This is a genomic window from Massilia hydrophila (assembly GCF_020208145.1).
Taxonomy (GTDB): domain Bacteria; phylum Pseudomonadota; class Gammaproteobacteria; order Burkholderiales; family Burkholderiaceae_D; genus Telluria; species Telluria hydrophila.
On sequence record NZ_JAHYBX010000001.1, the window covers coordinates 1,132,501 to 1,245,108 of the forward strand.

The window sequence follows — 112,608 nt, forward strand, 5'->3', positions numbered from 1 at the left end:
AGCCGCTGGCCCTGGCCTACCTCGACATCGACCACTTCAAGAAGATCAACGACACTTACGGGCATGGCGTGGGCGACGAGGTGCTGAAGGAATTCGCGCACCGTCTCTGCGCAGGCGTGCGCGCCACCGACACCCCGGCCCGGCTCTCGGGCGACGAGTTCGTCGTGATCCTGGAGGAGATCGGCAGCCGCGCCGAGGCCGAGCGCATTGCCGCCAAGATCGTGGACGGCATGCGCGTGCCCTTCATCACCAGCGCCGGCCCGGTGCGGGTCTCGACCAGCGTCGGGGTCGCATTGTCGCAGCCGCGCCAGGCCCAGGAGGCGCTGCTGGTCGCGGCCGACAGCGCGCTGTATGCGGCCAAGGGCCAGGGCCGCAACGGCTACGTCTTTTTCGAAGGCTGAGCGGGCTACAGGCCCTGCGGATAGGTTTCGGGCGGCTCGCCCGAATGCCAGCCGCTGGTGGCGTCGAGCGGCGTCACCGCGCTGGTGCGGTCGATGTGGATCACGGCGTCGAACTGCTGCGGCAGCCGGGCCATGAAGTAGTGGCTCTGGCGCTCGCTGCGCGGCAGGTACAGCACGCCGATGGCGCGCTCCAGCCGCTCTTCCATCAGCAGGTCGCGCGCCGCTCCGGGCGTGCGCAGGGGCAGGAAGAAACGCGCGATGCCGACCTCGTGCAGCAGGTGCTCATAGCTGCCGGGCATGCCCGGGCGCACATGCTTGTGCAGGGCCGGACCGTCCCACTCCGAGGCGGCGGTGACCCGGCCGTCGTAGGTGGTAAAGCCGATCAGGCAGGCGTCCTGGCCGTAGGCCTTGCGCGCCAGTTCGCCCACGTTCCATTCGCCCTGGCGTCCGATCTCGGTGGCGCGCGCGTCGCCGATGTGCGAGTTGTGCTCCCACACGACGATCCGGGCCGGCTTGCCGTCGCGCGACAGGTGGCGCGCGAGCGCATCGAGGGTCTCGGCCATGTGGCTGTCGCGCAGGTTCCACGACGAGACGCGGCCGCGGAACATGGTGCGGTAATACTCTTCGGCGTTGCGGACCAGGCGCGCGTTCTGCTGGGCGTGGAAGTAGGCGTCCTCGGCGCAGGCGCCATCGGCCTGGATGTAGTCGAAGGCGCGCTGCTGCAGTTCCTGGAGCGCGGCCTGCACGCCCTGCTGGCAGGATTCGGACAGGCCGACGCCGGTGGCATAGCCATAGTGCTGGCTGTCCTCGCCGTAGTGGTCGAAGCAGGCGTAGCGGCGCCGGGTTTCCTGGGCCGCCGCCGGATCGACCGCTTCCAGGTAGCGCAGCACTTCCTGGATCGAGGTAAACAGGCTGTACAGGTCGAGGCCGTAGAAGCCGGCGCTGGCCGCGGGCGCCGCGTCGTTGCGGGCGCGCAGCCATTCCACGAAGCGCAGCACCGAGGTGTTGCGCCACATCCAGGCTGGGAAGCGCTCGAAGCCGGCCAGGGCGGTGCGGGCGTCCGGGTCCGTGCCTTCGCCGCGCACGTAGCGGTTGACGCGCCAGGCATCGGGCCAGTCGGCCTCGACGGCCACCGCCGTGAAACCCTTTTCCTCGATCAGGCGCTGGGTGATGCGGGCGCGCTCGTCGTAGAACTCGGCGCTGCCGTGGGTGGCCTCGCCGAGCAGCACGAAGCGGGCATCGCCCACCAGGTCGAGAAGCGGGTCGTAGTCGGACGCGGCGCCCGTCAGCGGATGGGCCGCCGCCCGCAGTATGGCGCTGTCGCGGTCGGTGCGGATGGCCATGGCGCTCTTCCTGCTTGCGTCGACTCAGTGCAGGTAGCGCCCGCCGGCGGCATCGTCCGGCGCGGCCGGCGGCGCGGCGCCGTGCCGCTGCGCTTCCGGCTGCGTCTGCGGGGTCGACGGCGTGCCGGTCGTGACGGGCATGGCGGGCATGCCCTCCGTGGCGCGCGTGCTGCCCGTGGGTTTCATGCGGCCGATGTTGTCGGTGACGCGGTAGGTCCGGTTGCGCGTGGCCTGCATCAGCAGGGCCAGTGCCGCGAGGCCGACCAGCAGGCCGGCGGGCGAGCGGCGCATCAGGCCAAGCAGGCCCAGCATCCCGCCGCCGACCAGGGCCGGGTGCGGGGCATCGCCGTGCCAGTCTGCGGCGCCATCGCGCGCATGCGCGTGGCCGTAGGTCTGGCTGGGGCTGCGCTGCCCGCCCAGGCCGCGCAGCCAGGCGCCCAGTCCGCCGCCTGCCCGGCTGCCCCTGTCGTAGTCGGGACTGGCCGCATAGCTGTTGTGGCTTGCCGCCGCGTGACTGGCGCCGCTTTCCTGGCGCAGGCGCCGGGTGGCATCCGCACCCCGTTCGGCGGCCTCGTGCGCGTCGTGGCGGGCCCGGTCGGCGCTGCGTGACAGCGCGTCCGTGGCGCTGTCCTTCAGGTCGGCCAGGCGGTCGCCGGCCTGGTGCAGGACATGGTCGACCGAGGCGCCGGTACGGGCCCCGGCGCTGCGCAGCGCCGACAGGGCCCGCGCCCGGCGCGCGGCGCCGCGCTCGGGGTCGAGCAGGTACATCATCAGCGCGCCGCCCGCGACTGCGCCTATCCACTTGCCCACATAACCCACGTCGGTGCCGGTCTCGGTTGGTATCGGTTTCATGTCTGCTCCTTTCTGTTGTCCTGGTATGGCTGGCGGACCGCGGGCGCTGCCCATGCCTGCGCCAGCAGGTCCTGCACTTCTTCGTCCTCGGTCTGCCCGAAGGCGCGGTAATACTGGCCGACCGCCTGGAAGCGGGGCGGGGCGAGCGGACAGACCAGCTCGTCGACTCGCTGCGCGAGCCGCGCGAGCGTGTCGGGCGCGCCCACCGGCGCCGCCACCACCAGCCGCGCCACCTGCTGGCGCCGCACCACCTGGACCGCCGCCAGCATGCTGGCCCCGGTCGCGATGCCGTCGTCGACCAGGATCACGCAACGCCCCGCCAGCACCGGCGGCGGGCGCCCTCCGCGGTAGAGGCGCTCGCGCCGGCCGAGTTCGGCCAGCTCGCGCGCGCTCACGCGCTCGACCTGTTCCTGGGTGACGCCCATCAGGCCCGGCACGCCCGGCTGCAGCACGCGCACGCCGCCGCTGCCGATCGCGCCCATGGCGAATTCCTCATGCCCGGGCAAGCCCAGCTTGCGCACCAGCAGGATGTCGAGTTCCGCACCGAGCGCCCGGGCCACCGGGAACGCCACCGGGACGCCGCCGCGCGGCAGGGCCAGCACGATCAGTGCGGGCTGGCCGGCATAGTGGCGCAGGTGGCGCGCCAGCTGGCGGCCGGCATGGGCGCGGTCCTTGTAGCCTTCGGTATCCAGCATGGTGTGGCGACTACTCTGCAAACGGTGATGCAACGACAAAACGTCCGCGCCGCGCGGCGGCGGGCGCCGCAACGCGGTAGGCGGACCATGGAAGCGACGAGCGCTTGCTACTGGATGGTCAGGCGGCGTGCTTCAGTGCCCTGCTTTTTGGGCAGGCTCAGCTGCAGTACGCCGTTCTCGAGCCGCGCCTGCGCCGCACCGTCGTCGACTTCGGTGGGCAGGGCGAAGCTGCGCATGAACCTGCGTGCGGTGCGTTCAGCATACACCACGGTCTCGCCCTCGCGGCGTTCGTTTGCCCCGTGGCATTCCGCCTCGATGGTGATGCGCTGGCCGTCCACCGAGACCTTGACGTCTTCCTTGTCGACGCCGGGCAGCTCGGCCTGGATTTCATAGGTCTTGTCGGTCTCGCGCACGTCGAGGCGCGGCGTGGCGGCGCCATCCCCGGGCCAGGCTCCGCCTTCGGCGACGGGCGCGAAGAAATCCTGGAACATGCTCTCGACCATGCGTCCGAACTGGTCCTCGACCGAGCCCGGACGGTAGGCCGGAAGCGCGCTATGGCTTCGTCTGACGAGATTCATGATGGCCTCCATGGATGAACATCGGGATCGCCGGCGGGTGCCGGCAGTTCATTTATAGGCAAGGAAGGGGCGGTTTTCAAGCGCCCCGGAGCGCAGGTGCGGGACTCAGCGCACGTCGAGCAGTTCGACGTCGAAGATCAGGTTGGCGTTCGGCGGAATCGGGCCGGCGCCGCCGGCCCCGTAGCCCATCGCGGGCGGCAGGATCAGGGTGCGCTTGCCGCCCACCTTCATGCCCTGCACGCCTTCGTCCCAGCCGGGAATGACCTGGCCGCCGCCGACCTGGAAGCTGAACGGCGAACGGCCGCGCGAGGAATCGAACTCGGCCCCGTGCTGGGCGGGCGCGGCCGGGTCGTAGAGCCAGCCCGTGTAGTGCACCACGGCGGTGGAGCCGGCCACGGCTTCCTTGCCCGTACCGACCTGGGCATCGATCTTCTGGAAGGCCACCGCCGGTCCTTCGGCCTGGGCCGTGGCGGGGGCGGCCGTGGAGGTGGAGGCCGCCGGAGGCGCGTCGTTGCGCTTGCAGGCGGTGGCGGAAAGGGTCAGCGCGAGGCCGAGCAGGCAGTTGCGGAGCAGTTGGCTCATGTGGTCATTCATGTGGTTCATCCAAGGAGACGGCGGTGGAAACGCAGGTGGTCTTCGACAAAGGTCGAAATGAAGTAATAGCCGTGGTCGTAGCCGGCATGGCGGCGCAGGCTCAGGGGTTGGCCGGCGCGCGCGCAGGCCTGTTCGAAGGCTTCCGGATACAGCTGTTCGGCAAGGAACTTGTCGTCCTGTCCCTGGTCGATCAGGATGCCGCCGGGGAAGGGCGCGCCCGCCATGTCGTTCATCAGCTCGGTGGCGTCATACTGGCGCCAGGCCGCCTGGTCGGGGCCGAGATAGCCGCCGAAGGCCTTCTGGCCCCAGGGGGCGCGGATCGGCGCCGCAATCGGCGCGAAGGCCGAAACCGAGCGGAACAGCTCAGGGTTGCGCAGGGCGATCATCAGCGCGCCGTGGCCGCCCATCGAGTGGCCGAAGATGCCGACCCTGGCCGGATCGGCCGGCAGCATGGCCAGCACCAGTTCGCGCAATTCCAGGATGTGGCTGTACATGCGGTAATGGCGGGCCCAGGGTTCCTGCACGGCGTCGACATAGAAGCCGGCGCCGGCGCCGAAATCCCAGCTGTCGGTTTCGCCCGCCACACCGGCGCCGCGCGGGCTGGTGTCGGGGGCGACCAGGATCAGGCCTTCCTGCGCCGCCACCCGCTGCGCGCCGGCCTTGGTCATGAAGGTCTCTTCGGTGCAGGTCAGGCCGGCCAGGTAGAACAGCACCGGCAGGCGCTTGCCTTCGGCACCGGGTGGCAGGTAGACCGAAAAACGCATCGGCAGGCCGATCGCCTGCGAGTCGGCGCGGTAGAAGCGCTGCACGCCGCCGAAACAGGCGTGTTCGTTGAGGAGTTCGGGCATGGGCTCGTCAAGAAGTGGAGAATGCCGCAAGTATGCCTTGCCGCGCGCCGCCTTGCCAGTCTGCTCACACGAAGCCGAGCGCGCCCAGCAGGGCCCCGGCGCCAAGCAGCCACAGCAGATGAACGCGGGTGCGCCAGAGCACCAGGCAGCTCAGGGCCGCCAGCAGCCAGAACGGCCAGGCGCGCTCGAGTCCGGTGCCGGCCAGCATCCAGCTGGTGGCCAGCAGCATGCCGATCACGACCGGCGCCATGCCGAGCCGGAAGGCGCGCACCGCGCGCAGTTCCCGGTTGCGGTGGCCCCACTGCGCCACCAGGTAGGTCAACACGGAAGAGGGCAGCAGGATGCCGAGCATGGTGAGCGCCACGCCGGCCAGGGCGGCGCCGATGCTGCCCGTGTTCATGCCCAGCTGCCAGCCCAGCAGGGCCACGAACAGCACGTTCGGTCCCGGCGCCGCCTGTCCTAGCGCGATCGCATCGCTGAACCGTGCCTGGCTCAGCCAGGCCCGGTCCGCGACCAGGTAGCGCTGCATGTCGGCGCTGGTGGAAATCGCGCCACCAAACGAAAGCATCGACAGCATCAGGAAATGCAAAACAGGGCCAGCCAGTCGTGCCAGCCGAGCACCAGGCTGGAACGAAGAGCGGACGCCGCGGCTGTCATGGCCGCAGGCGGCGCCAGGCCAGCACGCAGCCGAGTCCGCCCAAGGCGGACAGTACCCAGGCCAGCGGCAGCCGCAGCCAGGCCAGCAGCACGAACACGGTGGCGGCGATGGCGGCCGACCACGGCAAGGGGAGCGGATTCCTGGCCAGTGCCGCGCACAGCCTGAAGCCGGCGGCGGCGATCAGTCCGCTCGATACCGCCGCCATGCCGCGCAGGGCGCTGGCCAGCGCCGGATCGGACGCGTGGCGCGCATGCAGGGTAGCCAGGGCCAGCACCAGCACCAGCGGCAGCGCCAGCAGGCCGGCCATGGCGCTCAGGGCGCCGCCCAGCCCGAACCAGCGGGCGCCGAGCATCATGGCCAGGTTGACGACGTTCGGACCGGCAGGATCTGGGCCACTGCCCAGTCTTCGATGAATTCGTCGGGCGTCAGCCAGCGCTTGCGCTCGACCAGCTCGCGCTGCACGACGGCCAGCACGCCGCCGAAGCCCTGCAGGGCCAGCAGGGTGAAGGACAGGAACAGGTCGGTGCGCGAGGCCGGACCCGGCCGGCCGGCTTCCTGCCCACGCATGGACCTGCCTCAGCCGCCGCCGATGCCGCGCATGACCTTGCCGCTGCCGCCGCAGTTTGGGCAGGGTTTGCCGTCGACCTTGCCGCTGCCGGCACAGTCTTCGCAAACGTCTTCGCCAGCACCCGGGGTGCCGGGTTGCGCTTCGTCGCCGGGGTTCAGTTCGGGGTCGGGATGGATGCTCATGGAGTCCTCGCAATGGTGGGTGCGCAGCCATTGTAGGCGGCGCCGGCGCGGCGCGGCGCAGCGCTGGATGGCCTGCGAGCCGCCGCGGTTTATGCACAAAAATTTCCAAAAAATAATTTTGTGCCCGCGTGCCGACAATTCACCGGCGACGCACGTAAGCCCTTGATTTATGAGGCTATCGAGGCTGCCTTCCCAATAGGCAAATTGTTGAAAGCCGCACGGATGGCCGCATGCGCCATGTCAAGCCCCCGCTTTTCCACATACTTATTCACAGACTTTGTGGATATCCGGAAAACTTTTTACGGATGAAGTACTTAGCCGGACATGTGCATGTACTTCATGACATGATTGCCAGCAAGTCAGCATGGAGACGGACTTCGCAATCGTGCGCGGGCTTGCAAAACGCAGGATTTGGTCTTGCGCAAGCCTACTGGATAAATGTACAGTATGGCATTTCCAGTTCACCGCTCCCTGGTCCCGTTCTCCCATGCCCGCCGTACCCGATGCCATTGCCGTCCCGCCCAGCGACGACCCGTTCGCCAGCCTGAATGCGGGGCAGCGCGCCGCTGTCGAACACGATATCGGCGCGGCCAGCGTGCGGCCCCTGCTGGTCGTGGCGGGTGCCGGTTCAGGCAAGACCAATACCCTGGCGCACCGCGTCGCGCGCCTGATCCAGTCCGGTGCCGACCCGCAGCGCATCCTGCTGCTCACCTTTTCGCGGCGCGCGGCGGGAGAGCTGTCGCAGCGCGCCAGCGGCGTGCTGCAGCGCCTGTTCGGCGGGGGCGGCGCCCACGGCCAGCTGACACTGCCCTGGGCCGGCACCTTCCACGCGATCGGTGCCCGCCTGCTGCGCGAATACGCGGGCAGCATCGGCCTCGACCCGTCCTTCACCATCCACGACCGCGGTGATGCCGAAGACCTGATGGGCCTGGTGCGCCACGAGACCGGCCTGTCGGGCCTGGAAAAGCGCTTTCCGCTGAAGGGGACCTGCCTGTCGATCTACTCGCGGGTGGTCAACACCCGCGACAGCCTGGCGGCTGTGCTGCAGGCGAGCTTTCCCTGGTGCCGCGAGTGGGAAGCCCAGCTCAAGACCCTGTTCGGCGCCTACGTCGACGCCAAGCAGGAGCAGAACGTGCTGGACTACGACGACCTGCTGCTGTTCTGGGCCGAGATGGCGGCCGATCCGGCGCTGGGACCGGTGCTCGGCTCCCTGTTCGACCATGTACTGGTGGACGAATACCAGGATACCAACCGGCTGCAGGCGGACATCATCGCCGGCATGAAACCGGACGGGGCGGGAGTGATGGCGGTGGGCGACGATGCCCAGTCGATCTACGCGTTCCGTGGCGCGACGGTGCGCAACATCCTCGATTTCCCGAAGCGTTTCACCCAGCCGGCCGAGCTTGTCACGCTGGAGCGCAACTACCGCTCGACGCAGCCGATCCTGGACGCCTCGAACGCGGTGATCGCCGGTGCCCGCGAGCGCTTCGCCAAGAACCTGTGGACCGACAGGGAGTCCGGCATCAAGCCCTGCCTGGTGCTGATTCCGGACGAAGCCGAGCAGGCGCGCTGGGTGTGCCGGCGCATCCTCGCGCAGCGCGAGGCTGGCATCGCGCTGCGCGCGCAGGCGGTGCTGTTCCGCGCGGCCAGCCACAGCGCTGCCCTGGAACTCGAGCTCATGCGCCGCAACATCCCCTTCGTGAAGTTTGGCGGACTCAAGTTCCTGGAGGCAGCCCACATCAAGGACGTGCTGGCGGTGCTGCGCTTCGCCCAGAACCCGAGCGGACGCATGGCGGGATTCCGCGCCGTCCAGCTAATTCCCGGCATCGGGCCGGCCAGTGCCACGCGCCTGCTGGACGCCGTGGGCGAGGCCACCGATGCGGCGGCGGCGGTCGAGGCCTTCGGGGCGCCGGCCAGGAGCGCGGCCGACTGGGCCGCCTTCGGCGCGCTGTATCGCCGCCTGCGCACGCCCGGACTGCGCTGGCCGGCCGACATCGAGCTGGTGAAGCAGTGGTACCAGCCGCACCTGGAGCGCATGCACGACGATGCCGCCGTGCGCGCCGCCGACCTCGAGCAGCTGGTCCAGCTGGCGGCGGGGCACGGCACGCGCGAAAGCTTCCTGGCCGAGATCACACTCGACCCGCCGGAAGCGACCAGCGACCGCGCCGGTCCGCCCCTGCTGGACGAGGACTATGTGATCCTGTCCACCATCCATTCGAGCAAGGGGCAGGAGTGGAGCGCGGTCTACCTGTTGAACGTGGTGGATGGCTGCATCCCCTCCGACATGGGTACCGGCAGCCAGGACGAGATCGAGGAAGAGCGGCGCCTGCTCTACGTGGCGATGACGCGTGCCAAGGACCACCTGGAACTGGTAGTGCCGCACCGCTTCTTCGTCAAGCAGCAGGCCCAACTTGGAGACCGCCACATGTACGCGGCCCGCACGCGCTTCATCACGCCGGCCATGCTGAAGCATTTCGAGGAAAGCGCCTGGCTCGATGCCGCGCAGCAGCAGCTGCGCAAGCCGGTGCCGGAGAACGTGCGCGTGCTGGTTCGGGAGCGTGCCCGGAATGCCTGGAAATGAGGGCAGATGGGCGCGTGTTGGCGGCTTATCCCCGTGACCGCTGCTGGAGTCGCGGATGTATGAAATTGGCAACATGCACAGGGATCGTGCATCGCTAAGTCATTGATTTTTGGTCCATATGTCATTGCCTTCAGAACAGGCAATTTATTGAAACCCGCATCCGTACTGGACTTGCGGCTTGTCAAGTAGTGCTTTTCCACATCTTTATCCACAGTTCTTGTGGATAGTAAAAAATTCTGAATAAAATCAAGGGCTTGTGGTATGGGAGAGTTTCTTGGCGGCCATGCTACGACTCCACGGCCTGTTTCAAACGTTCCAGTTCGGCCAGGAAGCGATCCGCCGCCACCCCGGGCGGCCATGGTTCCCATGGCGTGCAGCCGAACTGCGCCGCGAGCGGATCCTGGTCCAGCACCGTGGCCCGGATCTTGAGCGTGCGCTGCACTTCTTCGCGTGTCCAGCCGGTCACGTGCACGGCTTCGCTGGCGGCGGCCAGGCGGTCGGCCTGCTTGTGCAGGCGGTGTTCCTTCTCGGTCCAGGCCGGCAAACCATAACGCAGGAAAACCATCTGCTCCAGGCGTTGGGTGAGCGCGCGGAAGCCATCGCCCAGGAAAGGCTTGATCACCGAAATGGCGTCGAAGCCAAGCAGGCCTTCCTCGGCATCGTGCAGCAGTTCGCGCAGGTCCTGCAAGGGGCCGGGTGCGGGCACCAGCGCGCGGCGCAGCAGCATGACGCTGAGCGAGTGCTGGGCCACCGACAGCGGCAGCGGCCAGGCCGAGTGCCCGCCCCAGCGGTAGGTGCGGGCCAGGCCGAGTGCCAGGTCGGCGTCGTCCCAGTCGAAGGGAGTCGGATTCAGCAGGTCAAGGCGCTTGCCGGAAGGCATGCGGACCCAGGCGCGCACGTCGGCGCAGGATGAGTTGTGCATGTGGCGATTCTACACACGGCCCCCGCCATTCTCCGCATAATTGATACAGCCGAAGCGGATGCGCCGTGCGCTCCCTACACTAGGCCGGCTTGGCGTCAAAGGCGGCAAAGGGCGGCCAAGGGAAGCCCAACGGCGAGACCCGGACCATGGACAGGAGGCAGCATGAACGAGGCAGCTGACGCGCCACTCGACTGCGACGTGCTGGTGGTAGGTGGAGGCATCAATGGCGCGGGGATCGCGCGCGACGCCGCGGGGCGTGGCCTGCGCGTCGTGCTGTGCGAACAGGACGACCTGGGTGCGCATACCTCGTCCGCATCGAGCAAGCTGGTGCACGGCGGCCTGCGCTACCTCGAGCACGGCGAGTTCGGCCTGGTGCGCAAGGCCCTGGCCGAGCGTGAAGTGCTGCTGTGCAGCGCGCCCCACATCATGCGCCCGCTGCGCTTCGTGATGCCGCACGACCCGGCGCGGCGCCCGGCCTGGCTGGTCCGCGCCGGCCTGTTCCTGTACGACCGCCTGGCCCGGCGCGCCTTCCTGCCCGCCTCGCGCGCGATCGTCCTGGCCGGGCACCCCGCCGGCGCACCGCTCAAGCCCGCCTATGCGCGCGCCTTCGTGTATGCGGACGGCTGGGTGGACGATGCCCGGCTGGTGCTGCTGAACGCGCTCGATGCGCACGAGCGCGGCGCCACGGTCCTGACCCACACCCGCTGCGTGGCCCTGTCCCGTGGCGCCAGCCACTGGAGCGCCCGCGTCGAAGGCCCGGAGGGCGGCCGCACGCTGCGCGCGCGCTGCCTGGTCAACGCCGCCGGACCGTGGGCGGCCAGGCTGGCGCAGCTCGCCACCGGCGCCGCTTCCGCACAGCGGCTGCGCCTGGTGAAGGGCAGCCACATCGTGCTGCCCCGCCTGTTCGACCACGATCACGCCTACCTGTTCCAGCATCCGGACGGACGGGTCGTGTTCGCCATGCCCTTCGAGGGCGCCTACACGCTGGTCGGCACCACCGACGTCGAGTACGGGGGCGACCCCGGCCGGGCCGCCATCACGGCCACCGAGACGGCCTACCTGTGCGAGCTCGCCAACCGCTATTTCCGGCGCCAGGTCGGCCCCGCGGACGTGATATGGAGCTATGCCGGGGTGCGCCCGCTGCTCGAGGACGAGGCGGCCAGCGCCAGCGCCGCCACCCGCGACTACCTGCTCGCGCGCGATACCCGCGGCGCACCGCTGCTGTCCGTCTTCGGCGGCAAGATCACCACCTACCGCCTGCTGTCCGAACAGGCCGCGGACTGGATCGGTAGCAGGCTCGGCGCGGCGCGCGGGGCCTGGACCGCGCACGCCGTACTGCCCGGCGGCGACCTGTTCGGCCCGGCGCCCGACAGCCGCGCCGTGCGCGAGTTCGGACGCTGGGTGGCCGCGCTGCAAGGCCGCCACCCCTGGCTGCCGGCGCCGCTGGCGCTGCGCTGGGCGCGCGCCTATGGCAGCCGGGTCGCGACCCTGCTGTCGGGCGCCGCCTGCCTGGCCGATCTGGGGCCGGAAGTCGCGCCCGGCCTGCATGCCGCCGAGCTGCGCTACCTGCTGCGGCACGAGTGGGCCCGCTGCGCCGAGGACGTACTGTGGCGGCGCAGCAAGCTCGGCCTGCACATGGGGGCGGAGGGCGCGGCAGCCGTGCGCGACTGGATCGCCACCGAGCTGGCCAGGGTGGAAGGAGCGGTGCCGGCCTGATCGCGCTATGATGGGTGCCCAAGCCAAGCATGGAAGCCCTGATGCGCCTATATACGAGTTCCCGCGCGCCGAATCCGCGCCGTGTCGCCATGTTCCTGTCCGCCAAAGGCATCGACGGTATCGAGCAGGTCGAGGTCGACCTGAACGCCGGCGGCCACCGCAGCGCCGAGTTCCTGGCCCTGAACCCGCTGGCGCGGGTGCCGGTGCTGGTGCTCGACGATGGCCGCGCGCTCAGCGAGACGCGCGCGATCTGCACCTACTTCGAGGGCCTGTACCCTGAACCGAACCTGATGGGCGTGGACGCGACCGAGCGCGCCTTCATCGAAATGGCCGACCGCCGCATGGAGCTGCACCTGATGCTGGAGATCGCGCTGTGCGTGCGCCATACCCATCCCGGCCTGGCGGTGCTGGAGCAGCCGCAGTTCCCCGACTTTGGCGCGGTCCAGGGCAGCAGGATGCGCGCCACGGCGCGCTGGCTCGACGGCGAACTGGCCAGGCAGCCATGGGTGGCGGGAGCGCGCTTCACGATCGCCGACATCACGGCCTTCTGCGCGCTGGAATTCGCGCGCGGCCTGCTGAAATTCCGGCCCGGGGAGGAGGGGATGGCGCACCTGCAGGCCTGGCGCAACCGCGTCGCGGCGCACAACCCCTAAGCTGGGCGCCCAGCCTGGCAGCTTGCGGCAATGCGTCCGGCCCCCCTGGACCTCAGCGCACGCGCTTGTACCAGCCGCCATCCGCGAACAGGGGCTGGTAATCCTCCGCCCCCGCATCCGTCGCCGCCAGCGCATGGTCGACCCCCAGCACCCCGAACGGCGCCAGGCTGTCACGGAACAGGCGCAGCACGCGCTGGCGCAGCAGCGGTCCGAAGTCGGGCAGGGCATGGCGGCAGACGATGCCGTGGAACTCGTTGAAGGACGCATCGGTCACCAGGCTGTACTGGGCCCAGGTGATGCGCTCGCGCAGGCGCGGCAGCAAGCGCGCCCTGCCATCCGACACCTCGAAGTAATCGGCCAGTCGTCCGTCGCCGCCGCTGGCCGCGTACAGGGGCTGGGCCGCCGCCAACTGCGCCACCGGCAACGCCGCGTCGCGCGCTTCGGCCAGTTGCTCCTCGCAGGCGACGGTGGCAAAGACCTCGGTGCGACCATACAGCTTTTCCTCGGCCAGCACGATCGCCAGGGTCCACGCATCGGCCACGCCGGCCGGCTCGGCCAGCCAGACCTTGGGCAATGCAGTCGGGCGCAGGCTGGCGCCCAGCGCCGTGCGCAGGCGGCGCGACTCCTCGGGCAGTGCGAACAGCCCGGCTGGCGGCGGCGCCAGCGCGCGCAGCAAGGCCTGGGCGGCGCCCGGCTGGTGCAGCACGCGTTCCTGCAGGCCGGACAGGGTCGCCAGCCCGCTTGCCCGCAACAGGCCCTGCAGCCGTACGCGCAGGCGCCGGCGCGCATAGCCGCGGTAATCGGTGCCGAAGCGCTGGTACAAGGCCTCCAGCAGCAGCTCGGTTTCGAGCTCCTCGGTGGCCGTCCTGGCGGACCAGTCGTCCGGCAGGCTGTCCTTCACGGCGCCCACCGCGTTCGCCATCAGCGCAGCCATCAGTGCAGCCAGACCCGCATCATCGACAGCAGCTGCGCCACATCGACCGGCTTGGTGATGTAGTCCGAGGCGCCGGCCGCGATGCACTTGTCGCGGTCGCCCTTCATCGCCTTGGCGGTCAGGGTGATGATCGGCAGCGAGCGGAACTTCGGAATGCGGCGGATCGCCCGCATGGTGTCGTAACCGTCCATCTCCGGCATCATGATGTCCATCAGGACGATCTCGATGCTCGGGTCCTTCTCCAGCACTTCGATGCCGTCGCGGCCGTTTTCGGCGAACAGCACCTGCATCTGCTGGCGCTCCAGCAGCGTGGACAGGGCGAAGATGTTGCGCAGGTCGTCGTCGACGATCAGGACCTTGCGCCCGGCCAGGCCGCCGTCCAGGGCGTGGATCTCCTCCAGCATGCGGCGCTGCTGTTCCGGCAGGCTGGCCTGGGAGCGGTGCAGGAACAGCGCGGTCTCGTCCAGCAGGCGCTCCGGCGAACGGGCATCCTTCATGACGATGGTCTTGGCGTAGCGCTTGAGCTTGGTGACTTCCTTGCGCGACAGCTCCTTGGCGGTGTAGATCACCACCGGCAGGTCGCGCAGGCGCTCGTTGGCGCCGATGCGGTCCAGCAGGTCGAAGCCGGAGACGTCGGGCAGGGTAAGGTCCAGCACCATGCAGTCGAAGTGGGCGCTTTCCAGCGCCTCCATGGCAGCGGCGCCGGTGTCGACCGTTACCATGTGGATGTCGGCATTGCCGATCAGGGCCACGATCGACTCGCGCTGGGCCATGTCGTCCTCGACCACCAGCAGCGAGCGCTTGCCGCCCATCAGGAATTTCTGGATGCGCTTGAATTCCTCCTGCAGCGCCTCGCGTCCGACCGGCTTGTTGATGTAGGAGATCGCTCCCTGGCGCAGGGCGCGCTCGCGCTCCGCTTGCTGCGACATCACGTGCACCGGGATGTGGCGCGTGTTCGGGTCGCGCTTGAGGCGGTCGAGCACCGTGAAGCCGTCGATGTCGGGCAGGTCGATGTCGAGCAGGATCGCCGAGGGCAGGTAGTCGCGCGCCAGCGACAGCGCCGAGTCGCCGCGCTGGGTGACGATGCCCTTGAAATTCCTTTCGCGGGCGAAGTCGAGCAGCGCCTTGGCGAAGCGTTCGTCGTCCTCCACGATCAGCACCGAGGGGTCGCCCGGGGTCACCAGTCCGCGGTCGTCCAGCACCGACGAGTATTCGGCCAGGGCCACGTTGTCGCCCCCCTCGCGCAGCGCGTCGGCGCCCGCCGTCTCGCTGCGCGACTCGGCCACCGGCTGGTAGGACACCGTGGTGGCCGGCGCCGGCGGCGGCGCCAGGCGGGCAGGCTGCGGCTGGCGGGTCTGCTCGTAGTTGATGAAGCCGGCGCGGTTGTACGGCAGGTACAGGGTGAAGGTCGAGCCGACGTTGACCGTGGACTCGACGCGGATCTCGCCGCCCAGCAGGCGCGCCAGTTCGCGCGAGATCGACAGGCCCAGGCCGGTGCCGCCGTACTTGCGCGCGGTGGAGCCGTCGGCCTGCTGGAAGGCTTCGAAGATCAGCTGCAGCTTGTCGGACGGGATGCCCACCCCGGTGTCGCGCACCGAGAAGGCCAGCACCGCGTCGGCATGCACCAGGTTCGGGTGGTCGGCGGTCCAGCCGCTGTCGACCAGCGAGATGGTGAGCGCGACCTGGCCGTGGCTGGTGAACTTGAAGGCGTTCGACAGCAGGTTCTTCAGCACCTGCTGCAGGCGCGTCGTGTCCGTCATCACCGCGGTCGGCAGGTTGTCGGCCAGGTCCACCTGGAAGCCGAGGTGCTTGGCCTCGGCCATGTGGCGGAAGGTGCGGTCCACGTAGTTGCGCAGGTTCGAGAAGCGGTATTCCGATACGTCCAGGGTGACGGTGCCGGACTCGATCTTCGAGAGGTCGAGGATGTCGTTAATCAGGGTCAGGAGGTCGGAACCGGAGCCGTGGATGGTCTTGGCGAATTCCACCTGGCGCGCCGACAGGTTGCCCTCGGGGTTGTCGGACAGTTGCTGCGCCAGGATCAGCAGCGAGTTCAGTGGCGTCCTCAGTTCGTGCGACATATTCGCCAGGAACTCGGACTTGTACTTCGAGGACAGCGCCAGCTGGGTCGCCTTTTCCTCCAGCGCCAGCTTGGCCTGTTCCACCTCGCGGTTCTTGCGTTCCACCTCGATGTTCTGCTCGGACAGCAGGCGCGCCTTTTCCGCCAGTTCCTGGTTGGTCTGCTGCAGTTCCTGGGCCAGCGACTGCGACTGGGTCAGCAGCGACTCGGTACGGCTGTTCGCCTCGATCGTGTTCAGGACTACGCCGATCGATTCCATCAGCTGGTCGAGGAAGGACAGGTGGGTTTCCGTGAAGCGATCGAGCGAAGCAATTTCGATCACCGCCTTGACCTGCTGTTCGAACAGGATCGGCAGCACCACGATGTTGTTCGGCGGCGCCGAGCCCAGGCCCGAGGACACCACGATGTAGTCGCGCGGCACGTCGGTCAGCCAGATGCGGGTCTTCTCCAGCGCGCACTGGCCCACCAGGCCTTCGCCCGGCAGGAAGGAAGTCGGCAGCTTGCGGCTGGAACGGTAGCCGTAGGAGGCGATCATGCGCAGGCGCGCGTCGCTTTCCTGCGAATCCATCATGTAGAACACGCCGTGGTGGGCCGAGACCAGCGGGGCCAGCTCCGACAGGATCAGCTTGGTCACCGCCTGCAGGTCGCGCTGGCCCTGCAGCAGGCGGGTGAAGCGCGCCAGGTTGGTCTTGAGCCAGTCCTGCTGCGCGTTCTTCTGCGTCGTCTCCTTCAGGTTGCGGATCATCTCGTTGATGTTGTCCTTCAGGTAGGACACTTCGCCGCGCGCTTCCACCTGGATCGAACGCGACAGGTCGCCGCGGGTCACCGCGGTCGCCACTTCGCCGATCGCGCGCATCTGGTTGGTCAGGTTCGCGGCCAGCTGGTTGACGTTCTCGGTCAAGTCCTTCCAGGTACCCGCCACGCCGGACACGTTCGCCTGGCCGCCCAGCTTGCCCTCGGTACCCACTTCACGTGCGACGCGGGTCACCTCGGAGGCGAACGAGGACAGCTGGTCCACCATCACGTTGATGGTGTCTTTCAGTTCGAGAATCTCGCCCTTCACGTCCACGGTAATCTTCTTGGACAGGTCACCACGCGCCACCGCGGTCGTCACCGCCGCGATGTTACGCACCTGGCCGGTCAGGTTCGAGGCCATGAAGTTCACGTTGTCGGTCAAGTCCTTCCAGGTGCCGCCCACGCCCGGCACGTAGGCCTGGCCGCCGAGCTTGCCTTCGGTACCCACTTCACGCGCCACGCGGGTCACCTCGGATGCGAACGAGGACAGCTGGTCCACCATGACGTTGATCGTGTTCTTCAGTTCGAGGATCTCGCCTTTCACGTCCACCGTGATCTTCTTGGACAGGTCGCCGTTCGCCACCGCGGTGGTCACCTCCGCGATGTTACGCACCTGGCCGGTCAGGTTACCCGCCATGAAGTTCACGTTGTCGGTCAAGTCTTTCCAGGTACCGGCCACACCCGGCACGTTGGCCTGGCCGCCCAGGCGGCCTTCGGTACCCACCTCGCGCGCCACGCGCGTCACCTCGGATGCGAAGGAGTTCAGCTGGTCGACCATCACGTTGATGGTGTTCTTCAGCTCGAGAATCTCGCCCTTCACGTCCACCGTGATCTTCTTGGACAGGTCGCCGTTCGCCACCGCGGTCGTCACGTCCGCGATGTTACGCACCTGGCCGGTCAGGTTACCCGCCATCGAGTTCACCGAGTCGGTCAAGTCCTTCCAGGTGCCGCCGACGCCCTTCACCTGCGCCTGGCCGCCCAGCTTGCCCTCGGTACCCACCTCACGCGCCACGCGGGTCACCTCGGATGCGAAGGAGGACAGCTGGTCCACCATGACGTTAATGGTGTTCTTCAGTTCGAGAATCTCGCCCTTCACGTCCACGGTAATCTTTTTCGACAAGTCGCCGTTCGCCACCGCGGTCGTCACCGCCGCGATGTTACGCACCTGGCCCGTCAGGTTCGAGGCCATGAAGTTCACGTTGTCGGTCAGGTCCTTCCAGGTGCCGCCGACGCCCGGCACGTAGGCCTGGCCGCCGAGCTTACCTTCGGTACCCACCTCGCGCGCCACCCGCGTCACTTCGGAGGCGAAGGAGCGCAGCTGGTCGACCATGACGTTGATGGTGTCCTTCAGCTGCAGGATCTCGCCGCGCACGTCCACCGTGATCTTCTTGGACAGGTCGCCGTTCGCCACCGCGGTGGTCACCTCCGCGATGTTACGCACCTGCGACGTCAGGTTGCCCGCCATCGAGTTCACCGAGTCGGTCAGGTCCTTCCAGGTGCCCGCCACGCCTTTCACCTGCGCCTGGCCGCCGAGTTTACCCTCGGTACCCACCTCGCGCGCCACGCGCGTCACCTCGGAAGAGAACGAGGACAGCTGTTCCACCATGGTGTTCGCGGTCATGGCCGCGCGCAGGTACTGGCCCTTGAGCGGGTGCCCGTCCACTTCCAGCGCCATCGTCTGCGACAGGTCGCCCTTCGCCACGGCGCCGATGACGCGTGCCATCTCGGTGGTCGGGCGCACCAGGTCGTCGATCAGGGTATTGACCGAACTGATGATGGTGGCCCAGCCGCCCACCACGCCCGGCAGGTCGGCGCGCTGGGTCAGGTGGCCTTCGCGGCCGACCACGCGCGAGACGTCCGTGACCGTCTCCACCACCTTCTGCTTGGTCTCGATGATGTCGTTCAGGGTATCGGCGATCTTGCCGGACACGCCGGTCCAGTCGGACGGCATGCGCACCGAGAAGTCGCCCTTCTTCAGCGCCATCAAGGTTGTCAGCAACAGCTTCACGTCCAGCTGTTCGCCCATGTCGGTCATGTGGTTCATCGACTTCGTCCTTCTCGGTCCAGGTGTTGGTGAGTGGGTGGTCCGGCCCAGCCGGTTTGCACGCAAGATATTACTTTGTGCGCTGGCCTCAGGCATGCGACGCGCAAAAATATTGCAAATCAGCAAATTCCGACTGGCAATCCGGCGGAGCGTAGCGTATTGGTGGACAGCGAGGCGCACGCTTGCAAGATGTTGTTGTATAGATACGACAAATGTTCGCATGGCAAGCTTGTTGCAAGAAAAATGTGCAGCCGGACGCGTCGTTCCCGCGAGATCTCCCTTAGCATGGGCACAGATACTTCGGGTCGCCGTCCATGATAGACAACGCTTTACTGATGGGCCTGCTAGAAGCGGGCGACGAACAGACCTGGACCGCGCAGCTGGTCGCGCTGGCGAATGACCAGGGTTTTCCCTACGTCCTGTTCGGCCTGCTGCCATCGCGCCAGACGCGTTTCAGCACGGCCTTCGTGCGTACCAACTACCCCGCCGCCTGGCGCGCGCGCTACAGTGACGCCGGCTTCGTCCACATCGACCCGACCGTGGCGCACTGCCTGAAGAGCACCTTGCCGCTAGTGTGGTCGCGCGCGACCTTCGAGGAGGCGCTGGCCGGGGCCATGTACGAGGAAGCCTGCGCGCATGGCCTGCGCAGCGGCGTGACCCTGCCGGTCCACGGCCCGCAGGGCGAACTGGGCCTGGTCAGCTTTGCCAGCGAACACGCGCCGGACGCTGCCTGCGCGCACCGGATGGCGGCAGCCCTGCCAGTGCTGGCGCTGATCCGCGACTATGCCTTCGCGTCGGCCGCGCGCTTCCATGAAGGCGCGCTGGAGCCGGGCCTGCCGCGCCTGACCCGGCGCGAGCTGGAGGTGCTGCGCTGGGTCATGCTCGGCAAGTCGTCCTGGGAAATCGCGCGCATCACGGCCTGTTCCGAAGCCACCATCAACTTCCACCTGGCGAACGTGCGCCAGAAATTCGGTGTCAACACGCGCCAGCAGGCCGTCGTCATGGCGCTCGGCCTGGGCCTGCTCAGCACCGAGGAGCAGCGCCGCTGATCCGTGCCCGCCCGGTGGTGAGGATCGGTGATTAAGTTGGTCCTGCGAATGCCTATACTAGGCGCTTCGAGCAGGCCCTATCCCACTTTTGGAGTTCCATGGATTCTTCGACGATCGCGCGCCCGTCCAGGGATGCCGCCGCCAGCCGCCAGCAGGGCGGCGCCGCGCCCTGGGTAGCGGGGATCGCGCTCGCGCTGGCGGTCGGGGGACTGTGCCACCGCGTCGCCACCGGCCTGGTCGAGGAAGACGCGCGGCGCCGCTTCGAGACGGTGGCGCGGCTGGCGCAGGAGCGGGTATCGAACGCGATCGTCTCCTATACCCGCGTGGTGCGCGGCATGGTGGCGCTGCACGTGGCCGGCGAGGGACCGCTGACGCGCCTGCGCCTGCACCGCTATGTACAGGCGCTCGACCTGCCGGCGCAGTTCCCGGCGATCGAGGCTGTGTCGTATATCGCCTATGTCCCGGACGCCGAGCGCGACGCCTTCATCGCCAGCGTGCGCCAGGACCGCAGCGTGGACCCGGCAGGCTATCCGCAGTTCGACATCCGCCCGGCCGGACGCCGCCCGTGGTACGCCGTGATCACCTGGGTCGAACCGGGCCAGCAGCCCAACGACCGCGTGGGCTTCGACATCGCGGCCCAGCCCCAGATCGCGGCGGTGCTGGAGCGCGCGCGCGACGAGGCGAGCCTGGGCGCGTCCGGCAATCCGGTGCGGCTCGCCCATCCCACCCCGCATACGGCGCTCGGGATGCGCGAGCCCCTGTACCGCGGCGGCGCGGCGCCGGCCACGCTGGAAGAGCGGCGTGCGCGCTACATGGGCAGCATCGGCATCGCCTTCTCGGTCGACGCACTGGTGCGCCAGGCTCTCGGTCCGCAGGAACGCCAGCCGGTCGCGCTCAGCCTGTACAGCGAAACCGCGCCAGGGCGACCCGGCGCGCAGGAGCCCCTGCAGCTCGATGCGCGCGACCGCCTGCTAGTCGGCCCCGACGTACGCGGCCAGTCCAGTCCGGGCGGGCGTTTCAGCACCCTGCTGCCGATCGACTACGCCGGCACCCGCTGGAAAGCGCATTTCTCGGCCGAGCGCGCCGCGATGGCGGTCGGCGCCGACCGCTACCTGCCGCTGCTCGCCTTCGGCTCCGGATTCGGGGTCTCGCTGCTCGGCTTCGCGCTGTTCTTCAACCTGGTGCGTTCGCGCCGCATGGCACTCGACCAGCGCATGCTGCTGGTCACGGTGCTGGACAACCTTGACGCCCATGTCTACCTGAAGGACAGCACGCGCCGCTTCCGCTACCTGAACGCGAAGAGCGCGGCCATGATCGGCCTGCCGGCGGCGCAGATCGTCGGCCGCCGCGACATCGACGTGTCGCCCGACATGGCCGAGGCCACCTGGGCGCGCGACAGCGCCGCGCTGGAGAGCAGGGAACGCCACGTGTGCCAGGTCGAGCTGCCCCTGCCCGACGGCAGCGTGCGCCAGATGTGGAGCGTGCGCGTACCCCTGTTCCCGGAAGGCGAGCTGCCGGCCGTGCTGTGCATCTCGACCGACGTCACCGCGCTGCACGAACTGCGCGCCCGCGCCGATGCCGCCAGCCAGGCCAAGAGCGGCTTCCTGTCCAACATGAGCCACGAGATCCGCACGCCGATGAACAGCATCATCGGCATGACCCACCTGGCGCTGCAGGCCGGACCCGAGCCGCGCCTGCGTGCCTACCTGGAGAAGATCTACCATTCGGGCCAGCACCTGCTGGGCATCATCAACGACATCCTCGACTTCTCCAAGATCGAAGCCGGCAAGCTGGAACTGGCCACCCGCGTCTTCCTGCTGGAAGCGGTCATGCGCAACGTCGAGCTGCAGCTGGGCCAGGCCGCCGCGGCCAAGGGGCTGGGCTTCGACATCGACATCGCGCCGGCGCTGGCGCGTCCCCTGCGCGGCGATCCGCTGCGGCTGGAACAGGTGCTGCTCAACTTCGCCGGCAACGCCGTCAAGTTTTCCGAGCAGGGCAGGATCTGCCTGCGCGCCCGTCTGGAACACGCCTTCGGTCCCGAGCTGCTGGTGCGCTTCGAGGTGCAGGACCATGGCATCGGCATCGCACCGGGGCAACTGGCCGGGCTGTTCACCCCCTTCCACCAGGCCGATCCTTCCGCCACGCGGCGCCACGGCGGCACCGGCCTGGGCCTGGTCATCAGCAAGCAGCTGGCGGAACTGATGCACGGCGAGGTCGGGGTCGACAGCATCCCGGGCCAGGGCAGTACCTTCTGGTTCACGGCGCGCCTGGCGCTCGAGGATGGCGTCGGCGCCGGGCTGGGCGCGGCCCCGGCCCCGTCCGGGCAGCCGGCGCGCCTGGATGGCTGCAGCATCCTGCTGGCCGAGGACAATCCCTTCAACCAGCAGGTCGCGCGCGAGCTGCTGGCCCAGGCCGGCGCCACGGTGGAGGTGGCCGGCAACGGGGCGGAGGCGCTGGCGCTGCTCGATGCGATGGTGCGGCGCCCCGACTGTGTCCTGATGGACGTGCAGATGCCGGTCATGGATGGACTGGAAGCGACCCGCCGCATCCGCCAGGACCCGCGCCTGCGCGGCCTGCTCGTGATCGCGATGACCGCCAACGCCGGCCTGGAAGACCGCGCGCGCTGCCTGGAGGCCGGCATGGACGAATTCCTGACCAAGCCGGTGGTGCCGGAACTGCTGGCGGCCACCATCGCGCGCTGCCTCGGCCGCAGCGAAGCGCCGGCGCCGGACCTGGCGTCCTGCGCGCAGCATCCCGGCGCCGGGGGCGCCGCCGCGGTCGACCTGGCGGCGCTGGCCGCCAGCTTCGGCGGCGACCGCGCGCGCATGCGCAAGTACGCCTTCCTGTTCGTGGCCAGCGCACGCGCGGCGCTGGACGAGATCGATACCGCGCTGGCGGCGGGCGAACTGGACGCCGCCGGGGCGGTGGCGCACCGCGTGCGGTCGGCGGCGCGTACCGTGGGCGCCGCCGGCTTCGCCGACCTGTGCGGCGAACTGGAGGCCCAGGCCGGGGCCGGCCGGGCGGCCCAGGCGCGCGCACTGGGGGCGCGCCTGCGCGCCCAGCTAGCGCGGGTCGAGCGCGCCTTCAGCGGCGAATTCGGCATGCGCGCCCACGATCGCCAGCTGGAGTCGAGGCCGTCCTGATGGGCGCGGGAGGAGGGTGCCATCCGTGCCTTGTCAAAGGGCTACGGCCGAGCGTCAAGCCTTCCGCGCGGCCTCCAAACCGGGTATCCTTTGCCCCTTGAGCAACCCACCCATTCCGATGTCTTCCCCGATCACCCCAGGCTTGTTAATCTTGCACGGCAACCAGATGGAATTGCTGCGCAGCGCCATGTTCGACTGGCTGCGCGGCCATCCGCTCGGCCCGCTCGAGCAGGAGACCATCCTGGTGCAGTCGAACGGGGTGGCCGAGTGGCTCAAGATCGCGCTGGCCGAGGAGATGGGCGTGTGCGCGGCGACCCGGGTGGCGCTGCCTGCGCGCTTCCTGTGGGAGGCCTACCGCGGCATGCTGGGGCGCGAGCGCGTGCCCAGCCGCGCACCCTTCGACAAGGACCCGCTCACCTGGCGCCTGATGCGCCTGCTGCCGGCGCTGCTCGACGAGCCCAGTTACGCGCCGCTCAGGCAGTTCCTCGGCGATGGCTGTCCGGAGCGTCGCCTGCAGCTGGCCGAGCGCCTGGCCGACCTGTACGACCAGTACCAGGTCTACCGGGCCGACTGGCTGGCCGACTGGGAGGCGGGCCGCGACCAGCTGCGCCGCGCGGCGGGCGAGCCGCAGCCGCTCGCCCCCGACCAGCAATGGCAGGCCTGCCTGTGGCGCGAAATCCACGCCAGCGTGCCGCCGGAACAGCGCGCCAGTGGCCGCGCCAGCATCCACGCCCAGTTCCTGGCCGCCGTCGAGGAAGGGCGCGCGCCGGTGTCGCGTCTGCCGCGCCGGGTGATCCTGTTCGGCATGTCGACCCTGCCGTACCAGACGCTGCAGGCGATCGCCGCGCTGTCGCGTTACACCCAGGTATTGTTCGCGGTGCCCAATCCATGCCGTTTCTACTGGGGCGACATCATCGAGGGGCGCGAGCTGCTGAAGGCGGCGCGCCGCCGCCAGCAGCCGCGCGGCGGCCTGGAACTGGCCAGCGTGCCGGTCGAGGAATTGCACATGCACGCCCACCCGCTGCTGGCCAGCTGGGGCCGCCAGGGGCGCGACTTCGTCCGCATGCTCGACGAGTTCGACGGGGGCGAGGGCGCGCGCTACGCGCAGTTCGGGGCCGAAAGCCTGCGGGTCGACCTGTTCGACGAATCCGAAGGCGTCACCCTGCTGCAGCAGGTGCAGGCCGCAGTGCGCGACCTGCTGCCGCCCGGCGAGCATCCGCGCACGCCGCCGCCCCGCGAAGACCGTTCGATCGAGTTCCACATCGCCCACAGCGTCCAGCGCGAGGTCGAGGTGCTGCACGATCAGCTGCTGTCCTGGTTCGCCCGCGACCCGGGCCTGCGTCCGCGCGACGTGGTGGTGATGGTGCCCGACATCGACCTGTTCTCGGCCGCCATCCACGCGGTGTTCGACCAGCATCGCCGCAGCGACCCGCGCCACATTCCCTTCGAGATCGGCGACATGCGCGACCGCAGCGTGAATCCGCTGCTGGTCGCGCTCGAATGGCTGCTGCGCCTGCCGCAGCAGCGCTGCCGCCAGAGCGAGGTGCGCGACCTGCTCGACGTGCCGGCGGTGGCCGGGCGCTTCGGCCTGCAGGCCGAGGACCTGCCGATCCTGGGCCGCTGGATCGAGGGCTCGGGCGTGCGCTGGGGCCTGGACCGCGCGCACCGCGCCGGCCTGGGCCTGGCCTCGGTGGGCGAACAGAATGCCTGGATCTTCGGCGTGCGCCGCATGCTGCTCGGCTACGCCAGCGGCGCGGGACGCAGCTTCGGCGACATCGAGCCCTACGCCGAAGTGGGCGGACTGGACGCCGCGCTGGCCGGTTCGCTGGCCCAGTTCATCGACAGCCTGCTGCACTACCGCGCCGCGCTGGCCGAAGCGCGCACCCCGGCCGCCTGGGGCGAGACCGCGCGCGCGCTGCTGGCCGCGTTTTTCCAGCCCGCCGTGGAAGCCGACCGCCTGACCCTGGCCCAGCTGAACGATGCCCTGCAGTGCTGGCTGGAGACGGCCGACAGCGCCGGCTTCGAGGAGCCGGTGCCGCTGGCAGTGATGCGCGAATCCTGGCTCAAGCAGCTCGACCAGCCGACCCTGAACCACCAGTTCGTCTCCGGCGGCGTGACCTTCTGCACCCTGATGCCGATGCGCGCCGTGCCATTTCGCGTGGTGTGCCTGCTCGGCATGAACGACGGCGACTTCCCGCGCCGTTCCCATCAGGCCGACTTCGACCTGCTCGGCTTGAGCGGCATGGCGCGTCCGGGCGACCGCTCGCGCCGCGACGACGACCGCTACCTGATGCTGGAAGCGCTGCTGTCGGCGCGCGACAAGCTGTACGTGAGCTGGGTCGGGCGCAACGTGCGCGACAACAGCGAGCAGCCGGCCTCGGTGCTGGTGGCCCAGCTGCGCGACTACCTGCAGGACGGGTGGGACCTGCGCCTCGACGAGCGCACCACGGAGCATGCGCTGCAGCCCTTCAGCCGCCGCTATTTCGAGCGCGGCGGCCTGCTCACCTATGCCGGCGAATGGCGTTCGGCGCACGCCGAGGCGGCGGCGGATGTGGTGGAGACGCTCCCGCCCTACGAGCTGGAACCGGGATTCGTGCTCAAGCTGGGCGAGCTGGCGGCCTTCCTGCGCCAGCCGGCGCGCTACTTCTTCCGGCGCCGCCTCGGGGTCGTGTTCGCCGATGCCGCCGTGGTGGGCGAGGACGAGGAACCGTTCGCGCTCGACGCGCTGGAACGCTACTTCGTGGAAGACCACCTGCTCGACGACAGCGGCCCGCCAGAAGCGCCGCACGAGGTGCGCGCGACCCTGATGGCGCGCACCGAGCGGCTGGCGCGCGAGGGCGTGCTGCCGATCGGCCTGCTGGGCCGCCACTGGCAGCAGGAGCTGGTCGATGGCCTGGTGCCGGTGCGCACTGCCTGGCTGGCGCTCGGCCTGCGCTTCCCGCACCCGGCGCCCAAGCGCGCCGTCAGCCTGGGCCTGGACGACGGCCATGGCCAGCAGCTGCTGCTGGACGACTGGATCGACCGCCTGCGCAGCGACGGCGTGCAGAACGCCTGGCTGATGCAGGTGTCGTCGAAGGTGCTGGACCGCGACGGGCGCCCGCGCGGCGACAAGCTGATCGGTCCCTGGCTGCGCCAGCTGGCCGCGGCCGCGGCTGGCGCTCCCGTGGCCGGCCACCTGGTGGCGCGCGACGCGCTGCTGGCGATGGCGCCGCTGGACCCGGTCGACGCGGCCGCCACCCTGCACGACTTGGTGCGGCTGTGGCGCGCCAATCTCGACCGCCCGCTGGGCGTGGCCTGCAAGGCCGCGCTCGCGCTGCTGCAGGAAGGCGCCGGCGAAGCCGAGGCGCGCCTGGTGTACGACGGCGGCTACGAGCTCAAGGGCGAAGTCGAGGAACTGTGCCTGGCGCGCCTGTGGCCGGATTTCGCCGCCCTGGTGGCGGCCGGCGACTGGCCGCACGTGGCGCGCGACCTGTACGGCCCGCTGGCCGACTGGATCGCGAGCGCGCTGCAGGTGATGCCGCTGGCGGCGCTCCAGGAAGGGGCGGCGCGATGAGCCAGCTGCTCGATCCCCTCGACTTTCCGCTGCACGGCTCGCGCCTGATCGAAGCCTCGGCCGGCACCGGCAAGACCTGGACCATCGCCGCGCTCTACCTGCGCCTGGTGCTGGGCCATGCCGGCGCCGGCGGCGACAGCGGATTCGCGCGCCCGCTGCTGCCGAGCGAGATCCTGGTAATGACGTTTACCCGTGCCGCGACCCGCGAACTGGCCAAGCGCGTGCGCGAGCGCCTGGTGGAGGCGGCCGCCTTCTTCCGCGGCCAGCTGGACAGCGCCGACCCTTACCTGGAGCAGCTGATCGAGGCATACCCCGGCGAGGCCGAACGCAGCCTCGCCGCGCACCGCCTGGTGCTGGCCGCCGAGACCATGGACGAGGCCGCGATCTTCACCATCGACGCCTGGTGCCAGCGCATGCTGCGCGAGCACGCCTTCGATTCGGGCAGCCTGTTCGACGAAGAACTGCTGAGCGACGAGCGCGCCCTGTTCGAGGATGCGGCCCACGACTACTGGCGCCAGCACGTGTATCCGCTGGGCGAGGGGGCACTGGCCTCGGTGCGCGCCTGCTGGAAGGACGTGGCCGCGCTCAAGGCCGGCGTACGCGAGCTGGTGACACGCACCCACCTGCTGGGCCCGTGCGCAGCGGAGCCGCTCGGCGTGCTGGTGGCGCGGGTGGAAGGCGCGCTGCGCGGCGAGCTGGCCGGGCTGAAGGAGGGCTGGGCCGCGCGCGCCGACGCCATGGAGGGCTGGATCGCCGCCCAGCGCGAGCGCCAGCCGAAGTGCTTCAACGGCACCAAGATGCGCGCCGACTCGCTGGTGAAATGGTTCGAGGCCCTGCGCGCCTGGGCCGCCGACCCGGTGCAGGTAGCGCCCGACCTGAACGACACCGCCTGGCGCCGCCTGTGCCCGGACGGCATCGTGGACGCCTTCAGCAAGGACTTCGTGGCCGAGGTGCCGGACTGCTTCGGCTTCACCGCGCCGCTGCGCGAGGCGCTCGGGCGCCTGCAGCCGCTGTCGCACGCGCTGCTGCGCCACGCGGCCAGCCACATCGCCGCCCGCATGCGCGAGCTGAAGGCCAGCAGGCGCCAGTTCGGCTTCGCCGACATGCTGCAGCGCCTGAAGGACGCCCTCGAAGGCGGGCCGCAAGCCGGAGAGGCGCTGAGGCGGCGCATCATCGCCCAGTATCCGGTGGCGATGGTCGACGAATTCCAGGACACCTCGCCCGACCAGTACCGCATCTTCAACCTGCTGTACCGGGTGGCGGACAACGACCCGGAGCGCGGCCTGTTCCTGATCGGCGATCCGAAGCAGTCGATCTACGGCTTTCGCGGCGCCGACATCCACAGCTACCTCGACGCGCGCCGCGCCACCGCGGGCCGCCACTACCAGCTGGGCGTGAACTACCGCTCCACGGCGGCGCTGGTGGACGCCGTCAACCAGCTGTTCCGCCATGCCGAAGGCGATGGCGACCATCCCGGCTACCCGGGCGGGGCCTTCCGCTTCCGGCGCGGTGCGGACAATCCGCTGCCCTTCGAGCCGGTCCGGGCCAAGGGCCACCGCGAGCGCCTGGTGGGCGCCGGCGGCGAGCAGCCCGCGATGGCGCTGTGCTGCGCCGGCCCGATGAGCCAGGAAGCCTACCGCGAGGTCTTTGCCCACCACTGCGCCGAGCACATCGTCGGCCTGCTGGGTGACGAACGGGTCGGGTTCTCGGACGGCGAGCGCTTCCGGCGCCTGATGCCGGCCGACGTCGCGATCCTGGTGCGCGACCGCGGCGAAGCGGCCGCCGTGCGACGTGCGCTGGTGCAACGCAAGGTCGCCAGCGTCTACCTGTCCGACAAGGATTCGGTGCTCGAGAGCGAGGAGGCGGCCGACGTGCTGCGCTGGCTGTACGCGGTGGCCAATCCGCTCGACGGCACCCTCGCGCGCGCCGCCTTCGCCACCCGTACCGCCGGCCTGCCGCTGGGCGAACTGGCGCAGCTGTCATCGAACGAGGTGGCGTGGGAAGCGCGCGTCGAGCAGCTCAAGAACCTGCACCTGGCCTGGCAGCGCCAGGGCGTGCTGGCCATGCTGCGCCGCTTCGTGCACGAACTCGGGCTGCCGGCGCGCCTGCTCGGGCAGCCGGGCGGCGAGCGGCGCCTGACCAACCTGCTGCACCTGGCCGAGCTGCTGCAGGAGGCCAGCACCCAGCTCGAAGGCGAGCAGGCCCTGATCCGCTGGCTGGCGGAGCAGGTCGATGGCCTGGGCGAAGGGGGCGACGAGCGCGTGCTGCGCCTGGAAAGCGACGCCGAACTGGTCAAGGTGGTCACGGTGCACAAGTCCAAGGGCCTGGAATACCCGCTGGTCTACCTGCCGTTCGCGGTGAGCGCGCGCCGGACCGACCGCCGCCGGCGCGCCTTCTTCGAGTTCGTCGGCCCGGATGGCGCGCGCCACCTCGACCTGCAGCTGAGCGACGAAGCACTCGAGGCGGTCGACCGCGCGCGCCTGGAAGAAGACCTGCGCCTGCTGTACGTCGCGCTCACCCGTGCGCGCCATGCGCTGTGGCTGGGCGCGGCGCCGGTCAGCGGCCGCAGCAAGGGCGAGAACCGGTTGCATGAGTCGGCGCTCGGCTACCTGGCGGGAGGCGGCGAGAAGATCGCAGCCGAACTGCTGCGCGAGCGCCTCGAGCGCCTGTGCGGCGCCGTCCCCGGCATCGTGCTGCACGACCTGGCGGCGGCCGAGGGCTGCACCCTGCTGGTACGCGAGGATGCGCGGCCCGAGCTGCTGGGCGCGCCGCGCTACGAGGCCAGCTTCGAGCGCGACTGGTCGATCGGCTCGTTCACCTCGCTGGTGCGGCATGCCGTGCCGCCGGCGCCGATGCGCGCCCAGGAACAGACCCTGCTCGAGGAGGCGCCGCAGGCGGTGACGCCGCCGCGCATCGAGGACGCGCCCTGGCACCGCTTTCCGCGCGGCTCGGTGCCGGGCAACTTCATGCACGAGCAGCTCGAATGGATGGCGCAGGAAGGCTTCGAACGCGTCGGCGAGCCGGACTTCATGGCGCGGCTTGGCCAGCGCATCGAGCGCGCCGGCTGGGGCCACCGGCTGGACGATGCCCTGGCCTGGCTGCAGGCGGTGGCCGGCACGCCGCTGCCGCCGCTCGGCGTGGCCCTGTGCCAGCTGGCCGGCGACACGGTGCCGGAGCTGGAATTCTGGTTCCCCAGCGAGCGCCTCGACGTGGGCCGGCTCGACCGCCTGTGCCGCAGCCGCATCATGAAGGGCCTGGAGCGTCCGACCCTGCCCGAGCGCGTGCTGCACGGGATGCTCAAGGGCTTCGCCGACCTGGTGTTCGAGCACGAAGGCCGGTTCTGGGTGCTCGACTACAAGTCCAATGCATTGGGGCCGGGCGACGCTTCCTACAGCCAGGCCGCGATGGCGCTGGGCATGGCCGGACACCGCTACGACATCCAGGCCACCCTGTACATGCTGGCGCTGCACCGGCTCCTGCGCAGTCGCCTTGGCGCGGCCTACGATCCGCCGCGCCAGCTGGGCGGCGCCGTGTTCCTGTTCCTGCGCGGGATCGCGAACGCCGACACGCGCGGCTGCTGCGTGCTGGCACCCGACCTGGAGCTGCTCGATGCGCTCGACGACCTGCTCGACAAGGAGGATGGCGATGGCGCGCGCTGAAGCGAACCCGGAAGCGCTGTGGAACGAACTGGCGCGGCTGAGCGAGACCGGCGCGCTGCGCCGCCTGTCCTGCGCGTTCGCGCGCTTCGTCGCCTCGCTCGCCAATGGCATGCCGGCGCCGCCGGCGCTGGTACTGGCGTCCAGCGTGCTCTCGGAGCTCGAAGGGCAGGGCCACAGCTGCCTGCTGCTGTCCGACCTGGCCGCCGGCCCGGCCGCGCTGCTCGGCTGGGAAGACGAGCAATGGAAGGAACTGGCGCGCTGCGCCGGACCGCTGCCGCGCACCGCCCAGGGCTGGGCCCAGCAACTGGGCGGCTGCGCCCAGGTATGGGCAGTGGGCGCCTTCGACTACGACCAGCCGCTGGTGCTCGATGGCGACCGCCTCTACCTGCGCCGCTACTGGCGCGACGAGATGCTGGTGGCCCAGGCCGTGCGTGAGCGCGCCGGCCGCCGCATCGATGTCGATGCGGAGGCGGTGCGCGGCTGGCTCGACGGCCTGTTCGCGGCCCGGCCGGAACAGGAGGGACCGGACTGGCAGAAGCTGGCCTGCGCAATCGCCCTGCGCGGCTCGGTCGCGATCATCACGGGCGGTCCCGGCACTGGCAAGACCTATACCGTGGCGCGCCTGCTGGCGCTGCTGTTCGCCACCGCGCCGCAGGCCGGCAGCCAGCGCATCGCCCTGGCCGCGCCGACCGGCAAGGCGGCCGCGCGCCTGAAGCAGTCGATCGACAAGGCGCTCGGCGAACTGGCCGACAGGGCCGGCGCCGCGCTGCCGCTGCGCGAGCTGACCCAGCGCATGGGCGCCGCGCGCACCCTGCACAGCCTGCTGGGCGCGCGCCCCGACACCCGCGCCTTCGCCCACCACCGCGGCAACCCGCTCGATGTCGATGTCCTGATCGTGGACGAAGCCTCGATGGTGCACCTGGAAATGATGGCCTCGCTGCTGGACGCGCTGCCCGCGTCCGCGACCCTGATCCTGCTGGGCGACAAGGACCAGCTGGCCTCGGTGGAGGCGGGCGCCGTGCTGGGCGACCTGTGCCACAACGCCGGCGCCGGCGGCTACACGGCGGCCACCTGCGACTACGTGCTGGCCGCCAGCGGCGAAGCCGTTCCGGAGGAGTTCCAGGGCGACGCCGGCGCCCTGGCCCAGCAGACCGTGATGCTGCGTCACAGCCGCCGCTTCGGCGGGCCGATCGGACAGCTGGCGCTGGCGGTGAACGCGGGCGACGCGCTGCGTGCCGAAGCCTTGCTGCGCGCCGGCGAGCAGGGCGTGCGCTGGATCGAGAACGCCCAGCAGCAGCAGCTTCTGCAGCTGGCCCAGTCGGGCTACGGCCCCTACCTGGATGTGTTGAATACCGGCTACCGGCCCGGATTGAACACGAATCATGAAGAATGGGTGCGCCAGATCCTGCAGCGCTTCGAATCCTTCCGCATCCTGTGCGCGGTGCGCGACGGCGAGTGGGGCGTGGCCGGCCTGAACGAGGCGGTGGCGGCGCGCCTGGCGGCGGCTGGCCTGCTGCGCCCGCAGGGCGACTGGTATGTCGGGCGTCCGGTGATGGTGACCCGCAACGACTACGGCACCGGCGTCTACAACGGCGATATCGGGCTCACCCTGCCGGACCCATCCCGCCCGAACGCGCTGCGCGTCTATTTCCTGGAGGGCGATACGGTGCGCAGCGTGCTGGCGACCCGCCTGCGCAATGTCGAGACGGCGTTCGCGATGACGGTGCACAAGTCGCAGGGCTCGGAATTCCGGCATACGGTGCTGGCCCTGCCGCGCGAACGCGGCGCCGTGCTGACGCGCGAGCTGGTGTACACCGGGATCACGCGCGCCAGCGAATTGTTCACCCTGGTGTCGCCGCCGGGCGCGGTGCTGGCCGAAGCCATCGCCGCGCGTACCCACCGGACCAGCGGCCTGCGCGGCATGATCGCGCCGACCTCGCGCTAAGGCGCTGAGGCGCCAAGCCATCAAGGGGCCATGTCCATGTCGCGCGCCGCCTTCCTGCTCGTCCCTGTCCTGACTCTGGCGCTGGCCCTGGCTGGGGGCGCGAACGCCGGGGAGCAGGAGCGCCCGCGCGAAAGCGCGGTCCAGCTCGAGCGTGGCGGGGTCCTGGCGGGCACCCTGGCGCTACCGGAGGGCGGGATGCCGGTGCCGGTGGTGCTGCTGATTGCCGGTTCCGGCCCCACGGACCGCAACGGCAACAGCCCCGGGATGCGCAACGACAGCCTGCAGGGCCTGGCCCATGCGCTTGCCGAGGCCGGCATCGCCAGCCTGCGCTACGACAAGCGCGGCGTGGCCGGCAGCCGCGCCGCCGCCGTGCGCGAGGCCGAACTCAGCCTCGATGGCTACGCCGACGATGCGGCCGCCTGGCTGCGCCTGCTGAAGGGCGATGCGCGCTTCGGCAAGGTAATCGTGGTCGGACACAGCGAAGGCGCGCTGGTCGGCATGCTGGCCGCCGGCCGCGCCGGCGCCGATGGCTTGGTGGCGCTGGCCGGGCCGGGCCAGCGCCTGTCGGACGTGCTGCGGCGCCAGCTGGCCGGCAGGCTCCCGCCCGCGCTCATCCCGGACAGCGAACGCATCCTTGCCAGCCTGGAACGCGGCCAGCTCACGGAAGAGGTGCCGGCCCAGCTGGCGCCGCTGTTTCGCCCCAGCGTGCAGCCCTACCTGGTGTCGGCGATCAAGTACGACCCGGCCGAGGAACTGCGCAGGCTGGCGATGCCGGTGGCCGTGATCCAGGGCAGTACCGACCTGCAGGTGGGCGTCGAGGACGCACGCCGCCTGCAGGCCGCGCGGCCGGGCACGACGCTGGTGGTGGTCGACGGCATGAACCATGTCCTGAAGATGGCGCACGGGGACCTGGCGGCGCAGCTGCCGGCGTACACCCAGCCTGGTGGGCCGGTGGCGCGCGAACTGGTGCAAGCCCTGCTGCGCTTCGTGCGTGGCTTGCCCTGATACGCTTGAGCGAAACCAAACCTGCGGCGGGCCGGCCGGCGCTCGCCGAACTCGGCCATTGGGAGGTGGTCCTACCGTTCTGGAAGCACCCCCCTTTCATCCCGGCGCAAGCGCTCATCCATGCAGCGATTCGATCAGCAGAAGCCCGTCCTGTTTCGCGGTACCGGATTCGGGACCGCCCTGGAGCCGGCGTGGCCGGGCGGGTCGCCGCCCGAGCTGGCGCTCGACTGGAAGGCCGGGGCCTGGGCGCGCTGGTGTGCGCGCAGCTTCGACGTGTGGTGGGAGACCGCCCTGGTGGCGACGCTGCTCGGCCTGCTCCTGTGCCGCCATTCTTCGGCTTTCCTGCAATGGCTGGAAACGCCCTTCGGCTGGAAACTGTTCGGCCTGGCCTGTATCCCGGCCGGGCTGCTGCTCGATGCGCTGCTGCACACCGTGGCCGGCAATACGCCCGGCAAGGCGCTGCTCGGGCTGCGCCTGGAGCGCGCCGACGGGTGCCATCCCGGCTTGTCCGAGCTGGCGCAGCGCAATGCGCGGCTCTGGTGCAGCGGGCTTGGCCTTGGCTTGCCCCTGCTCAGCCTGTTCACGATGGCGCGCCAGGCGCTGCGCCTGCGCAAGGACCTGCCGGCCAGCTATGACGGAGCGCTGTACCTGGTGCGTGCCCGCCCGGTCGGACGCCTGCGCAAGGCGGTGTTCGGTGCCGCGTTCTGCAGCCTGTTCCTGCTGATCGTCGCGCTGGACGCCGCCGACCGCCAGGATGCGCGCGAAATCGCCGAACTGAAGGCCGCGCCCCCCTACGGCTGGACCAATCCACTGACCGGGAACCGGGTGCTGGTCGCGCCGCAATGGCTGGCGGAGGACGCCGGGCCGGAAGACGAAGGAGAAGAGGGGGACGGCCATGGCGGCGCGGCACCTGGCAGGGCGCGTTACCGCTTCACCCTGCATGGTGGCCACGCCGTGGTCCTGTTCAGCGTGGAAGCGCAGGACGGACGCGGCCTGCGCGAACATGTCCGTGCCCACGCCCGGCAGGACCACGGCGAGGCGCTGGCGGACGAAGCCGCGCCTGCCGGCGGGCGGTACGGCATGTTCCGCGGCCATCCGTCCTGGACCGGCATGGCGGAGGGAAGGTACAGCGCGCTGCGGGTGCAGTCCCGCATCGTCGAGGCGGATGGCAGGTTCTGGCGGGTGGAGTTGCTGCAGTCGCCACCGGTCGCCTACACCGACGACCTGGTGCAGGCCCTCGGCCAGGCCTTGTGGGATTCCGTCCTGGGTACGCCGGACGCGGCGGCGGGAAAATGACAAAGGGGCCACCTGGCCCCTTGTTATCCGAAAACCGGCCCCGCTTGGCGGCTTATTTCTTGCGGCGCTTCGGCGTCACCTTCACCTTGCCGCGTTTCTTGACCGTCTTCAGCTTGGCATTGCCGGCGCTGGCCTTGATGCCGGCACGGTTGGCGCTTGCCTTGATGCTGCCGCGCTTGGACGCGGCCTTGAAGCGCGGCGCGCGGTTCGAGGCCTTGGCCACGCGTACCGGCGCTTGTTCGCCGGCGATGAAGCGGCGTACATTGAGGGCGTCGAGGATGCGCGCCGAGGACGCGCCCGCATTGAGCAGCACCATGGTCGCGTTCTTGCCGGCGGCCGTGATGTTCATGATCAGGCAGCGCCCGGCTTCCGAGGTGTAGCCGGTCTTCGACAGGCCGATGTCCCAGCCCTTGGCACCGACCAGGCGGTTGGTGTTGCGGTACTCGACCTCGCGCCCATTGATGTTGATCAGGTTCTTCGAGTCCGTCGTCATGTTGGTAATGACGGCATACTTGCTCGATGCGGCCGCCATCTTGACCAGGTCGCCGGCGGTGGAGCGGTTGCGCGGCGACAGGCCGGTCGGCTCCTCGATCACGGTCTGGGTCATGCCAAGCGCGCTGATCTTGCGCTTGACCGCCGCCTTGAAGCCGTCGGTGCCGCCCGGGAAGGTACGCGCCAGCGCCGCCGCGGCGCGGTTGTCCGAGGACATCAGCGCCAGCTGCAGCACGTCGCGGCGCGAGATCAGGGCGCCCACCGGCACCCGCGAGCTGCTGTGCTTGAAGGTGTCGACGTCGCTGCGGTCGATCTCGATCAGCTCGTCCATGTCCTGCTTGGCATCGAGCACGACCATGGCCGTCATCAGCTTGGTCAGCGAGGCGATCGGGACGACGCGGTCGGCATTCTTTTCCAAAAGAATCTTGCCAGTGTCATCTTCTACCACAAGCACCGACTGGGAGCCGAACGGCACCGCGAATGCGGCGGCCGAAAACGACATCAATACGGTGGCAAACAATTTTTTGAGCATTGTCGGGTTCAGGAGTGGTTGCGTTGAGCGGGAGGCATGCCACGGATGGGCACACAGTCAACTGTCTAGCTGTAGGGCAACTACAGGAGATGCACGATAGCATCAAGCATGATGCATGTCTATGGCGCACAGGCAAAAATGGGCTTGTAACCCGGAATTTTGTTGGGAACGGACATTCTGCTGACATTGTGCCCACGGGCACCGCCATGCCGCCTTCACTTCCCGCCCAGAAAGCACACGGCCCTGCGCGGGGGGCAGGGCCGTGGCACGGCGGGACGCATTCCGCCGCTCATGCAAACGCTGTCGCTTACTTCGACGCGTAGATCTTGTCGAACTCGCCGCCATCGTTGAAGTGGACGGCCTGGGCCTTGCGCCAGCCGCCGAACAGTTCGTCCACCGTGAACAGCTGGATCGGCTTGTAGTTGGCGGCGTGCTTTTTCATGACCGCTTCCGAGCGCACCCGCAGGAAGTGCTTGGCGCCGATCTCCTGGCCGGCCGGCGAGTACAGGAAGTTCAGGTAGGCGGTCGCTTCCTTGCGCTGCTTGCGGCGGTCGACCACCTTGTCGACCACGGCCACCGGCGACTCCGCCAGGATCGACACGCTCGGGTAGACCACTTCGAAATTGTCGCCGAACTCCGCGCGCACCATGCTCACCTCGTTCTCGAAGGTGACCAGCACGTCGCCGATCTGGCGCTGGGTGAAGGTGGTGGTGGCCGCGCGGCCGCCCGCGTCCAGGATCGGCACGTTCTTGAAGATACGCGACACCAGTTCGCGCGCCTGGGCTTCGGTACCGCCCTTTTTCTTCAGTGCCGCGCCCCATGCGGCCAGGTAGGTGTAGCGGCCGTTGCCGGCGGTCTTCGGGTTGGGGATGATCACCTGCACGCCCGGGCGGGCCAGGTCGTCCCAGTCCTTGATCTTCTTCGGATTGCCCTTGCGCACCAGGTACACCATGGTCGAGTAGTAGGGCGCCGCGTTGTGCGGGAACTTCTTGGCCCAGTCCTTGGCCACCAGGCCGCGGTCGGCCAGCATGTCGATGTCGTTGGCCTGGTTCATGGTGACGACCGAGGCTTCCAGGCCGTCGGCGACGGCGCGTGCCTGCTTGCTCGAGCCGCCGTGCGACTGCTTGATGCTGACCGTCTCGCCGGTCTGCTGCTTGTAGGCCGCGATGAAGGCCGGGTTAATGTCCTTGTACAGCTCGCGCGCCACGTCGTAGGAGACGTTCAGCAGTTCGGTGTCGGCGGCGCTGGCCTGGAGCGGCAGTGCGGCGCCCAGCGCCAGGGCAAGGATCAGGCGGCGCAGAGGGGAAGTCATGGTCATGGAGGCTCGCTTTTCAAATCGGGTGGTGACAGCCTGCATGATCCGTACTTTCATCAAATTTCGGAACGATAGTTTTGTCATATGCTTAGTACTGCCGCGTTGCCTGGCGTTGCGGCGCGGCGCCGGCAGCAGGCAAGCGGGCTTCGGTGTATAGTCGTGCCCAGCCATTGCGCCGCTGAGCGCGGGTCCCGACTTCCGTTTTTTCTGCATAGTGATGTTTGATGTCCACGCGTTTTGATATTCGCAAGGCAGTGCCCGGTGATGCTTCCGCCGCCTGCGCGCTGCTGCGCCGTTCGATCGAGATCGGCTGCCAGGCCGACCACCGGGACCAGCCCGCCGTGCTCGAAGCCTGGCTTGGCAACAAGACCACGGCCAATGTCGCCAGCTGGCTGGCCTCGCCCAGCAACCATGCGCTGGTGGCCGAGCGCGACGGCGAACTGCTCGGTCTGTGCCTGCTGACCCAGGCCGGTAGGCTGGCGCTGTGCTATGTGGCCCCCGAGGCCCTGCGGACCGGCATCGGCGGTGCCATGCTGGCCGCCGCCGAGGAACAGGCGCGCGCCTGGAGCATCAACAAGCTGCAGCTGCATAGCCCGCCCGGGGCCAGCGCCTTCTTCGAGCGCCACGGCTATGTCAACGCCGGCAAGGACAAGGCCTGCTTCGGACTCGAGTGCGACCTGCTGTGGAAGGCACTCGACGCCAGCCTTGAACCGGCGCCGGGCGCGCGCAAGCGCTTTTGCAACTGCAGCAGCTAGGCGACCCCGGTTGGTGCGGCTTGAACTGCGCCATCATTGCGAACACATCTTTTGTCCGGGAGAAGCTTGCGATATAGTAAGCGCCTCGATTTGGATGAGTTCTTATGGCTTCACGTAGAGATTTCCTGCAACAGGGCGCCGCATTGTGCGCGGGCGGCATCCTTGGCGCCCCCCTGCTGGCCCCCGGCCTTGCCCGCGCCCAGGACGCCGGCCTGCAACCCCCGCCCGACCTGTTCGATGCCCAGCTGCTGGACCTCGACTTCTGGGTCAAGCCGCGCACGCTCTCGCTGGTGCGCCCGCAAAGCGGCGAAAAGGCCAGGGTGCTGTACTGGAAGGACGGCGAGGTCATCGATTCGGCCTACCAGGAGCTGTGCCATATCCTGCGCGATGTGAACGGCCGTGCCAGCGCCCCGATCGATCCCAAGCTGTTCGAGGTGCTGTGGGGTACCCAGGCCTTCATCGCGCGCTACGGCATGATCCAGCCGCTCGAGATCCTGTCCGGCTACCGCACCGAGGCTTCCAACCGGCGCCTGGTGGAAGAGGGCGTGCCGGCCGCGCGCAAATCGCTGCACATGGTCGGCAAGGCGGCCGACATCCGCATCGCCAGCCTGAGCGAGGATGTGCTCGGCGGCCTGATCCGCAGCTTCCGCCAGGGCGGGGTCGGTTATTACTACCGCTCCGGACCGAAGGGCGGCTGGATCCATGCCGATACCGGCCTGAATCGTACCTGGAAAGGCTGAGCCGCGCCGAGGCGTGCTCGCCCGCCTCCCGGCTTCCGCTACCATCTGTCCATCGACCCTGTTCTTGTCAAAGGAGGCAGTGATGGCAACGATGAATACTCCCACGATCGACCGCCGGACCCTGGGCGAACGGCGCAGCAACGTGCCGCGCGTGCGCGGCCGCTCCACCATGTCGGCGCTCGACTACCTGGCCATGGCCCTGCTGATCATCGGCGGGCTGAACTGGGCGATGGTCGGCCTGTTCGATGTCGACATGGTCGCCACCATCCTCGGCCCGGGCAGTCCGGCCACCCGCATCGTGTATGTGGTGGTGGGCCTGGCGGCGCTCTACTCGATCTATATCCTGGGCAAGATGGCAGGCAGCCGGCGCGCCCTGTGAGCGGCACGCGGGTCGGCCTGATCGCCGACACCCATGGCCTGCTGCGTCCACAGGCACTGGATTTCCTGCGCGGCTGCGAGCACATCATCCATGCGGGCGACATCGCCGGCCCCGATATCCTGGAGCCGCTCGCCGCGCTGGCGCCGCTGACGGTCGTGCGCGGCAATAACGACCGTGGCGCCTGGGCCGCGGCACTGCCGGAGACGGCCGTGCTGCGCCTTGGCGCGGTCGCCATCTATGTGATCCACGACCTCAAGCAATTGGATATCGACCCGGCCGCGGCAGGCATGCGGGTCGTCGTGGCGGGCCATTCGCACCGTCCCTCCTGCCAGCAGCGCGGCGGGGTGCTGTACGTGAATCCCGGCAGTGCGGGGCGACGCCGCTTCACGCTGCCGGTCTCGATCGGCGCATTGCTGGTCGAGGAAGAAGAGGTCAGCGTGCGCCTGGAGACCCTGGCCGTCTAGTCGCGCTTGCGGGTACGCTTAAACGGCGCAATATCCCGTAAAATATGGCTCGCTTCGCAATTGCTGCCCACATGAACCTGCCACCCGATACCCCGCCCCGCTTCCGCCCCCGCCCCTGGACCGCACTCGAGACCCCGCAGGACGTCGAACTCTGGATCGACGAGCACAACCGCGCCTTGCAGGAACTGGTCAAGCCAACCGAGACCGGGGTCGGCATCTGCTTCACGCTGGCCGAAGGCGGAAACGTCTATATGGCGACGACGGACGACGCCGTGCTGCTCGACGTCGAACCGGACGCCGACTGGATCGGACCCCTGATCCAGGCCGCCACCGGGGCCGAGGCGCCGCGTGGCCAGGTCTGGATCCTTTCCGACGACAAGCTGGTGGAGCTGATCCTCGGCCTGTCGAGCCTGGTGGCGAGTACCACCCTGGTCACTGGCCATCCGTTCGGCGCGCGCGCCCGCCGCGCCGGGCAATGAGCCGGCGCCTGCGCTGGCCGGTGCTTCCCGCCTGCCCGGGTTTCGGCGATACGCTCAGCTCGACCAGGACCGGGAGATGCGATGGACAGGCATAGGCAAAGTGCGGCGCGCCGCGGCGTGTTCGCACTCGGACTGGTCGCGATGTTCGGAGTGCTGGCGTCGCTGGCTCCCAGCGCGGCGGCGGCCGACCTGCTCGCCGAGCTCAAGGCGCGCGGAACGCTGCGTATCGCGCTCGAAGGCAGCTACCCGCCCTTCAATTTTCTGCATGCGAAGACCGGCCAGCCGGCCGGCTACGACGTCGACGTCGCGCGCCTGGTCGCGGGCAGGCTGGGTGTGCGCCCGGAATTCGTCACCACCGAATGGGCAGCGATCCTGCCCGGGCTGGCCGCCGGGAAGTACGACGTGATCGTCAGCCAGGTCGGCATCACGGCGCAGCGCGAACAGGCTTTCGATTTTTCGCGTCCGTACACCTATTCTTATCCACAACTGATCGTGCGGCGCAATGACCGCGCCAGCTACGCCAGCCTGAATGACCTGAAGGGCAGGACAGTCGGGGTGGGACAGGGGAGCGTGTTCGAGCAGCAGGCCCGGGCGGTACCGGGGATCGTGGTGAGGAGCTATCCGGCGACACCGGAGAACCTGCAGGACCTGGCCTTCGGTCGCATCGATGCGGCGCTCAACGACAGCCTGATGGCCGCCTACCTGCTGAAGCATTCGGCCTTGCCGATCAAGGCCGGCGCGCGGGTTGGCGCGGCCGAGCGCATGGGTATCGCGATGCGCAAGGGGAACCCGGAACTTAAGGCTGCGCTCGACCGCATCCTGCTCGATGCCGGCGCGGACGGCAGCCTGAAGGCACTGTCGATGAAGTGGTTCGGGATGGACGCCAGCCGTCCGCCGCCATGACGGCGCAGGCTGCTGCGCGGCAGCGCATGCCCGGGCTGGCGGCGAGGAACCAGGCTACGCCCTGAGCGCGGCCCGGTGCCGCGCGAGGATCAGCGCTTGCTGTCCTGGCCTTGTTTGAACGCTTCCGAAGCCTGCTGCGCGCTCTCTCCCTGGCGCTGTCCGTCGAGGTCGTCGAGCGCAGGGGTGCCGCCGGAAGCATGCTGGCCACCTCCCTGCTGCTGGCTACCCTGCTGCTGGCTACCCTGTTGTTGGTTGCCCTGCTGTTGGTTTCCTTGCTGCTGCATGCCGGACTGCTGGTTGCCCTCGCGCTGCCCTTGTCCGGCTGCGGAGACCAGGTCCTTGCTCGGGTCCTTGGTAGCATTGTCCGGTTGCGATTGTTTTTGCTGTTCCATATTCGTCTCCTCGTCGTGGATGGTCGAGCGACTATTTTATGCCGCGTGCCGGAATCGGCAATCGGCGTCCAGGCAGAGTTCGCGTAGGAGAGGTCGCACGGGCAGGCTGGGCAGGCATGTGAACGCGCACCGCGCAGGCGCAGGCCCGGGCGGTGCGTGTTGGTGCTACGGGTGGGAAGGCTGGCTTCCCGGTGCTACCGAGGATTCCGGCTCAACGATTGCCGCGTTGCTTGTCGCTGCTGTTGTCCTGGCTCCATGCCTGCGATGCATCCTTGGCGGATTCACCCTGGCGCGAACCCAGGTCGTCCAGTGCCGGTGTGCCGCCGGATGCATGCTGGCCACCCGACTGCTGGCTATCCTGGCGCCCGGACTGCTGGCTTCCCCGTTGCTGCTGACCTTGTTGCTGACCTTGTTGCTGTCCTGATTGCTGTCCTGATTGCTGGCTGCCTTGCTGCCGGCCCGACTGCTGACTGCCTTGCTGCTGCTGTCCAGATTGTTGGCTGGACTGTTGGCCGGATTGCTGGCTGCCCTGTTGTTGCCCAGACTGCATGTTGCCCGATTGGCGTCCCGATTGCATGTTGCCTTGCTGCTGGCTTGCACCCAGGTCTTCCATGTCGTTGTCGTGACGCGGGCCCTTGATGCCATGTCCTTTGTTTTCACCCATGTCGGTCTCCTTGACGAGTCGATGTAGGGACTATCTTAGTCCTCTCACCAGCTGCGGCAATCGGACTCGGGGACGTACCACCGTAGGACGGCTCGCACAAAGTCATCAGTAAATCACGAAGATCCAGCTTCACCCTGGCGCGTGCCAGGACCAGGTTGCTGGGGCTGTTTCGTGTGGTCTGACTGCTGGTTGTCAGCGCGGCTGCGCTCGAGGCGCTCGCGCTGGCGCTTGACGTCGAAATCGTCCAGCTGGACGTCACTCAGGCTGCGTTCGGAATCCTTGTTTTCAGGCATGGCTGCCTCCCGGCTATGGTAGAAGCCCCATGCTAGCCCTTTCCGTGCCAGGCAGGCGCTCAGGGCTGCGCGGGAACGATGCCCAGGCTGCGCAGGAAGCTGCGCGCCGCCTCGAAAGCGGCAAGCTGCTGCTCGCCCGTGAAGCCGCCGTGCCCCCCACCCGGGATGGTATGCAGGACGTTCCTGACCCCCACCTTGTCCAGTGCCGCCTTCAGGCGCAAGGCGTGCGCATAAGGCACCATGGGGTCGGCGTCGCCATGGATGGTGAACACCGGCGGACCGCCGGCGCGTACCTGGTTCAGCGGCGACACCGCGCGCGCCAGCCGTTCCCGGCCCGGGTCCGGCATGCTGCCGAACCAGGCCACCGCGTACGAGCGCTGGTTCGGGCCCTGCAGCATGTCGGCGACGTCGGTGATGCCGAACCAGTTGACCACCGCCGCCACCTTCGGCGCCGCGTTCCGGTACGGTCCGGACCAGCCCGGTTCGTTGGCCGCGCACTGGTGGGTGAAGGGCGAGTCGACGGGCAGCATGGCGGTGGCCAGCGCCAGGTGGCCGCCAGCCGAATTGCCGGTGGTGACCACCCGCTCCAGGTCGAAATGGTATTTCTTCGCGTTCCGGCCCACCCATTGCAGCGCGCACAGCGTGTCCTCGACGGCGGCCGGCGCGGGCGCGGTGTCCGCCAGCCGGTAGCTGACGTTCACCACCGTGAAGCCCATCTGCATCCAGGGCAGGGCCGACAGGGCCGAGCTTTCGCGGCTGCCCGCGACCCAGCCGCCGCCGTGGAAGCGCAGCACCACCGGGCGCGGTTTCGTGCCGGGCTCGTCGGGCAGGAGGACGTCGAGCTTGAGCTCCTGGCCGCTTGCCTTCAGGTAGGTCACGCCGGCATCGATGCCGTGCAGGTGGTCGAGCAGCACCGCCGCGCGCAGGCCGTCGTCGGCCGCCTGCGCGGCGCCCGTGCAGGCCAGCGGCAGCACCAGCAGCGCCAGCCGCGAGGAAAGGGCGCGCATCCCGCTTACATGTTCGGGTAGTTCGGACCGCCGCCGCCTTCCGGCGTCACCCAGACGATGTTCTGGGTCGGGTCCTTGATGTCGCAGGTCTTGCAGTGCACGCAGTTCTGGGCGTTGATCTGCAGGCGGTCCTTGCCCTCGTCGGTCTTGACGAACTCGTACACGCCCGCCGGGCAGTAGCGCTGTTCCGGTCCGGCGTACTTGGCCAGGTTGACGTCCACCGGAATGCTCGGATTCTTCAGCGTCAGGTGGATCGGCTGGTCTTCGGCATGGTTGGTGTTCGAGATGAACACCGAGGACAGGCGATCGAAGGTCAGCTTGCCGTCCGGCTTCGGATAGGCGATCGGCTGGAACTGGGAAGCCGGCTTCAGGCATTCGTGGTCGGCATGCTGGTGGTGCAGCGTCCAGGGCGCCTTGCCGCGGAACAGGATCTGGTCGATGCCAGTCATGATGGTGCCAATGTACAGGCCCTTGCTCATCCACGGCTTGAAGTTGCGCGCCACGTGCAGTTCCTCATGCAGCCAGCTCTTCTCGAACGCTGCCGGGTAGGACGCCAGTTCGTCGTGCTGGCGGCCCTCGCCCAGGGCCGCGAAAGCGGCCTCGGCCGCCAGCATGCCGGTCTTGATCGCCGCGTGGCTGCCCTTGATGCGGCTGGTGTTCAGGAAACCGGCGTCGCAGCCGATCAGGGCGCCGCCCGGGAACACGGTCTTCGGCAAGGACTGCAAACCCCCTGCGGTGATGGCGCGCGCGCCATACGAGATGCGCTTGCCGCCTTCGAAGTACTTGCGGATTTCCGGGTGCGTCTTGTAGCGCTGGAATTCCTCGTAGGGCGACAGGTAGGGGTTCTGGTATGCCAGGCCGACCACGAAGCCCACTACCACCTGGTTGTTCTCCAGGTGATAGAGGAAGGAGCCACCGTAGGTGTCGTTGTCGAGCGGCCAGCCAGCGGTGTGCACCACCAGGCCCGGCTTGTGCATGGCCGGGTCGATCTCCCACAGTTCCTTGATGCCGATGCCGTAGGTCTGCGGATCCTTGCCCTTGTTCAGGTCGTACTTGGCCATCAGCCCCTTGCCCAGGTGGCCGCGCGAGCCTTCCGCGAACAGGGTGTACTTGGCGTGCAGCTCCATGCCGAGCTGGAAGTCCGGGCCCGGCTCGCCGTCGCGCTTGACGCCCATGTTACCGGTGGCGACACCCTTGACCGAACCGTCTTCGTTGTACAGCACTTCGGCCGCCGGGAAGCCCGGGAAGATCTCCACGCCCAGGCTTTCCGCCTGCTGGCCCAGCCAGCGGGTCACGTTAGCCAGCGAAATCACGTAGTTGCCGTGGTTGGTCAGCATCTTCGGGACCATGAAGTTCGGCGTGCGGATGGCCTTGGTCTCGGTCAGGAACAGCACCTGGTCCTCGGTGACCGGGGTGTTCAGCGGCGCGCCTTTTTCCTTCCAGTCGGGGATCAGCTCGTTGAGCGCGATCGGGTCCATCACGGCGCCGGACAGGATATGGGCGCCCAGTTCGCCGCCTTTCTCGAGCACGCAGACCGAGACCTCCCGTCCTTGTTCCGTCGCCAGCTGCTTGAGCCGGATCGCCGCGGACAGGCCGGCAGGGCCGCCGCCGACGATGACCACGTCGTATTCCATCGCTTCACGCGGTCCGTATTGTTCGAGGATATTGGTTGGCTCGGTCATGGATATTTTAATAAGAAAGTGAAAATTTAAGCACGAGTGTGCACTTTTTTACTGCTGAATGCAATGTTGGCCGCCATTTTACGGACATTATTAGATGCGGCAATCTAATACTGGTGATTTGTGTAATCATGATGGCTTCGCAAGCAAGCCGGGAAGGGGAGCGGGACGTGGGCATCGAAGTCAATTACGAAGGAAAAATCGCCATGGTCACCGGCGCGTCGAGCGGGCTCGGGGCGCGTTTCGCGAAGGCGCTGGCCGGCGCCGGCGCGCAGGTGGTGCTGGCCTCGCGCCGTGTCGAGCGCCTGAAGGAACTGCGCGCCGAGATCGAGGCCGACGGCGGCGCCGCCCACGTGGTGCGGCTCGACGTCACCGACCTGGGCTCGATCAAGGCCGCCATCGCCCATGCCGAGACCGAGGCAGGTCCGATCGACATCCTGGTGAACAACTCGGGTGTCTCCAGCACCCAGCGCCTGCTCGATGTCACTGAGGACGACTACAACTACATCATGGACACCAACCTGCGCGGCGCCTTCTTCGTGGCCCAGCAGACCGCCAAGCGCATGATCCAGCGCGCCAAGGGCGATCCGCGCAAGCAGCACCGCATCGTCAACATCGCCTCGGTGGCCGGGCTGCGCGTGCTGCCCCAGATCGGCGTCTACTGCATGAGCAAGGCGGGCGTGGTGCAGATGACCAAGGCGATGGCGGTCGAGTGGGGCAAGTACGGCATCAACGTCAACGCCATCTGCCCCGGCTACATCGCCACCGAGATGAACGAGGACTACTTCGACACCGAGCAGGGCCGCAAGCTGATCGACATGCTGCCGCGCAAGCGCGCCGGGCGGCCGGAGGACCTCGACGGCCTGCTCCTGCTGCTGGCCGCGGACGAAGCCCATTTCATCAATGGCGCCGTCATCACGGCCGACGACGGCATGACGGCGCAATAAGCACCCGCGGTCGGCCATCGGGAGCGGCCCTACGCGGCCCTCCATCCCCCTATTGCTTTCGGGAGTAGCGCGGCAGTCGTGTAGTCCGTAGCCTACAACGCTGCTCTATCGTTGAGGCCGCTCCAAACGCCGCCGATCTCCCGGCGCGCGTGACAATGTGCGAGATTCCGGAGGGCGCCTCTATGGCATCATCCCGCCTTTCGCCGTCGCCTCGCCAGTCCCCCACTGTTGTAAAACGGGGTCTGCATGTCGGCTTGTTCCTACAAAGCAAGTCGTGCGATTATAATTCTGCTCAACATTTTCCCGCGCCGCGCCGCGCGCCCATCGTCAACCGTAGCATCCATGTCCGAATCCCACGTCGACTTCTCCATTGCGCGCCAGGCCGCGTGGGCACCCGGCCTGGCCACGACCGCGCGCTGGCGGGAATGGGCACGCGAGCCATGGCCGCTGGCGCCTACGGAAGAGCCGAAAGTGGCCGCGATGCCGGCTATGCTGCGCCGCCGCGCCGGCTTTCTCGGCCGTATGGCGCTGGAAGTCGCCTACGAATGCCTGGATGGGCAGCTCGGCGTGCCCACCGTGTTCTGCTCGCGCCATGGGGAAGTGGGCCGGGCGGTCGACCTGCTGGCCGAACTGGCACGCGGCGAGCCGCTCTCGCCCACCGCCTTCGGCCTGGCCGTGCACAACGCGAGCGCCGGCCTGTTTTCGATCGCGCGCGCGGACCGGGCCAACCACGTCGCCCTGGCCGGCGGCGCCGCGACCATCGAGCATGCCGTGATCGAGGCCTGCGGCCAGCTGGCGGACGGCGCGCCGACCGTGCTGCTGGTCGCCTGCGACACGGTACTGCCCGACGGACTGCGCCAGTTCGAGGATTGCGAGGAGCAGCCTTTCGCCTTTGCCTGGGCCATGACCGCGGCCGGCGCCGGCGAGCGCCTGCGCCTGTCCTGGCGTGCCTGCGTCGACGAACAGAAGGAAGAGGCCATGGGCATGCCGGGCGGTCTCGCCCTGCTGCGCTTCCAGCATGGCGCAGCCGATACGCTGGCGCGCAGCGCCGGCGGCAAGCGCTGGACCTGGAGCCGCCATGCGGACTAGGCTCTCCCATGCCTGGCGCGTGCTCGCCACCGGGCTGAGTTTCGCGCTGTTCGGCCTGGGCGGCCTGTTCCTGCGCGTGATCGTATTTCCGCTGCTGGCCCTGTGCGTGCGCGAACCGGGCGCACGCCGGCGCGCCGCGCGCGCCACCATCCGGGCCAGCTTCCGGGCCTTCGTCGGCATCATGCGCGGCCTGGGCGTGCTGCGCTACGAGGTGCGCGGACTGGATAAACTGGCGCGCGAGGGGCAGCTGATCCTGGCCAACCATCCGACCCTGATCGACACCGTATTCCTGATCGCCTTCGTGCCGAACGCCGACTGCATCGTCAAGGGCGCCCTATGGAACAACCCGTTTACACGCGGACCGGTGCGCGCGGCGGGCTATATCTGCAACGACCGCGGGCCGCAGCTGGTGGACGACTGCATCGCTTCGCTGCGCGCGGGCGGCAACCTGATCATCTTCCCGGAAGGCACCCGCACCCCGCGTGGCGGCGCCACGGAACTCAAGCGCGGCGCCGCCAACGTCGCCGTGCGCGGCGCCCGTCCGATCACCCCGGTGGTGATCCGCTGCGAGCCGCCGACGCTTGGCAAGGGCGATAAATGGTGGCACGTACCGCCGCGCCAGGCCCATTTCCACATCGAGGTCAGGGACGACATCGGCGTCGACCAGTACCGCGCCGGCGCGACCAGCGACGTGGTGGCGGCGCGCCGCCTCACCGAATACCTGCAACAGTTTTTTATGAAAGAAGGCCAGCACCATGCTTGAACAGGAAGTCAAGGGCTTGATCATCGATGTCCTCCAGCTCGAGGACATCACCCCGGAAGACATCGACAGCGAGGCGCCACTGTTCGTGGAAGGCCTGGGCCTGGACTCGATCGACGCGCTGGAGATCGGCGTCGCGCTGCAGAAGCGCTACGGCATCACGCTGTCGGCCGAATCGCAGGAAACGCGCCGCCATTTCGCCTCGGTGCGCGCGCTCGCGGCGATGATCGAAACCAATCGCAAGAAGTAAGGAGTGGCCATGGTAAGCATTCACGACATGAACCGCGATCAGCTGTTCACCTGGGTCGCCGACCTGCTGGCGGAGATGTTCGAACTCGAACGCGACAGCCTCACCCCGGCATCGAACCTGTACGCCGACCTCGACATCGACAGCATCGACGCGGTCGACCTGGCGGTCAAGCTCAAGCAGATGACCGGCAAGCGCCTGCAGCCGGAAGTGTTCAAGACCATCCGCACCATCGACGACGTGGTGGGCGCGCTGGCCGGCCTGGCCGAAGAGCAGGCGGCCTGACGCGGTGATCTGGAATGTCCTCGCGGCCGCGCTGACGCTGCTGTACCCGCTGGCGATCTGGTTCGGCCACGGCAGCGTCGAGCCGCGCTGGCTGGCCGGCCTGCTGCTGCTGGCCGCGGCTACCCGCCTGCCGGCACTGCGCATCAGCGCCGCGGCGCGCTGGAGCGCGGGTGGCGCGCTGCTGCTGGTGGCGGCGGCGGTCGCCACCAACGCCGTGCTGCCGCTCAAGCTGTATCCAGTGCTGGTGAACGCCGCGCTGCTGGCCGCCTTCGGCGCCAGCCTGCTGTCCGGGATGCCGATGGTGGAACGCTTCGCGCGCCTGCGCGAAGCGGAGCTGCCGCCGGCGGCCGTCGCCTACACCCGCCGCGTGACCCAGGCCTGGTGCCTGTTCTTCGCCATCAACGGCGGCATCGCCCTGTGGACGGCGCTGTTCGCGAGCGAGGCCGCCTGGTCGCTGTACAACGGCGTCATCGCCTATCTCCTGATGGGATTGATGTTCGCTGGCGAATACCTGCTGCGGATGCGCGTCAAGCGCTTGCACCATGCCTGAGCTTTTCCACGCCCTTGCCACCCGTTCGCCTGTCACTGTCGCCGGCTGGCGCGCCGGCGAAGCGTTTGCGCACGGCGCGCTGCTGGCGCGGATCCGCGCCTGGGCCGCGCTCGGCCGGCGCACCGACGCGCTCCAGGTCGCGCTGTACCACGACGACAGCCTGGAGTTCGCCGCGGCCCTGCTGGGCGCCTGGTTGTCCGGTAAGACCGTGTGGCTGGGCGCCGACGTGCTGCCCGCGACCTGCGCCGCGCTGGCGGCGAAGGCCGGCGCGTTCTGGGGCCAGTTCCCGGCCGGCTGCGCACCCCGCATGCCGGACGCCGATGACGACTGGCAGGGCGCGTGGACGCCGCCCGGCGCCGGCTTTTCGGCGCTGGTGGTGTTCACCTCGGGCAGTACCGGCACGCCGGTGCCCATTCCGAAGCGCCTGTCCCAGCTGACCGGCGAAGTCGCCGCACTGGAGGCGCAGTTCGGCGCGCGCCTGGGAACGGCGGCGATCCTGTCGACCGTCTCGCACCAGCACATCTATGGCCTGCTGTTCCGCGTGCTGTGGCCGCTGGCCGCCGGCCGGCCGGTGCACGCGCTGCGCCACGAATTTCCGGAAACTCTGGCCCCCGCGCTGGCCCAGGGGCCGGCCGTGCTGCTGGCCAGCCCGGCCCACCTGAAGCGCCTGCCGGAGCACCTGGACTGGCGCGGGGCGGCGGCCCAGTTGCGCGCCGTGTTCTCCTCGGGCGGCATGCTGGAAGCGGAAGCGGCCCGCCACGCCCAGGCGCTGCTGGGCCAGGCGCCAATCGAGGTGTATGGCAGTTCCGAGACCGGCGGCGTGGCATGGCGCCAGCGCGGCGAGGGCGCAGCCGCCGACGCCTGGCGGGCGCTGCCCGGGGTGCGCTGGCGGGTCGATCAGGGCGGACTGCTGGCAGTGCAGTCGCCCCATGCCGGCGTACCTGGCGATGATTGGCTCGGCCTGGCCGACCGTGCCGAGGATCTTGGCGACGGCCACTTCGTGCTGTGCGGACGGGCCGACCGCATCGTCAAGATCGAAGAAAAACGCATTTCGCTGGATGCCGTCGAAGCGGCGCTGTGCGCGAGCGGCATGGCGCGCGAGGCGCGCGTGCTGGCGGTGCCGGCGCCCGGGCGCCAGGTGCTGGCCGCCTTCGTGGTGCCGAGCCAGGCGGGGCAGGCCGTCATCGAGGGCGCGGGGAGCGCGGCCCTGAGCCGGCAGCTGCGCGCGGCCCTGGGCAGCAGCCTGGAAGCGGTGGCCCTGCCGCGCCGCTGGCGCTACCTGGAGCAGCTGCCCGTCAACGCCCAGGGCAAGACCACCCAGGCCCAGCTGCTGTCCCTGCTGGAGCCGCCCGCCGGGCGTCCGCGTGCACCCGCCCTGCGCGTGCTGGAGCAGGCACCTGGACGCGTGCTGCTGGAAGTGGTGGTGCCGGCGGACCTGCTGTACTTCGACGGCCACTTCGACGTCGCCCCGGTGCTGCCGGGCGTGGTGCAGGTGGACTGGGCGATCCGCTACGGGCGCGAGTACCTGGGCCTCGGCCCCGGCTTCGGCGGCATCAACGCCCTGAAATTCCAGCAGATGATCCGGCCCGAACAGCCGGTATCGCTCGAGCTGGTGCACGACGCGGCCAAGGACCAGCTGCATTTCCGTTATTTCTCCGCCGCCGGCGCCCATGCCAGCGGCCGCATCCTGTTGGGATCTCCATGAGCACCACGAATACCATGAGCAAGAAATTTTCGCCCCCCGGCCAGCGCGCCTTCGACGCCCGCTTCGAGGCCCAGAAGATCGCCTTCGGACCGGTCGTGTTCCAGTGCGTGCGCCATGCCTGGAAGCGCGGGATGCTGCAGGCGATCGCCGATGCCGGCGCGGCCGGCGTCTCGGTGGAGGAGCTGGCGGCGACCGGGCGCTGGACTCCGTACGCGCTCAAGCTGGTGCTGGAAACCTGCCTGTCGGCCGGCGTGGTCTACCTGGAAGAGGGGCGCTACGTGCTGGACAAGGCCGGCTTCGTGGTGCTGACCGACCCGATCACCCAGGTCAACATCGACTTCAACCACGACGTCTGCTACCAGGCCCTGTTCGCGCTCGACGCCTCGCTCGACGCCGGGCAGCCGCTCGGCCTGAAGGTGTTCGGCGACTGGCCGACGGTCTACGAAGGCCTGGCCCAGCTGCCGGAGCCGGCGCGCAGCAGCTGGTTCGCCTTCGACCACTATTATTCGGACACCTCGTTCCCGGACATCCTGCCGGACGTGTTCGCCACCAGCCCGCGGCGCGTGATGGACATCGGTGCCAACACCGGCAAGTTCACGCTGGCGGCGCTGGGCGCCAACGAGCGCGTGACGCTGCACCTGGTGGACCTGCCGGGCCAGCTGGCGGTGGCCGACGAGAAGCTGCGTGCGGCGGGCCTGCGCGAGCGCGCCACCCTGCACCCGACCAACCTGCTGGACGATGGCGCCGCGCTGCCGGGCGACATGGACCTGATCTGGATGAGCCAGTTCCTGAGCTGCTTCTCGGAAGCCGCCATCGCCAGCATCTTCCGGCGCGTGGCCGAAGCACTCGGGCCGCGCGGCCAGGTGCTGGTGCTGGACACCTTCTGGGACCGCCAGCGCTACGACATCGCTGCCTACTGCCTGATCAACACCTCGCCCTATTTCACGGCGATCGCCAGCGGCAACAGCAAGGTCTACGAGAGCGCCGACTACGTGCGCCTGGCCGAAGCGGCCGGCCTGCGCCTGGTGACCACGCGCGACGGCATCGGCTATTGCCATTCGCTGCTGCGCTTCGAGAAGGCGTGAGGGCGGCATGACTGTGTTCCACCCCTGCGTGGTGATCCCGGTGTACAACCACGAGCATGCGATCGGCAAGGTCGTGGCCCAGGTGCTCGGCCACGACCTGCCCTGCATCCTGGTCGACGACGGCAGCAGCGCCGCCTGCGCCGCGGCGCTGGACGCGCTCGTCGCCGCCCACCCGGGCCGGGTGGTGCTGGAACGCCATGCCCATAACCAGGGCAAGGGCGGGGCGGTGCTGACGGGCTTTCGCCGTGCACGGCAGGAAGGCTACAGCCACGTCCTGCAGGTGGACGCCGACGGCCAGCACAAGGTGGCCGACATCCCGCGCTTCCTGGCGGCGGCGCGCGCCCAGCCCGGTGCGGTGGTGGCCGGCTGTCCGGTATACGACGAATCGGTGCCGGCGCTGCGCCTGTACGCGCGCTACCTGACCCACGTCTGGGTCTGGATCAATACCCTGTCGCTGGCGATCCGCGATTCGATGTGCGGCTTCCGCGTCTATCCGGTCGCGCCGGTGCTGGCGCTGGCGGCGCGCCGCCGGCTCGGCCTGCGCATGAACTTCGACATCGAGATCCTGGTGCGCCTGTACTGGGATGGGCTGCGGGTGGTCAACCTGCCGACGGCGGTCGGCTACCCCGAGGACGGCGTGTCGCACTTCAAGGCCTGGACCGACAACGTCCTGATCACGCGCCTGCACGTGGCGCTGTTCTTCGGCATGCTGCCGCGCATCCCGATGCTGCTGGTGCGTTCATGGCGCGGATGAACGCCGCGCCCGAGGCGCGCCACTGGGCGGCCATCAACGAGGCCAGCTTCGTGGCCGGCATGCGCCTGCTGTTCTGGGTGTGCCGGGTGTTCGGCCGCTGGCCCTTCCGCCTGTTGCTGGTGCCGGTGCTGTTCTGGTACGTGCTGGCCCAGCCACGCGCGCGTCGCGTCTCGAACGACTATCTGCGGCGCGTCGGCGCCCGCACCGGCCTGCTCGGCGTGCTGCGCCACTTCGGCGCATTCGCCGAGGCGATCCTTGACAAGATGCTGCTGTGGGGTGGCCTGTTCGACTGGTCGCGCGTGCGCGTGCTTGGTGCCGAGCCGCTGCTGCAGCGCATCCGCGAAGGCAAGGGGGCGCTGCTGGTCTGCTCCCACCTGGGCAACCTGGACCTGAGCCGCGCGCTGTCGCTGGAGGTGCCGGGCTTGAGGATCACGGTGCTGGTGCATACCCGCCATGCCCAGGCCTTCAATACGATGCTGGCCCGGCTCGATCCGCGCAGCCAGCTGAACCTGATGCAGGTGACCGACATCAACCCGGCCACGGCCATGCAGCTGTCCGAGCGCATCGGGCGCGGCGAGTTCGTCGTCATCGCCGGCGACCGGGTGCCGGTATCGCACAGCCCGCGCGTGGCGCTCGCGCCCTTCCTGGGCGAGCCGGCCGCCTTCCCGGTCGGCCCCTACGTGATGGCCTCGGTGCTGGGCTGCCCGCTGTACGCGATGTTCGCGACGCGCCAGGGCTCCGGCTACGAGATCCACTTCGAGCGTTTGCGCGAATCGGTCAGCCTGCCGCGGCGCGGGCGCGAGGCCGCGCTCGCCGAACTGGCGGGCGACTACGCCGCCCGCCTCGAATACCACGCCCGGCGCGCGCCGCTGGAGTGGTTCAACTTCTACGATTTTTGGCATCACCCTGAACCGGAACCAGCCCATGCAGCTCACTGACCTGACCACTTCCGCGCGCAGCGTGCGCTTCGACCGCGAGCGCCTCGCCCTGGAAGACATCGTCGCCATCGCGCGCGGCGCGGCGCGCCCGGTGCTGTCCGACGACCCGGCCTTTCGCGCCGCCATCGCGAAAGGCGCCGACTTCCTCGACCGCCTGCTGCGCGAGGACGGCACCATCTATGGCGTGACCACCGGCTACGGCGACTCGTGCACGGTGGCGGTGCCGCTCGAGCTGGTAGCGGAGCTGCCGCACCACCTTTACACCTACCATGGCTGCGGCCTGGGCACCTACCTCGACCCGGGGCAGACCCGCGCCGTGATGGCCGCGCGCCTGGCTTCGCTGTCGAAAGGCTTCTCGGGCGTGAGCGTCGGCCTGCTGGAACAGATCGTGCGCCTGTTCGACGCCGGCCTGCTGCCCCTGATCCCGAGCGAAGGCTCGGTCGGGGCCAGCGGCGACCTCACCCCGCTGTCCTACCTGGCCGCCGTGCTGTGCGGCGAACGTGAAGTGCTGCGCGACGGCGTGCCCGTGCCGGCCGCCCAGGCCCTGCGGGAAGCCGGCATTGCGCCGCTGCGCCTGCGCCCGAAGGAGGGCCTGGCGATCATGAACGGCACCGCCGTCATGACCGGCCTGGCTTGCCTGGCCTACGACCGCGCCGCCTACCTGGCGCGCCTGGCGACCCGCATCACGGCGCTGGCGTCCTTCGCCCTGGACGGCAACGACCACCATTTCGACGAGACCCTGTTCTCGGTCAAGCCGCACGCCGGCATGCAGGGCGTGGCGGCCTGGCTGCGCCAGGACCTGGAATACGCCGGCCAGCTCGAGCGCAACGGCAAGCGCCTGCAGGACCGCTACTCGATCCGCTGCGCGCCGCACGTGATCGGGGTGCTGGCCGATGCCTTGCCCTTCTTCCGCGACTGCATCGAGAACGAACTGAACAGCGCCAACGACAATCCGATCATCGACGCCGAGGGCGAGCGTGTGCTGCACGGCGGCCACTTCTACGGCGGCCACATCGCCTTCGCCATGGACGGCATGAAGAACGCGGTGGCCAACATCGCCGACCTGCTGGACCGCCAGATGGCGCTGCTGGTGGACGGCCGCTACAACGCGGGCCTGCCGGCCAACCTGTCCGGCATGACGGGGGCGCGCGCGCCGATCAGCCATGGCCTGAAGGCCTTGCAGATCAGCGCCTCGGCCTGGACCGCGGAAGCGCTGAAGCTGACCATGCCAGCCTCGGTGTTCTCGCGCTCGACCGAGTGCCACAACCAGGACAAGGTGAGCATGGGCACGATCGCCGCGCGTGACTGCCTGCGCGTGCTGGAACTGTGCGAACAGGTGGCCGCGGCGCTCCTGATCACGGTGCGCCAGGGCGCCTGGCTGCGCCAGCGCGTCGATCCGGACAAGGCCCTCCCGGCGCCGCTGGCACGCATGCTGGCCCTGCTGGGCGAGGACGTCGCTCCGGTCGAGGAAGACCGCCGGCTCGACCCGGACCTGAAGCTGCTGCTGGGCCGCATCCGCGACCAGGCCTGGAGCCTGTATGCGTAAGCAGAAGGCGCCCAGCCGCTGGTGGGCGGAGACCGAGGTGCAGGTGCAGTTCTTCGACCTCGATCCGATGGAGATCGTCTGGCACGGCAACTACGTCAAGTACCTCGAGATCGCGCGCTGCGCCCTGCTCGACAAGATCGGCTACAACTATGGCCAGATGCGCGCATCCGGCTACATGTGGCCGATCATCGAGATGAACCTGCGCTACGCCGCGCCGGCCAGCTTCGGCCAGCGCCTGCTGCTGCGCGCCGAGATCGTGGAGTGGGAGAACCGCCTGCGTATCGACTATACCGTCAGCGACGCCGCTACCGGCCGGCGTCTGAACCGCGCCACCAGCACCCAGGTAGCGGTCGACCTGAAGACCGGCGAGATGTGCTTCGCCTCGCCACCCATCCTGTTCGACAAGCTCGGAGTTCCCGCACCATGAAACGCATCCTGTCCACCTTCGTGTTCCTGTGCGCCGCGGCCGGCGCGCAGGCCGCCGCTCCGGTGGCCCAGATCCAGGCCATGCTGGCCAAGCCCGCCCAGCTGTGCGGACGCTTCGAGCAGACCAAGCAGCTGGCGGGAATGAAGAAAGCCCTGAACTCCAGCGGGCGCTTCTGCGTCGTGGCCGGCAAGGGCGTGCTGTGGCGAACCCTGAAGCCCTTTCCGAATACGCTGCGCCTGAAGCCCGACGAAATCGTCCACATGCAGGGCGAACGGGTGGCGATGCGCCTGGATGCAAGCCAGGAACCGACCGTGCGCATGATCAACGGCGTGCTGTTCTCGCTGCTGGGCGGCGACCTGGGCCAGCTGGAAAACCTGTTCGAGGTCGACGGCAGCGTCAGCGGCGATACCTGGAAGGTCGCGCTCAAGGCGCGCAACGCGGCGGTGGCGCGCGCGGTCGGCGCCATCTCGCTCGAGGGCGGCGCCTATGTGCGCAGCATCCGCATGCTGGACGCGGGCGGCGACCGCACCGAGATCGGCTTCAGTGAACTCAAGACCGGTCCGCAGGCGATCCTGCCGGAAGAGGCGGCCCTGCTGTGAGCTTCCAGCGCCGCCTGGCCCTGGCCTGGGCCTTCGTCGTCTGCCTGCTGCTGGGCCACAATGCCTGGCTGTGGCTGGGCCAGCGCGTCGCGCCCGACACCGACATCCTGGCCCTGCTGCCGGCCGAGCAGCGCGACCCGGTGCTGCAGCAGTCCTTCACCCACATGGTCGACAGCGCCCAGCAGCGCGTGGTGGTGCTGGTCGGCGCCACGCAGTGGGATGAAGCGCAGCGCGCGGCGCAGGCCTTCCGCGCTGCGCTGGCGCCGCACGCGGGCGTCCTGAAGCCGGACGCGGCAAGCGACGAAGCCCAGGCCAGCTGGCTGGCCAGCCTGCAGCCGCATGCGACCCTGTTGATGGGTGCGGAGCAGGAGCGCGCGCTGCGCAGAGAAGCGCCGCGCGCCTGGGTCGATGCGGCCATGGGGCGCCTGTACAGCGCCTTTTCCGGTCCCAAGCTGGGCGCCTTCCGCGACGATCCCTTTGGCCTGTTCGCGGGCTGGGCCCAGGAGCGGGCAGGGGAGACGCCGGTGCGCCCGCGCGACGGCGAGCTGTTCGTGGCCGGCGCAGGCCGCGAGTATGTGCTGCTGACCTATACGCTGGCACAGCCGGCCTTTTCGCTGGCCGCCCAGCAGGCGGCGGTGCCGCTGCTGGACGTAGCCACCGTGGCGGCCCAGCGCACCGTACCGGCGGCCGACATCGTCAAGGCCGGCGTGGTGCTGCACGCGGCCGCGGCCGGTGCCCAGGCCAGCCGCGAGATCCATACCATCGGGGTTGGCTCCCTGCTCGGCATCGTGCTGCTGACCTGGCTGACCTTCCGCTCGGTGAAACCGGTCGCGCTCACCGTGCTGGCGATCGGCATCGGCTTTCTCGGTGCGCTCTCGCTGTGCTGGCTGCTGTTCGGCCGCATCCATCTGCTCACGCTCGTATTCGGCGCCAGCCTGATCGGGGTGGCCCAGGACTACGGCATCTACTTCCTGTGCCACCGCCTGGGCGCCGACCCGGCGCTCGATTCGCCGCGCCTGCTGCGCCGCCTGCTGCCGGGCCTGGGCCTGACCCTGCTGGCCGCCGTGATCGGCTACATGGGCCTGGCGCTGACCCCGTTCCCTGGCCTGCGCCACATGGCCGTGTTCTCCGGCCTCGGCCTGGTGTTCGCCTGGCTGACCGTGGTGTGCTGGTTCCCGGCGCTGGTGCACGGCCACACGCTGCGCGCCGGGCCGCTGGCGCGCGGCTACCGCGGCATCATCAAGCACTGGCCGCGGGTGGGCGCTAGCCTACTGCCGCTGCTGACCGTGGCCCTGCTGGGCGTCCTGGCGGTGCTGGGTGCGAGCCGCCTGCAGGTCAACGACGACATCCGCTCGCTGCAATCCTCGCCGCCCGAACTGGTGCGCGACCAGATCAAGCTGGGCAAGCTGCTCGACGCGCCCAGCCCGGTGCAGTATTACCTGGTGCGCGGCGCCACGGCCGAACAGGTCTTGCAGCGCGAAGAAGCGCTCAAGCGCCGCCTCGACGCGCTGGTGGCAAGCCGTGACATCGCCGGCTACCAGGCCCTGTCGAACTGGGTGCCCTCGCGCCAGACCCAGACTGCGCGCCTGAAGCTGGTCGAGGACAAACTCCTGGCAGCGGGTGGTCCGCTCGACACCCTGGCGCGCGAACTGGGCGAGGACGCCGGCTGGTACGCCGACACCGCGGCCCACCTGCGCAGCACGGCCGCGCCGATGGAACTCGCGGCCTTCCTGCGCACGCCGGCGGCCGAACCCTGGCGCCACCTGTGGATCGGCGACGTGGCGGACGCAGGGGGCCAACAAGTCGCCAGCATCGTCGCCCTGCGCGGCCTGCGCTACGCTGCGCTGCCGGCGCTGGCGCGCGCCGCCGACGGCCTGGATGGGGTGCAGTGGGTTGACAAGGTGGGCGGCATCTCGGAGCTGCTCGGCCGCTACCGCGCCTACATGGGCTGGGTGGTGCTGGGCGCCTATGCCCTGGTGTTCGCCGTACTGCTGCCGCGCTACCGCGGCCGCACCTGGCGCGTGCTGGCCCCGACCGCGGCTGCCAGCCTCCTGAGCCTGGCGCTGCTGGGCTTCGCCGGCCAGAGCCTGCAGCTGTTCCACGTGCTGGCGCTGATGCTGCTGCTGGGCGTCGGCGTCGACTACGGCATCTTCCTGCAGGAGCAGGGCAGGGATGGCAGAGAGGGCGAGGAGGGCGAGGAGGGCGAGGAGGGCAATGCGGCGCCCTGGCTGGCAGTGGGCCTGTCCGCGGCCAGCACCATCCTGTCCTTCGGCCTGCTCGGCCTGAGCGGCACGCCGGCCCTGCGTGCCTTCGGTCTCACCATGCTGGCGGGGATCACCCTGGTCTGGCTGCTTGCCCCCTGTTTCACCGTCGCCAAGGAGGAAACCGATGCTTCGCCCGTCCTGGCTTGAACGCGCCCTTGTCCGCGCCGGCGTATTCGGCGCCGCGCTGCTGCTCGCGGCCTGCGCCGCCACGCCGCCCGCGCCGGCCAGGCTGGGCCTGCGCCTGGCCCCGGCCGCGCTGGGCGCGAACATCAGTGTGCAGCAGCACCTGACCGTCGAGCGCGAAGGCAAGACCAATGACCTCGACGCCGCGCTCGAAGTCGATGCCGAGCGCCTCAGCCTGGTCGGCCTGGCGCTCGGCATGCGCGTGCTCAGTCTCGATTTCGACGGCCGCGAGCTGGCGGAATGGCGGCATCCGATGCTGCCCAGCCAGGTGCGCGCGGCCGACGTGCTGGAAGACCTGCAGCTGACCCTGTGGCCGGTGGAGGCGATCGCCGCCGCGCTGCCGCCCGGCTGGCAGGTCGAGGACCATGAGCAGGGGCTGCGCCGCACGCTGCGCCGCGAGGGCGAGCTGGTCGCCACCATCACCTACAGCGGCACGCCGCGCTGGCAGGGCAGGGCGGTGCTGGACAACCTGCGCTACAAGTACCGGCTGACCGTGGTGTCGGCAGAATGAGGATGGCATGCTGTACCTGAATGAATGCGCACTCGTGTGCGCCCTGGGCGAGGACCTGGCGACGATCCGCCAGCGCCTGCTGGTGGAGGCCAGGAGCGGGCTGGAGGTCTCGGATGCCTGCTCGCCCGGCCGTGCGCTGCCGCTCGGCCGCGTGACGGCTGCGCTGCCCGCGCTAGGCCACCTGCCGCTGCCGCTGCGCAGCCGCAACAACGCGCTCGCGCTGGCCGCACTCATGCAGATCCGCCCTGGCGTGGACGCCGCCATCGCCCGCCACGGCGCGCACCGGGTCGGCATCGTGCTCGGCACCAGCACCTCGGGCGTGGGCGAGACCGAAAGCGCGATCGCGGCGCGCGAGGCCGGCGGCGCGCTGCCGCCAGGCTTCCACTACGGCCAGCAGGAGATGGGCTCCTGCGCCGACCTGCTGGCGCGCGAGCTGGGCGTCTCCGGCCCCGCCTATGTCCACTCGAGCGCCTGCTCCTCGAGCGCGAAGGCGCTGGCCAGCGCCGCGCGGCTGATCCGCATGGGCTTGTGCGACGCGGTCGTGACGGGCGGCGTCGATACCCTGTGCGGCTTCACCGTGGCGGGGTTTGGCGCCCTCGAATCGGTGAGCGGCACGCGCTGCCATCCGCTGGGCGAAGGACGCAACGGGATCAACATCGGCGAGGGCGCGGCCCTGTTCCTGATGAGCCGCGAGCCGGCCGCCGTGGCCCTGTGTGGCTGGGGCGAATCGTCCGATGGGCACCACATGTCGGCGCCCGATCCGGAAGGCGGAGGCGCGCGCATCGCCATGCGCGAAGCGCTGGCGCGCGCCGGCATCGCGCCGGGAGATGTCGACTACCTCAACCTGCACGGCACCGCGACGGTGCAGAACGACGCGATGGAGTCGCGCGCCGTCGAGGCCCTGTTCGGGCACGCGCTCGCGGTAAGCTCGACCAAGCCGTTCACCGGCCACACCCTGGGCGCCGCCGGCGCGATCGAAGCCGCCTTCTGCTGGCTGGCAATGCAGGACGATAACCCGGAAGGCCTGCTGCCGCCGCACCTGTGGAACGGAGCGCCCGATCCGGCGCTGCCCGCCCTGAACGTGGCGGCGCCCGGCGCGCGCCTGGGCCGGCCGATCCGCTATGCGCTCAGCAATTCCTTCGCCTTCGGCGGCTCGAATGCCAGCCTGGTGCTCGGGAGGACCCGGTGAGCGCGGTCGACATCCGCGCGCTGGTGCCGCATGGCGGCGCGATGTCGCTGCTCGGGCGCTTCCTGGAAGCGGATGAGGAAAGCCTGGCGGCCGAAGTGCGCATCGGACCGGACAGCATGTTCTGCGTCGACGGCGCGGTCGGCGCCTGGGTCGGCGTCGAGTACATGGCACAAGCAGTGGCAGCCCATGCCGGCTGGTGCGCACGCCGGCGCGACGAACCCGTGCGGGTCGGCTTCCTGCTCGGCAGCCGCAAGTATGCCTGCGGCGTCGCGGCCTTCCCGGTGGGCAGCCGCCTGCGCATCGAGGTGCGGCGCGCGCTGCAGGGCGAGAACGGCCTTGGCGCTTTCGATTGCCGCATCCTGGACGCGGACGCGGACGCAGACGCGGACGGGAACGCGCTGGCCAGCGCCACCATCACCGTGTTCCAGCCAAACAATGTAGAAGAGTTTTTGCAACGGAGTCCAGAATGAGTAGTATCCAGAAGAGCGTGCTGGTGACGGGGTCGTCGCGCGGCATCGGCAAGGCCATCGCACTGCGGCTCGCGCGCGACGGCTACGAGGTGGTCGTGCACTGCCGCAGCCGGCGCGAGGAGGCCGACACGGTCGCCGCCCAGATCGTCGCGGCGGGCGGCGCGGCGCGCGTGCTGCAGTTCGACATCGGCGCGCGCGAGACCGCGGCCGAGGCCCTGGCGGCCGACATCGAGGCGCACGGCTGCTATTACGGCGTGGTGTGCAATGCCGGCGTGGCGCGCGATACCGCCTTCCCGGCCATGACGGGCGAGGAGTGGGACCAGGTACTGGGCACCAACCTGGACGGCTTCTTCAACGTCCTCAACCCGCTCGTCATGCCCATGGTCCAGCGCAGGAAGCCGGGCCGCATCGTGACCATGGCCTCGGTCTCGGGCCTGATCGGCAACCGCGGCCAGGTCAACTACAGCGCGGCCAAGGCCGGCATCATCGGCGCCACCAAGGCACTGGCGCTGGAACTGGCCAAGCGCGAGATCACCGTAAACTGCGTCGCGCCCGGCCTGATCGAGACCGAGATGCTGGCCGAGGTGCCGCTGGACGAGGCCCTGAAGCTGGTGCCGGCGCGCCGCGTCGGCCGTCCGGAAGAAGTGGCGGCCGCGGTCAGCTACCTGATGTCCGAGGATGCGGCTTACGTGACGCGCCAGGTACTGTCGGTCAACGGAGGCCTGGCATGACGCAGCAGAACAAGCGCCGCGTGGTGGTGACCGGCATGGCCGGCATCAGCCCCTTGGGCAACGACTGGCCCACGATCCGTGCCCGCCTGGGCGAATACCGCAATGCCATCGTGCGCATGGAGGACTGGGCCGGCTACGAAGGCCTGAACACCCAGCTGGGCGCCCCGGCCGCGCCTTTCGAGCTGCCACGCCGCTACGACCGCAAGTCGACCCGCAGCATGGGCCGCGTGGCCCTGCTGGCGACCCGCGCCACCGAACTGGCGTTGGAAGACGCCGGTCTGCTCGCGCATCCGCTGCTCACAAGCGGGCAGATGGGCGTCTCCTTTGGCTCCTCGGCCGGCACCCCGAGCGCGATCGGCGACTTCGGCCGCATGATCGAGGAGCGCACCACGCGCGGCATCAACGCGACCACCTACATCAAGATGATGGCGCATACGGCGCCGGTCAACATCGGGGTGTTCTTCGGCCTGACCGGGCGCGTGATCACCACGTCCTCGGCCTGCACCTCGGGCAGCCAGGGCATCGGCTACGCGTTCGAAGCGATCCAGAGCGGCAGGCAACTGGCGATGGTCGCCGGCGGCGCGGAGGAACTGTGCGCCACCGAGGCCGCCGTGTTCGACACCCTGTTTGCCACCAGTACCCGCAACGACAGGCCCTGCGCCACGCCGTCGCCGTTCGACGCCGGGCGCGACGGCCTGGTGATCGGCGAAGGCGCCGGCTGCCTGATCCTCGAGGAGCGCGAGCACGCGCTGGCGCGCGGCGCCACCGTGTATGCGGAACTGGTCGGCTTCGGCACCAACAGCGATGGCACCCACGTGACCCAGCCGAACGCGGCCACGATGCGCAAGGCGATGGAATTGGCGCTCGACGATGCCGGCCTGGCGCCGGATGCGATCGGCTACGTCAACGCGCACGGCACCGCGACCCAGCAGGGCGACCTGGCGGAAAGCCAGGCCACCAGTGCGCTGTTCGGCAGCCGCATGCCGATCAGTTCCCTGAAGAGCTACATGGGCCACACCCTGGGCGCCTGCGGCGCGCTGGAAGCCTGGATCAGCATCGAGATGATGCGCGAAGGCTGGTTCGCGCCGACCCTGAACCTTGACACGGTCGATCCGGCCTGCGGGGAGCTCGATTACATCCGCGGCGAAGGCCGCCGGATCGACTGCGAGTACGTCATGACCAACAATTTTGCGTTCGGCGGCATCAATACGTCGCTGATTTTCAAGCGGTAACCATCCATCTACAGGAGACTAGATGAACAAGCAACGCCGTGCACTACTGGCGGTTTCAGTGGCCCTTACGCTGCCGCTGATGACCGCCTGCGCAACCAGGATCAAGGCATCCGATGCCCAGAATCCGGCGCCGCGGGAGGCCTTTTCGGCCTATGGCCGTATCGTGCTGAAACCAGTCAGCTTCGCGCCAGGACAGAATGGCGATGCCGGGGCGCTCGCCAAGATCGCGGGCAACCTGGAGAAGAACCTGCACGAGCCGATGCAGCAGTGGAACAGGGCGCGCGACAACGGCCGCACCCTGACGATCGAACCTGTCGTGGAACAGATGTCATTCAAGAGCAGCACCAAGCGCGTCCTGCTCGGCCCCCTGGCCGGCAGTTCCGGCGTGCTGATGCGCGTGACCTTCCGTGACCAGGCCGGCAATATCATCGCGAGGCCCGAGTTCTTCCAGCGCGCGAATGCGATGAGCGGGGCATTTACACTTGGCGTCCAGGACAACCTGATGCTGACCCGTGTCACGAAGCTTGCAAGCGACTATATCATTGCGAATTACACGCAGGCGGTCGGTGGACCGACAGGCGCCGACGACGCGGCTATCGCAAGCAAGTAATCAACAACCCAACACGTATCTCCCACTAGTCGAGGAATAAAAACATGAACAAAACACTCCTGAACGCCGCCGTTACCGTCTCGTTCGCCGCTGCCGCCATCGCCGCTACCGCCCCGGCCCAGGCGCGCGACACCAAGCTGATGCTGCCGCTGGCCGCCGCCATGGCCGACAACGACGCCCAGAACCGCCTGGGCGACAGCGTCAAGTTCTACTTCGGCACCCAGAAGACGCCGAAGATCGCGCAGAAGCTCTCCACCGACCAGACCAGCCAGAAGACCAATTCCTTCGGCAAGACCGCAGAGAAGGCCTGCAACTGGGCCTTCCTGTCGGCCATGCTGCGCCTGCAGGCGCGCGCCAAGGAACTGGGCGCCGACGCGGTGGTGAACATCGTGAGCAATTACAAGAACGTCGAGATGTCGAGCGAAACCGAATTCGAGTGCCACGACGGCGCAATGATGACCGGCGTCGCGCTCAAGGGCGATTTCGTCAAGTTCAAGTAAACCTCAGGGACGCCCGTGGAAGCTGCAACCGGCACGCTCGTGTGGCTTGCCGATATCGCGCACCTCCCGGACGCGCGCCTGGCGGATTTTGCCCGCTGGCTCAGCGCGTCCGAGCGGGAGCGCCATGCACGCTTTGTCCGGGAAGAACGGCGGCGCCAGTTTCTCGTGGGCAGGGCCTTGCTGCGCTTGGCGCTGGGCCGGCTGCTCGGCATGGCGCCGGACCGGGTCGTCCTGGCGGAACGGCCGGGCCAGGCCCCGGCGCTCGCCGATCCGCCCGATGCGCGCATCGGATTCAGTATCTCGCACAGCGGACCACTGGTCGCCTGCGCCGCCAGTACCGTTACCCGGGTCGGCCTCGATGTCGAGCGTATCGATCCTGCGCGCGACGTGCTCGCGCTGGCCGGGCAGGTATTCGCGCGCGCCGACCTTGCCCGGCTGCGCGCCTGCGGCGGCAGCGCGCGAACGGCGCTGTTCTACCGCCTGTGGTGCCTGCACGAGGCGCGCGTCAAGCTCGCTTGCGACAGTGACGCCGACTATTCCTTCGTCCATGAGGGCGTCGAAGTGGCGCTCTGCTGCGAACGGCCCCTGGCGGCGGCGCCAACGCCGCTCCTGGTCGACCTCGCCGCCTGAGCGCAGCCCCCGTTCCGCAATGACGCCGGTGGCGCGCCGTCACGCCGGGATGGATGAGCCCTGCGCCCGCCGACGCGGGCAACTGCTTAAATAGCTCCTGTGAGCGTGCCGAGCCACGGTTCGCCCCGGCAGGAGAAGCCCATGATAGAGAGAATTGCCCAGCCTGACTGGGTTGCCATGTTCGCAGTAAACACGCCGCTCGCCGAACTGGCCGTACGTGCCTCGGTACTGTACGCGGTGATCCTGGTGCTGATGCGCCTGATGCCGCGCCGCACCGGGGGAGAGCTGGCGACGATCGACCTGATTTTCCTGCTCCTGATCGCCGGCGCGGCGTCGAATGCCTTCGGCGCCTACGAATCGGTGACCGAAGGACTGATCCTGATCGCCGTACTGGTATTCTGGGACTATGTCCTGAACGCTGCGAGCTACCGCTTCCGCTTCATCGAACGCCTGGTGTCGGCACCGCCGATTCCGGTGGTTCGCGATGGGAAATTATTGCGGCGAAATATGCGGCGAGAATTCCTGACCGAGGATGAGCTTATGAGTTCGCTTCGGCAGCAGGAGATCACCAGCCTGGACGAGGTCAAGATCGCCTACATCGAAGGCGAGGGTGCGATTAGCGTGGTGCGGCGTGGTTCCCGGCACTGAGGCCCCGTTCAACGGGCGCCGACCAGCTTGTTGACCAGTTCGGACGATGTCGCAGCGGAAAACTTGCGCATCAGGCTGGCCCGGTGCATTTCCACCGTGCGCGGGCTGAGGTCCATTTCGCGTGCGATGATCTTGCTGGTCTTGCCGTCCACCAGCAGCGCGGCGATCTCCCGCTCGCGCGGGGTGAGTTCGGCCGACACCGGCCGCCGCTCGCTCAGGTCCTCGAAGGTCCACACGCCAGCGCCCAGCGGCTGGCCCGGGTCGAGCGCGCGGCCGGTCACGTGGCACCAGAACAGTTCGCCAGTGGCGCGGCGCATGATGCGCTCGTCGGAATAGCGGCCGCGGGCGTTCATGATCGGGACGATGCGGTCGCCGGTACGCAGGAATTCGTCCATGGTCGGGTACAGCACGCTGAACGAGCGGCCGTTCAGTTCGCCCTGCGCATAGCCGAACATCGCTGCCAGCGCCCCGTTGCCGGACTGGATGATGCGGTTCGACGAGACGCACATGCCGACCGGCGCATGCTGGAATATCATCTCGAAGTCGATGGCGCCGGCCGGCTCTGCCTGGTGCATCTGGTCTGGGGCGACTGCTCGGTGCATGAACGCGCTTACCCGTATTTCTACGGTATTGTTATTTGGTATAGCGTATTTTATGCTGAGAATCACCTCTGAAGTACAGAAGAGCGTTTCGCTTAACCGATAAAAGGGACAGGTATGAACAAAGTGTATCCTGATGCGAAGTCGGCCCTGGCCGGCATCGTGGCAGATGGCCAGACCATCGCCGTAGGCGGCTTCGGCCTGTGCGGCATTCCGGAGGCGCTGATCGCGGCGCTGCGCGATTCCGGCGTCAAGAACCTGACGGCGATTTCGAACAATGCGGGCGTGGACGGTTTCGGCCTGGGCCAGCTGCTGGAAACCCGCCAGATCAAGAAGATGATCTCGTCCTACGTCGGTGAGAACAAGGAGTTCGCGCGCCAGTTCCTGGCCGGCGAACTCGAACTCGAGTTCACCCCGCAGGGCACGCTGGCCGAGAAGCTGCGCGCCGGCGGCGCCGGTATCCCGGCCTTCTTCACCAAGACCGGCTACGGCACCATCGTCGCCGAAGGCAAGGAAACCCGCGAGTTCGATGGCGAGCACTACGTGATGGAGCGCGCGCTGCTGCCGGACGTCTCGCTGGTGAAGGCATGGAAGGCCGACAAGGCCGGCAACCTCCTGTTCCGCAAGACGGCGCGCAACTTCAACCCGAACGTGGCCACTGCCGGCAAGATCTGCGTGGTGGAAGTCGAGGAACTGGTCGAGATCGGCGAGATCGATCCGGACCAGGTGCATACCCCGAGCATCTTCGTGCACCGCATCGTCCACAACCCGACGCCGGAAAAGCGCATCGAGCAGCGCACCGTGCGCGCCAACTAAGAACACACCGGAGACAGAACATGGCATGGACTCGTGATGAAATGGCCGCGCGCGCGGCGCAGGAACTGCAGGACGGTTTCTATGTGAACCTGGGCATCGGCCTGCCGACCCTGGTGGCGAACTACGTTCCGAACGATATGGAGGTGTTCCTGCAGTCGGAGAACGGCCTGCTGGGCATCGGCCCCTTCCCGACGGAAGAAGAAGTGGATGCCGACCTGATCAACGCGGGCAAGCAGACCGTGACGGCGCTGCCGGGCGCCGCCTACTTCAGCTCGGCCGACTCCTTCGGCATGATCCGCGGCGGCAAGATCAACCTGGCGATCCTGGGCGCGATGCAGGTGTCCGAACGGGGCGACCTGGCCAACTGGATGATTCCTGGCAAGATGGTCAAGGGCATGGGCGGCGCGATGGACCTGGTGGCCGGCGTCAAGCGCGTGGTCGTGGTGATGGAGCACGTCGCCACCGCCAAGGACGGCTCGACCTCGCACAAGATCCTGCCGAAGTGCGACCTGCCGCTCACCGGCGTGGGCGTGGTGGACCGCATCATAACCGACCTGGGCGTCATCGACGTGCTTGAGACCGGCCTGAAGCTGGTGGAACTGGCGCCCGGCGTGGGCGTCGAGCAGGTGCTGGCGGCGACCGGCTGCGAACTGGACGTCTCGGCGGTCTGAACGAACACGCGCGGGGGACTGCATTCCGGTCCCGCGCTCCGGCCTGCGGGCCCGCACGCTTGTGCGGGCCTTTTTTTGCGCAGTCAACCGGGCCAGTGGGCGCCCCACTGCTCCCGGCTTCGGGCCAGGCTCAGTCCATGGTCCAGACGTACTGCACGGCGGTCCAGGCCTCGACCGGCTGGCCCTTGGCGCTGGCCGGCTTGAACATGCATTTCGCCAGTGCTTCGCGGGCCGCTTCGTCGAGCGGACGGTGGCCCGAGGAGCGGGTCACTTTCGCTTCTTTCACGGCGCCGTCCGTGGCCACCAGGAAGGCGAGGGAGACGGTGCCGGTGTGTTTCTGGGCCAGCGATTCGGCCGGATATTCGGGGCGCTGGCAGCTCCTGAAATCGGCAACCGCCGCCACGTCGGGATCCGCGGCGCTTGCCGGCGGGGCGGCATGGACGAAGGCTGCGGCCCCCATGGCCAATCCCAGGATGGGCAGGGCTGCCTTCCAGTTCAATGCCTCCTTCATCGATGGTGAATCAGGGCGAATCAAGCGTTTGATGCGTGACATGAGATCTCCTCCGTTGGCCGCCTGGGCCAGGTGGTGGGTTGCGAACTGGCGTTTCTCCAGTTCGGAAAGGGCCAGGGCCAGGCGCCGCGGTTCGCCCAGTACCCTTGCCGCGACATCGTCGGCGATCCGTTCCCGTTCGACGCGGATGCGTCCCGAGATCCACCAGACCGCCGGGTGGTAGAAGAACAGTGTCTCGACCACGTTCTGGCCGAGGTTGACGAGGTAATCGTGGCGCCGGATGTGCGCCAGTTCGTGGGCCAGCAGCGCCTCCAGCAAGGGCGCCGGCATGCCGGAAACGAGGGCCGCCGGTACCAGGACCACCGGACGCCACCAGCCTGCCGTGACCGGGCTGCCGAGGCCTTGCACGATGCGCAGGCGCAGCGCACGCCCAATGCCGAACTGCGCGGCCAGGCCGTCGAGGCGCGCCTGCCAGGCCGGATCCTGGCGCTCGTGGGCGGCGGCACGGCCGAGCCACAGCAGGCCGGCCACCAACCGCAGCGCCAGCGCCAGCGCACACACGGCCCAGGTGCCGACGATCGGGATCAGCTGGCCGGCGAACAGCGCGCCCCAGCCTGCGCCAGCCGGCGAACCGGCGACCAGCCCGGCGGCGAACAGCAGTACCGCGTCTTCCTGCGCGCCGCTGTGGCCGGGCAGGCGCAGCGCGAGCCCGAGGGCGGGCCAGGCCAGGCACATCGCCAGACCGGTGCAGGCGGCCAGGTAGCGCGCCTGCGGCCGGGCATTCCTCAGCACGATGAGCAGCAGCGCGGTGGCGCAGCCGATCAGCGCACCTTGCCACAGGAAGTGGACCAGGGTCCAGCCGATACTGGCGACGACGCCGGCGGCGCTCATTTCCCGTCTCCCGGCTTGTCCTCCTTGAGCAGTTCCTCGATTTCCTGCCGTTCCTTCTTCGAGATGCCGGTCTTCAGTGCCGCCAGCACCAGCGCCTTGGCCGAGCCGGCGAAGGCGCGCTGCATCAGGTCCTTCAGCAGATGGGTCTCGACCGAGTCCTGGGGATGGGCCGGGGCGTAGACATGCGAGCGTTCGCTCTCGTCGCGCGCCAAGAGGCCCTTGCCGTGCATGATCTGCATCAGGCGCAATACGGTGGCGTAGGTGACCTCGGGCTTGGTCTTCTGCATTTCCCGGTGCACCTGCTTGGCGGTGCCTGCGGCCATCGGCCACAGCACCTGCAGGAGTTCGAGTTCGGCCGGGGTCGGCTTGGGAGCATCGGGCTTGCGTGGCATGAGCGTCCTCATCAGGTGGTATATCCTGAGAGCTAGAATAGTCTGTCTAGACAGACTTGTCTACAACTTTTCGTACCGTGCGGGCGCGATGCGCAAGGCTGGCGGGCAGTGCGCTAGTGGGCGTGCGCGAGTGCCACCCTGGCGACAGCCAGCGCCGCGGGCAGGGCGTCGGCAGCCGGCACCGCCAGGTCGGGCAGCACGCCTGTGCCGAAGTCGGTCTTCGACACGGCATTCACGGTGCTGATGGTGGCGACGTGGGCGACCAGGTGCGGCGTGACCGGTTTGCCAAAGGCGCCATGGCTGCCGCCCCGTGTCTTCTCGCCGACAATCGTGGCGCGCTTCAGTTGCTGCATGGTATAGGCAAAGTTCTCCGCCGCCGAGAAGGTCTCCTTGCCGACCAGGATGTAGACCGGCTTGCGGCTGCCGAAGCGCTTGGCCGCCTGGGCCGGCCTGGTCCAGCTTTCGGTGCTGGTGCCCCGCTTCCGGTCGCTGCGGGTGAACAGGTGGATCGGCTCGTCGTCGAACAGGTAGCTGGCCAGCACCGGAATCAGTTCGGACGATCCGCCGGTGTTGCCGCGCAAGTCGAAGACCAGGGCCGCGGCGTCGGCTACCTCGCTCATGAGGCTGTCGACGAAGGCGCCGGCTTCGTCCGGCCTGGCAAAGCCGTCGAAGCGGATGAGTGCAATATTGCCCTCGAACCGTTGCAGGGGAGCGAAGTAGTAGTTGGCAGCGCGCAGCTGGGCGAGGCGCTCTTCCTCGCGACGCTCGAACGCGGCGGCATCGGCCGCCGGCGAGCCGGCCAGCTGGTCGTCTTCGTGGTACACGACCCCGGTGTGCGACTCCTTGCAAATCAGGTCGATATGCGCGCTCAACACCTTCGCCAGTTCGCGCGAGGAGGTGATGTCCTCGTACTCGCCGCGTTGCAGGCGCGAGCGCAGGTCACGCGCCATGCGCTGGCCGACTTCCGGATCGAAGTAGATCTTCTCGAACTGCGTGGCGATATCCTGGATTGCCTTGCTGCGCTCTTGTGGTGCGAGTCGGGCGTCGGGTGCGGCGACAGCCATGAGAGGGATCGTCAGGATTAGCGCGGCTGCCAATGTCGAGAATGTTTTCATGCCTGCTCCGGGTAGGTTTCGACGCCACATCCTAGCAAGCGCGATGCCGCGGGTCCATTCGCCATGCATGGCGCGCTTCGCAGGGGCGAAAAAAAACCGCATCGGAAGATGCGGTTTTTCGCGTGGAGCGGGATTCAGGCAGCGGCGCGCACCGGCGTCAGTTCCTTCTCGCCCTCGGCCGGCACGCGGCCATGCAGCACGGCGTCCATGCGTTCAGTGTCGAGTTCCTTTTCCCACTTCGACACCACCACCGTCGCCACGCCGTTGCCGATGAAGTTGGTCAGGGCACGCGCTTCGCTCATGAAGCGGTCGATGCCGAGGATCAGGGCCATGCCGGCCACCGGGATGGTCGGCACCACGGCCAGGGTCGCGGCCAGGGTGATAAAGCCGGCGCCGGTGATGCCCGATGCGCCCTTCGAGGTCAGCATCGCCACCGCCAGGATGGTCAATTCCTGCATCAGGGTCAGTTCGGTGTTGGTGGCCTGGGCCACGAACAGGGCCGCCATCGTCATGTAGATATTGGTGCCGTCCAGGTTGAACGAGTAGCCGGTCGGGACCACCAGGCCGACCACCGGCTTGGAGCAGCCGAGGCGCTCGAGTTTACGCATCAGGGCTGGCAGGGCGCTCTCCGAGGAGCTGGTGCCGAGCACGATCAGCAGTTCTTCCTTGATGTACTTGATGAAGCGGAAGATCGAGAAGCCGGTGTACTTCGCGATGGCGCCCAGCACCACGGCCACGAACAGGAAGCAGGTCAGGTAGAAGGAACCCATCAGCTTGGCCAGCGGCAGCAGCGAATCGAGACCGTATTTGCCGATGGTGAAGGCCATCGCGCCGAAGGCGCCGATCGGGGCGGCCTTCATGACGATGTTTACGACGCCGAAGATGGCGTGCGAGAAGTCTTCGATCATCTTGGTCACCGGGCGGCCGCGCTCGCCCATCATCGACAGCGAGAAGCCGAACAGCAGGGCGATCAGGAGCACCTGCAGGATGTCGCCCTTGGCGAAGGCATCCACGAAGGTGTTCGGGATGATGTTCATCACGAAGTCGATGGTGCTCTGGTCCTTGGCCTTCTCGGTGTACTTCGCGATCGAGGAGGCGTCCAGGTGGGCGACGTCGACGTTGAAGCCGGCGCCCGGTTTGAGCACGTTGGCGACCACCAGGCCGATGGCCAGCGCGAAGGTCGACACGACCTCGAAGTAGAGCAGGGCCTTGCCGCCGACGCGGCCGATCTTCTTCATGTCCTGCATGCCGGCGATGCCGGCAACGACGGTACAGAAGATCACTGGGGCGATGATCATCTTGATCAGTTTAATGAAGCCGTCTCCCAATGGCTTCATCTTCGCGCCCAGTTCAGGGTAGAACACCCCCAGCAGCACGCCGAGCGCAATCGCGATCAGCACCTGGACATACAGAATCTTGTAGAAAGGCTTTTTCATGGCAACTCTTCTCAGAGAAGTTTGTGGTGTTGCCATCTTGTCGGAAGCGGATCGCCTTATCTATTGTGGATATCCGCAGGCCTTATATCTGGTATGTGGCCGGGCAGGGGGGGGCGGCGCTCAGGGGCGCCGGAACACCTCGCCACCCTTCATCACGAAGCCTACCCGGGCGGCGGCCGCGATATCGGCGGTCGGGTCGCCGTCCACGGCCACCACGTCGGCCAGCATGCCGGGCTTGAGCGCGCCAAGGTCGCCGCGGCCGAGGATCCCGGCCGCCACCACGGTGGCCGCGCGCATCGCTTCCAGCGGCGTCATTCCCAACTTGACCAGCCAGGCCAGTTCGCGCGCATTGCTGCCGTGCGCGAACACGCCCACGTCGCTGCCGTTGCCGATGGTAACGCCCACCTTGCGCGCCAGTGCGAAGGCGCGCTGCGCCGCGTGCATCGCGGGCGTTGGCGGCCCGCCACGCACGTGCTTCTGGAAGTATTCGCCGGTCGCCTCCGGCGCCGTCAGGGTCGGGATGTAGGCGGTACCGCGCTCCTTCATCAGGCGGAAGGTCTGTTCCGAGGCGCCGTAGCCGTGCTCGATGGTGTCGGCGCCGGCCAGCACCGCCGTGCGGATCGCATCGTCGCTGCTGGCGTGCACGGCCACCTTGCGGCCGCTGACGTGGCTGGCCGCGACCATCGCCTTCATTTCCTCCATGCTGAAGGTGGGACGGGTGCTGCCGTCGATGCCGGTGCGGTAGTCGCCGTAGATCTTGATCCAGTCGGCGCCGCGTGCCGACTGCTCGCGCACCGCCCTGGTGACTTCATCGACGCCGGTGGCCGGTTGCGCGCCGTAGGGGATGGCGAGGTCGGGGCGGTAGCTGCGTTCGGCCGGCCCGTAGCTGTAGCTGGCCACGATCGCGCGGGTGGCCACCAGCAGGCGCGGACCAGGCGCCACCCCTTCGTCGATGGCGCGCCGGATGCCGACGTCGGCATAGTCCGCGCCTTCGGTGCCGAGGTCGCGCAGGGTGGTGAAGCCGGCCTGCAAGGTGCTTGCCGCGTGGCGGCCGGCCAGCATGATGCGGTAGGCCGGGGCCTCCTTCAGCACCTGGTCGTCCCAGCTCGCCTCGTTGTAGGGGTGGAGCAGGACGTGGGAGTGCAGGTCGATCATGCCGGGGATCAAGGTTTTACCCGGCAGGTCGATGCGCTCGGCGTCGGGCGGGACGCTCAGCTGCGCCGCCGGCCCGACCGCCGCGATGCGTCCCTGCGCGACCAGCACCGCCCAGCCGCGCTGGGGCTGGCCTTCGCCGGTCCAGACGCGCTCGGCTGTCAGGAGGACTGGATGGGCGGGAGCGGCGGCGTCGCTTGTGCCCGCGTAGAAGTTGAGGAGGGTTGCTGCCAGGATGCTGGACAGGATGCGCACGTCGGCTCACTTTTCTTGTCGAAAGCGCCATCATAAGCAACAACGTGTGCAATGAGAAGAACAGTGGCAGAACTATCGATCAGGCCGTTCGGGTTGATGGACATGTGCCGCTACACTCGGTTAGCATGGACTTATAAGTAACTAACAAGCCCAAGGAGACCAGCATGATGCGCCGTTTCGAACTTGCCCAGTTGCGCCGTCCACCCAATCGTTTGACCGCCGACGAATACGCGATGTACGGGCTGGCCGGCCGATCGTGGGCGGAGAAGGCGGAATTCCTGGGCGTGCAGTCGGGCACCGCGGTCAATTCGAACAACGAGGTGGAGTCGGTGGCGCTCACGCGCGACAAGCTGGTCACCTATGGAATCCTGAGCCTGCACGGCTTTCCCTTCCCCGCGATCCGGGCGGTGGGCCATGTGGCGCGCGGCTTTCCCGGCGCGGCTTCGCTGCCATCGGTGCAAGCTGTGGAAACCTACCTGGAACAGGAAGCGCAATTCCCGCTATTCATGAAGCCGATCGCCGGCAACGGCGGCGCCGGCTCGGTCTGGGTGAGCGGCTACGCGGATGGCATGCTGCGGCTACGCGACGGCAGGTCGATCGCGGTGGCCGACTACTTCAAGCGCTGGCTGTCGCGCGAAGGCATCCTGCTGCAGGCCGCGGCCAGGCCGCATCCCGAGATTGCGCGGCGCATCGGCCCCAGGCTCTCGACCGCCCGGGTGGTCGTGCTGGTCACCGAGCGTGGCCCGATCGTCCACCGGGCCGTGCTGCGCATCCCGGCCGGGAACAACATGATCGACAATTTCCGGCATGGCGCCACCGGCAACCTGCTCGGGGCCTTCGAAGTCGATAGCGGCGAAGTGTTCAACGCCATCGGCATGCGCCAGGGCCGGCCGGAACCGGTGGCGGCGCACCCCGATACAGGCGAGGCGCTGGTCGGCTGGACCGTACCCGACTGGCAGCAGGCGAAGGAGATCTGCCTGCGCGCCGCGCCGCTGTTTCCCGGCATCCGCTACCAGTCCTGGGACATCGCCTTCACGGAAGAGGGCCCGCAGACCATGGAAGTGAATTCGGGCGGCGACGTCGACGTGCTGCAGCTGGCGTCCGGACGCGGCATCGCCGACGCCACCTGGTGGGCGCTGCTGCGCGAACCAGCGCCGCGCAGCCTGCTGCGGCGCTGGTACATGCGCAGCGGTCCCTGGGCGCGGCATTCCTGAGCCGCCCCTGGCGCTTACTGGGCGGTCCAGCCGCCGTCCATGTTCCAGGCCACGCCACGCACCTGGTTGCCGGCCGGGCTGCAGAAGAATACGGCCAGCGCGCCCAGTTCCGCCGGGGTCACGAACTCGCCGGAGGGCTGCTTCTCCGCCAGCAGCGCCTTGCGCGCCGCGTCGTTGCTCAGGCCATCGCGCGCGGCGCGGTCGTCCACCTGTTTCTGCACCAGCGGGGTCAGCACCCAGCCCGGGCAGATCGCATTGCAGGTCACGCCGGTGGCGGCCAGTTCGAGCGCGGTCACCTTGGTGAAGCCGACCAGGCCATGCTTGGCGGCGACATAGGCCGACTTCCCGCTCGATCCGACCAGGCCGTGCACCGAAGCCAGGTTGATGATGCGTCCCCAGTTCTTCTGCTTCATGCCGGGCAGGGCCAGGCGCGTGGTGTGGAAGGCGGAGCTCAGGTTGATGGCGATGATCGCATCCCACTTCTCGGCCGGGAATTCGTCCACCGTGGCCACGTGCTGGATACCGGCGTTGTTGACCAGGATGTCGACGCCGCCGAAGCGCTCGGCCGCGAAGCGCATCATGGCCTCGATCTCGGCCGGCTTGCTCATGTCGGCGTTGTGGTAGGCGGTCTGCACGCCGAACTCGGCGCCGACGTCGGTGTACAGTTTTTCGATCTGCTGGGCGTCGCCGAAGCCGTTGAACACGATGTTGGCGCCCTGGTCGGCAAGCGCGCGGGCGATGCCCAGGCCGATGCCGGAAGTCGAGCCGGTGACGAGTGCGGTTTTACCACTGAGCATACTGGATGTCATTGCGTCCTCTGGTTTGGATAATCGGGTTCGGGTTGCTTCTCTAGAATTGGTAGAATTCTAATCGCAACGCCGATTAAAATGGTGCGTTGCGATGATGAAGTGAACAATATTGCCATGACCGGGAGCGGACGCAGGGTGGACGACAGCGAAGCGAGAGTGAACAGCGTGCAGTGCAGCTCGCCCGCCGGCCTGCATCGGATGGCCTACAAGGAGTGGGGCGACCCGCGCAATCCGCGCGTGCTGGTGTGCGTGCACGGCGTGACCCGCGTGTCCGACGACTTCGACCACCTGGCGCGCGCCTTGTGCGACACCTACCGCGTGGTCTGTCCCGACGTGGTCGGGCGCGGGCGTTCCGGCCGCCTGCGCGATCCGCGCTACTACACGGTACCGCAGTACGTGGCCGACATGGTGACCCTGATCGCGCGCGTCACGGCCGCCGCGCCGGATGGCGGCGAACCCGGCGTGCACTGGTTCGGCACCTCGATGGGTGGCCTGATCGGCATGGTCCTGGCCTCGCTCGACGATTCGCCGGTGCGCAAGCTGGTCCTGAACGACATCGGCCCGGTGCTCGACGGCGCCGCCATCGCCCGCATCGGCGAGTACATCGGCCAGGACATCCGCTTCCCCGACTTCGAGACCGGTGCCGCCTATGTGCGCGCGGTGTCGGCATCCTTCGGCCCGCATAGCGAGCAGGAATGGCACAAGCTGGCCAGCGACGTGCTGCGCCAGGACGCCGACGGCCAGTGGGTGCGCCACTACGACCTCGGCCTTGCCCAGCCTTTTCGCGCCATCACGCCGGATAGCGCCGCCGCCGACGAAGCGGCGCTGTGGGCGGCATGGGACGCGATACGCTGTCCGACCCTGCTGGTGCGCGGCGCCGAGTCCGACCTGCTGTCGCGCGCGACCGCGCTCGCCATGTGCGCGCGCGGGCCGAAGCCGCGCCTGGTCGAGTTTGCGGGCGTGGGACATGCCCCTACCTTCGTGCGGCCGGAGCAGATCGCGGCCGCACGCGAATTCCTCGTTGGCGCCGACTGAGCGCCACCTTCATTGAGAAAGCAGATATGGAAATCAAACGACTTCACGTAGGCAAGCGCCTGTCCGAAACCGCCATCCACAACGACACCGTCTACCTGGCGGGCCAGATCGCCGAAGACACCAGCCAGGGCATCGAAGGCCAGATGCGCGAGGTGCTGGGCCATGTGGACCGCCTGCTGAACGAGGCCGGCAGCGACAAGTCCTGCATCCTGATGTGCCAGATCTTCATCTCCAGCATGGAGCACTTCGACGGCATGAACGCGGTCTGGGACGAATGGGTCGCGCAGGGCCACACCCCGCCGCGCGCCACGGTCGAAGCGCGGCTGGCCAATCCCGCCTGCCTGGTCGAGGTCTGCATCACCGCCGCGCTGCGCTGACCGGCCTCGATGGTATCGACCGTATTACCGGGTGACGCGGCCGGCGCGCTGGTACAGGGCCTGAGCGCGGAAGACGGCGCGCGCGTCCAGGCAGCCCTCGACTACGCTGGCGGCGCCTATGGCGACCGCCTTGCCAGTTCGGGCCAGAACGCGTTCGAGTTCTCGCTCGGGGTGGCGGGCACCCTGGCCTACCTGCGTACCGATGCCGAGACCCGCATCGCCGGGCTGCTGTTCGAGCTGGCCCTGATGGACCCGCAGGTGGGCGGCGCGCTCGAGGAAGGCTTCGGCAAGGAAGTATCCGACCTGGTGCAGGGCGTCTACCAGCTGATCCGGCTGCGCGACCTCACGGTCGGCAAGGAAGGGGCGGGCGCGGCCCGCGGCGCCGGCAAGAATGCCGCCCAGCAGGCCGCGGCCCAGGTGGAAACCCTGCGCAAGATGCTGCTCGCGATGGCTTCGGACATGCGCGTGGTCCTGATGCGCCTGGCCTCCTGCGCCACCACGCTGCGCTACTTCGCCGACCAGAAGCGCTTCGACGACAGCACGCGCGACTATGGCCGCGAGGTGCTCGACTTCTACGCGCCGCTCGCCAACCGGCTGGGTATCTGGCAGCTCAAGTGGGAACTCGAGGACCTGTCCTTCCGCTTCATCGAGCCCGATGCCTACCGGCAGATCGCGAAGATGCTCGAAGAGAAGCGCACGCAGCGCGAAGGCTTTGTCGCGTCCTCGATCAGGCGCTTGCAGGATGAACTGCAGGAGGCGGGCATCCGGGCCGAGGTCTCGGGCCGCCCGAAGCACATCTACAGCATCTGGAGCAAGATGCGCGGCAAGGAGCTCGATTTCTCTTCGCTGTACGACGTGCGCGCCTTCCGCGTGATCGTGGCCGACGTCAAGACCTGCTATACCGTGCTGGGCATCGTGCACAACATCTGGACCCCGATCCCGAAGGAATTCGACGACTACATCTCGCGTCCCAAGCCGAACGGCTACCAGTCGCTGCACACGGTGGTCACGGCCGACGACGGGCGGCCGCTGGAAGTGCAGATCCGGACCCAGGAGATGCACAACTTTGCCGAGTACGGCATCGCCGCCCACTGGCGCTACAAGGAGGAGGGCGGCTCCAGCTTCAAGAGCCAGAAATACGACGAGAAGATCGCCTGGCTGCGCCAGCTGCTGGCCTGGAAGAGCGACGTGGCCGACGTGGTGGCGGGCCAGGAAGACCTGCAGAAGGAATGGGTCGAGAAGCTCAAGGCGACCACCCTCGACGACCGCATCTTCGTGCTGACCCCGCAGGCAAGGGTGCTCGAGCTGCCGCAGGGCGCGACCCCGATCGACTTCGCCTACCACCTGCACAGCGAGGTGGGGCACCGCTGCCGCGGCGCCAAGGTGGACGGCGCGATGGTGCCGCTGAATACGCCGCTGCGCAACGGCCAGACCTGCGAGATCATCACCGCCAAGGGCGCGCCCGGCAGCGCCGGACCGTCGCGCGACTGGCTCAGCCCCGGCTACACGGTGAGCAGCCGCACCCGCTCCAAGATCCGCGCCTGGTTCCACGCGCAGGAACAGGCCGAGACGCTGGCCCAGGGCCGGGTGCTGGTGGAGAAATCGCTGCAGCGCGAGGGCAAGACAGCGGTCAACCTGGAGGCGCTGGCGCAGAAGCTGGGCTTTGCCAAGGTGGACGAGCTGTTCATCGCGGTCGGCAAGGAGAAGTTCAGCCTGCGCCATGTGGAGGCGGCCCTGCACGAGGCGCCGGAAGCGCCGCCCCAGGTGGACGAGGCGGTGGTCAACAAGAGCCGCGCCTCGAGCGTGGAGCAGGGCGCCAAGTCGGGCGTGCTGGTGGTCGGCACCGAAGGCCTGATGACGATGCTGGCCAAGTGCTGCAAGCCGGCGCCGCCAGATCCGATCTGCGGCTTCGTCACGCGCGGCAAGGGCGTGTCGATCCACCGCCTGAGCTGCAAGAACTTCGCCGAGATGCGCGCCAAGGCGCCGGAACGGGTGATCCAGACCGAGTGGGGCGCGGCCGGGCTCGAGACCGTGTACCCGGTCGACCTGTTCATCCTGGCGATGGACCGCCAGGGCCTGCTGCGCGATATCTCGGACGTGTTCATGCGCGAGAAGATCAATGTGATCGGGGTGAATACCCAGAGCGCCAAAGGCCAGGCGCGCATGGTCTTCACCGCCGAGATCGGATCGACCGGCCAGCTGCAGAAGGCCGTGAGCGCGATCGGCGAAGTCAAGGGCGTGCTGGAGGCGCGCCGCCAATGAGGGAACGAGGCGCGACAGGCGGACGCGGTATCGATTTGATACAAAAATCTGGCACACCCATCGGTATTTGTATCATATTGACAGCATGCGCCGCAGCCTGAACCTCCACCTGCGCCCCAGCCTGTGGGGCCTCGCCCTGGCGCGCTACCTGCGCAGCTGGTGGTACATGACCCACCTGGGCGCGGTGGCGCTGGTGATGGCGCTGTCGCCCTCGACCTACAACCGCGCCAACCGGCTGACGGCGGCGCGCTACATCTATGCCAGCACCTGGCAGGTGCTGCCCTGGTTCGGACTGGCATCGAGCCTGGTGAGCCTGGTCATCATCCGCATCGTGCTGGTCACGGCGCGCAGCTATGGCCTGTCGCACTTCGCGCTCGAGATGGTGGTGCGGGTGCTGGTGCTGGAACTGATTCCGCTGGCGGCCGCGATGTTCGTGGCGCTGCGCGCCAGCATGGCCTTCGACGCCTCGGCGCTCGGCCTGGCGCGCGCGGGGATGTCGCCCCAGGCCGCGAGCGAGGAAGCCTTGCGCCGGATGCGGCGCGACCTGGTGCCGCAGCTGCTGGCGAACGCCTTCGCCGTGCTCAGCCTCGCAATGGTCACCAGCGTCATCGTGCTGATACTGGCCTACCTGAACGTGTACGGCCTGCTGCCCTGGGGCGTGGGCGACTACACCCGCACCGTGGGCCGCGTGTTCTCGCCGACGGTGACGATCGGCTTCGTGCTCAAGACCCTGTTCTTCGGCCTGGCCGTGGCCCTGATTCCGACCGCCGCCATCCTGGAACTGCAGCGTTATCCGCGCCGGCTCAGCTCCACCGTGCAGCCCGGCGCGGTGCGCCTGCTGTTCGTGCTGCTGGTGATCGAGGCCGCCTCGCTTGCCCTGAAATATATCTGACCACCTACCTACCGCACCGACCATGAGCGAACCCCTGCCGGACCAAGCGAACCCTGTCGAACCCCAGCACGTCGAGCTGAAGGCGATGATCCTGCTGGCGGCGATCGGCATCCTGGTGGTCGCCTTCATCGGCTACGTGATGCATGCCCGCGGCGTGTTCGAGCCGACCCAGCGCCTGGTGCTGGAGACCGACGACTCGAGCGGGGTGATTCCCGGCATGGACATGAGCTTCGCCGGTTTTCCGATCGGACGCGTGAGCCAGGTCGAGCTGGCGCCGGACGGCAAGGTGCGCATCCTGGTGGACGTGCAGAGCAAGGATGCGAAATGGCTGCGCACCTCGAGCGTGTTCACCCTCGAATCCAGCATCGTCGGCGAGACCCGGCTGCGCGCCTTCACCGGCCTGCTGAACGATCCGCCATTGCCCCCCGGCGCCACCCGCACGGTGCTGCGCGGCGACGCCACCGCCGAGATCCCGCGCATCGTGGCCACCGCGCGCGCCCTGCTCGAGAACCTGGAAAGCATGACGGCGACCGGTTCGGACATCAACGCCAGCCTGGCCAACATCAACGAAGTCACGGGCCGCATGAATGGCCCCGGCGGCGTGCTGGGCGGGGTAATGGGTGGCGACCAGGAGGCGCGCCGGCTGCGCGAGGCGCTCGACCGCATCAATTCGCTGCTCGGCAAGACCGAGCAGCGGGTATACGGCAAGGACGGGGTGATGGACGACGCCCAGGCCGCGATGCGCCAGCTGCATGTGGTGCTGAGCGACGCCAGCGCCACCCTCAAGAAGGTGGACGCGGTGCTGGTCGAAGCCCAGGCGGTGGGCAAGAATGCGCGCGTGGCCACCGAAGACCTGGGCGTGCTGCGCGCCGAGGTCGACGCCAGCCTGCGCAAGGTCAACCGGCTGGTGGACGAGATCAACCGCAAGTGGCCTTTTGCCCGTAGCAACCAGGAGATCAAGCTGCCATGACACGATACGCATTTTCCGTACTGGGCGCGCTGGCGCTGTCGGCGCTGCTGGCCGCCTGCGCCGGCAAGCCGCAGGCGCCCGAGTGGCAGCTCGACGCCAAGGGCGCCCTCGACGGCGCGGTGGACGATTACCTGAAAGGGCACGCCAGCGCCGCCGACGCGGGGTTCCGCACGGCGCGCAGTGCCAGCACCGGCACTGGCCGGCCCGACTACGTGGCCCAGGTCGAACTGGTGCGCTGCGCCGCGCGCGTGGCCAGCCTCGACTTCGACGACTGTCCAGGCTACCAGGCGCTGGCGCAGGATGCGACGCCGGCCCAGCGTGCGTATGCCGATTACCTGTACGGCCGCTGGCAGGGACTCGACCCGGCGCTGCTGCCCGAGCAGCACCGCGCCGTGGCCACATCCGGACAGGTGAATGGCGTGGCCGATCCGCTGGCCCGCCTGGTCGCCGCCGGTGCGGCGCTGAAGGCCGGGCGCCTGACGCCCGAGGGCATCGATGGGGCAGTGGAAACGGCATCCGGCCAGGGCTGGCGGCGGCCGCTGCTGGCCTGGCTGGGCGTGGCCGCGCAGCGTGCGGAGGCAAGTGGCGATGCGCAGGCCCTGGCCTTGCTGCGCCGCCGGATCGCGCTGGCCTCGGGCGAGCGTTAGGCAAAGTGCGCAGTCAACCGGCCTATGGATGAGGACTGAACTGCCGAGGTAACGGAGGCAGCGCCCGAAAAAAAAGCCCGCACGGGGCGGGCTTTGGAACGGAACTGGCTGGCGGCCATGACCGCCATCCAATCACTTCTGTTTCTTTTCCTTCTTTTCCTTCTTGTCCTTCTGGCCCGCATCGCTGTCCGCTTCCAGCGCCCAGTTCAGCTCAGTCAAGAACATGCTGTCGGCTTCCGTGCCTTCTTCCGTGTCGGGCGGGCAGATGCCGGTGCATTTCGGCTTCGGTGGCGTGGCGTAGGCGGCGGTGGCGAACGCTGCGGCGGCAATGGCGAGAACGATCTTCTTCATGTGGACTCCTTGAATGCTAGTTTTCGAATTGCCAATATTATATCGGCGACCTGTTGAGTATAAGCATGGGGTCGATACATGTAAATAGGAAATGACTTAGGGCCAAGTTGGCGCCCGAAGTCTGTGGTTGGCAGGAAACGCCTGAAATGGACGCAGCGCTGCGCCCGCCAGCCTCAGGATGGGGTTGCCGCCGGCGCGGCCGGCTGGCGCAAATGCCAGGGCAGCATGTTGTGGATGGTGGTGGCAGCGAGCGCCGCCTGGCCGGTGGCCACCGCGATCTGGTTCAGTCCCCGGGTGACGTCGCCCACCGCGAACAGGCCGGGGACCTGGGTGCGGCAGTGCTCGTCCACTAGCAGCTTGCGGCACTCCACCGTTTCGGCGCCCAGTCCGCTTGCCAGGTCGGAGCGGGCGTTTTCGCCCAGCATCGGGTAGAACACGTCGCACAGGTAGTCGGTGCCGTCGCGCGTATGCAGCACGGGCTTCATGTCCTCGCTCATGGTGACCCCGGCCAGCGGCGACTCGACCAGGGTGACGCCGGCGGCCGCCAGGCGCTGGCGCTCTTCCTCGTTCAGGGTCGAGACCGGCCCGCGCTCGAACAGCAGCACGTCGGCGCTGAAGGTGCGCATGAACAGGGCGTGGCCCACCGGGTTGGCGTCCGAGGTAACGACCCCGATGCGCTTGTCGATGACATCCCAGCCGTCGCACACCGGGCACAGGCGCACGGCGCCGCAGCGCACGGCCTCGTCCCAGCGTTCGACCGGCATCCCGGCGTCGGCCACGCCGGTGGCCAGCAGCACGGTGTGGGCGCGGATCTGGCAGCTTGCGCCGCTATCGGCCGGGGCATAGTCGCCGACGAACACGCCGTCTTCCAGGCGCAGGTCGAGGATTTCGCCAGCCATCACGCTGCCGCCATAGTTGGCGAGCTGGGCGCGCAGGTTCTCCAGCAGCCGTTCCCCGTTGATCCCTTCCGGGAAGCCGGGATAGTTGTGCGAGACGGGAATCCAGGACAGGCGGCTGTTGCCCTTGTCGACCAGGGCCACGTGGCGGGTAAAGCGGCGCAGGTAGACGCCGGCCGTGAGTCCGGCCGGTCCGCCGCCGATGATCAGGGTGTCGAAAACGGTGCGTGTGCAGTCCATCCCCGCATTATGCTGACCTCGGCCGCGGGCGCGTATCGGCGCGCGGGCCAGGCGCGGGTAAGACGGCACTGACATGGGCCGTCGGCCACGGCAAGCCTGGCGCGCTACAGCGACTTGCCGCCCGCCGCTTCCGGCTGCAGGGTGACATGGTCGATGCCATGCCGTTCGCGCAGCATGGCGCGCACGTCTTCCAGCACGCTGGGCCAGCGTTCGAGGCTGGCGATTTCCAGGTGCCCGATCAGGGCAGGGTGACCGGGCGACATGTCCCACACGTGCAGGTCATGCACGCCCAGCACGCCGTCGACGGCCTTCAGGTGGGTGCCGATTTCCAGGTAGTCGATGCTGGCCGGCACGCCTTCCATCAGGAAGTGGTAGGACTCGCGCAGGATTCCGCTGGTCGAGCGCAGGATCAGCATGGCGACAAACAGCGACAGGATCGGGTCGACCCGCAGCCAGCCCGTGAAATAGATGATGGCACCCGAGGCGATCGCGGCCACCGAGCCGAGCAGGTCGCCAAGCACGTTGACCAGGGCGGCGCGGGTATTGATCGAGGCTTCCTCGCGCGACAGCACCCAGGCCACCAGCAGGTTGATCGCGGCGCCGATCGCGGCCACCACCAGTACCACGCCGCCCTGCACCGGTTCCGGATGCAGCAGGCGCTGCACGGCTTCCCAGGCGATCCAGGCGACCAGCAGCAGCATCGCCAGGCTGTTGACGAAGGCGGCCAGGGCTTCGGCACGCACGAGGCCGAAGGAATGCCGCGCCGAAGGCGGGCGGCGCGCGATGGCCTGGGCCAGCAGCGCCAGGCCGAGGGCGGCCGCATCGGTCACCATGTGGCCGGCGTCCGAGATCAGGGCCAGCGAGTTCGACAAGAAGCCGGTCACCGCTTCGATCAGTGCGAACAGCAGGGTCAGGCCGAGCGCCAGCGACAGCGCGGCCTGGCTGCGTCCCTCGATCACGTGCGCGTGGCGGGCATCGCCGTCGAGATGGGCGTGCAGGTGTTCTGAAGCAGGCTCGGCGTGCTGTGCGGGCATGGTCAAATGGCAAAAGGAGTCGTGGCGCTAGTGTAGAACAAAGCCCGGCGGGCGGGGCGAACCAGATCGTCTGGAAACTTTTTGGGCGCAAGGCTTGCCTAAGCCCCGCGTGCTCCTTATAATGCGGGGATCGGGCGGTTAGTTCAGCTGGTTAGAATACTTGGTCGACATCCAAGGGGTCGCAGATTCGAATTCTGCACCGCCCACCAGAATATTCAGCAGTCACTCATGGTAGTAACAGTAAGAGCGAGAAAGGCACCGACGGTTATGACACCGCGAACTACGACTTGGTTGTGGGGGAATCGCTAGACGCGGTATGGTGTTCTTTTGCTCAACACACTGAAACAAACGCGCCTAGTGCGCGTTTTTTTTCGTCCAAAGAATTCTTCTTCCGGCAATATCAATTTTTAGCGGCGCGCGGCGCCACATTGGAGAACAGCATGCTCAACGTTCGACTTCCCGATGGCTCCAGCCGTCAGTTCGATGGCCCGGTCACCGTCGCCCAGGTCGCCCAGAACATCGCCCCGAGCCTGGCCAAGGCCGCGCTCGCCGGCAAGGTCGACGGCAAGGTGGTCGACACCTCCTTCCTGATCGAGTCCGACGCCGACCTGGCGATCGTCACCGACCGCGATCCCGATGGGCTGGAGGTCATCCGCCACTCGACCGCCCACCTGCTGGCGCACGCGGTCAAGGAGCTGTTCCCGGAAGCGCAGGTCACCATCGGCCCGGTCATCGAGAACGGCTTCTACTACGACTTCTCGTACAAGCGCCCGTTCACCCCGGACGACCTGGCGGCGATCGAAAAGAAAATGCAGGAACTGTCCAAGAAGGACCAGCCGGTCACCCGCAAGGTGCTGCCGCGCGACGAGGCCGTCAGCTACTTCAAGTCGATCGGCGAAGACTACAAGGCCGAGATCATCGCCTCGATCCCCGCGAACGAAGACGTTTCGCTGTACGAGCAGGGCGGCTTCACCGACCTGTGCCGCGGCCCCCACGTGCCCTCGACCGGCAAACTGAAAGTGTTCAAGCTGATGAAGCTGGCCGGCGCCTACTGGCGCGGCGACTCGAAGAACGAGATGCTGCAGCGCGTGTACGGCACCGCCTGGGCGAAGAAGGAAGACCAGGAGCAGTACCTGCACATGCTGGAGGAAGCCGAGAAGCGCGACCACAGGAAGCTCGGCAAGCAGCTGGACTTCTTCCACTTCCAGGACGAGGCCCCGGGCCTGATCTTCTGGCATCCGAAGGGCTGGACCATCTGGCAGCAGGTCGAGCAGTACATGCGCAAGACCTACCAGAGCACCGGCTACAGCGAAGTCAAGGCGCCGCAGATCATCGACGTGAGCTTGTGGCAGAAGACCGGCCACTGGGACAATTATCGTGAAAACATGTTCACGACCGAGTCGGAGAGCCGCACCTATGCGCTGAAGCCGATGAACTGCCCGGGCCACGTGCAGATCTACAACGCCGGCCTGCGTTCCTACCGCGACCTGCCGCTGCGCTACGGCGAGTTCGGCCAGTGCCACCGCAACGAGTCCTCGGGCGCGCTGCACGGCCTGATGCGCGTGCGCGGCTTCACGCAGGACGACGGCCACGTGTTCTGCACCGAAGAGCAGATTGCGCCGGAAGTCGTGGCCTTCCACGCCCAGGCGATGAAGGTGTACGAGGACTTCGGCTTCGACAACATCGACGTCAAGATCGCCCTGCGTCCGGAAAACCGCATCGGTTCCGACGAGGTGTGGGACCAGGCCGAGGAGGCGCTGCGTTCGGCCCTGCGCGGCTGCGGCGTGGAATGGACCGAGCTGCCGGGCGAGGGCGCCTTCTACGGCCCGAAAATCGAGTACCACCTGAAGGACAGCCTGGGCCGTCCATGGCAGGTCGGCACCATGCAGGTCGACTTCTCGATGCCGGGCCGCCTGGGCGCCGAATATGTCGCGGAAGACAATACCCGCAAGGTGCCGGTCATGCTGCATCGCGCGATCGTCGGCTCGATGGAGCGCTTCATTGGCATCCTGATCGAGAACTATGCCGGCGCGCTGCCGCTGTGGCTGGCGCCGGTGCAGGTGGCGGTCCTGAATATCTCGGATGCGCAGGCGGATTATGTGAAGGAAGTCGAGTCCAGGCTGCGCGCGGCGGGCGTGCGCGTTCACGCTGATTTGCGGAACGAGAAGATTACTTATAAAATTCGTGAACATTCCGTCCAAAAACTGCCGTACATTCTGGTAGTTGGCGACAAGGAACGAGAAGCGAATACGGTGGCCGTGCGTGCCCGCGGCAATGTCGACCTCGGCGTCATGCCGGTCGATGCGCTCGTGGAGCGCCTGGTAGGCGAGATCGTCGCCAAGGCGAAATAATCGACGGCCAAATATCATACTTTCAAAGGAATAGACATAGCTACTGACAAACAGCATCGCATCAACGGCGAGATCACCTATCCGGAAATGCGCCTGAACGGCGTGGACAACGAGCCGCTGGGCATCGTGAGCCTGGCGGAAGCCTTCCGCCTGGCCGAGGAAAAGAACGTTGACCTGGTGGAAATCGCACCGAATGCGAGCCCCCCGGTGTGCCGCCTGATGGATTACGGCAAGTTCAAGTATTCGGAGCAGAAGAAGGCCCACGAAGCCAAGCTGAAGCAGAAGATCATCCAGGTCAAGGAAGTCAAGTTCCGTCCCGGTACCGATGAGGGCGACTACAGCATCAAGTTGCGTAACCTCATCAAGTTCCTGGAAGACGGCGACAAGACCAAGATCACGCTGCGTTTCCGTGGCCGCGAGATGGCGCACCAGGACATCGGCATGCGCATGCTCGAACGCCTGCGCGGCGACCTCGAGGAAGTGGGCCAGGTCGAGCAGTTCCCGAAGCTCGAAGGGCGCCAGATGATCATGATCGTTGCACCGAAAAAGAAGAAATAATTCTTCGCACCGTCAGATTGCCGGGCCGGGTCCGGGTTCCAGCTTGTGCTGGGCCGGGCCCGGCCCGCGTTCGTTTGTGCGCCGGCAGCGATGCCGGACGCCCCGCGCCGTAAAACCTGTCGATGCTGGCGAGCATTCAGCCTAAAGCTGTGCTATCATCTGCGGTTCCTGTTTTTAACAAGCAGGTTGTAGTCGGCAGGTAGTGGCGTCGGCTGCAAGACAAGTGAAAGCAGGCATCCAAGAGCGGCGTTGCCGCCACCTGCAATCCTGTCGTATAGAGGCTGTCCATAAAAGGGCAGAATACTATGCCAAAAATGAAAACCAAAAGCTCCGCGAAGAAGCGTTTTCGCGTGCGTCCGGGCGGTACCGTCAAGTCGGGTATGGCGTTCAAGCGTCACATCCTGACCAAGAAGACCACCAAGAACAAGCGTCAACTGCGCGGCACCCGTAACATCAATGCGTCGGACGTCACGAGCGTTCTCCGCATGATGCCTTCCGCTTAATCTCACTAATCAACTACAAAGGGAGCTACCATGCCTCGAGTAAAACGTGGGGTTACTGCACGTGCCCGTCACAAGAAGGTCCTTGAACTTGCTAAAGGCTACCGCGGCCGTCGCAGCAAGGTATTCCGTATTGCCAAGCAAGCAGTCATGCGCGCTGGCCAGTACGCCTACCGCGACCGTCGTAACAAGAAGCGCGTCTTCCGCGCACTGTGGATCACCCGTATCAACGCGGCTTCGCGTTCGCACGGCATGACCTACAGCGCCTTCATGAACGGCCTGAAGAAGTCCGGGATTGAACTGGACCGTAAAGTCCTGGCCGACATGGCAGTGCACGACAAGCCGGCATTTGCCGCGATTGTCACCGCCGCCAAGGCCAAGCTGGCTGCCTAATAGTCAGTCTGCTAGCAAGACCAGCGTTCCCGGCAACGGGAACGCAAAAAGAGCGGGGCACGGTTGCAGAACCTGTGCCCCGTTTTTGATTGTGGCTCCTGCCACCGACAAACAGGAAAAGAACAAGATGCAATCGCTGGAAGATCTCGTCTCCGCTGCACAGGCCGATTTTACCGCCGCGCCCGATGCGGCCGCGCTCGAAAACGCCAAAGCCAAGTACCTCGGCAAGACCGGGCAAGTCACCGACCTGATGAAGGGCCTGGGCAAGCTCGACCCCGAACAGCGCAAGGCGCAGGGCGCCCTGATCAACGCCGCCAAGGAAAAAATCGAACAGGCCTTGACCGCCCGCCGCGACGCCCTTGCCAACGCCCAGCTGGAAGCGCGCCTGAACCTGGAAGCGATCGACGTGACCCTGCCGGGCCGCGGCCGCGCCAAGGGCGGCATCCACCCGGTGATGCGCACCTGGGAGCGCGTCGAGCAGATCTTCCGCTCGATTGGCTTCGACGTGGCCGACGGCCCCGAGATCGAAACCGACTGGACCAACTTCACCGCATTGAACAGCCCGGAAAACCACCCGGCCCGTTCGATGCAGGACACCTTCTATATCGAAGGCAATGACAGCACCGGTAAACCGCTGCTGCTGCGCACCCACACCAGCCCGATGCAGGTGCGCTACGCGCGCACCCATACCCCGCCCATCAAGGTGATCGCGCCGGGCCGCACCTACCGGGTCGACAGCGACGCCACCCACTCGCCGATGTTCCACCAGGTCGAAGGCCTGTGGATCGGCGAGAACATCAGCTTCGCCGACCTGAAAGGCGTGTACCTGAACTTCGTCAAGGCCTTCTTCGAGACCGACGACCTGGAAGTGCGCTTCCGTCCTTCGTACTTCCCGTTCACCGAACCTTCCGCCGAAATCGACATCGCTTTCGGTTCCGGTCCGCTCAAGGGCCGCTGGCTCGAAGTGTCGGGCGCCGGCCAGGTGCATCCGACCGTCGTACGCAACTTCGGGCTGGACCCGGAAAAGTTCATCGGTTTCGCGTTCGGCTCCGGCCTCGAGCGCCTGACCATGCTGCGCTATGGAATCAACGACTTGCGCCTGTTCTACGAAGGCGACCTTCGTTTCCTCAAGCAATTCAATTGATTCCTCGACGTTAGAAGAAGGCTAAATAACATGCAATTCTCCGAAAACTGGCTCCGTTCGATGGTCGACCCGAAGATGACTTCGGAACAGCTGTCGCATCTGCTCACCATGTCCGGCCTCGAAGTCGAGGAAGTCGAGGCGGTCGCGCCGCCGTTCTCGAACGTGGTGGTGGCCGAGGTCAAGGAAGTCGCCAAGCACCCGAACGCCGACCGCCTCAACGTCTGCCAGGTGGACGTGGGCACCGGCGAACTCCTGAACATCGTCTGCGGCGCACCGAACGTGCGCGCCGGCATGAAGGCGATCTGCGCCAAGGCCGGCGCCGTGCTGCCCCCTGGCCTTGATGGCAAGCCCTTCGAGATCAAGGTGGGGAAACTGCGCGGCGTCGAGTCGCAGGGCATGATGTGCTCGGCCAAGGAACTGAAGATCTCGGAAGAGAGCAGCGGCCTGATGGAACTGCCGGCGGATGCGCCGGTCGGCGCCAGCATCCGCGACTACCTCGGCCTGGACGACCTCAAGTTCACCATCAAGCTGACTCCGAACAAGGCGGACTGCCTGTCGGTGCTGGGCGTGGCGCGGGAAGTGTCGGCCCTGACCGGCACACCGCTGCACCTGCCGACCACCAAGCAGGTGGCCGTCACCACCGACGAAACGCTGCCGGTCAGGATTTCGGCGCCCGACCTGTGCGGCCGCTTCTCGGGACGCGTGATCCGCGGCCTGGATGCGCGCGCCGCCACCCCCGACTGGATGAAGCAGCGCCTCGAGCGCAGCGGCCAGCGTTCGGTATCGAGCCTGGTCGACATCTCGAACTACGTGATGCTGGAACTCGGCCGTCCCACTCACGTGTTCGACCTGGCCAAGATCCACGGCGGCCTGGACGTGCGCTGGGGCAGGAAGGGCGAAACCCTCAAGCTCCTGAACGGCAATACCGTCGACGTCGACGAGTGGGTCGGCGTGATCGCCGACGAGCGCGAGATCGAATCGCTGGCCGGCATCATGGGTGGCGACGCCACCGCCGTGAGCCTGGACACCACCGACATCTACCTGGAAGCCGCATTCTGGTGGCCGAATGCGATCCAGGGCCGTGCCCGCAAGTACAATTTCTCCACCGATGCGGCGCACCGCTTCGAACGCGGCGTGGACTATGCGACCACGGTCGAGCACATCGAGCGCATCACGGCGCTGATCGTCGAGATCTGCGGCACCGCCGCCACGCGCGTCGGGCCGGTCGATGACCAGTGCGTCAACCTGCCGCAGCCGAAGCCGGTCGCGATGCGCACCGCACGCGCCGCCAAGGTCATCGGCGTGCCGCTGACCGACGAGGTGGTGGCCGACATCTTCACCCGCCTGCACCTGCCGTTTACGTTTGAAAGCGGCGTGTTCCAGGTCACGTCGCCGTCCTACCGTTTCGACATCGAGATCGAGGAAGACCTGATCGAGGAAGTCGCGCGCGTCTATGGTTTCGAGAACATCCCGACCCGTCCGCCGGTGGCGCCGAGCAGCATGCTGATCGCGCCGGAGGACACCCGCTCGCTGTTCGCGATCCGCCACCAGCTGGCCGACCTGGGCTACCAGGAAACGGTGAACATGAGTTTCGTCGAAGCCCAGTGGGAGCAGGACTTTGCCGGCAACGCCGAGCCGATCCGCCTGCAGAATCCGATCGCCAGCCAGATGAGCGTGATGCGCTCGAATCTGGTGGGCAGCCTGCTGGCCAACGTGCGCTACAACGTCAACCGCAAGGCCGGCCGCGTGCGCGTGTTCGAGATCGGCGCCGTGTTCAAGCGCAATCCGCAAGCCCAGGACGGTCCGCTGTCGGTGGCCGGTTTCGACCAGCCCAAGCGCGTGGCCGCGATCGCCTACGGTCCGGTTGTCGACGAGCAGTGGGGCGAGAAAAGCCGCGCCGTCGACTTCTTCGACCTGAAGGCCGACCTGGAAGCCCTGTTCGCCCCGGCCACCCTGCGCTTCGTGAAGGGCGAGCATCCGGCCCTGCACCCGGGCCGTAGCGCCTTCGTCGAACTCGATGGCGTCCGCATCGGTTTCATCGGCGAGCTGCATCCGCGCTGGCTGCAGAAGTACGACCTGGCACAGGCCCCGGTCCTGTTCGAAGTCGATGCCGAGGCCGCGCGCCGCCGCAAGCTGCCCGCGTATGCCGAGATTTCGAAGTTCCCTGGCGCCACGCGCGACCTGGCGCTGGTGGTGAAGCAGGACGTTCCGGCCCAGGAAGTGCTGGATACCTTCCATGCCGAGATCGCCGTAAATCCTGCTGGCAAGATCGTGCAAGCCGTTGTTTTGTTTGATGAATACCGCGGCAAGGGGCTGGAGACGGATGAAAAAAGCCTTGCTTTCCGCTTTGGCTTGCAAGATACTCAATCGACGCTGCAGGACGAGGCGGTGGATGCCATCATGGCGGCGCTGGCTCGCGCGGCACAGGAAAAAGTCGGCGCCAGGCTGCGTGCATGATGCGGCTTCCCCGTACGCGGCGAAGCACTGCGCATCGTTCCAACACATCGTTTTCTTGAAGGGTGGGCTTCAAAATTAATAACAACGACGTTGATTCGGCCGTGTTCCAGGAAGCACTGGCGGCCGATCTGCACCGCGCGATGCAAGTGGCGCGCGTGCGGAAGGAAGCAGAGAAGGCGCTGCCGACCCTGACCAAGGCCGAGCTGGCCGAGCTGCTCTTCGAGCAGGTCGGCCTGAACAAGCGCGAAGCCAAGGACATGGTCGAGACCTTTTTCGACGAGATCCGCAACGCGCTCGAGCGTGGCGAGGCCGTCAAGCTGTCGGGCTTCGGCAACTTCCAGTTGCGCGACAAGCCGCAACGGCCGGGCCGCAATCCGAAAACCGGGGAAGAGATTCCCATCACGGCGCGCCGCGTCGTGACTTTCCATGCCAGCCAGAAGCTCAAGGGAATGGTTGAGGAGACCAACCCTCCAGGCAATAATCCGCTGGCCCGTGCTGCCTGAGTGCTAGATGAGCGAACGACCGAACAAACCTGAACCCGTGGTGCTGCCGCCTATCCCGGCCAAGCGCTATTTCACGATCGGCGAAGTGAGCGAACTGTGCGGCGTGAAGCCGCATGTGCTGCGCTATTGGGAGCAGGAATTTACTCAACTCAAACCGGTCAAGCGGCGCGGTAACCGCCGCTACTACCAGCATCACGAAGTGCTGCTGATCCGCCGCATCCGCGAACTGCTCTACGAGCAGGGCTTCACCATCAGCGGGGCGCGCAACCGCCTCGATGGCCATGGCCACGCGCTGGCCCCCGTGCCGGAAGCCGAACTGGCGCCACCGGTCCCGACGGTCGACATCGCCATGGTGCGGGCCGAGCTGGAGAGCATCCTGGCACTCCTGCGGCAGGGCAGCAGCGTCGTCTGAACCGCGCGCGGCAGCCGCCGGCCGACTATTTCCAGCGGCTACAGGGAGTGCGCGGCGCTTCTGGCCGCTCGTGCACCGGCCGTGTTTAACTCAGCAAGCGTGTGCCTTGCTGCCTTGCGCCATAGTGATAGAATGTCACCTGCGGTCATGCTGAAATCAACGCATGCAAGCCGGGGCGTGTGGACGGACCTGGCACTTTCCTTCACAGGGAAAATTTAAGGGAAGACAATGATACGCGTTGCCATTTGTGACGATCACCAAATAGTTCGAGCAGGATTCAAGCAGATTTTCTCGTCGTCCGGCGAATTCGAAGTCGTCGCCGAAGGCGCAACCGGGCGTGAAGCCCTCGACATCGCCCGGCGCGAGATCTGCGACGTGCTCCTGCTCGACATCGCAATGCCGGACCAGAGCGGCATCGATATCCTGCGTACCATCCGCCAGGGCCAGCCCAACCTGCCGGTGCTGATCCTGTCCGGTTATCCGGCCCAGCAGTACGCGCTGAACCTGTTCAAGATGGGCGCCAACGGCTACCTGAACAAGGAATGCGAAGCCGACGAGCTCAAGACCGCGGTGCGCACCGTGTACCAGGGCCGCCGTTATGTGAGCTCGACCGTGGGCGAACTGCTGGCCCAGAGCTTCGACCGCGATCCGAACACGGCCCTGCATACCGAGCTGTCGGACCGCGAATTCCAGGTCTTCCTGCGCCTGGCCAAGGGCGCCACCGTGTCCGATATCGGCAATGCGCTGTCGCTGTCGATCAAGACCGTGTCCACCTACCGCACCCGCATCATGGAAAAGATGGGCCTGCAGTCGAACAGCGACCTGACCTACTACGCCATGAAGAACAACCTGCTCGACTGAGCAGTGAAACGCGCCTGGCGACTGCGCCGGGCGCGGCCCGCGCTGTCCAGCAGCGGGCCTTTTTCCCCCACCGCGTTTTGCAACACGGCAGCTTGCATCCCGTCGCGTATGCGCGCACACTGCATCCGTCGGCAACCCATGCATGTCCGGGGCCGGGCTGCGCGGCCGCGCCAACCCGACTATAATCGGCCCGGATGGCACTAGTTGCGCGAAAGGAAGCTCATGTATTTCTCCACCGCCTTCGATGGCAAGCGTTTGCGCGGGCTGCCGTTCTCCAAGACCTTGTTGTGCGTGGCCTGTGTGGTGATTCTTGTCATCAATGGCGTGTTCCTGATTCGCAACCTGGATGACCTGCGTTCGGCCAATGCCTTGCAGGCCCAGACCGCGCGCGTGTCGGACGAACTGCAATACCTGAACCTCCTGGTGACCGATGCAGAAAGTGGCTTGCGCGGCTATTTCCTGTCCGGTGCCGAGCTCAACCTGGGTCCGCTGCATGCGGCGCCCCAGCAACTGGACAACCAGCTGCGCGCGCTCGGCGTGCTGTTGGCCGACAATCCTTCCCAGACCAAGAACCTGGCACAGCTGCGCACCCTGGTGCAGCGCAAGCTCGGCCTGATGCACCAGTCGCTCGAGGTGTACCGGCGCGGCGGCCTGGTCGACATCGTCGCGATTTCCGCCGCCGCCGACGAGCGCGGCGACATGGACGAGATCCGGCTCCTGGTGACCATCATGACGCGCGAGCAGAACGAACTGCTGGCCGCGCGCACCGCCAGCTTTTACGAGCAGTCGCGCCGCACGGTGCTGTCCGGGGTTGGCATCAATGCCATTGCGATCCTGGTGATCCTGCTGTTCTATAACCTGGTGCAGCGCAGCTTCGGCCTGCGCCTGGAGGCCGAACGCGCCTTGCAGAATACCAACGATACGCTGGAAGCCCTGGTGGCCGAGCGCACCGCCCAGCTGTCGGTACTGTCGCGCCACCTGATCCGGGTCCAGGAAGAGGAAAAGTCGCGCCTGGCGCGCGAACTGCACGACGAGATGGGGGCCAACCTGACCGCCATCGGCATGGACCTGAGCACGGTGGGCGAGCAGCTCAAGGGCACGCACCCGGAACTGGCCGCCATGCTGGGCCGGGCGCGCAAGACGCTGGTCGATACCGTCCAGCTCAAGCGGCGCATCATCGAGAACCTGCGTCCCAGCCTGCTGGACAACATGGGCCTGTCCGCTGCCCTGCAGAGCTATTGCGCCGACTACGCGCGCGTGACCGCGCTCGATTGCGACGCCCTGATCGACGATGCGGCCGACGCTGCCGGTCCGATGCAGGCGATCGCGCTGTTCCGCATCACCCAGGAAGCCCTGAACAACATCGCGAAGTACGCGCGCGCCCGCAGCGTGATCGTCAACCTGACGCGCGAACCGGATGGCTGGGAACTCGAAATCACCGACGATGGCATCGGCATCGCGCCCGACGCCATGGCCAAGCCGAAGTCGCACGGCCTGCTCGGCATGCGCGAGCGGGCCCTGCTGCTGGGTGGCAGCCTGAGGGTGGAGCCCGGCGTCAACGGTGTCGGCACCTGCGTGCGTGCCTGGCTGCCGCCAGAGGCGCCTGGGAGCGATGCGGGTCCAAGTCCATCTTTCGCTGCAGGCAAGCCGGAAACGACAACGCCGTTCCTGGGAACGGGAACGGCGTCGGGTTCAACGCGGGAGACGCCCGCCGAGGGCGCCACGCTCAGTCTTAACGGGCCACATCCATGAGCAGGCGGTCGTATTCCGACTTGGCGACCTTGTAGCATTCGCCCGCATACTCTTCCAGGCCTGCACGGTCGAGCACGGTGATATTGCCGCGACGGTACTGGATCAGGCCTTCGTCCTGCAGCTTGCCGGCAGCCGCGGTGATGCTTTCGCGGCGCACGCCCAGCATGATCGAAATCAGTTCCTGGGTCACTTTCAGCTCGTTGCTGGCCGAACGGTCCAGGCGGTCGAGCAGCCAGCGGCACAGTTTCTGCTCGATCGAGCTGTGGCGGCCGCCGACGGCGTTCTGGGCCATCTGGGCGAACAGGGCGTTCGTATAGCGCATCAGCAGCTGGGGCAGGGCGCCGCCGCGGTTGAAGGCGTCGCGCAGGAACTGGGTCTTGAGGCGGTAGCCGTAGCCAGCGCTCTGTACCACCGCGCTGCAGGTGGCACGTTCACCCATGAACAGCGAGACCCCGACCGCACCTTCGTGGCCGACCACCGCGATCTCGGTGGTGGCGCCGTCTTCCATCACATACAGCAGCGACACGATTGCGGTCGTCGGAAAATACACGTATTCCAGTTTGCTGCCATACTCGAACAATTCCTTGCCGAATGGCAGGGGAACCAACTCGAGGTGGTCAAACAGGCTTTCCAGGTCTTGGCGGGGCAGGGCGCCGAGCAGTTCGTTCTGCTGGGTGCCGCTATAGCTGACAACGGGGCGGGACGCGGCTTTCACAGTCTCACTCGTGGCTGGAATCTTGTGCTGCGCCTTGTGCGTACCACCAAGTTGAGTGTTGTTCATTTTATGGTCCTCTTTGCTCTGACGTGTCGGGTGCGATGCTGGTTGCGGTCCGGGGAGCGCTTTTTTGTTTCCTATCGCGATGTGTGAACATTAAAGCCATAGTCTGTTGCCGAACATAAGACTGGCTTCCGCCCCTATGTAGGCTTGGCCCATGGTATTTTGTCAGTCCAGTCCTACTGGGGAGATGACGTTCTGTCATCGCGTTTTCTTTGGATTGGGCAACAAAATCGCGCATAATGGGACTTTCCCATTTCTCTTCCCGCCGATGCCCCTGCAGTTGCTGCTGGTCGAAGACGACGCCGTTCTGGCCGATGGCCTGGTGCGTACCCTGCAGACGCACGACATGGCTGTCGAGCTGGTGCGTGATGGCCTGGCCGCCGATGCCCTCCTGCAGGCCTGTGCGCCAGCCAGGTTCGCCGTGCTGGTACTCGATCTCGGACTTCCCGGCATCGATGGCTTCGAGGTGCTGCGCCGCCTGCGCGCACGCGGCGCCACCACCCCGGTACTGCTGCTCACGGCGCGTGACGCCGTCGAGGACAGGGTGCGCGGCCTGGAAGCGGGTGCCGATGACTACCTGGTCAAGCCTTTCGCCAGCGCCGAACTGGTAGCGCGCATCCGGGCGCTTGCACGCCGGGCCGCGCCGGCGCCCGTCCAGCTTGCCCTGGGCCGCCTGAGCCTGGACACTGCCGCCCGCCGCGCCCGCATCGACGACCGCGTGCTGGAGCTGTCGGTGCGCGAATGGAGCGTGCTCGAGCACCTGCTGCAGCATGCCGGGCGGGTGGTATCGAAGCAGCAGATCATCGATGCCATCGCACCCTGGGGCGAGGACCTGACCCAGAACGCGGTCGAGGTCTACGTCTCGCGGCTGCGCCTGAAGCTGGACGGTGCCGGCGTGGCGATCCGCACCATCCGCGGCTTCGGCTACCTGCTCGAAGCCCAGGCCCCGTCCCAATCCCGGCCCCAGCCCTAGTCGAGCCGGACCGGCAAGCCCGCCATGCCCAGCATCCGCCTGCGCCTCCTGACCTGGCTGGTCGGCCCCATCCTCGTGTTCAACCTGCTGGCGGCCAGCCTCAGCTACCTGCTGGCCTGGACCCCGGCCCAGCTGGCCTTCGACCAGGGCCTGCTCGATGCCGCCACCGGCCTGGCGGCGCGCCTGCGGCCCGGGCCTGGCGGCGGCATCGAGCCGCCCGCGGACGCGGCCAGCCTGCTGGGCGCCGGCGCGCCGGACGCCAGCTGGTTCGCGGTGCGCGCTGCCGACGGCCGGCTGCTGGCGGGCGATGCCGCCCTGCCACGCCGCGTGGACGCCGCCGCCGTGCGCGACGCCTGGATGCATGGGCAGCCGGTGCGGGTGGCCAGCGTGCTGGTGGCCGGAGACGGCGGCGTGCTCGAGGTCGGGGTGGCCCGCACCCTGAGCCAGCGCCACCAGGTGCGTTCCGCCATCGTGCGCGCGCTGGTGCTGCTCGAAGTGCTGTTCGGCCTGGCGCTGCTGGGCCTGGTCTGGTTCTCGGTGGGGAACGGCCTGGCGCCGCTGGCGCGCCTGCGCGCCCGCCTCGATGCCCGCGGCAGCCATGACCTGGCGCCCCTGGACGACAGCGCCATGCCGCGCGAACTCGCGCCGCTGGTGAGCGCCTTCAATGCCCTGCTGGGACGCATCGCGGCCGGTGCCCGGGCCCAGGACGACTTCCGCGCCAACGTCGCGCACCAGCTGCGTACGCCGCTGGCCGGACTACGCCTGCAGCTGGAATGGCTGGCCGCGCGCCACCGCGACGATCCCGACACCGTGCGCAGCGTCGAGCTGCTGCTGCGCGCCAACGAGCGCATGATCCGCCAGGCCAACCAGCTGCTCTCGCTCGAGCGGGCCGCGCCGGACCGCTTCGAGCGCGCCCGGCTGGCGCCGCTCGACCTGGCGGCGCTGGTGGGCGAGGCAGTCCAGCCCTTCGTTGAACAGGCGCTGCGCAAGGAGATCGACCTCGGCTTCGAGCTGGCGCCGGTCATGGTCCGCGGCGACCGCCACATGCTGCGCGACCTGGTCGACAACCTGGTCGACAATGCGCTGCGCTATACCCCCGGGCACGGTACCGTCACCGTGCATTGTGGCGCCAGCGCGGATGGCGCCCTGTTCGCGGTCGAGGATTCCGGCCCCGGCATCGCGCCCGAGAAGCGGAGCCGGGTATTCCAGCGCTTCGTGCGCCTCGACGAGCACAGCAGCGGCAGCGGACTCGGCCTTGCCATCGTGCGCGACATCGCCGACGCCCACGGCGCCGAGGTGACGCTCGAGGAGGGGCCGGGCGGGCAGGGCAGCCGTTTCAGCGTCCGCTTCCCACCGCTTTGAGCGCGCGCAGTCCTGTGCGCTTGTCAGGGTTTTGTCAGGTTTTCCTCAGGGAAATGCAAGCTTCGTGGGTTATGATGCCCCATGGAAACATTCCGGCAATCCGCCGGCTTCCTCGGAGAGCAATCCATGCACAAGCGCCAGGCCGGTTTTTCCCTGATCGAAATCATCGTTGCGGTGGCCATCATCGGCATCCTGACGGCGATCGCGTTGCCGTCCTATAACGGCTACGTCATGCGGGCGCGCCTGACCGAGGCCTTCACCGGGCTGGCCGGCGCCCAGCCGTTGATGGAGCAGCACTGGGCCAACGAACGCAGCTACGAGATCGAGGACGATGACACCCGCGCCAGGCTGTTGCCGAAGGAATCCGACAGCTTCAGCTTCGAACTGAGCGAGGCCAGTGCCAGCGCCTACCTCCTGACCGCCACCGGCAAGGGCGCCGCGGACGGCTTCGTGTTCACCATCGACCAGAACGGCCAGCGCGCTACCACCGGCGTGCCGGAAGGCTGGACCGCGCAAGACGACTGCTGGGTCGACCGCAAGGAGGGCACATGCGCAGAATGAGCGGCTTCACCCTGGTCGAAGCCCTGATCGCCCTGGCCGTGTTCGCGATCCTGCTGGCGATCGGCGTGCCGCGCATGGCGGACTGGCTGGCTGCCTCGCGCGCCGCCTCGGCCACCCGCTTCTATGCCGAGGGTCTGGCGCTGGCGCGCGCCAAGGCGCTCGCGCACAATGGCGCCAGCCGCCTGGTGCTCACGCCGAACACGTCCAACGGCCAGTACGACTGGCAGGTCGACCTGTGCTTTCCGACACCGGAAGACCCGTGCACGGCCAGCGGCGACTGGTCCAGCGTCGAGGACGCGGTCAAGCCCGAGGAAGACGGCGGCGAGGGTTACACGTCGGTGGCGCGCAGCGCCGCCACCTTGCCATCGAGCGAGCGCATGACGGTCAGCCCCGGTCCGGATGGCGCCACCGCCGTCTATTTCACGCCGCTTGGATGGGTCGATACCCGGATCGAGCCGCGCATGATGCGCATCGACCTCGAACCGACGGCCGGCGCGCCGGCCCTGTTCCCGGCCTCGAGCGTGGTCCTGACCCTGGCCGGGGTCGCCGCTACCTGCGACCCCGAGGCCGCCGATGACGATTCGCGCAGGTGCCCGCAATGAGGCCGCGCCTCGTTCCCCCGGCCCCGCCGCGGGCCCAGCGCGGCATCGCGCTGCTGGAAGCGCTGCTGGCCGCGGTGATCCTGGCGATCGGCCTGCTCGGTACGATCGGGCTGCAGGCGCGCTCGTATGCCGCGCTGTCCGATGCCGGCATGCGCGCGGAGGCGGCGATTGCGGCCAACAAGCTGCTCGGCATCATGAACACCGACATCAGCCACCTGGAAGACTACGCACTGGAGGCGGATGGCGAGCCCTCCGCGCGCCTGGAGCAGTGGCACGAGGAAACCGTGCGCCTGATCCCCGGCGCGCGCATCACGATCGCGGTGACGCCAGGCGAGGATGCGGCGCCGGCCGCCGTCGACATCGCCATCCGCTGGCAGCGCAAGGCGGACACGCCGGGCAACACCCACCGTGTCACTTCCTATTTCGCGGGGTCGCGATGAAGGCGCGGCGCAGTGCCGGCTTCTCGCTGGTCGAACTAATGGTGAGTGTCGTGATCGGCCTGCTCGCGGTGCTGTTTGCCACCCGCCTGATGACCGACGCCGAGCGCAACAAGGCGGCCGCCCTGGGCGGCTCCGACTCGATGCAGAACGGGATGCTGGCGATGTTCTCGATCAGCGGCGACGCCGAGCAGGCCGGGTTCGGCCTGAACGACCCGCTGATCGTCGGCTGCGACACGGTCATGGCCGACAGCGAGGGCTTCCAGATGGCGCCGGCGGCGCGCGGCACGGCGGTGGTGCGGCCGCTGGCGGCGGCGGTGATCGCGTCGGGCGGCGAAGGCCCGGACCGGATCACCCTGTATTCGGGCAGCTCATTCAGTGGCACCGGTACCCTGCGCGTGACCAGCGACTACATCGGCGGCAACCGGCTCGACGTCGACCGCGTGCCCTATGGTTTCGCGCGCGGCGACGTGATCCTGGTGGCGCCGGAAAAAGCCGGCGAGCGCTGCTCGCTGGCCCAGATCTCATCCAACCCGGCCGCGCTGGCGCCGCCGCCTTCGCAGCAGTTCATCGCCTTCGGCGGCTCGGGCTTCCGCTTCAACAGCGGCGCGCTGGGCGCGCAGTACACGGGGGGCGCGGCGCGCGTGTTCAACCTCGGGCCGGCGGGCAGCCTGGGCTTTCGAACCTGGTCGGTCGAAGGCGGCTTCCTGCGCCTGCGCGCCACCGACCTGGGCGGGGCCGGTGCGGCCTCGCAGGCGGTGGCCGACAACATCGTCTCGCTCAAGGCGCAGTACGGCTTCGACACCCGCGCCGGCGAGCTGTTCCAGCCGGAGGACGGCCTGCGCCTGGGCGCCTGGTCGAACACCATGATCGATGCCGACGGCGACGGCGTGGCGGGCAATGCCGGCGACTACCAGCGCGTGGTCGCGCTGCGCATCGCCGTGGTCGCACGCGCGAAAAACCCCGAGCGCGCCGATCCGGCCAGCGGCCAGTGCAAGGCGACCAGCACGCGCCCGACCGTGTTCGCGACCCAGGACGCCGAATTCACCGAGGCCGAGGCGGTGCAGGTGGACGTGGAAGTGGAGGGCGATCCGGTCGACTGGCGCTGCTACCGCTACCGCGTATTCGAAACCATCGTCCCGCTGCGCAACGCGGGCTGGAGGCCGACCGCATGACGCACGCGATTCCGACCAGGCAGCGCGGCATCGCCCTGCCGGTGATGCTGATCATGCTGCTGGTGATGCTGGTGTCCAGCATCTACCTGCTGCGCGCCAGCAATTCGACCACGCTGACCGCCTCCAACCTGGCCTACGACGCGGCGCTGGCGCGCGCGGCCGACTTCGGCCTGCACAGCGGATTCGAGTGGCTGAGCGAGACGGCCAGGACCAACAAGGTGCAGCTCGACAGCCACGTGCCCGACGAGGGCTACCGCGCCACCCTCGATACCACCCAGAGCGTGCGCTCGAGCGGCTTCTGGGACGGCGCCAAGGAGGTCGACGACGGCCACGGCAACCGGGTGCGCTACGTGATCCACCGCATGTGCCGGCTCGACGTGTCGTACAGCGACCCGGACAACGCCTGCGTGCAGACCGCGGCCAACAGTTCCTCGCTCGGCAATACCGTGCGCATCGGCGACAGCCTGGCCTCGGATGCGCCGGTCTATGCCGGCGTGCCGCAGCTGCATTACGTGATCACCGCGCGCATCGACGGTCCGCGCGGCGGCAATGTGATTACCCAGATGGTGGTCCTGATCGGCGCCTGAGCCACCAGGCCGGACACCGTCACCTGAACAACGGAAACCGCATGAACATCCTCCTTTCCCGGCCCCTACGCGCACTGGCATTGATCCTGGCGCCGCTCCTGGTACTGGGCCTCGCGCCGGCGCTGCCGGCCGGCGCCGAGCCGACCGCGATCGCCCAGCTGCCCCTGCTGAACATCAGCGGCAGCGGCACGGTCAAGCCGAACCTGATGCTCCTCTACGATAACTCCGGTTCGATGAGCAGCACCTTCACGCCCGACTATGTCGACGACAGCGTCACCTGCCGGGCGCGCGCCACCATGGCTGGCGGCACCCGCGGCTGCCGGATCGGCGATCCGCCCTTCGCCAGCCCCGAATTCAACAAGCAGTACTACAACCCGGCCGTGCGCTACAGCCCGCCAGTAAGGGCGGACGGCACCAGCTTCCCGGACCAGGACCGCAGCACCACCGACAGCTGGAAAAAAGTGCGGACCGACGGCTTCGGGGTCAATGAGAGCGACCTGCTGGGCAATGGCGTGAGCACCACCAACCTGGTGACCGGATTTCCCGACCTGCGCTGGTGTGACAGCAACGGCAACTGCAGCGTCAACCGCAGCGGCTACACCTTCCCCAACAACGAGCGCACGCAGGCCCAGTACTTCACCGCCAATCCCTACTACTACACGATCAACGTCGCCGAGTACTGCACCAGCGCGAACATGAGCAACTGCAAGGCGACAGCGGTGAATGCGCCGGCGCCGGTCGGTTATCCGGTACCGGCCAAGGTGCGCTGGTGCGACTCCACCGCGCTCACGAATTGCCAGGCCAAGTACGTTGGCAACTTCAAGTACCCCCGCTTTGGCGACATCAACATGCCTTCGCTGTGGTACGGCACCATCACCATCGGCAATTCCGGCAGCGACAGTCCGGTCGGCCTGCAGCGCGTCACCGCCACCACCGACGAGGGGTCGGTGGTCATCACCAGCACGGCGGTGACGGCGGCCACCGGCACCAACAGCGCCACCGAGCAGCAGGCCGCTGCCAACGCGCTGGCCGCCTCGATCATCGCCAAAACAGGCCTGGCCCAGCCCTTCACCGCCTGCACCCGCACGCCGAGCGGCAGCGTGCCGTCCTGCGCCAGCTTCGGCATCAACCTGAGCGTCAACAACGTGGTGGCGGTGGTGCCGATTTCCTGCCCGGCGGGCACCAATGGCAAGGCGGTCGGACCGTGCTGGCTGGAGGCGGACAACAGCCGCGCCGGCACCGTCCTGAAAGTGGAAGTTGACGAGTCGGCCACCGCGCTGCTGCGCATCTCGGGCAGCACCGTCTCCAACAAGACCCAGGTGCTGCGCCAGCTGTCGTATGGCGGCACGGCCCTGTTCTCGACGGAACTGAGCCTGCCACGCAGCGCCAGCGCCAGCACCGTGGCGACCTCGATCCGCGACCGCATCGGCACCAAGGGTAGCGTGACCGCGTATGTGGGTGGCACCGCCAACACCACCGCGACCTGCCAGGCCGCCTCCACGTCCACGGTCTGCCTGGTGGACCGCAGCGGCAGCGGCGCCGGCAAGAACATCACGGTCGGCACCCTCACCAACAACGGCACGCTGGCGTTCAGTACCAGCGCCGCCGTCAGCGAGGCGATGCCGACCTCCAGCACCGACACCGGCGCCTCGGTGTTCGTGCGCACCGATATCGTGGCAACGCGCAACAGCTATCCGAAGGACGCCAACCGCAGCGACTGCGCCGGCGCCACCTGCACCTACGACGAGGAGATGACCAACTTCGCCAACTGGCACGCCTACTACAAGACGCGCAACCAGATGATGAAGACCGCGGTCGGCCATGCGTTCCAGCCGATCAACGACAACTACAACGTCGGCCTGGTATCGCTCTCGAGCGCCGCGGCGGAAGGCGGAATGACCCGTCCCAAGCCCTTCTCGGGCACCCACCGCAGCACCTGGTACACGGCCCTGTACGACATGAACGGCAACCAGTCGACCCCGATCCGCCAGGCGCTGCACGCGATCGGCAAGCTGTACGCCAACCAGGCGCCCTACAACTACGCCAAGGGCCAGGAAGTGGTGCAGTTCCCCTGCCAGCAGAACTTCACCTTCGTCACCACCGACGGCTACTGGAACGGCAACGCGGCGGCGACCGTGGTCAACAACGACAACAAGGAAAACGCCGGCCGCTTTTGCCTGCGCTCGAAGGGCTGTGTCGACCCGTCGGCCCAGACCGCGAACTCGCTGGCCGACGTCGCGCTGTACTGGTACAACGGCGGCTCCAACACGGCCGTGTCCTCGCTGCGCACCGACCTGGAAGACTGGACCAAGCCCGGCCTGGTGCCGGCCGCGGCCGGGGAGAACACCCGCCTGCACATGAAGACCTACGCCCTCGGCCTGGGTGTGGACGGGGTCATGACCTATGAGCCGAACTACGACACCTCGGCCGCGGTCGGCGGCGACTTCTACAAGCTGATCACCGGCGTGACCAGCGGCTGCCCGTGGAACAACGGCGGCGCCTATGTCTGGCCGGACCCGAAGACCGGCGACAACAGCGGCTCGGCCGCCTACCAGTCGCGCGTGGACGACCTGTGGCATGCCGCGATCAATGGCCACGGCAAGTACTTCTCGGCTTCCGATCCGCTGCAGGTCGTGGACGGCCTGCGCAAGGCGCTGTCGAACATCGAGGTGAAGGTGGGCGCGGCGGCCGCGTCGGCCACGTCGACCCCGAACATCTCGCAGTTCGACAACGATATCTTCTCGGCCACCTTCACCACCGTGAAATGGTTCGGCCAGATCACCAAGCGCAAGATCGACACCGTCACCGGCATCGTCGGCGATACCGAAGTGTGGAACTCGTCGCTGACGGTGGGGCGCAAGGTGGACCAGGCCACCGACAGCCGCCGCATCCTGATGCTCAACACGGCCGGCGGCAACAAGGACTTCACCTATGCCGCCATGAGCGAGCTGGAACGGGGCTGGTTCGACAACAAGTGCGGCGCGCTGGCGCAGTGCGCCAACCTGTCGAGCGCCAACCGCACCATCGTGAACACGGGCGCCAATATCGTGAACTGGCTGCGCGGCCAGCAGCAGTATGCCGACGACACCGTGCTGCGCGCCTATTCGCGCACCGAGACCATTCCCCAGGGCGCGAGCACCACCCTGCCGATCGTGCTGGGCGACATCGCCACCGCCAAGCCTGCTTTCTCGCGCGATCCGCGCAAGGACTACAAGCGCCCCGGCTACAACGACTACAAGGTCGAGCATGCGACCCGTGCCGGCACCGTGTTCGCGGCGGCCAACGACGGCATGCTGCACGCCTTCGATGCCGCCAACGGCGACGAACTGTGGGCCTATGTGCCGCGCATCACGATGAAGAAGCTGCACGTGCAGGCCAGTGTCAACTACGGCACCAACCACCAGTACACGGTGGACGGCTCGCCCGAGGTGGGCGACGTGCAGATCAACGGCCAGTGGCGCACGGTGCTGGTGGCCGGCCTCAACGCCGGCGGGCGCGGCTACTATGCGCTGGACGTCACCGATCCGGCCCAGCCGCGCGCGCTGTGGGAGCTGTGCGCCGACGAGACGGTCTGCAGCGGCATCAACCACGAGCCGGAAATCGGCCTGTCCTTCGGCAATCCGCAGTTCGGTACCTGGAAGAACGCGGCGGGCACCGAGCGCTGGGTGGTGTTCCTGACCTCCGGCTACAACAACATCCCGGGCAGCGACGGTGTCGACAGCGGCAGCGGCAAGGGCTTCCTGTTCGTGGTCGACGTCGCCACAGGCGAGGTGCTGGACCGGATCACGACCAATTCCGGCACCACCTCCACCCCGTCGGGCTTCGCGCGCATTACGGCGATCACCAAGAATCCGAGCACCGATCCGCTGGTCACCTACGTGTACGGCGGCGACAACCTGGGCCAGATGTGGCGCTTCGACTTCACCAACCCGGGCACGGTGGCGGTGGTGAAGATGGGCGACGCCGGCGCCAACCAGCCGATCACCACCCGGCCCGACGTGGCGCTGTGCCGGGTCGAGGTGACCAACGCGGACGGCAGCACCGAGCCGGGCACCCAGCGCGTGGTGGCGTTCGGCACCGGGCGCCTGCTCGACATCAGCGACGTCAGCAGCACCGCGCTGCAGTCGGCCTACGTGCTCAAGGACAGCGGCGTCCCGATCACGGCGGCGCAGTGGCGCGGTTCCCTGATGGCGCAGCAGTCGCTCACCAAGATCCAGGGCGCCGCGGGCGACACCTACACCATCGACGGCACCGAGGTCGATCTCGACAGCCAGGCCGGCTGGTTCGTGGACTTCGACCGCAACGACGGCGAGCGCGTCAACCTCGACCCGAAAGTGGTACTGGGGACGCTCACGGTGGTCACCAACCTGCCGAGCTCCTCGTCGGCCTGTTCGGTGGGCGGTACCAGTAACATCTATGAACTGGACCTGTGCACCGGGCGCGCGGTGCGCGACGTGGCCGGCTCGACCCTGTCGAACAACTCGGCGGTGGTGGGCTTCATCAACATCGCGCTGCCCAACGGCGAGACCAAGACCATCGCCACCACCGCGGACGGCAAGACCCTGACCAAGGACCACAACCCGGCCGCCAGCATGCCCAGCCGGCGTACCGGATGGCGCCGCGTGCGCGAATAAGGAGGGCGGGGCGGAGGCGCACGGCATATTCTCCACACGGCGCGGCCGGGAGTCGGTAAAATCGAGGGTTTTCTTACCAAGGAGCCGTTGTGCGAGGCTCCGCATTGCAAAGCCTCATCTATGGCCAACGATACCGATCTCCCCGCCGAATCTCCAGCCGGACTTCCCGCCGAACTTCCCGCCGCCGCCATGGAAGACGGCACCGGGCAGGCCGGCAGCGACGCCAGCCGCCAGGGCAGCCGCGCCGGTTCGCTCGCGCGCGAAGTCGCGCGCCGCCGCACCTTCGGCATCATTTCCCACCCCGACGCGGGCAAGACCACACTGACCGAGAAGCTGCTGCTGTTCTCGGGCGCGATCCAGCTGGCCGGCACCGTCAAGGGCCGCAAGAGCGGGCGCCACGCGACCTCGGACTGGATGGACATCGAGAAGCAGCGCGGCATTTCGGTCGCGTCCTCGGTGATGCAGTTCGAGTTCCGCGAGCACGTCATCAACCTGCTCGACACGCCGGGCCACCAGGACTTCTCGGAAGACACCTACCGCGTCCTGACGGCGGTCGACTCGGCCCTGATGGTGATCGACGCGGCCAAGGGCGTGGAAGAGCAGACCATCAAGCTGCTCGACGTCTGCCGCATGCGCGACACGCCGATCGTCACCTTCATGAACAAGATGGACCGCGAGACCCGCGATCCGCTCGAATTGCTCGACGAAGTCGAATCGGTGCTGAAGATCGAGTGCGCGCCGGTGACCTGGCCGATCGGCATGGGCAAGAACTTCCGCGGCGTGTACCACCTGCTGCGCGACGAGATCATGCTGTTCAAGGCGGGCGAGGAACGCGCCGACGGCGCCTTCGAGATCGTCAAGGGCATCGACAACCCGAAGCTGGCCGAGATGTTCCCGCTGGAGATCGAGCAGCTCAAGATGGAAGTGGAGCTGGTGCACGGCGCTTCGCACGTGTTCGACCTGGAGCGCTTCCTGTCCGGCGTGCAGACGCCGGTGTTCTTCGGCTCGGCCATCAACAACTTCGGCGTGCGCGAGATCCTGTCGGCGCTGGTCGACTGGGCCCCGGCCCCGCGCGAGCGCGATGCCACCGTGCGCGCGGTGAAGCCGGAAGAAGAACGCTTCTCGGGCTTCGTTTTCAAGATCCAGGCCAACATGGACCCGGCCCACCGCGACCGCATCGCCTTCCTGCGCGTGTGCTCGGGACGCTTCGAGAAGGGCATGAAGGTCAAGCACCTGCGCCTCGGCCGCGACGTGAAGCTGTCCTCGGTGGTGACCTTCATGGCTTCCAGCCGCGAACAGGTGGAAGAAGCCTATGCCGGCGACATCATCGGCCTGCCGAACCATGGCAACATGCAGATCGGCGACAGCTTCTCGGAAGGCGAGCTGCTGACCTTTACCGGGATCCCGTATTTCGCCCCGGACCTGTTCCGCACGGTACGCATCCGCAATCCGCTGAAGGTCAAGCAGCTGCACAAGGGCCTGCAGCAGCTGGGCGAGGAGGGCGCGGTGCAGGTGTTCAAGCCGGTGCTGGGCTCGGACCTGATCCTGGGCGCGGTCGGCGTGCTGCAGTTCGAGGTCGTCGCCAGCCGCCTGCTCAACGAGTACGGGGTCGACGCGGTGTTCGAGGGCAGCAGCATCTCGAGCGCGCGCTGGGTCTCGAGCGAGGACAAGAAGGCGCTGGCCGACTTCGAGAACCAGCTCGGCCACCAGGTGGCCTACGACGCGGCCGGCAACCTGGCCTTCCTGGCCACGTCCAACGTGAACCTGCGCCTGACCCAGGAACGCTGGCCCAAGCTGACCTTCCACGCCACCCGCGAGCACGCGGCCAGGCTGGCGTGATGGCGTGATGGCGTGATGGCGTGACGGCGTGACACTAGGGGCGGACGGCCAGCCCGTTCGCCCTAGCCACTCTTCGCGATTTCCCGGATGACCTGGGTGCGCATGCCGCCCCCGGGTGCCGGCGCGCGCAGCTGCACCGGCAGCCAGCCGTGCGCGGGCGCCAACCAGATCTCCAGCGGCGCCGCGCCCGTCCTGACCAGGTGCAGGGTCTCGATCTCGCCCAGCGCCGTGACCAGTCGTTCCCGCCCCACCACCCCGAAGCGCTCCACGGCGGCAGCGTCGGCGCGCCCGACGTAGATCTCGACTTCGCCCTGCAGCTGGTCCGGGTCAGCCAGCCCGATGCCGGCCAGCTGCATCAGGACCGTGGCGCCATCCTGGCTGCCGGGGGTGTCGCGTGCGCTGCCGCCGAAGCTCTCGAACACGATCGTCCCCCGCTCGCGCGCAAAGGCGACCGCCGCGCGGCCGGCGCCATGCCGGTAGCGGGCGCGCTGCGGCGCGATGCCGGCATCGTCGGTACCGCCTTCGCTCTCGATGCTGCCGGCCACGCCGTCCAGCGCGAGCCGGTACTGTACTCCGTCGGTTTCCCAGTCGAGGCTGGCTTCGCCGTCCGGCCGGCCGGCGCCATCGCGCAGCGCATAGACCAGGCGCACGCTGGGTGGCATCACGACGCGGTAGCGGCTGGGCATCTGGAAGCTTTCCACGCCGGCCGGCGTGGCATCGGCGGCGGGAGCCTGCACCGCCGCGGGCGTGGCCGGGGCCGGCGTGCCGGGCGCGATGGGCACGATGGGCGGAATCGGCTCGATGGGCGGGATGGGCGGCAGCGGCGCCGCCGGCTGCCCGGGTGGAATGGCGGCCGGCGCCGTGGCGGTGAGCCGCACCGCCAGCGCCGTCGCGGCCGAAGACAGGGGCGATGGTGGCGGATTCACGACTAGCCGCCCATCCATCCAGGCCAGCACGACCAGGTGCAGCAGGAGCGACAGGGCGCCCAGCGCGAGCAGGCGGCGCTGGCGGCGCAGCGTGGCGCCGATGCGCGTGCGGAGGGTCGTCGTCCCGGTGTCCATCCCGCTAGTGTAACCGGCGCCGCCAGGACGCCGGAAGAAAACCGGGCTCAGAAACCGATGCCGACACTTCCTTTCAGGCCGCCCGCGTTCGACGCGGCGAACTTGCTGGCGCTGCCGTTCACGCGGTACTCGCCGCTGAGCGTGGCGCGGTCGTTCAGCTTGTACTTCGCGCCGAGCGCGCCGTAGGGCCCGGTGGCCGATTCGCCGGCGAACACGCCGTCCTGCCTGCCGGCGGCCCGGGCCGCCGCCCCCTGTGGGGTGACGAAGCCGTCGTTCTTCACCTGGCTATGGGCGATGCCGAACTTGCCGTAGGCGGTCAGGCGGTCGTTGACCGGCAGTGTCAGCCTGGCGGAGACATAGGTCGTGTTGCTGGCCACGCCGAGCGCCCCCGCCGCGATGGCCGACTCGACCGGGCTGTTGGCGACGATCTTGTGGAAGCCCTGGTCGTTCAGGTGGGCATAACCCGCTTCCAGCGCCAGGTAGGAGTTGAAGGCGTAGCCGATGACCAGGCGCGGGTCGGTGCGAAAGCCGGTAAACAGGCGGTCGTTCGGGTTGGCGGCCTCGTTGCCGCCGTAGAGCGGGGAATAGCGCTTGAACCCTTCCGCCAGCGGTCCGAAGCGGGCGCCGGTGGCCGCTTCCAGCGCGGCTGTTGCGGTGGCGGGCGCTTGGTTCAGGAGCGCTGCGTTTTCCTGTGCCTGGGCTGCGCCGATCGCCAGCAGTGCCACGGCGGCCATGTAGTGATGGGGGTGCATGCTTGTCCTCGTGTTGTCCGGTGACGCGAGAATACAGGATTGCAGACTGGCAACTGTATCAAAATGGTAAGCATCTGTTTCGCCCATGCATGGTGCATTGGCGGACCCGGTTTGACTGGACGCAAAGCTGTGACGCCAGCGAAGGCGTAGATTCCGAAGAATGCGTTTAGGAAACTAAACGGACAGCATTCTCGATCGGGAGGCAAGCATGCAGGGTCCTGTCACCACCCGCCAGTCATTTTCCGCCGTCGTCCCGCAGCGCCAGGCCTGAACCATGCTGTCGCGCCTGAAGATCGGTCCCAAGCTGCTGCTCGCACCGGCGGTGGTCCTCCTGCTGCTGCTCATGCTGTCGAGCGGCGCCTACCATGTCATGCTGCGCCAGCACCAGTCCCTGCAGACGATTGTCGGCACGCGTGCGGTGCAGATGCGCAGCGCGACCAGTATGGCGGCCTCGGCCCAGCGCGTCCATGCCGATACCTACAAGCTGCTCACCTGGCTGGGCAGCAGTTTTTCGCGCGTCCGCATCGAACACCTGATCGGCGCGGTCCACGGCCAGCACGCGGCAATCGAGCGCGGCCTCGCGCTGCTGGAACGCCAGACCGCCCCGGCCAGCCTGGAACGGCGCCACGTCGAGCACGCGGCGCTGGCCTATCGCCGTTATGTGCGTGAAGTGCGTGAAGTAGTCGAACTGGCGCATGCCGACGAGACCATCGGCGCGAACGCCATGGTAAAGGCCGAGGCCGCCTTCGGCGTGCTGGTCCAGCGCATGGAAATGCTGGCCGCGCTCGAGCGTGCGCTGTCCGAGGAGGCATCCAGCATCGCGGCCGCCGAGTTCCGGGTCAGCACCACCCTGATGCCGGTGGTGGTATTGCTCGCGGTGGCGGTCTCGCTGGCGATCTCGATGGCGGTACGGCGCGTGCTGCTGGACGAGATCGAAGCGATCGGCACGGCGGCCCAGGGCCTGGCCGCCGGCGACCTGAGCATTGCGCCGCGTGTCCATGGTGCAGATGAGATCGGCGACACCTCGCGCGCGCTGGAGGCCGGCATTCGCAGGCTGAACGGCACCCTGCGCACGGTGGCGGAATCCGCGCGTACGATCGGCAGCGCCTCGCGCGACATCACGCTGCGCAACCTGAGCATGCACAGCCGCGCGGTCTTTCGCACCCGCTCGCTGGAAGAAACGGCGGCCTCGATGCAGCAGCTGGCCACCTCGGTCACCGTGGCGGCGACCGGTGCGCTGGCGGCCCGCGGCCTGGCCGAACAGGCGGCCGGCAGCGCGCGCGAGAGCGGCGCGAAGGTGGAGCAGATGGTGGAGCAGATGCGGGCCACCCTGGACAGGGTGCGGGAAGGGGCGGCGCGTGCGGCGCAAGCGGCAGCCACGGTCGACCGCCTGGCCAGCGAGGCCGGGACGCTCGCCCTGGGCGCGGCGATCGAGCGGGACCGGGGCCGCGCGCAGGATGATGGCCGGACAGCGGACACGCTGGGTGCACTGGCGCGGCAGGCGGCGGACGCGGCGCGCGAAGTGCGTGCGCTGGCCGAGCGCACCGTCGCCGAGATCGAAGGCTGCGCCACCCAAGCCAGTGCCGCCGAAGCGTGCATTGGCGACGCGGCCGGCTCGGCGCGTGCGATGGAAGCGGTGCTGGCCGAACTCGGCGGCACCAGCGCCAACCAGGCTGGCAGCCTGGCCGAGGTCAGCCGCTCGGTGGTGCGCATGGATGAAGTCACCCGGCAGAACTGCGCGCTGGTCGAAGAAGCCGCGGCCGCCGCGCGCGCCCTGCAGATGCAGGCGCTGGCACTGTCGCGCACGATGGCCGCGTTCAGGCTGGACGAACCGGAGGCGCCGGCGCCGGTTTCCCTGGCCGCGGCACGCATCCCCCTGCACCAAAAGGAAAGCGGCGCTGCCCGCGACTTGCCCAGGGAACGCCGCCGTCATGAGCGCGCCCACCTGCGCCTCGCCGCAAGCCGCGACTAGCATGCAGGGGGCAGGGCGGCCAGGCCGCCCGCCGCGCCTTACTCGTAGTCGCTGATCGGCGCGCAGCCGCAGAACAGGTTACGGTCGCCGTAGACGTTGTCCGCGCGGCCGACCGGCGGCCAGTACTTCTTCTTGCGCAGCGACGCCACCGGGAAGGCCGCCACCTCACGGGTGTAGGTGTGGGCCCAGTCATCGGCCGTGACCACCTCCGCGGTGTGCGGGGCACCCTTGAGCGGGTTGTCCATCTTGTCGTACTCGCCGCGCTCGACCTTCACGATCTCGGCGTGGATGGTGATCATCGCCTCGATGAAGCGGTCCAGTTCGGCCTTCGATTCCGACTCGGTCGGCTCGATCATGAGCGTGCCCGGCACCGGGAAGCTCATGGTTGGGGCGTGGAAGCCGAAGTCCATCAGGCGCTTGGCCACGTCCTCGTTCGAGATGCCGGTCTTGTCCTGCAGCGGGCGCAGGTCGATGATGCACTCGTGTGCCACCAGGCCGTCGTGGCCGGTGTACAGCACCGGGTAGTGCGGTGCCAGGCGGCGCGCGATGTAGTTGGCGTTCAGGATCGCCACTTCGGTCGCCGCGGTCAGGCCCGAGGCGCCCATCATCGCGATGTACATCCACGAGATCGGCAGGATCGAAGCCGAACCGTAGGCTGCGGCGCTGACCGCGCCGATGCCCGCTTCGTTGCGCACGTAGCCGGTCGACAGCTGGTTCGGCAGGAACGGGGCCAGGTGGGCGCCCACGCCGATCGGGCCGACGCCCGGTCCGCCGCCGCCGTGCGGGATGCAGAAGGTCTTGTGCAGGTTCAGGTGGCTGACGTCGCCCCCGAAGGCGCCCGGCGCGGCCACGCCGACCATGGCGTTCATGTTGGCGCCGTCCACATAGACCTGGCCGCCGTGCTGGTGCACGATCTCGCACAGTTCCTTGATGCCCTCTTCGAACACGCCGTGGGTCGACGGGTAGGTGACCATGACGCAGGCGAGGTCCTTGCTGTGCTGCTCGGCCTTGGCCTTGAGGTCGGCCAGGTCCACGTTGCCGTTCTCGTCGCAGGCGGTGACCACGACCTTCATGCCGACCATGCTGGCCGAGGCCGGGTTGGTGCCGTGCGCCGACGAAGGAATCAGGCAGATGTTGCGGTGGCCTTCGCCGCGCGACTGGTGGTACTTCTGGATCACCAGCAGGCCCGCGTACTCGCCCTGCGAACCGGCGTTCGGCTGCAGCGAGATCGCCGCGTAGCCGGTGGCGGCGCACAGCATCGCTTCCAGCTGGCCGATCATTTCGCGGTAGCCGACGGTCTGGTCGTCGGGTGCGAACGGGTGGATGTTCGAGAATTCCGGCCAGGTGACCGGGATCATCTCCGAGGTCGCGTTCAGCTTCATGGTGCACGAACCGAGCGGGATCATGGTGCGGTCCAGCGCCAGGTCCTTGTCGGCCAGCGAGCGCAGGTAGCGCAGCATCTCGTGCTCGGCGTGGTAGCGGTTGAAGGTCGGGTGGGTCAGGTAGGCGGTGGTGCGAGCCAGCTCGGACGGGTAGGCGTCCTGCGCGTCCGCATCCAGGGCCTCGATGTCGACACTCTGGCCGTTGCCGAAGACGGCGAACAGCGCCGCCAGGTCGTCGCGGGTGGTGGTCTCGTCCAGCGAGATGCCCACATGGCCGTCGTCGATGCGGCGCAGGTTGATGCCGGCCGCTTCGGCGGCGGCGTGCAGTGCCGCGGCATCGCCCTTGACGGTCAGGGTGTCGAACCAGGTGGTGTTCAGGACGTCGGCGCCGAGCTGCTGGAGGCCGCGCGCCAGGATCGTGGTCTGGCGATGCACGCGGGTGGCGATGTTCTTCAGGCCTTGCGGGCCATGGTAGACCGCGTACATGCCGGCCATCACGGCCAGCAGCACCTGGGCGGTACAGATGTTCGACGTTGCCTTTTCGCGGCGGATGTGCTGCTCGCGCGTCTGCAGCGCCAGGCGGTAGGCCTGGTTGCCCTGCGCGTCTACCGTCACGCCGACCAGGCGGCCGGCCATCGAGCGCTTGTACTCGTCGCGGGTGGCCAGGTAGCCGGCGTGCGGGCCGCCGAAACCGAGCGGCACGCCGAAGCGCTGGCTGTTGCCCACCACCACGTCGGCACCCCAGCTGCCCGGGGCTTCCAGCACCGTCAAGGCCAGCAGGTCGGCGGCCACCACGACCATCGCGCCGGCGGCATGCAGGTGCTCCACGGCGGCGCGGTAGTCGCGCACTTCGCCGTTCACGCCCGGATACTGCAGCAGCACGCCGAAGCAGGTCTCTTCGAGTTTCTCGAT

General features: G+C 68.0%; 100 protein-coding genes, 1 tRNA gene and 2 pseudogenes (2 of these 103 cut by a window edge). 70 read left to right on the forward strand and 33 right to left on the reverse strand.

Features of this window, described 5'->3' with window-relative positions; translation table 11 throughout:
• Window positions 1–401, forward strand: partial view of a diguanylate cyclase domain-containing protein gene (locus LE190_RS05215; protein ID WP_225237687.1) — the end only. 1,528 nt of this gene lie to the left of the window's left edge; 401 of the gene's 1,929 nt are visible here — the last part of the coding sequence; its start codon lies beyond the left edge, outside the window; the stop codon is at window positions 399–401.
• Between the two features lie 5 nt (window positions 402–406).
• On the opposite strand, the gene LE190_RS05220 is transcribed toward LE190_RS05215, so the two are convergent.
• The 9 genes and pseudogenes from LE190_RS05220 to LE190_RS05260 form a co-directional block, all read right to left on the reverse strand.
• A complete protein-coding gene (locus LE190_RS05220; RefSeq protein ID WP_225237688.1) occupies window positions 407–1,744 on the reverse strand; it encodes an erythromycin esterase family protein in 1,338 nt (445 codons plus the stop codon).
• Between the two features lie 24 nt (window positions 1,745–1,768).
• Window positions 1,769–2,596: a hypothetical protein gene (locus LE190_RS05225; protein WP_225237689.1), complete on the reverse strand. Its 828-nt coding sequence runs from the start codon at window positions 2,594–2,596 to the stop codon at window positions 1,769–1,771.
• A complete protein-coding gene (locus LE190_RS05230) occupies window positions 2,593–3,291 on the reverse strand; it encodes a phosphoribosyltransferase (protein ID WP_439847461.1) in 699 nt (232 codons plus the stop codon). The genes LE190_RS05225 and LE190_RS05230 overlap by 4 nt, the downstream gene beginning before the upstream one ends.
• Window positions 3,292–3,398: 107 nt before the next feature.
• The gene (locus LE190_RS05235; protein ID WP_225237690.1) at window positions 3,399–3,869 is read right to left on the reverse strand and encodes an Hsp20/alpha crystallin family protein; all 471 of its coding nucleotides are present in this window, start codon (window positions 3,867–3,869) and stop codon (window positions 3,399–3,401) included.
• Window positions 3,870–3,974: 105 nt separating this feature from the next.
• The gene (locus LE190_RS05240; protein ID WP_225237691.1) at window positions 3,975–4,451 is read right to left on the reverse strand and encodes an FKBP-type peptidyl-prolyl cis-trans isomerase; all 477 of its coding nucleotides are present in this window, start codon (window positions 4,449–4,451) and stop codon (window positions 3,975–3,977) included.
• 17 nt (window positions 4,452–4,468) lie between these two features.
• Window positions 4,469–5,311 carry an S-formylglutathione hydrolase gene (gene fghA / locus LE190_RS05245; protein WP_225237692.1) on the reverse strand — a complete coding sequence of 281 codons (843 nt, stop codon included), beginning with the start codon at window positions 5,309–5,311 and terminating at the stop codon, window positions 4,469–4,471.
• A 64-nt stretch (window positions 5,312–5,375) separates the two neighbouring features.
• A pseudogene (locus LE190_RS05250) lies at window positions 5,376–5,968 on the reverse strand (chromate transporter).
• Window positions 5,965–6,536: pseudogene (locus LE190_RS05255) on the reverse strand (chromate transporter). The pseudogenes LE190_RS05250 and LE190_RS05255 overlap by 4 nt, the downstream one beginning before the upstream one ends.
• A gap of 9 nt (window positions 6,537–6,545) precedes the next feature.
• Window positions 6,546–6,719, reverse strand: coding sequence for a hypothetical protein (locus LE190_RS05260; protein ID WP_225237693.1), 174 nt, complete (start codon window positions 6,717–6,719; stop codon window positions 6,546–6,548).
• Between the two features lie 487 nt (window positions 6,720–7,206).
• On the opposite strand from LE190_RS05260, the gene LE190_RS05265 reads away from it, so the two are divergent.
• Window positions 7,207–9,300, forward strand: coding sequence for an ATP-dependent helicase (locus LE190_RS05265; RefSeq protein ID WP_225237694.1), 2,094 nt, complete (start codon window positions 7,207–7,209; stop codon window positions 9,298–9,300).
• A gap of 286 nt (window positions 9,301–9,586) precedes the next feature.
• Here the strand turns inward: LE190_RS05265 and LE190_RS05270 are convergent, their stop codons facing one another.
• Complete coding sequence (locus tag LE190_RS05270; protein ID WP_225237695.1) at window positions 9,587–10,222, reverse strand: phosphohydrolase; 636 nt, start codon at window positions 10,220–10,222, stop codon at window positions 9,587–9,589.
• Window positions 10,223–10,384: 162 nt separating this feature from the next.
• On the opposite strand from LE190_RS05270, the gene glpD reads away from it, so the two are divergent.
• Window positions 10,385–11,938 carry a glycerol-3-phosphate dehydrogenase gene (gene glpD, locus LE190_RS05275; protein WP_225237696.1) on the forward strand — a complete coding sequence of 518 codons (1,554 nt, stop codon included), beginning with the start codon at window positions 10,385–10,387 and terminating at the stop codon, window positions 11,936–11,938.
• Between the two features lie 41 nt (window positions 11,939–11,979).
• The gene (locus LE190_RS05280; protein ID WP_225238058.1) at window positions 11,980–12,591 is read left to right on the forward strand and encodes a glutathione S-transferase family protein; all 612 of its coding nucleotides are present in this window, start codon (window positions 11,980–11,982) and stop codon (window positions 12,589–12,591) included.
• A gap of 52 nt (window positions 12,592–12,643) precedes the next feature.
• Here the strand turns inward: LE190_RS05280 and LE190_RS05285 are convergent, their stop codons facing one another.
• Both LE190_RS05285 and LE190_RS05290 read right to left on the reverse strand, forming a co-directional pair.
• On the reverse strand, window positions 12,644–13,525 hold the full coding sequence (locus tag LE190_RS05285; RefSeq protein WP_225237697.1) for a CheR family methyltransferase: 882 nt from the start codon (window positions 13,523–13,525) through the stop codon (window positions 12,644–12,646).
• Window positions 13,525–18,441 (reverse strand): hybrid sensor histidine kinase/response regulator, encoded by a 4,917-nt coding sequence (locus LE190_RS05290; protein WP_225237698.1) that lies wholly within the window; start codon window positions 18,439–18,441, stop codon window positions 13,525–13,527. Before LE190_RS05290 ends, LE190_RS05285 begins: the two co-directional genes overlap by 1 nt.
• 335 nt (window positions 18,442–18,776) lie before the next feature.
• Here LE190_RS05290 and LE190_RS05295 point away from each other — a divergent pair, with 335 nt between their 5' ends.
• From LE190_RS05295 to LE190_RS05325, 7 genes are all read left to right on the forward strand, one after another.
• Complete coding sequence (locus LE190_RS05295) at window positions 18,777–19,490, forward strand: helix-turn-helix transcriptional regulator (protein WP_225237699.1); 714 nt, start codon at window positions 18,777–18,779, stop codon at window positions 19,488–19,490.
• Window positions 19,491–19,588: 98 nt separating this feature from the next.
• Window positions 19,589–22,633 (forward strand): CHASE domain-containing protein, encoded by a 3,045-nt coding sequence (locus tag LE190_RS05300; protein ID WP_225237700.1) that lies wholly within the window; start codon window positions 19,589–19,591, stop codon window positions 22,631–22,633.
• 118 nt (window positions 22,634–22,751) lie between these two features.
• Window positions 22,752–26,186, forward strand: coding sequence for an exodeoxyribonuclease V subunit gamma (gene recC / locus LE190_RS05305; RefSeq protein WP_225237701.1), 3,435 nt, complete (start codon window positions 22,752–22,754; stop codon window positions 26,184–26,186).
• Window positions 26,183–29,845: an exodeoxyribonuclease V subunit beta gene (gene recB, locus LE190_RS05310; protein WP_225237702.1), complete on the forward strand. Its 3,663-nt coding sequence runs from the start codon at window positions 26,183–26,185 to the stop codon at window positions 29,843–29,845. The genes recC and recB overlap by 4 nt, the downstream gene beginning before the upstream one ends.
• Window positions 29,832–31,790, forward strand: coding sequence for an exodeoxyribonuclease V subunit alpha (gene recD / locus LE190_RS05315; RefSeq protein ID WP_225237703.1), 1,959 nt, complete (start codon window positions 29,832–29,834; stop codon window positions 31,788–31,790). The genes recB and recD overlap by 14 nt, the downstream gene beginning before the upstream one ends.
• 30 nt (window positions 31,791–31,820) lie before the next feature.
• The gene (locus tag LE190_RS05320) at window positions 31,821–32,795 is read left to right on the forward strand and encodes an alpha/beta hydrolase (RefSeq protein ID WP_225237704.1); all 975 of its coding nucleotides are present in this window, start codon (window positions 31,821–31,823) and stop codon (window positions 32,793–32,795) included.
• 120 nt (window positions 32,796–32,915) lie between these two features.
• Complete coding sequence (locus LE190_RS05325) at window positions 32,916–34,091, forward strand: RDD family protein (protein ID WP_225237705.1); 1,176 nt, start codon at window positions 32,916–32,918, stop codon at window positions 34,089–34,091.
• Window positions 34,092–34,143: 52 nt separating this feature from the next.
• On the opposite strand, the gene LE190_RS05330 is transcribed toward LE190_RS05325, so the two are convergent.
• Together LE190_RS05330 and LE190_RS05335 are read right to left on the reverse strand one after the other, a co-directional pair.
• Complete coding sequence (locus LE190_RS05330) at window positions 34,144–35,115, reverse strand: serine hydrolase (protein WP_225237706.1); 972 nt, start codon at window positions 35,113–35,115, stop codon at window positions 34,144–34,146.
• 307 nt (window positions 35,116–35,422) lie between these two features.
• Window positions 35,423–36,427, reverse strand: a complete 1,005-nt coding sequence (locus LE190_RS05335) for a sulfate ABC transporter substrate-binding protein (RefSeq protein WP_439847471.1) — start codon at window positions 36,425–36,427, stop codon at window positions 35,423–35,425.
• A 227-nt stretch (window positions 36,428–36,654) separates the two neighbouring features.
• Here LE190_RS05335 and LE190_RS05340 point away from each other — a divergent pair, with 227 nt between their 5' ends.
• From LE190_RS05340 to LE190_RS05365, 6 genes are all read left to right on the forward strand, one after another.
• Complete coding sequence (locus LE190_RS05340; protein ID WP_225237708.1) at window positions 36,655–37,185, forward strand: GNAT family N-acetyltransferase; 531 nt, start codon at window positions 36,655–36,657, stop codon at window positions 37,183–37,185.
• 104 nt (window positions 37,186–37,289) lie between these two features.
• Window positions 37,290–37,925, forward strand: a complete 636-nt coding sequence (locus LE190_RS05345; RefSeq protein ID WP_225237709.1) for a YcbK family protein — start codon at window positions 37,290–37,292, stop codon at window positions 37,923–37,925.
• 82 nt (window positions 37,926–38,007) lie between these two features.
• Complete coding sequence (locus LE190_RS05350; protein ID WP_225237710.1) at window positions 38,008–38,304, forward strand: DUF378 domain-containing protein; 297 nt, start codon at window positions 38,008–38,010, stop codon at window positions 38,302–38,304.
• Window positions 38,301–38,768: a metallophosphoesterase family protein gene (locus tag LE190_RS05355; protein ID WP_225237711.1), complete on the forward strand. Its 468-nt coding sequence runs from the start codon at window positions 38,301–38,303 to the stop codon at window positions 38,766–38,768. The genes LE190_RS05350 and LE190_RS05355 overlap by 4 nt, the downstream gene beginning before the upstream one ends.
• 71 nt (window positions 38,769–38,839) lie before the next feature.
• Entirely contained in the window at window positions 38,840–39,247 is a 408-nt protein-coding gene (locus LE190_RS05360; RefSeq protein WP_225237712.1) for a hypothetical protein, read from the forward strand.
• Window positions 39,248–39,388: 141 nt separating this feature from the next.
• Window positions 39,389–40,150, forward strand: coding sequence for a transporter substrate-binding domain-containing protein (locus tag LE190_RS05365; RefSeq protein ID WP_225238059.1), 762 nt, complete (start codon window positions 39,389–39,391; stop codon window positions 40,148–40,150).
• Window positions 40,151–40,239: 89 nt separating this feature from the next.
• On the opposite strand, the gene LE190_RS05370 is transcribed toward LE190_RS05365, so the two are convergent.
• The 5 genes from LE190_RS05370 to LE190_RS05390 form a co-directional block, all read right to left on the reverse strand.
• Window positions 40,240–40,542, reverse strand: a complete 303-nt coding sequence (locus tag LE190_RS05370; RefSeq protein ID WP_225237713.1) for a hypothetical protein — start codon at window positions 40,540–40,542, stop codon at window positions 40,240–40,242.
• 211 nt (window positions 40,543–40,753) lie between these two features.
• Window positions 40,754–41,206 carry a hypothetical protein gene (locus LE190_RS05375; protein ID WP_225237714.1) on the reverse strand — a complete coding sequence of 151 codons (453 nt, stop codon included), beginning with the start codon at window positions 41,204–41,206 and terminating at the stop codon, window positions 40,754–40,756.
• Between the two features lie 113 nt (window positions 41,207–41,319).
• Window positions 41,320–41,499 (reverse strand): hypothetical protein, encoded by a 180-nt coding sequence (locus LE190_RS05380; protein WP_225237715.1) that lies wholly within the window; start codon window positions 41,497–41,499, stop codon window positions 41,320–41,322.
• A 59-nt stretch (window positions 41,500–41,558) separates the two neighbouring features.
• Window positions 41,559–42,506, reverse strand: a complete 948-nt coding sequence (locus tag LE190_RS05385; protein WP_225237716.1) for an alpha/beta hydrolase — start codon at window positions 42,504–42,506, stop codon at window positions 41,559–41,561.
• Window positions 42,507–42,511: 5 nt separating this feature from the next.
• A complete protein-coding gene (locus LE190_RS05390; RefSeq protein WP_225237717.1) occupies window positions 42,512–44,188 on the reverse strand; it encodes an electron transfer flavoprotein-ubiquinone oxidoreductase in 1,677 nt (558 codons plus the stop codon).
• A 131-nt stretch (window positions 44,189–44,319) separates the two neighbouring features.
• Here LE190_RS05390 and LE190_RS05395 point away from each other — a divergent pair, with 131 nt between their 5' ends.
• The 23 genes from LE190_RS05395 (at window position 44,320) to LE190_RS05505 (ending at window position 64,085) form a co-directional block, all read left to right on the forward strand.
• Window positions 44,320–45,132: an SDR family oxidoreductase gene (locus LE190_RS05395; protein WP_229516977.1), complete on the forward strand. Its 813-nt coding sequence runs from the start codon at window positions 44,320–44,322 to the stop codon at window positions 45,130–45,132.
• A 342-nt stretch (window positions 45,133–45,474) separates the two neighbouring features.
• Complete coding sequence (locus LE190_RS05400) at window positions 45,475–46,221, forward strand: beta-ketoacyl synthase chain length factor (RefSeq protein ID WP_225237719.1); 747 nt, start codon at window positions 45,475–45,477, stop codon at window positions 46,219–46,221.
• Window positions 46,211–46,984: a lysophospholipid acyltransferase family protein gene (locus tag LE190_RS05405; protein WP_225237720.1), complete on the forward strand. Its 774-nt coding sequence runs from the start codon at window positions 46,211–46,213 to the stop codon at window positions 46,982–46,984. The genes LE190_RS05400 and LE190_RS05405 overlap by 11 nt, the downstream gene beginning before the upstream one ends.
• The gene (locus tag LE190_RS05410; protein ID WP_225237721.1) at window positions 46,977–47,231 is read left to right on the forward strand and encodes a phosphopantetheine-binding protein; all 255 of its coding nucleotides are present in this window, start codon (window positions 46,977–46,979) and stop codon (window positions 47,229–47,231) included. The genes LE190_RS05405 and LE190_RS05410 overlap by 8 nt, the downstream gene beginning before the upstream one ends.
• Before the next feature lie 27 nt (window positions 47,232–47,258).
• Window positions 47,259–47,513: an acyl carrier protein gene (locus tag LE190_RS05415; RefSeq protein WP_225237722.1), complete on the forward strand. Its 255-nt coding sequence runs from the start codon at window positions 47,259–47,261 to the stop codon at window positions 47,511–47,513.
• A 4-nt stretch (window positions 47,514–47,517) separates the two neighbouring features.
• Window positions 47,518–48,063 carry a COG4648 family protein gene (locus tag LE190_RS05420; RefSeq protein ID WP_225237723.1) on the forward strand — a complete coding sequence of 182 codons (546 nt, stop codon included), beginning with the start codon at window positions 47,518–47,520 and terminating at the stop codon, window positions 48,061–48,063.
• Complete coding sequence (locus LE190_RS05425) at window positions 48,056–49,768, forward strand: ApeI family dehydratase (protein WP_225237724.1); 1,713 nt, start codon at window positions 48,056–48,058, stop codon at window positions 49,766–49,768. The genes LE190_RS05420 and LE190_RS05425 overlap by 8 nt, the downstream gene beginning before the upstream one ends.
• Window positions 49,765–50,853, forward strand: a complete 1,089-nt coding sequence (locus LE190_RS05430) for a class I SAM-dependent methyltransferase (protein ID WP_225237725.1) — start codon at window positions 49,765–49,767, stop codon at window positions 50,851–50,853. Before LE190_RS05425 ends, LE190_RS05430 begins: the two co-directional genes overlap by 4 nt.
• Before the next feature lie 7 nt (window positions 50,854–50,860).
• On the forward strand, window positions 50,861–51,607 hold the full coding sequence (locus LE190_RS05435; RefSeq protein ID WP_225237726.1) for a glycosyltransferase family 2 protein: 747 nt from the start codon (window positions 50,861–50,863) through the stop codon (window positions 51,605–51,607).
• The gene (locus LE190_RS05440; protein ID WP_439847462.1) at window positions 51,595–52,545 is read left to right on the forward strand and encodes a lysophospholipid acyltransferase family protein; all 951 of its coding nucleotides are present in this window, start codon (window positions 51,595–51,597) and stop codon (window positions 52,543–52,545) included. Before LE190_RS05435 ends, LE190_RS05440 begins: the two co-directional genes overlap by 13 nt.
• Window positions 52,532–54,091, forward strand: a complete 1,560-nt coding sequence (locus LE190_RS05445; RefSeq protein WP_225237727.1) for an HAL/PAL/TAL family ammonia-lyase — start codon at window positions 52,532–52,534, stop codon at window positions 54,089–54,091. Before LE190_RS05440 ends, LE190_RS05445 begins: the two co-directional genes overlap by 14 nt.
• On the forward strand, window positions 54,084–54,518 hold the full coding sequence (locus LE190_RS05450) for an acyl-CoA thioesterase (RefSeq protein WP_225237728.1): 435 nt from the start codon (window positions 54,084–54,086) through the stop codon (window positions 54,516–54,518). The genes LE190_RS05445 and LE190_RS05450 overlap by 8 nt, the downstream gene beginning before the upstream one ends.
• On the forward strand, window positions 54,515–55,117 hold the full coding sequence (locus tag LE190_RS05455; RefSeq protein ID WP_225237729.1) for an outer membrane lipoprotein carrier protein LolA: 603 nt from the start codon (window positions 54,515–54,517) through the stop codon (window positions 55,115–55,117). Before LE190_RS05450 ends, LE190_RS05455 begins: the two co-directional genes overlap by 4 nt.
• Complete coding sequence (locus LE190_RS05460) at window positions 55,114–57,528, forward strand: MMPL family transporter (RefSeq protein ID WP_225237730.1); 2,415 nt, start codon at window positions 55,114–55,116, stop codon at window positions 57,526–57,528. Before LE190_RS05455 ends, LE190_RS05460 begins: the two co-directional genes overlap by 4 nt.
• Entirely contained in the window at window positions 57,506–58,075 is a 570-nt protein-coding gene (locus tag LE190_RS05465; RefSeq protein ID WP_225237731.1) for a DUF3261 domain-containing protein, read from the forward strand. The genes LE190_RS05460 and LE190_RS05465 overlap by 23 nt, the downstream gene beginning before the upstream one ends.
• Before the next feature lie 7 nt (window positions 58,076–58,082).
• On the forward strand, window positions 58,083–59,264 hold the full coding sequence (locus tag LE190_RS05470; protein ID WP_225237732.1) for a beta-ketoacyl-ACP synthase: 1,182 nt from the start codon (window positions 58,083–58,085) through the stop codon (window positions 59,262–59,264).
• Window positions 59,261–59,734 (forward strand): hotdog family protein, encoded by a 474-nt coding sequence (locus LE190_RS05475; protein WP_225237733.1) that lies wholly within the window; start codon window positions 59,261–59,263, stop codon window positions 59,732–59,734. The genes LE190_RS05470 and LE190_RS05475 overlap by 4 nt, the downstream gene beginning before the upstream one ends.
• On the forward strand, window positions 59,731–60,465 hold the full coding sequence (fabG, locus tag LE190_RS05480; protein WP_225237734.1) for a 3-oxoacyl-ACP reductase FabG: 735 nt from the start codon (window positions 59,731–59,733) through the stop codon (window positions 60,463–60,465). The genes LE190_RS05475 and fabG overlap by 4 nt, the downstream gene beginning before the upstream one ends.
• Complete coding sequence (locus tag LE190_RS05485) at window positions 60,462–61,697, forward strand: beta-ketoacyl-ACP synthase (protein WP_225237735.1); 1,236 nt, start codon at window positions 60,462–60,464, stop codon at window positions 61,695–61,697. The genes fabG and LE190_RS05485 overlap by 4 nt, the downstream gene beginning before the upstream one ends.
• Window positions 61,698–61,719: 22 nt before the next feature.
• Window positions 61,720–62,307: a hypothetical protein gene (locus LE190_RS05490; protein WP_225237736.1), complete on the forward strand. Its 588-nt coding sequence runs from the start codon at window positions 61,720–61,722 to the stop codon at window positions 62,305–62,307.
• A gap of 44 nt (window positions 62,308–62,351) precedes the next feature.
• Complete coding sequence (locus LE190_RS05495) at window positions 62,352–62,807, forward strand: excinuclease ATPase subunit (protein ID WP_225237737.1); 456 nt, start codon at window positions 62,352–62,354, stop codon at window positions 62,805–62,807.
• A 39-nt stretch (window positions 62,808–62,846) separates the two neighbouring features.
• Complete coding sequence (locus tag LE190_RS05500) at window positions 62,847–63,437, forward strand: 4'-phosphopantetheinyl transferase family protein (RefSeq protein WP_225237738.1); 591 nt, start codon at window positions 62,847–62,849, stop codon at window positions 63,435–63,437.
• 141 nt (window positions 63,438–63,578) lie between these two features.
• Window positions 63,579–64,085 carry a DUF421 domain-containing protein gene (locus LE190_RS05505; RefSeq protein WP_225237739.1) on the forward strand — a complete coding sequence of 169 codons (507 nt, stop codon included), beginning with the start codon at window positions 63,579–63,581 and terminating at the stop codon, window positions 64,083–64,085.
• 8 nt (window positions 64,086–64,093) lie between these two features.
• On the opposite strand, the gene LE190_RS05510 is transcribed toward LE190_RS05505, so the two are convergent.
• Window positions 64,094–64,687 (reverse strand): LuxR C-terminal-related transcriptional regulator, encoded by a 594-nt coding sequence (locus LE190_RS05510; protein WP_225237740.1) that lies wholly within the window; start codon window positions 64,685–64,687, stop codon window positions 64,094–64,096.
• A gap of 114 nt (window positions 64,688–64,801) precedes the next feature.
• Here LE190_RS05510 and LE190_RS05515 point away from each other — a divergent pair, with 114 nt between their 5' ends.
• Both LE190_RS05515 and LE190_RS05520 read left to right on the forward strand, forming a co-directional pair.
• Entirely contained in the window at window positions 64,802–65,500 is a 699-nt protein-coding gene (locus tag LE190_RS05515; RefSeq protein ID WP_224948260.1) for a CoA transferase subunit A, read from the forward strand.
• Window positions 65,501–65,520: 20 nt separating this feature from the next.
• A complete protein-coding gene (locus LE190_RS05520) occupies window positions 65,521–66,171 on the forward strand; it encodes a 3-oxoacid CoA-transferase subunit B (RefSeq protein ID WP_225237741.1) in 651 nt (216 codons plus the stop codon).
• Between the two features lie 130 nt (window positions 66,172–66,301).
• On the opposite strand, the gene LE190_RS05525 is transcribed toward LE190_RS05520, so the two are convergent.
• The 5 genes from LE190_RS05525 to LE190_RS05545 form a co-directional block, all read right to left on the reverse strand.
• The gene (locus tag LE190_RS05525) at window positions 66,302–67,573 is read right to left on the reverse strand and encodes a TonB family protein (protein ID WP_225237742.1); all 1,272 of its coding nucleotides are present in this window, start codon (window positions 67,571–67,573) and stop codon (window positions 66,302–66,304) included.
• Window positions 67,570–67,965 (reverse strand): BlaI/MecI/CopY family transcriptional regulator, encoded by a 396-nt coding sequence (locus tag LE190_RS05530; RefSeq protein WP_224948257.1) that lies wholly within the window; start codon window positions 67,963–67,965, stop codon window positions 67,570–67,572. Before LE190_RS05530 ends, LE190_RS05525 begins: the two co-directional genes overlap by 4 nt.
• Window positions 67,966–68,078: 113 nt before the next feature.
• Entirely contained in the window at window positions 68,079–69,029 is a 951-nt protein-coding gene (locus tag LE190_RS05535) for a S41 family peptidase (protein ID WP_225237743.1), read from the reverse strand.
• 185 nt (window positions 69,030–69,214) lie between these two features.
• Window positions 69,215–70,516 carry a dicarboxylate/amino acid:cation symporter gene (locus LE190_RS05540; protein WP_224948231.1) on the reverse strand — a complete coding sequence of 434 codons (1,302 nt, stop codon included), beginning with the start codon at window positions 70,514–70,516 and terminating at the stop codon, window positions 69,215–69,217.
• A gap of 120 nt (window positions 70,517–70,636) precedes the next feature.
• Entirely contained in the window at window positions 70,637–71,923 is a 1,287-nt protein-coding gene (locus LE190_RS05545) for a metal-dependent hydrolase family protein (RefSeq protein ID WP_225237744.1), read from the reverse strand.
• Between the two features lie 164 nt (window positions 71,924–72,087).
• On the opposite strand from LE190_RS05545, the gene LE190_RS05550 reads away from it, so the two are divergent.
• Complete coding sequence (locus tag LE190_RS05550; RefSeq protein ID WP_225237745.1) at window positions 72,088–73,137, forward strand: sugar-transfer associated ATP-grasp domain-containing protein; 1,050 nt, start codon at window positions 72,088–72,090, stop codon at window positions 73,135–73,137.
• Window positions 73,138–73,151: 14 nt separating this feature from the next.
• Here the strand turns inward: LE190_RS05550 and LE190_RS05555 are convergent, their stop codons facing one another.
• On the reverse strand, window positions 73,152–73,934 hold the full coding sequence (locus LE190_RS05555; RefSeq protein ID WP_225237746.1) for a 3-hydroxybutyrate dehydrogenase: 783 nt from the start codon (window positions 73,932–73,934) through the stop codon (window positions 73,152–73,154).
• Window positions 73,935–74,060: 126 nt separating this feature from the next.
• Between LE190_RS05555 and LE190_RS05560 the strand changes: the two genes are divergently transcribed.
• From LE190_RS05560 to LE190_RS05585, 6 genes are all read left to right on the forward strand, one after another.
• The gene (locus LE190_RS05560) at window positions 74,061–74,981 is read left to right on the forward strand and encodes an alpha/beta fold hydrolase (protein ID WP_224948233.1); all 921 of its coding nucleotides are present in this window, start codon (window positions 74,061–74,063) and stop codon (window positions 74,979–74,981) included.
• Between the two features lie 26 nt (window positions 74,982–75,007).
• Window positions 75,008–75,358, forward strand: a complete 351-nt coding sequence (locus LE190_RS05565) for a RidA family protein (RefSeq protein ID WP_224948226.1) — start codon at window positions 75,008–75,010, stop codon at window positions 75,356–75,358.
• A gap of 9 nt (window positions 75,359–75,367) precedes the next feature.
• The gene (locus tag LE190_RS05570) at window positions 75,368–77,620 is read left to right on the forward strand and encodes a RelA/SpoT family protein (RefSeq protein WP_225237747.1); all 2,253 of its coding nucleotides are present in this window, start codon (window positions 75,368–75,370) and stop codon (window positions 77,618–77,620) included.
• A gap of 85 nt (window positions 77,621–77,705) precedes the next feature.
• Window positions 77,706–78,512 (forward strand): MlaE family ABC transporter permease, encoded by an 807-nt coding sequence (locus tag LE190_RS05575; protein WP_225237748.1) that lies wholly within the window; start codon window positions 77,706–77,708, stop codon window positions 78,510–78,512.
• 22 nt (window positions 78,513–78,534) lie between these two features.
• Window positions 78,535–79,482, forward strand: coding sequence for an MlaD family protein (locus tag LE190_RS05580; RefSeq protein WP_225237749.1), 948 nt, complete (start codon window positions 78,535–78,537; stop codon window positions 79,480–79,482).
• Complete coding sequence (locus LE190_RS05585; protein ID WP_225237750.1) at window positions 79,479–80,129, forward strand: hypothetical protein; 651 nt, start codon at window positions 79,479–79,481, stop codon at window positions 80,127–80,129. The genes LE190_RS05580 and LE190_RS05585 overlap by 4 nt, the downstream gene beginning before the upstream one ends.
• Window positions 80,130–80,261: 132 nt before the next feature.
• On the opposite strand, the gene LE190_RS05590 is transcribed toward LE190_RS05585, so the two are convergent.
• The 3 genes from LE190_RS05590 to LE190_RS05600 all read right to left on the reverse strand — a co-directional run bounded on the left by LE190_RS05590 (window position 80,262) and on the right by LE190_RS05600 (window position 82,650).
• Window positions 80,262–80,480 (reverse strand): hypothetical protein, encoded by a 219-nt coding sequence (locus tag LE190_RS05590; protein WP_225237751.1) that lies wholly within the window; start codon window positions 80,478–80,480, stop codon window positions 80,262–80,264.
• 173 nt (window positions 80,481–80,653) lie between these two features.
• Window positions 80,654–81,616: an NAD(P)/FAD-dependent oxidoreductase gene (locus LE190_RS05595; protein WP_225237752.1), complete on the reverse strand. Its 963-nt coding sequence runs from the start codon at window positions 81,614–81,616 to the stop codon at window positions 80,654–80,656.
• Between the two features lie 104 nt (window positions 81,617–81,720).
• Complete coding sequence (locus tag LE190_RS05600) at window positions 81,721–82,650, reverse strand: cation diffusion facilitator family transporter (protein WP_225237753.1); 930 nt, start codon at window positions 82,648–82,650, stop codon at window positions 81,721–81,723.
• Window positions 82,651–82,782: 132 nt separating this feature from the next.
• Here LE190_RS05600 and LE190_RS05605 point away from each other — a divergent pair.
• From LE190_RS05605 to LE190_RS05655, 11 genes are all read left to right on the forward strand, one after another.
• Window positions 82,783–82,859, forward strand: a tRNA-Val gene (locus tag LE190_RS05605).
• Window positions 82,860–83,090: 231 nt separating this feature from the next.
• A complete protein-coding gene (gene thrS / locus LE190_RS05610) occupies window positions 83,091–85,001 on the forward strand; it encodes a threonine--tRNA ligase (protein ID WP_225237754.1) in 1,911 nt (636 codons plus the stop codon).
• A gap of 30 nt (window positions 85,002–85,031) precedes the next feature.
• The gene (infC, locus tag LE190_RS05615; RefSeq protein ID WP_369598429.1) at window positions 85,032–85,559 is read left to right on the forward strand and encodes a translation initiation factor IF-3; all 528 of its coding nucleotides are present in this window, start codon (window positions 85,032–85,034) and stop codon (window positions 85,557–85,559) included.
• A gap of 305 nt (window positions 85,560–85,864) precedes the next feature.
• Window positions 85,865–86,062 (forward strand): 50S ribosomal protein L35, encoded by a 198-nt coding sequence (gene rpmI / locus LE190_RS05620; RefSeq protein WP_057262756.1) that lies wholly within the window; start codon window positions 85,865–85,867, stop codon window positions 86,060–86,062.
• 30 nt (window positions 86,063–86,092) lie between these two features.
• Window positions 86,093–86,452, forward strand: coding sequence for a 50S ribosomal protein L20 (gene rplT, locus LE190_RS05625; RefSeq protein ID WP_027865360.1), 360 nt, complete (start codon window positions 86,093–86,095; stop codon window positions 86,450–86,452).
• 127 nt (window positions 86,453–86,579) lie between these two features.
• Window positions 86,580–87,596, forward strand: coding sequence for a phenylalanine--tRNA ligase subunit alpha (gene pheS / locus LE190_RS05630; protein ID WP_225237755.1), 1,017 nt, complete (start codon window positions 86,580–86,582; stop codon window positions 87,594–87,596).
• Window positions 87,597–87,626: 30 nt separating this feature from the next.
• Entirely contained in the window at window positions 87,627–90,053 is a 2,427-nt protein-coding gene (gene pheT, locus LE190_RS05635) for a phenylalanine--tRNA ligase subunit beta (RefSeq protein WP_225237756.1), read from the forward strand.
• 140 nt (window positions 90,054–90,193) lie between these two features.
• The gene (locus LE190_RS05640; protein ID WP_224947670.1) at window positions 90,194–90,556 is read left to right on the forward strand and encodes an integration host factor subunit alpha; all 363 of its coding nucleotides are present in this window, start codon (window positions 90,194–90,196) and stop codon (window positions 90,554–90,556) included.
• A gap of 7 nt (window positions 90,557–90,563) precedes the next feature.
• A complete protein-coding gene (locus LE190_RS05645; protein ID WP_225237757.1) occupies window positions 90,564–90,968 on the forward strand; it encodes a MerR family transcriptional regulator in 405 nt (134 codons plus the stop codon).
• Window positions 90,969–91,196: 228 nt separating this feature from the next.
• Window positions 91,197–91,829 carry a response regulator gene (locus LE190_RS05650; protein ID WP_027865355.1) on the forward strand — a complete coding sequence of 211 codons (633 nt, stop codon included), beginning with the start codon at window positions 91,197–91,199 and terminating at the stop codon, window positions 91,827–91,829.
• A gap of 222 nt (window positions 91,830–92,051) precedes the next feature.
• On the forward strand, window positions 92,052–93,581 hold the full coding sequence (locus tag LE190_RS05655) for a CHASE3 domain-containing protein (protein WP_225237758.1): 1,530 nt from the start codon (window positions 92,052–92,054) through the stop codon (window positions 93,579–93,581).
• On the opposite strand, the gene LE190_RS05660 is transcribed toward LE190_RS05655, so the two are convergent.
• The gene (locus LE190_RS05660; RefSeq protein WP_225237759.1) at window positions 93,562–94,362 is read right to left on the reverse strand and encodes a Crp/Fnr family transcriptional regulator; all 801 of its coding nucleotides are present in this window, start codon (window positions 94,360–94,362) and stop codon (window positions 93,562–93,564) included. The two genes, LE190_RS05655 and LE190_RS05660, sit on opposite strands and share 20 nt — an antisense overlap.
• Window positions 94,363–94,627: 265 nt before the next feature.
• On the opposite strand from LE190_RS05660, the gene LE190_RS05665 reads away from it, so the two are divergent.
• The 9 genes from LE190_RS05665 (at window position 94,628) to LE190_RS05705 (ending at window position 106,529) form a co-directional block, all read left to right on the forward strand.
• A complete protein-coding gene (locus tag LE190_RS05665) occupies window positions 94,628–95,332 on the forward strand; it encodes a response regulator transcription factor (RefSeq protein WP_225237760.1) in 705 nt (234 codons plus the stop codon).
• 24 nt (window positions 95,333–95,356) lie between these two features.
• Window positions 95,357–96,694, forward strand: a complete 1,338-nt coding sequence (locus LE190_RS05670) for a sensor histidine kinase (protein WP_225237761.1) — start codon at window positions 95,357–95,359, stop codon at window positions 96,692–96,694.
• A 126-nt stretch (window positions 96,695–96,820) separates the two neighbouring features.
• Entirely contained in the window at window positions 96,821–97,255 is a 435-nt protein-coding gene (locus LE190_RS05675; RefSeq protein ID WP_225237762.1) for a type IV pilin protein, read from the forward strand.
• Window positions 97,243–97,857, forward strand: coding sequence for a pilus assembly FimT family protein (locus LE190_RS05680; RefSeq protein WP_225237763.1), 615 nt, complete (start codon window positions 97,243–97,245; stop codon window positions 97,855–97,857). Before LE190_RS05675 ends, LE190_RS05680 begins: the two co-directional genes overlap by 13 nt.
• The gene (locus LE190_RS05685; RefSeq protein WP_225237764.1) at window positions 97,854–98,297 is read left to right on the forward strand and encodes a PilV family protein; all 444 of its coding nucleotides are present in this window, start codon (window positions 97,854–97,856) and stop codon (window positions 98,295–98,297) included. Before LE190_RS05680 ends, LE190_RS05685 begins: the two co-directional genes overlap by 4 nt.
• Window positions 98,294–99,469, forward strand: coding sequence for a PilW family protein (locus LE190_RS05690; protein WP_225237765.1), 1,176 nt, complete (start codon window positions 98,294–98,296; stop codon window positions 99,467–99,469). The genes LE190_RS05685 and LE190_RS05690 overlap by 4 nt, the downstream gene beginning before the upstream one ends.
• The gene (locus tag LE190_RS05695) at window positions 99,466–100,056 is read left to right on the forward strand and encodes a pilus assembly PilX family protein (protein ID WP_225237766.1); all 591 of its coding nucleotides are present in this window, start codon (window positions 99,466–99,468) and stop codon (window positions 100,054–100,056) included. Before LE190_RS05690 ends, LE190_RS05695 begins: the two co-directional genes overlap by 4 nt.
• 41 nt (window positions 100,057–100,097) lie before the next feature.
• Complete coding sequence (locus LE190_RS05700; protein ID WP_225237767.1) at window positions 100,098–104,690, forward strand: pilus assembly protein; 4,593 nt, start codon at window positions 100,098–100,100, stop codon at window positions 104,688–104,690.
• A gap of 189 nt (window positions 104,691–104,879) precedes the next feature.
• On the forward strand, window positions 104,880–106,529 hold the full coding sequence (locus LE190_RS05705) for a peptide chain release factor 3 (RefSeq protein WP_225238061.1): 1,650 nt from the start codon (window positions 104,880–104,882) through the stop codon (window positions 106,527–106,529).
• Between the two features lie 62 nt (window positions 106,530–106,591).
• Here the strand turns inward: LE190_RS05705 and LE190_RS05710 are convergent, their stop codons facing one another.
• Together LE190_RS05710 and LE190_RS05715 are read right to left on the reverse strand one after the other, a co-directional pair.
• Complete coding sequence (locus LE190_RS05710; protein ID WP_225237768.1) at window positions 106,592–107,590, reverse strand: DUF3108 domain-containing protein; 999 nt, start codon at window positions 107,588–107,590, stop codon at window positions 106,592–106,594.
• 47 nt (window positions 107,591–107,637) lie between these two features.
• The gene (locus LE190_RS05715; protein WP_225237769.1) at window positions 107,638–108,342 is read right to left on the reverse strand and encodes an outer membrane beta-barrel protein; all 705 of its coding nucleotides are present in this window, start codon (window positions 108,340–108,342) and stop codon (window positions 107,638–107,640) included.
• 274 nt (window positions 108,343–108,616) lie between these two features.
• Here LE190_RS05715 and LE190_RS05720 point away from each other — a divergent pair, with 274 nt between their 5' ends.
• Window positions 108,617–110,314, forward strand: a complete 1,698-nt coding sequence (locus tag LE190_RS05720; protein WP_225237770.1) for an MCP four helix bundle domain-containing protein — start codon at window positions 108,617–108,619, stop codon at window positions 110,312–110,314.
• A gap of 38 nt (window positions 110,315–110,352) precedes the next feature.
• Here LE190_RS05720 and gcvP read toward each other — a convergent pair whose 3' ends face one another.
• On the reverse strand, window positions 110,353–112,608 hold the 3' portion of the coding sequence (gcvP, locus tag LE190_RS05725) for an aminomethyl-transferring glycine dehydrogenase (protein WP_225237771.1). Its footprint extends 624 nt past the window's final position; the window shows 2,256 of its 2,880 coding nt (coding positions 625–2,880); its start codon lies off the right edge, out of view — the gene reads right to left on this strand; its stop codon occupies window positions 110,353–110,355.

Excerpts from the sequence above, each read along its gene's own strand:
- LE190_RS05680 (WP_225237763.1), top strand. The coding sequence starts at position 97,243 with ATGCGCAGAATGAGCGGCTTCACCCTGGTCGAAGCCCTGATCGCCCTG.
- LE190_RS05415 (WP_225237722.1), top strand. The coding sequence starts at position 47,259 with ATGAACCGCGATCAGCTGTTCACCTGGGTCGCCGACCTGCTGGCGGAG.
- LE190_RS05535 (WP_225237743.1), bottom strand. The coding sequence starts at position 69,029 with ATGGCTGTCGCCGCACCCGACGCCCGACTCGCACCACAAGAGCGCAGC.
- recC (WP_225237701.1), top strand. The coding sequence starts at position 22,752 with ATGTCTTCCCCGATCACCCCAGGCTTGTTAATCTTGCACGGCAACCAG.
- LE190_RS05320 (WP_225237704.1), top strand. The coding sequence starts at position 31,821 with ATGTCCATGTCGCGCGCCGCCTTCCTGCTCGTCCCTGTCCTGACTCTG.
- LE190_RS05510 (WP_225237740.1), bottom strand. The coding sequence starts at position 64,687 with ATGCACCGAGCAGTCGCCCCAGACCAGATGCACCAGGCAGAGCCGGCC.
- rplT (WP_027865360.1), top strand. The coding sequence starts at position 86,093 with ATGCCTCGAGTAAAACGTGGGGTTACTGCACGTGCCCGTCACAAGAAG.
- LE190_RS05690 (WP_225237765.1), top strand. The coding sequence starts at position 98,294 with ATGAAGGCGCGGCGCAGTGCCGGCTTCTCGCTGGTCGAACTAATGGTG.
- LE190_RS05235 (WP_225237690.1), bottom strand. The coding sequence starts at position 3,869 with ATGAATCTCGTCAGACGAAGCCATAGCGCGCTTCCGGCCTACCGTCCG.
- LE190_RS05290 (WP_225237698.1), bottom strand. The coding sequence starts at position 18,441 with ATGAACCACATGACCGACATGGGCGAACAGCTGGACGTGAAGCTGTTG.
- LE190_RS05240 (WP_225237691.1), bottom strand. The coding sequence starts at position 4,451 with ATGAGCCAACTGCTCCGCAACTGCCTGCTCGGCCTCGCGCTGACCCTT.
- LE190_RS05685 (WP_225237764.1), top strand. The coding sequence starts at position 97,854 with ATGAGGCCGCGCCTCGTTCCCCCGGCCCCGCCGCGGGCCCAGCGCGGC.
- LE190_RS05395 (WP_229516977.1), top strand. The coding sequence starts at position 44,320 with ATGGCTTCGCAAGCAAGCCGGGAAGGGGAGCGGGACGTGGGCATCGAA.
- LE190_RS05585 (WP_225237750.1), top strand. The coding sequence starts at position 79,479 with ATGACACGATACGCATTTTCCGTACTGGGCGCGCTGGCGCTGTCGGCG.
- LE190_RS05335 (WP_439847471.1), bottom strand. The coding sequence starts at position 36,427 with ATGACTTCCCCTCTGCGCCGCCTGATCCTTGCCCTGGCGCTGGGCGCC.
- LE190_RS05435 (WP_225237726.1), top strand. The coding sequence starts at position 50,861 with ATGACTGTGTTCCACCCCTGCGTGGTGATCCCGGTGTACAACCACGAG.
- LE190_RS05230 (WP_439847461.1), bottom strand. The coding sequence starts at position 3,291 with ATGCTGGATACCGAAGGCTACAAGGACCGCGCCCATGCCGGCCGCCAG.
- LE190_RS05490 (WP_225237736.1), top strand. The coding sequence starts at position 61,720 with ATGAACAAGCAACGCCGTGCACTACTGGCGGTTTCAGTGGCCCTTACG.
- LE190_RS05425 (WP_225237724.1), top strand. The coding sequence starts at position 48,056 with ATGCCTGAGCTTTTCCACGCCCTTGCCACCCGTTCGCCTGTCACTGTC.
- LE190_RS05260 (WP_225237693.1), bottom strand. The coding sequence starts at position 6,719 with ATGAGCATCCATCCCGACCCCGAACTGAACCCCGGCGACGAAGCGCAA.
- LE190_RS05325 (WP_225237705.1), top strand. The coding sequence starts at position 32,916 with ATGCAGCGATTCGATCAGCAGAAGCCCGTCCTGTTTCGCGGTACCGGA.
- LE190_RS05580 (WP_225237749.1), top strand. The coding sequence starts at position 78,535 with ATGAGCGAACCCCTGCCGGACCAAGCGAACCCTGTCGAACCCCAGCAC.
- LE190_RS05385 (WP_225237716.1), bottom strand. The coding sequence starts at position 42,506 with ATGCGCGCCCTTTCCTCGCGGCTGGCGCTGCTGGTGCTGCCGCTGGCC.
- LE190_RS05675 (WP_225237762.1), top strand. The coding sequence starts at position 96,821 with ATGCACAAGCGCCAGGCCGGTTTTTCCCTGATCGAAATCATCGTTGCG.
- LE190_RS05570 (WP_225237747.1), top strand. The coding sequence starts at position 75,368 with ATGGTATCGACCGTATTACCGGGTGACGCGGCCGGCGCGCTGGTACAG.
- LE190_RS05465 (WP_225237731.1), top strand. The coding sequence starts at position 57,506 with ATGCTTCGCCCGTCCTGGCTTGAACGCGCCCTTGTCCGCGCCGGCGTA.
- LE190_RS05360 (WP_225237712.1), top strand. The coding sequence starts at position 38,840 with ATGAACCTGCCACCCGATACCCCGCCCCGCTTCCGCCCCCGCCCCTGG.
- LE190_RS05705 (WP_225238061.1), top strand. The coding sequence starts at position 104,880 with ATGGAAGACGGCACCGGGCAGGCCGGCAGCGACGCCAGCCGCCAGGGC.
- LE190_RS05470 (WP_225237732.1), top strand. The coding sequence starts at position 58,083 with ATGCTGTACCTGAATGAATGCGCACTCGTGTGCGCCCTGGGCGAGGAC.
- LE190_RS05225 (WP_225237689.1), bottom strand. The coding sequence starts at position 2,596 with ATGAAACCGATACCAACCGAGACCGGCACCGACGTGGGTTATGTGGGC.
- LE190_RS05555 (WP_225237746.1), bottom strand. The coding sequence starts at position 73,934 with ATGCTCAGTGGTAAAACCGCACTCGTCACCGGCTCGACTTCCGGCATC.
- LE190_RS05430 (WP_225237725.1), top strand. The coding sequence starts at position 49,765 with ATGAGCACCACGAATACCATGAGCAAGAAATTTTCGCCCCCCGGCCAG.
- LE190_RS05600 (WP_225237753.1), bottom strand. The coding sequence starts at position 82,650 with ATGCCCGCACAGCACGCCGAGCCTGCTTCAGAACACCTGCACGCCCAT.
- LE190_RS05565 (WP_224948226.1), top strand. The coding sequence starts at position 75,008 with ATGGAAATCAAACGACTTCACGTAGGCAAGCGCCTGTCCGAAACCGCC.
- fghA (WP_225237692.1), bottom strand. The coding sequence starts at position 5,311 with ATGCCCGAACTCCTCAACGAACACGCCTGTTTCGGCGGCGTGCAGCGC.
- LE190_RS05700 (WP_225237767.1), top strand. The coding sequence starts at position 100,098 with ATGAACATCCTCCTTTCCCGGCCCCTACGCGCACTGGCATTGATCCTG.
- LE190_RS05650 (WP_027865355.1), top strand. The coding sequence starts at position 91,197 with ATGATACGCGTTGCCATTTGTGACGATCACCAAATAGTTCGAGCAGGA.
- LE190_RS05345 (WP_225237709.1), top strand. The coding sequence starts at position 37,290 with ATGGCTTCACGTAGAGATTTCCTGCAACAGGGCGCCGCATTGTGCGCG.
- recD (WP_225237703.1), top strand. The coding sequence starts at position 29,832 with ATGGCGCGCGCTGAAGCGAACCCGGAAGCGCTGTGGAACGAACTGGCG.
- LE190_RS05670 (WP_225237761.1), top strand. The coding sequence starts at position 95,357 with ATGCCCAGCATCCGCCTGCGCCTCCTGACCTGGCTGGTCGGCCCCATC.
- LE190_RS05270 (WP_225237695.1), bottom strand. The coding sequence starts at position 10,222 with ATGCACAACTCATCCTGCGCCGACGTGCGCGCCTGGGTCCGCATGCCT.
- LE190_RS05560 (WP_224948233.1), top strand. The coding sequence starts at position 74,061 with ATGACCGGGAGCGGACGCAGGGTGGACGACAGCGAAGCGAGAGTGAAC.
- pheT (WP_225237756.1), top strand. The coding sequence starts at position 87,627 with ATGCAATTCTCCGAAAACTGGCTCCGTTCGATGGTCGACCCGAAGATG.
- LE190_RS05505 (WP_225237739.1), top strand. The coding sequence starts at position 63,579 with ATGATAGAGAGAATTGCCCAGCCTGACTGGGTTGCCATGTTCGCAGTA.
- LE190_RS05520 (WP_225237741.1), top strand. The coding sequence starts at position 65,521 with ATGGCATGGACTCGTGATGAAATGGCCGCGCGCGCGGCGCAGGAACTG.
- LE190_RS05380 (WP_225237715.1), bottom strand. The coding sequence starts at position 41,499 with ATGCCTGAAAACAAGGATTCCGAACGCAGCCTGAGTGACGTCCAGCTG.
- LE190_RS05400 (WP_225237719.1), top strand. The coding sequence starts at position 45,475 with ATGTCCGAATCCCACGTCGACTTCTCCATTGCGCGCCAGGCCGCGTGG.
- LE190_RS05710 (WP_225237768.1), bottom strand. The coding sequence starts at position 107,590 with ATGGACACCGGGACGACGACCCTCCGCACGCGCATCGGCGCCACGCTG.
- LE190_RS05455 (WP_225237729.1), top strand. The coding sequence starts at position 54,515 with ATGAAACGCATCCTGTCCACCTTCGTGTTCCTGTGCGCCGCGGCCGGC.
- thrS (WP_225237754.1), top strand. The coding sequence starts at position 83,091 with ATGCTCAACGTTCGACTTCCCGATGGCTCCAGCCGTCAGTTCGATGGC.
- LE190_RS05540 (WP_224948231.1), bottom strand. The coding sequence starts at position 70,516 with ATGAAAAAGCCTTTCTACAAGATTCTGTATGTCCAGGTGCTGATCGCG.
- LE190_RS05530 (WP_224948257.1), bottom strand. The coding sequence starts at position 67,965 with ATGCCACGCAAGCCCGATGCTCCCAAGCCGACCCCGGCCGAACTCGAA.
- LE190_RS05595 (WP_225237752.1), bottom strand. The coding sequence starts at position 81,616 with ATGGACTGCACACGCACCGTTTTCGACACCCTGATCATCGGCGGCGGA.
- fabG (WP_225237734.1), top strand. The coding sequence starts at position 59,731 with ATGAGTAGTATCCAGAAGAGCGTGCTGGTGACGGGGTCGTCGCGCGGC.
- LE190_RS05715 (WP_225237769.1), bottom strand. The coding sequence starts at position 108,342 with ATGCACCCCCATCACTACATGGCCGCCGTGGCACTGCTGGCGATCGGC.
- LE190_RS05390 (WP_225237717.1), bottom strand. The coding sequence starts at position 44,188 with ATGACCGAGCCAACCAATATCCTCGAACAATACGGACCGCGTGAAGCG.
- LE190_RS05410 (WP_225237721.1), top strand. The coding sequence starts at position 46,977 with ATGCTTGAACAGGAAGTCAAGGGCTTGATCATCGATGTCCTCCAGCTC.
- LE190_RS05575 (WP_225237748.1), top strand. The coding sequence starts at position 77,706 with ATGCGCCGCAGCCTGAACCTCCACCTGCGCCCCAGCCTGTGGGGCCTC.
- LE190_RS05285 (WP_225237697.1), bottom strand. The coding sequence starts at position 13,525 with ATGGCTGCGCTGATGGCGAACGCGGTGGGCGCCGTGAAGGACAGCCTG.
- LE190_RS05720 (WP_225237770.1), top strand. The coding sequence starts at position 108,617 with ATGCTGTCGCGCCTGAAGATCGGTCCCAAGCTGCTGCTCGCACCGGCG.
- LE190_RS05350 (WP_225237710.1), top strand. The coding sequence starts at position 38,008 with ATGGCAACGATGAATACTCCCACGATCGACCGCCGGACCCTGGGCGAA.
- LE190_RS05655 (WP_225237758.1), top strand. The coding sequence starts at position 92,052 with ATGTATTTCTCCACCGCCTTCGATGGCAAGCGTTTGCGCGGGCTGCCG.
- LE190_RS05340 (WP_225237708.1), top strand. The coding sequence starts at position 36,655 with ATGTCCACGCGTTTTGATATTCGCAAGGCAGTGCCCGGTGATGCTTCC.
- recB (WP_225237702.1), top strand. The coding sequence starts at position 26,183 with ATGAGCCAGCTGCTCGATCCCCTCGACTTTCCGCTGCACGGCTCGCGC.
- LE190_RS05525 (WP_225237742.1), bottom strand. The coding sequence starts at position 67,573 with ATGAGCGCCGCCGGCGTCGTCGCCAGTATCGGCTGGACCCTGGTCCAC.
- LE190_RS05265 (WP_225237694.1), top strand. The coding sequence starts at position 7,207 with ATGCCCGCCGTACCCGATGCCATTGCCGTCCCGCCCAGCGACGACCCG.
- LE190_RS05640 (WP_224947670.1), top strand. The coding sequence starts at position 90,194 with ATGCAAGTGGCGCGCGTGCGGAAGGAAGCAGAGAAGGCGCTGCCGACC.
- LE190_RS05660 (WP_225237759.1), bottom strand. The coding sequence starts at position 94,362 with ATGAACAACACTCAACTTGGTGGTACGCACAAGGCGCAGCACAAGATT.
- LE190_RS05645 (WP_225237757.1), top strand. The coding sequence starts at position 90,564 with ATGAGCGAACGACCGAACAAACCTGAACCCGTGGTGCTGCCGCCTATC.
- LE190_RS05405 (WP_225237720.1), top strand. The coding sequence starts at position 46,211 with ATGCGGACTAGGCTCTCCCATGCCTGGCGCGTGCTCGCCACCGGGCTG.
- LE190_RS05440 (WP_439847462.1), top strand. The coding sequence starts at position 51,595 with ATGGCGCGGATGAACGCCGCGCCCGAGGCGCGCCACTGGGCGGCCATC.
- LE190_RS05280 (WP_225238058.1), top strand. The coding sequence starts at position 11,980 with ATGCGCCTATATACGAGTTCCCGCGCGCCGAATCCGCGCCGTGTCGCC.
- rpmI (WP_057262756.1), top strand. The coding sequence starts at position 85,865 with ATGCCAAAAATGAAAACCAAAAGCTCCGCGAAGAAGCGTTTTCGCGTG.
- LE190_RS05300 (WP_225237700.1), top strand. The coding sequence starts at position 19,589 with ATGGATTCTTCGACGATCGCGCGCCCGTCCAGGGATGCCGCCGCCAGC.
- LE190_RS05495 (WP_225237737.1), top strand. The coding sequence starts at position 62,352 with ATGAACAAAACACTCCTGAACGCCGCCGTTACCGTCTCGTTCGCCGCT.
- LE190_RS05375 (WP_225237714.1), bottom strand. The coding sequence starts at position 41,206 with ATGGGTGAAAACAAAGGACATGGCATCAAGGGCCCGCGTCACGACAAC.
- LE190_RS05445 (WP_225237727.1), top strand. The coding sequence starts at position 52,532 with ATGCAGCTCACTGACCTGACCACTTCCGCGCGCAGCGTGCGCTTCGAC.
- glpD (WP_225237696.1), top strand. The coding sequence starts at position 10,385 with ATGAACGAGGCAGCTGACGCGCCACTCGACTGCGACGTGCTGGTGGTA.
- LE190_RS05485 (WP_225237735.1), top strand. The coding sequence starts at position 60,462 with ATGACGCAGCAGAACAAGCGCCGCGTGGTGGTGACCGGCATGGCCGGC.
- LE190_RS05330 (WP_225237706.1), bottom strand. The coding sequence starts at position 35,115 with ATGCTCAAAAAATTGTTTGCCACCGTATTGATGTCGTTTTCGGCCGCC.
- LE190_RS05665 (WP_225237760.1), top strand. The coding sequence starts at position 94,628 with ATGCCCCTGCAGTTGCTGCTGGTCGAAGACGACGCCGTTCTGGCCGAT.
- LE190_RS05450 (WP_225237728.1), top strand. The coding sequence starts at position 54,084 with ATGCGTAAGCAGAAGGCGCCCAGCCGCTGGTGGGCGGAGACCGAGGTG.
- LE190_RS05695 (WP_225237766.1), top strand. The coding sequence starts at position 99,466 with ATGACGCACGCGATTCCGACCAGGCAGCGCGGCATCGCCCTGCCGGTG.
- LE190_RS05295 (WP_225237699.1), top strand. The coding sequence starts at position 18,777 with ATGGGCCTGCTAGAAGCGGGCGACGAACAGACCTGGACCGCGCAGCTG.
- pheS (WP_225237755.1), top strand. The coding sequence starts at position 86,580 with ATGCAATCGCTGGAAGATCTCGTCTCCGCTGCACAGGCCGATTTTACC.
- LE190_RS05515 (WP_224948260.1), top strand. The coding sequence starts at position 64,802 with ATGAACAAAGTGTATCCTGATGCGAAGTCGGCCCTGGCCGGCATCGTG.
- LE190_RS05220 (WP_225237688.1), bottom strand. The coding sequence starts at position 1,744 with ATGGCCATCCGCACCGACCGCGACAGCGCCATACTGCGGGCGGCGGCC.
- LE190_RS05365 (WP_225238059.1), top strand. The coding sequence starts at position 39,389 with ATGTTCGGAGTGCTGGCGTCGCTGGCTCCCAGCGCGGCGGCGGCCGAC.
- LE190_RS05590 (WP_225237751.1), bottom strand. The coding sequence starts at position 80,480 with ATGAAGAAGATCGTTCTCGCCATTGCCGCCGCAGCGTTCGCCACCGCC.
- LE190_RS05550 (WP_225237745.1), top strand. The coding sequence starts at position 72,088 with ATGATGCGCCGTTTCGAACTTGCCCAGTTGCGCCGTCCACCCAATCGT.
- LE190_RS05370 (WP_225237713.1), bottom strand. The coding sequence starts at position 40,542 with ATGGAACAGCAAAAACAATCGCAACCGGACAATGCTACCAAGGACCCG.